Below are 115,343 nucleotides of genomic sequence, written 5' to 3'. Positions count from 1 at the left end.
GATGGTCTTTACCCGTTCCAAGGTTCGTGCAGATGTACAGCGCATGATGGAGCTGTATCGCCGTAAAGGGCGGTTTGCAGCTATCATTGAGCCGAAAGTGGTACAGCTTGAACAGAACCGCGTAGATCTGCTTTTTGAGATTCAGGAAGGGCCGAAGACAAAAGTAAGCCGCATTAACTTCCTTGGTAACAAAAAGTACAGTGACGGTGATCTCCGTGATGTGTTGGCGACGAAAGAGTCTCGCTGGTGGAAGATTTTTACCTCCAACGATACTTTTGACCCAGACCGTTTGGCGTATGACCAGCAGGTGCTGCGCCAGTTTTATCTGAATGAAGGCTATGCAGATTTCCGTATTGTTTCTGCTGTGTCTGAACTGACGCCAGACCGGGAAGACTTTTTCATCAACTTCACTGTGGAAGAAGGCGAAATCTACGAATTTGGTGAGATTGACGTCACCAGTGAAATTCGTGATGTGAATGCAAATCTTTTCAGAGCGTTCCTGCAAATGCGTGATGGCATGACCTATAACGCAGAAGCTATCGAACGTACGATTGAATCACTGGAAAATGCTGCGGGTATTCTCGGCTATGCATTTGTTGATGTGCGCCCTCAGATTAATCGGTCTCGTGATGAGCGCAAAATTAACATTACTTTTAACATTAGCGATGCACCGCGTGTGTATGTTGAACGTGTTAATATTAAAGGCAATGTTCGGACACTTGATAAAGTTATCCGCAGAGAAATGCGTCTGCAAGAAGGGGATGCCTTTAACTCATCTCTTGTAACGCGTTCTGAAAACCGACTGAACCGTCTGAACTTCTTCCGAAATGTGGAAGTCGAGAGAATTCAGGGCTCTGAGCCCGACCGGATGGTTCTGGATGTCAGTGTTGAGGAGCAGGCAACCGGCGAACTTAATCTTGGTGCGGGTTATAGCTCCTATGAGAAGTTTATTTTTGACTTTTCTATCCGTGAAAGAAATTTGATGGGTAAAGGGCAGGATCTTCGCCTTGGTTTGCGTTGGTCTGGTGTTCAGCGGCAGATAGATCTTGGATTTACAGAGCCATATTTTGGTGGCCGTAATGTTGCAGCGGGCTTTGACATTTTTGCTACACAGTCCAATGGTAGGCAATTTGACTTCGGTACAGGTTCAAGAATAAGTACCTTTAAAACAGACAGTTATGGTTTCTCACTCCGTGCTGGTATGGCTGTTAATGAATATTGGACACTTTCAACACGGTATACACTCCGTCACGATAATTCCCGATTTGATGCTGGATATGTCGAAGATCGGTTTGTCCAAAACCTGACATCGCGGCAGACACAGCTCCAAACCTTGATCGATGCAGGGGTTCAGGAAGATATTGATCAATTCTTGAACTTCTTTGATTTGGATGACAATGGAGTTATCACCGAGAATGACTTTGATGTTGATGGTGACGGTATTGTTGATGAATTGGAAAAGTTGAACTTTACCAGCCGCTATTATGAAGAGTCTCTTGGTAAGCGCTGGCAATCTATCCTTGGTTATACCCTTGGCTTTAACACATTGAATTCTGTTATTCGTCCGACACGTGGCCACAGCTTCTATTTCTCTCAGGATTTTGCAGGTGTTGGCGGAGACGTACGCTATCTGAAAAATCGGGTGAACTTTGACAATTACTGGACACCGTTTGATGGCTGGACCTTCCGTGTTGGAGGTGAAGGTGGCTTCATTAAGGGGATTGGCCAGAATGTTCGCTTTACTGATAAGTTTTTCGTAGGCGGCCCAAGGCTTCGCGGTTTTGACACATCTGGTGTAGGCCCTCGCGAGATTAACAGCCTTGAAGCTGCTGTAGGTCAGCGTGGCGGTAACTCATACAACACGAACCTTGGTGGTACTGCGTATTATATCGGTCGGGGTGAGTTATTCTTCCCGATTGGAGATGCTGCGCTGGAGATGGGAATTAATGCATCTGCCTTTGTGGACGTTGGTAGTTTGTGGCGTGCCAAGGTAGATGATCTGAATAAATGTACGTTTAATCGTGCAGATGTAACTGAGTATATTTTGGCGCGGGATGCTGCTGCTGAGGCTGGAGACGATCTTCCAGAATTTGGACATGAGCTGGGTTGTATCGGTGGTGACAGCATTAGCCCGCGTGTGGCTGTAGGTATCGGTTTCTCATGGCAGTCTCCTTTCGGACCGTTCCGGATTGACCTGTCAAAAGCCTTGAAAAAACAGGTTGGCGACCGTACACAGACTCTACAGTTTAATGTGGGGACCACATTCTAGGCATGATCTACAAAGTGGATCGTCTGACAAGAATAGTAACAAGGGAAATACATAATGTTTAATTTTGGTAAGCTTCTTAAGAAAACTGCACTAATAGCAGTTGCGGTAGCAGGTTTTAGTACTGTTGCTGCTGCACAAATCCTGATCGTTGATGACGAGCGGGTAGAGCGGGAAGCAGCTGCCTATAAGGACTTTAATCTGCAGACAGGCGAGTACCGTGAGCAGATTGTTCAGCTTCGTCAGTTCATTTCACGTGGTGGCCAGCTGGAGCAGCAGCTAGGTGAACTAGAAAAGCAAAAGTCCATTATCGGTAACGATAAATATGAAGAAGAGAAGCGTAAGCTTCAGACACAGGCTGTTGCAGCACAGCGTAACCTCGCAGCACTTGAGTATTTCTTTGACGAACGTCGTCAGGAAGCAATGCGTCAGGTAGAGCGCGCACGCCAGCCGGTTATCCGTGCAATCCTGTCAGAGAAAAAAGCTCAGGTAATCATGTTGAAGCGTCTGGTTCTTGGCTCAGCTGCTGGTCTTGATGTAACAACTGAATTTATCGAGAAACTGGATGCTGAACTTCCTGCTGTGTCTTTGACGATGCCTGAGAAAGCTACTCCTGCTACTGCTGAAGAAAATCAGTAGAATTTCTGAGCGGTTGACGGAAAGACTAATGGAAGTCGATATTCAAAAAATCATGGAACTGTTACCTCATCGGTATCCGTTCCTGCTTGTTGATAAAGTGATTGATATTGTGCCTGGTGAAAGTGCAACCGGGATAAAAAATGTCACGATCAATGAAGAGTTTTTTCAGGGGCACTTCCCTGGCAAGCCAGTTATGCCTGGGGTTCTGATTCTTGAAGCTATGGCACAAACAGCGGGTGTGATGGCTATGCTATCGCAGACAGAGGCCGCTGGTAAAACTGTCTATTTCATGGGTATCGACGGTGCGAAGTTCCGTAAAGTTGTGGGGCCTGGCGATACACTGCAAATGAAAGTTAAAACCACACGCGGTGGTGGATCTGTCTGGAAGTTTGATGCAGAGGCATATGTGGGGGATACCCTTGTTACCCAAGCCAAACTGACCGCGATGATGGGTGCTGAGTAAACAGTATCAGCTTTCAAATGCACCTTATCTAAGACCCTGCCTTATTGAGGCAGGGTTTTTTAGTATGCTTTATATGTCAGACGCGACTTGAGGGTTGTGTTGCCAAAAGCGGACGAACAGACATAAAAAAAGCGGTGCTTAATAAGCACCGCTTTTGATGTTTTTATTTTTAAGCGCGATTAGCGTTTATCAACAGGAACATAATCCCGGGAAGTAGCACCAGTATAAAGCTGACGTGGACGACCAATTTTCTGTGTTGGGTCCTCGATCATTTCTTTCCACTGTGCGATCCAGCCACTGGTCCGAGCCAGAGCAAATAGAACGGTGAACATCTCAGTCGGGAAGCCCATTGCACGTAGAATAATGCCAGAGTAGAAGTCAACGTTAGGATAAAGCTTCTTCTCGATGAAGTATGGATCTTCAAGGGCGATTTTTTCCAGTTCCATTGCAACATCAAACAATGGATCATTAACGCCAAGTTCTTTCAGAACCTTGTGGGCGGTGTCGCGCATAACAGTCGCGCGTGGGTCAAAGTTCTTATAAACACGGTGACCAAAGCCCATCAGACGGAATGGGTCATTCTTGTCTTTTGCGCGGGCAACAAACTCAGGAATACGAACTACAGAACCAATTTCTTCAAGCATGTTCAGGCATGCTTCGTTTGCACCACCGTGGGCAGGCCCCCAAAGACAAGCGATACCAGCAGCAATACAGGCAAATGGGTTTGCACCAGAAGAACCAGCCAGGCGAACTGTAGATGTCGATGCATTCTGCTCGTGATCTGCATGCAGAATGAAAATAAGGTCCATTGCTTTTTCAAGCGTTGGGCTCATTTTGTAAGGCTCTGCAGGTACAGAGAACATCATGTTCAGGAAGTTACCCGCGTAAGACAGTTCATTGCTTGGATATACAAAAGGCTGACCCACTGAATATTTATATGCCATTGCCGCAATTGTCGGGATTTTGGCTATTAGGCGGTAGCTTGCGACCATGCGCTGGTGCGGGTCATTAATGTCTGTGCTGTCATGGTAGAAAGCAGCAAGGGCGCCGACAACACCAACCATGATGGCCATTGGGTGTGCATCACGGCGGAAGCCACTGAAGAAGCGGTGAAGCTGCTCGTGCACCATTGTGTGGTGTGTGATGTCGTGTGAGAACTTTTCTTTTTCTTCCTTCGTAGGTAACTCACCAAACAAAAGGAGATAGCAAACTTCCATATAGTCGCTGTGCTCAGCTAACTGTTCAATTGGATAGCCGCGATATAGAAGTTCGCCTTTGCCGCCGTCAATATATGTGATTTTTGATTCACAGCTCGCCGTAGAGGTAAAGCCAGGGTCAAATGTGAACATATCTGATTGTGCGTAAAGCTTCCGAATATCAAGGACTTTTGGTCCAACTGATCCTTCCATAACGGGAAGATCTACATTGATATCATCGCCGTTAAGCTTAAATGGGTCATTTGACATGTCTTTACTCCTTTTGTCTAACATGCACGGCCGCACAGAATGCAGCCGCAGGCTTCAGTCAGCAGTTTGATCAGCCAGGCGACTTAGAGTCTCCTCTTTGCCGAGGATCACAAGGGTGTCTATCAGATCACCTGTTTGCTTTCCTCCGGTTACAGCTGCTCTGACGGGCTGCATAACCTTACCTAATTTTAGCTCGTTTGCTTCAGCAAACTCCATTATGGCAGGCTTGATCGTGTCCAACGTCCAGTCGGACAGACCAGCAAGTTGGGCAATAACACCGGACAGCATGGTCTTGATGTCATCACCAGAAAGTGTTTTTGCGGCCTTGTCGTCGAGTGCTAGCGGGCGAATGTTACAAAAGCATGAAACATTATCGACAATATCAGGCAGGCGTTTTGCACGCTCGCTGACCGCAGGGATGGATAGTATTACTTTTTCTTTTTCTTCAGCAGTTGGAGCATGTCCAATTGCGTCCGACAGTGTCCCTTCAATAAGTTCTAATATTCTTTTTGAATCAGTATTACGAAGATAATGCCCGTTCAGATTGTCTAGTTTATCAAAGTCAAACCGTGCTGGTGAACGGCCAACATTTCCAAGTGTAAACCACTCAATCGCCTGAGAGGTGGAGATGATTTCTTCGTCACCATGACTCCAGCCAAGCCGTAACAGGTAATTTCTGAGTGCCTCAGGCAAAAAGCCCATTTCTTCGTATGCTTCAACCCCGAGTGCACCATGACGTTTGGATAGCTTCTTGCCGTCAGGGCCATGAATTAGCGGGATATGTGCAAATTCAGGCACATCCCAGCCCATGGCTTCATAAATCTGATATTGGCGGAAAGCATTGTTCAAATGATCATCACCGCGAATGATGTGGGTAACGCCCATATCATGGTCATCTACACAAACGGATAACATGTATGTTGGCGTACCGTCTGAACGGAGCAGGATCATATCGTCCAGTTCACTATTTTGAACGGTAACGTCCCCCTGAACATGATCGGTAATCGTTACTTCACCTTCGCGTGGCATCTTGATGCGCACTGAAAAGGGTGTCCCTTCAGCCACGTCAGTAGTGTCTTTGTCGCGCCATATATCACCTCGGAAAGAGGTGCCATTTGCGCGTGCAGCATCTCTGCGTTCGGCAATTTCTTCAGGAGTGGCGTAGCACTTGTATGCATGACCACTTTCCAGCATGGCATACGCCACCTCGCGGTGCCGCTCTGCTTGTGCAAACTGGCTAACGGCTTCACCATCCCAATCAAGACCGAGCCATTTCATTCCGTGCAAAATTGCATCGATTGCTTCGTCTGAGGAACGTTTTCTGTCAGTATCTTCAATGCGAAGGAGGAATTTCCCCCCATGATGCTGTGCAAATAACCAGTTGTAGAGCGCAGTTCGTGCGCCGCCAATATGGAGAAAGCCCGTAGGAGACGGGGCAAATCGAGTGACCACTTTGGGCATGTCTGACTTCATGCTCAGATACTAAACCTTTGTAATTGTTACTACAAAATGGAAACCACAGAAATGAATTGACGTGTTTTCCAGGACCTTTGGGTGGGTTGTAGCATATGTTTCTCAGGAAAACAATTTGCAGTGCAACAGAAAATGAATTTTATGTATTTTTTCTACATTTTATGGGAGAAACATAAGGGGTTCAGCGTGTAGCAAAAAGGGGGGCTTGTTGCACCGCATCGCAGAAAGACATGAGAAGCTTTTAAGTCTGGTTAAACTACACCGTGATTGGTTTTTTACCGTTGGGGTGTTCAGCTTCATGGCGGGTATAGTCTTTGGATACGTTGTTCATGGCCTAATATCTGTGGCTGTTCTTTTTTGGTTCAGTCTTTCAGTCGCAGCGATGGCCTTATATTCTTCCAAGACAGTATTTTATCAGTTACGCCCTGTTTTTCTCTGTCTTACTGGGATTTGTCTTTATGTCGTTCATGCGGACTTCAGAGATGAAAGCATCAGTCACCTAGACATAAGAGAAGGTTTTCAAAAGAATCTTACGGGGGTTGTTGATGAAGTCGATCATAGAGGGGGTGCCGGCATTCGTCTGAAGGTGACTATTGGGGAACCAACTCCCATGACGGTTCTTGTGCTTGTACGGACAGGGTACCCGAAAGACTTGATCGCTGGGGATGTTGTTGTATTTGACGGCGTATTGCAGATGCCGCAAGGGCCAGTTTATCCAGATGGCTTTGATTATAGGCAGTTTTTGCAGTTTGAAGGCGTTCATTACACGGGTTTTGCAACGTCCGACATTATACGTATCGGGGTGAAAGAGAGCTTTAAGCATTCTGTTGAAGCGCTAAGGCAGTCAATTGCTAACAGCTTTCTAGGTCAAATGAGCGAGCAGGGCGGCCCACTTGCCGCGGCATTGTTTGTGGGGAAGCGTGATTATATCTTGCCGGAGGACCGTGACCATATCAGGAAAGCAGGCTTGGCTCATATTCTAGCTATCTCAGGCTTGCATATGGGGCTTGTTACAGGTGTGTTATTTTTGGTCGCCGAGATTGTTTTGGCGCGAATAACCATACTGACTCACCATATTTTACCACGAAAAGCGGCAGCTATACTGGCTTGGTCAGGTGGGCTCTTTTATTTGATCATTTCGGGCATGTCGATTTCAACGATCCGTGCCTTTATCATGGTATCCATCGTTTTGTTTGCAGTCCTGGTGGACCGGCAAGCACTGACGATTCGAAACATAGGTATTGCAGCCTTTGTGATTTTGGTGATCTGGCCAGAGGCATTGTTCAGCGCCGGATTTCAGATGTCTTTTGCCGCCACGATTGGTCTGGTTTTATTTTTTGAGCAATTCACGAGGCAGACTAAGAGGGATACAGAGCCGCAAAGAAAGGGGCGACTGCATAAATTAGGGAAAGTATTTGTTCTGTCCCTCATCACGACAGCCGTTTCACAGGTGGCAATTGGACCAATAGCACTTTATCATTTTCAAGAAGTAGCTACCTTCGGTGCGGCGGCCAATTTATTCGTTGTCCCCATGATGACCATGATCGTCATGCCGCTTGGTGTGCTTTGTCTGGTTCTGATGCCATTTGGTCTGATGGCGCCCGCTGCATATGTCCTTGATGTGGTGTTATTGTCGATATTGACGATTGCGCAGGACTTCGCACAGCTAGACACCTTTGCAGTTACGGTACAGTCGCTTCCTGCCTGGTACGGTATAGTGACATATCTCGGATTTTTGTTGATTTGCACAGTCCCGCGACTGGTAACGGCCTTCTTTGTCCTTGCATTATGGTATGCTGGGATATTGGTTGCTTTCGAAACACCAAAGCCGATTGTGATGATTGGAAAAACGGGGCATCAGGTAGCAGTCTACAGAGAAGGTGAATATAAAACATATGGCCTTAGATCAAGTGGGTTTGTAGACGATAATTGGCGCCAGTATTGGGGAATAGCACCGGATCAAGAAGCAGGAAGGCTTGTTCGGCAATGTGGTGAACGAGGGTGCATCGTTGATACAGGCGATTTCAGTGTTGCCTTTCCTGAGGATATCGACTTTTTGCGACAAGCGTGCCAAGCAGAATTGGTAGTCGTTGCACCAGCACAGTGGCAGCGATATTGCCAAGGTTCCACCCTGTATGTAGCCATCGAAAATTTAATGACCCATGGTCCTTTGGGGGTGGGAATAGACGAGAAGAGCAAGGACCTTTTTCAGGTGTGGTCAAGCCCACCGGCAGAGAAATAGGGAGAAAATTGGCATGCCCCCTATAGAAGCGCACGGAGGTAGAGTCAGAATTTCAAATGCAAAAAAAGGCCATAAATACAATGGCCTTATCTTAAATTTTTAATGTAATAATGCGTGTCAGTGGTAGGTGCGCATTAACCCCACCAAGCGACCCTGTACCTGAACGCGGTTCTGTTCCAGAATTTGAGTATCATAGTCACGATTGGCAGGGATAAGAGCGACATGACTGCCCTGGCGCTTTAGGGTTTTAAGTGTGGCTTCTTCGCGGTCAACCAGGGCGACAACAACCTCTCCGTCGCGGGCAGAATCGCAGCTTTCGATTACAACTGTATCACCATCCAGAATGCCAAGCTCTATCATGGAGTCACCTGATATTTCGAGTGCATAGCAGTTTTTACGGCCTACCATGGTTTGGGGGACACTCAGAAAACTGTCCTGATGCTCCAGTGCCTCAATTGGTGTACCTGCAGCAATTTTGCCGTGCAGTGGTATGTCAATTGTATCGGATGTGGCTGGAGAACTCTCCGGGGCAGAGGTTCCGAAATCTGCTTGCAGGACATTTGATGGTTTTGCTTCTGAGTTCGTGTCAGGAAGACGAACAACCTCAAGTGCGCGGGCACGATTGGCCATTCGCCTAATAAAACCACGTTCTTCCAGTGCGCCAATTAAACGGTGGACACCGGATTTGGATTTCAATCCTAGCGCATCTTTCATCTCGTCAAAGGAAGGTGAGATTCCTGTTTGTTGTAAACGGTTATGAATAAACAACAATAACTGGTGCTGCTTGGCTGTTAGCATAATGAAATCCCTATATGTTTCCAGTATGTTCTACTTTAGTTCGCATATATGGCGGCTGTCAACCATTTAAACATTTACTCTGGAAAATAGAGAATTACCGCATGCGTTACGGGGAGTTTGCAGTGTATGTGCCACTTTTGCCACCAGACTTGAACAAAAGTCTGGTGGATGTAATGATCATATCTTTGTCTGCCGATTTAGCCATGTCATATAGCGTCAGTGCAGCTACCGTCGCGGCGGTCAGTGCTTCCATTTCCACGCCGGTCTTGCCGGTAACTTTCACAGTCGCTTCCACCCTAAGGCTGGTATCAGAAGTTTTCTCAATCTTGACCTTCGCACTTGTGATAGGCAGGGGATGACACATGGGGATAAGATCGCTTGTTTTCTTTGCAGCCATTATGCCGGCAATGCGTGCGGTAGCGATTACGTCGCCTTTGGGTAGGGCGTTAGACAGAATAAGATCCAGCGTCTCTGACTTCATCTCAATTGTGCTTTCAGCGACAGCCTGCCTGCTGGTGATGTCTTTTTCGCCTACATCAACCATATGTGCCTGGCCTTTTTGATCAAGATGACTAAGACGTGTCATAGTATTATCCCTTTTGTAGGTCGCGCACTGCTTGCTCGACATCGGCTTGCCGCATGAAGGTTTCCCCGATCAAAAATGTTTCAGCTCCTGCTGCTGCGCATGTTTGCAAGTCATTTTTGGTCTTTAAACCTGATTCCGCAATAAGAAGTTTGCCCGTAGGGATATGATCTGCAAGGGAAATAGTGTTTTGCAGGGATACGTCCATGGTCTTCAGATTGCGGTTATTGACACCAATCATTGGGCTCGTAAGGATGGTCAAGGCACGGTCAAGTTCGTCCCTATTGTGGACCTCTATCAGCGCATCCATACCGTATGAGTTGGCGGCATCTTCAAGTTCCTTGGCTAGTGTGTCATCAAGCGCAGCCATTATGATTAATATACAGTCAGCGCCCAGTGCGCGTGCTTCTGTAACCTGATAGGTATCTATCATAAAGTCTTTACGCAGTGCGGGCAGCGCAACAGCGTCACGCGCTGCCGTCAGGTAACTGTCATGGCCTTGAAAATAAGGGATGTCTGTCAACACTGACAGACATGCAGCGCCACCACGTTCATATGCTTTGGCAAGGGTAGGGGGATCAAAGTCGTCAGGCCTGATCAGACCCTTTGATGGGCTGGCTTTTTTGATTTCACAAATAAAGCCATATTGCCCTGCCGCTTTCTTTTCTGCCAAAGCCCTATAAAAGCCGCGCGTAGGAGATTGCTCCTTGGCCCTCGCTTCCAATTCAGACAGGCTGGTCGCGGCCTTGCAGGCTGCGACATACTCTCTTTTCTTGTCGCAAATCTCTTTTAGAATATCGCGTGCCATTTATGATTTTCCTTCAGAAGAGTGCTGCTGGGTAAAGGCAATCCATTTCGTTAGAGTGTCTTTTACTGCGCCTGTCTCAATAAGGTTTACTGCGAGCTTGTAGCCTTCAGCAACATCGGCTGCCTTGCCGCCAACATAGAGGGCAGCACCCGCATTCAGGGATACAATATCGCGGTAGGCTGAGGGCTTGTTATCGACAAGAGCGCGGATGGCCTGTGCATTTTCTTCTGCATCGCCTCCTTTTAGGTTGGCCATATCAGAACGAGAGATATTGAAATCCTCTGGCTTGATAACAAATTCTTGTATGGCCCCGTCTTTCAACTCAACAACATAGGTTTCACTGGTTGTGCTGATTTCGTCCAGGCCGTCAGCGCCGTGGACTACCCAAACGTGTTCACTGCCCAATTTGTGCAATACTTCAGCCATGGGATGCAGCCACTTCCTGTCAAATACGCCTAATATCTGCCGTTTTGCCAGTGCTGGGTTGGCAAGGGGGCCAAGAAGATTGAAAATCGTCCGCAATTTCAGGGAAGCACGTGCAGGCGCCACATGGCGCATGGCCTTATGGTGTGCTGGTGCGAACAGAAAGGCAAAGTTATTTTCTTTCAGGCTTTGTTCGTTGGCTGCCTTGTCCAGTTCAAGGTTGGCGCCAAGTGCCATCAACACATCAGCAGAGCCTGATTTGGATGATACGGACCTGTTCCCGTGTTTTGCCACCGGAACACCGCCAGTCGCCGCAACAAAGGCAGCCGCCGTAGAAATATTGTACGTGCCGTGTGCATCACCGCCGGTGCCGCAAGTATCTATCATGCCTGCAGGGCCGTGAATTTGTTCTGCCTTTGACCGTAGGACATCGGCACCGCCCACAATCTCATCAACTACCTCACCGCGAACACGTAGGGCCATGATGAATGCTGCCATTTGCGCAAGGTCAGCGGTTCCAGACATAATCTGTTCAAAGGCGTCCCGTGCGTCGTCGCGGGATAGCGTTTCTCCCTCAGCAAGCTTTGCCAGTAAGTCCCTTATGCCAATCATGCCTGAGCCTCGCAAATATTCATGAAATTTTTCAGCATCGAATGGCCGTGTTCTGACGCAATACTTTCAGGGTGAAACTGTACGCCGTGAATAGGATATTCTTTGTGTTGAAAGCCCATGATGAGACCATCATCAGTTTCTGCGGTTATTTCCATGCAGGGGGGCAAGGTATCGCGATCCACTATCAAAGAGTGATACCGTGTAGCATCAAAGCGTGGGGGTAGGCCACCAAACACACCAGAACCAGTATTGGAAATCTTGCTGACTTTGCCGTGCATCACATAGGGTGCCCGTACCACATTGCCACCAAAAACCTGTCCCATGCTCTGAAAGCCCAGACAGACGCCAAATATTGGTATTTTTCCTTTTGCAGCTTCGATTAAGTCGAGACAAATGCCGGCTTCATTGGGTGAACAGGGGCCTGGACTTATAATGATTCCCTCAGGGTTCAGTGCGAGAACTTCATCAACAGTGATTTTGTCGTTTCTGTGCACGACTACATCTGCACCAAGTTCAACGAAGTAATGATACAAGTTGTAGGTAAAGCTGTCGTAGTTATCGATTAAAATATACATTATTCTGTCCAAGGCCAATTACAGGTTGGATATTGCTGCCACACACCGTATTGTCAAGGGCGAAGGACAGAGTACTGGGTAGCAGGACAAGAATAAAACATGAGCCTCGAAAAAGATAAACTTTTTCATCTACGCCAAAAGGCTGGCGTAAAGCGTTTTAAGGGGTTGCCGAAAGGCAAGACAACTTCTCGACGTGACAAGGGGCTTCATCGCTCAAAACCCAGATCGAAAGCCTTCAAAGCTTTTGCCTGGCTATACGGAGGCGTTGTCCTCATCGTAGGCGCAGCATTAGTCTATATCACCATGGACGATAATGTGACTGACGTTGGGTCGCCCTCAGAAGAATTTGCAGCCTTTGATACCGCGGAGATGCCTACTGATGCACAAAGCCCGGGTCTTTCAGAGGGTTCTGATATTCAAGTCGATGAAACAGACACCGCGGGGGAGCGTGAAGATGCCTCTCAGAGCCATGAACTGGAACAGAATGTAACTTACGAAACCGATACGTCAGGTGAGAGTAAAACTGCTTCTGCTTTTCCCGCCGAACAGGGGGCTGCAGATAATGAAGAGACAGGACACGCCAGTGTCAGAATTGAAGGTATCAGCACGCAGGAGCCTTTTGCTGAAGATCAGCCCAAATGGCAGAAATATGCGGCGGCAGAAGTTATCACCGACAGACCCAAGCTGGTTGTAGTAATTGATGATCTGGGGCTTTCAGGCATCGCGACGAACCGAATTGCAAAGATGGACGGTCCTTTAACATTGGCGTTTCTCCCATATGCAGAGAACCTTCCAGGACAAACATCTCGTGTGAAAAAAGCAGGGCACGAATTAATGGTGCATTTGCCGATGGAGCCTAAACCTGGCGGTTTTATGGACCCTGGACCCAATGCACTTCGCAGTTCGATTACTGGCAGGGAATTGGTTGAACGCATAAACTGGAATTTGACCAGATTTGAGGGGTTTGTGGGGGTGAACAATCATATGGGCAGTAGTTTCACTGAAAACTCTGCAGGTATGATGGCCGTCATGAATGCTCTTCGCGACAGGGATATGCTGTTTCTGGATAGTGTGACCACATCACGTTCAGTTGGGGTGAAGACTGCAAGAACCATGGGGGTGCCATTTGCCAGCCGCGATGTGTTTCTGGATAATGAGCGGGATTATAACAAAATCCTAATTCAGTTGAAAAAGGCTGAGAGAATTGCTGTTAAGCGTGGCTATGCCATTGCAATTGGGCATCCGTATCCACAGACACTCGATGTATTGTCCGACTGGATTGCCAAGGATGCAACTAATCCCGTCTCGTTGGCGCCTTTGTCGCAAATTGTCAGAATGTTGGATAACCGTCGGCAGGCGCTGGCGGAGGTAAAAGAATCCAGTGACCAGGCGCGCTAATCTTGTGATAGCTTAATGGCCTGTTCTGATTAGTCTTTGACAGGCATAAATACTTTGAATTTTAGCGGGCTTTTGCCTTTGTCACCCTGGGGTCGTACTTCAATTCGGTTTTCACCAGGATTAAGTTCGGCTACAGCCGGTTCCTGATATTTTTTGATGTGCAGACCGTTTACATAGACCCCAACATTTGTGCCGAGGTCCCTGACGGCAAAACCATTGCCGCGCCTGACTATTTCGAAATGCGCTGCACTGAAAGACGGATAGTTCGGTAGGGGCAACAAGGCATGAACTGGCTGAACTATTGTTCCAGTGCCTCTGATGGAATTGCCAACCAGAAAGGGGAATTGGCTAATCGTGATATCTGATTTCAAAAGAGTATGGGTAATCTCGCAGTCGCCGCGTAATCGCAGTGACTTGGGAGACTGGATAGTATTGACGACTTTATGGGCGGCATTTTCCACAGTAGCCCGCACGCGGGAAGCCAGTGTTTTTACAACAAAATGTACCAGAGGATCAGTAAACTGCTTGCGAAAGGCTTCTGCTTCAACAAACAATACCCTGGTCGGCATGGTTGCGATGGCTGTTACAGAGTGCTCCGACCCTTCAAGCGCGCTTGTCTCCCCGAGAAGGGTGCCGTTGGATAGGGTGGCCAATGTTTGCATGACGTCTCCATCCTTTCGGATAATCTCAACTTCGCCCTCAAGGATGATATGAACCCCCTGACTGGCGGTCCCTTGATGAAACAATACGGCATGCCGCGGAAACGTCATTTCTACTTGTTGATTAGCATTGTTGGCCATGGTGCACGTCTATTTGGTTAATCATAGTAAAATGAAGATAGGCAAAAATGCGTATTGTGCAATGTCTAGCCGCGATTTGAACGTGAAAACCGGATTGCTTCACGTGCAGCAGCAACCAGCGCCCGGGCTTTGTTTTCACATTCCGCCTGTTCTGACGCTTCGTCACTGTCAGCGACGATGCCGGCCCCTGCTTGTACATGCATCATGCCGTCTTTGACAATCGCAGTCCGCAATACGATACAGCTGTCCATAGACCCATTCGCGCTGAAATACCCAACGCTGCCCGCATAAGGACCGCGTGCGTCAACTTCTAGTTCATCTATGACTTCCATCGCCCGGACTTTTGGTGCGCCTGATACGGTGCCGGCAGGGAAACCTGCAGACAGGGCATCAATAGCGTCTTTGTCCTTGCGAATTTTCCCGACTACATTGGAGACAATGTGCATGACATGGGAATATAGCTCAATCGTGTTACGTGCAGTCACTTTTACCGAACCCGGTTCAGCAACCCTACCAACATCATTACGTCCCAAATCAAGCAGCATAAGATGTTCCGCAAGTTCTTTTGGGTCAGATAGAAGATCATCGGCCAGGTGCTTGTCTTCTTCCGGGCTTGTACCGCGTTTTCTTGTGCCAGCGATTGGTCTGATAGTTACTTCATCATCCCTCAGGCGTACCAAAATTTCAGGACTTGATCCAACGATTGAAAAGCCATCAAAATTCAAATGGTACATAAAGGGCGATGGGTTTGTGCGCCTTAAGGCACGGTACAAAGCGAAGGGGTGAAGATTGAAAGGCATGCTAAACCGCTGGGACAGAACAACCTGAAAAATATCGCCGGACAGGATATAGTCTTTGGCTTTGCGGACCATATCAAAATACCGGCTTTGCGGCGTATTTGAAACGGGCTCGGAGAATTCCTGCATTGGCCCATCCTGTAGTAGGGGGACTGGGGCTTCCATTCTGTCCAAAGCTTCTTCCAGTCTTTTCTGGGCCGCTTCTATCAGAGTTTCCGCTGCGCCAGCACCAGGCCTGACAGGGGTGACCAGTGTAATCAGGTTGGTAACACTGTCGAAAATCGCCATAACCTGCGGCCGGAAAAAAATGGATGTTGGTAACCCAATCGCGTCAGGGTTTGAGGGTGTTACGTCTTCCATTTCCTGAATGATCTCATACCCCATATACCCTAAAACGCCTGCGGCCATAGGCGGTAGGGGGTGAGGTAGATCAATCAGGCTCTCATTAATCAAAGCTCGTAAGCGGTCCAGTGGTTTGCCTGGATCTGCAGTGTAAGTGTCGGGGGTCGTCGCTGCATTGCGGTTTATCTCGCACTGACCGTTTTGAAGACGCCAGATTATATCAGGATTAAAGCCAATGATAGAGTATCTGCCGCGCGTATCACCACCTTCAACCGATTCCAGAAGGCAGCTGTATCGTTCACCTTTGCTCAGCTTCAGGTAAGCCGACACGGGTGTATCCAGATCAGCGACAAGTGTATGAAAGAGGACAGATGGCTTGCCAGCTTTAAGGTTGGTCAGGACATCCTGTATTTGATTTTCCATTCGCAATTCCCCGACTGGGCCTGTCTTGTTCAAACAGAAACAGGCCCGAAATTTTTGTCCAGTTCAGGGCGTTACTTTGTGTCCATCACCGGAGGTGGTGGCGACCAGTTATTCCTGGTCGCGCGGGAAAAGTTGTTCGATCAGCGCATTGTTAATTTCTGGGCGGTTTTGCGCCAGAAGATATGCTTGATACTGCGACAAGACAGTGTTTGTCTGTTCATTAATCAACTGCTGGCGAAGTGATGCGACTGCTGCAGCTTGTGTCGCAGGATCGCCTGGGACGATTTCGTTGACTTTAACAACAACATACCCATCACCGTCTGCACTGCGTTCCGAGCTGACTTTACCTTCGCCGATTGTGAAGATCAAAGAGCGAATGTTTGCGGCCAGACCAGAGTTGCCGTCTGGTTGACGTGTAACGTTCTTCGCGTCAAAGGATGTACCGCCCAGATCTGCCGCAACGTCTTCTGGGTTTTCGTTGGCGCGTAAACGTTCAACCGCGAGATCAGCGAACTCACCGGCTTTCAACTGGCGCTGTTCACGCTCCCACGCCTGGCGAACTGCAACAGATACATCTTCATAGATCTGCTGCTCGGGCTGCATTTCATTCATTACTTCTACCAAATAGATGCCTTGCGTATTATCTACCGGATTTAGGTCAGTAATCTCTGGCTCCAGCCCCACTTCTGCTGCAAAAGCAGCTGCATGAATTGTTGCTTCAACCTGCTGAGTGATAACTTGTGTACCGTTTGCGTCGCGACCATTACGGTCTACCGCAGAAACTGTCGCAAGATTAAGTGACAGTTTCTCTGCAACTGGAGCAAGCGTTCCGTCTTCAGCCAGGGCATCTTCCAGTTCCGGGATGAAGTCAAACATCAGATCAACAGATCTTTCTGCCTTAAGTAGGGTTACCACATCATCGCGAACGTCTTCTAGCGACCGCTCAGTGCCAGGTGTTATACTGGTGACTTTATAGACAACATACCCTGCTAGTGTTTCGAGGGGCTCTGTAATAGTGCCTTCTGCAACTGCAAAAACGGCATCAGCTGTTGCTGCGTCGAAATCTACAGCCAGGTCATCGTAGGTGTTATCGCCAAGATCCAGTTCGTCAATGGTAAATTCTGTGCGCTGTGCTGCTTCCGTCGCATAATCAGCGCCTGCGTTCACCGCGTCAGCGAAAGCCTGAGCTTCTTCAGCAGTTGGGAAAATTGCCTGCTGGATGTTACGCAGCTCCGGCTTTTGCCAGTCACCTATGTTACTGTCATATGCTGTTTGGATATCTTCATCAGAGATTTCCACTTTGTCAGCGAACTGATCCGGCGTTACAAGCAGATAACGGTAACTGCGACGCACAGGTGTCATGTAGTTAGACTTGTTGGCTTCGTAATAGCTACGGAGAGTTTCTTCGTCAGCTTCCGGGATGTCGACGATTTCACTGGCCTTGATTGTAATCATATTGGCGCGGCGACGTTCGCCTTGGACAACCTGTAACGTGTTGACCATGTCTTTTGACACGGCGGAATAAGCTGTCAGACTGTCGACCAACTGTTGACGTGCAATGCCGGCACGGATTTCTTCCAGAAGCTCGTTTCTGGTCATGCCGGTGGAGCGCATGGTCTGTTCCAGCATTTGTTCGCTAAACGACCCATCAGGAAGTAGAAACGCGGGTATGCTAATAAGCTCTTCCGCTACGTGTGAGTCTGATGCACGCATGCCAAGACTAGAAGTTTCATTATCAAAAGCAGCCATTGTGGTCTGCTGCTGCAGTATCTGCTGGATCAGCCCAAAGCCATGAATGATTTGGTTCAAGGTCATTTGACCGCCCATCTGGGCCTGATACTGCTGAGCCTGGTTGTTCACCATAGTGGCAAAACGCTGGGCCGATACTTCTTTATCCCCAACCTTGGCAACGTTACTGCCGCCTACAGCTCCGCCGCCGGTGCCGACGCCCCAGATCGCAAATGCAGCAATCAGAATACCAAGAAGAATGGTTACAAAAATTGAATCGAGTTTACCGCGAATTTTGAGCAGCATAGGTGCCGGTCCCGTCCTTGAAATAAATTTATCAGTGGAAATTTTCCTACAATAAGGAATCCCCGTTTGGCGGCGAATATAAGCATCGTTGGGCAAAGCTGCAACCATCTAATGATATCACCGAGAGAATGGAACATATCTTTTCTTTCTCAAACGCTTTTGCTACATACGGTGAAAATCATAAAACTTCTTAGGAGACGCCCTGATGTCGAACCCAACTGCATTGGTTGCTGGTAATTGGAAAATGAATGGTCTGACCGAAAGTCTGGCAGAGCTGGAAGCGCTGGAAACTTTGGTAAAGGAAGGTAAGTCCGCAGATTGTGATGTTTTGATTTGTCCACCTTTTACATTGATTGGTGCCGCTTCAGTTAAGGCTGATGCTGTTGCGATCGGTGCTCAGGACTGTCATGGTGCAGTAAGCGGTGCCCACACAGGGGATATATCAGCGCAAATGTTGAAAGATGCAGGCGCCACATATGTAATTGTTGGTCATTCAGAACGCCGTGCAGATCATTTTGAGAATAGTAAGATTGTTAAGGTAAAGGCAGAAGCAGCGCTTGCGGTTGGCCTGACTGCAATTGTCTGTGTTGGTGAAACCGAGGCAGAGCGTGATGCAGGAAAAGCTGTGTCCAGAGTTGTCGGGCAGGTGGAAGCATCGTTGCCAGAAGGTGCAACCTCCGCCAAAGTTGTTGTTGCCTACGAGCCTGTTTGGGCGATTGGAACAGGGCGCACGCCAACAGTACAGGACGTCGCTGAAATGCATACTGCCATCCGAGAGGCGCTTATTAAGCGTTTGGGCGAAGACGGCAAGGCAGTTAAAATCTTATATGGTGGCTCAGTTAAGCCGTCCAATGCGACCGAGTTAATGGGCGCAGCTAATGTCAATGGTGCGCTTGTTGGCGGTGCCAGCTTGAAGGCTTCAGACTTTAACGGAATCATAGATGCGTACAGAAAATAACAGAAACTGTTAAATTCTCCTTGGCAAAGGTGGGTAATTTAGTCTATTAACCGCGCTTTGTATGAGCTGATCAATTTAGGTTGGCCGGACCCAAGAATTTTGCGAGACGAAATCACATGGAAGCTGTACTTCTAAGTATTCACCTGATTGTTGCAATCGCACTGGTTGCGACCATATTGTTGCAACGGTCAGAAGGTGGCGCGCTTGGCATTGGTGGTGGCCCCACTGGTATGATGACCGCACGTGGTGCAGGTGATCTGTTGACACGCACAACCAAATGGCTGGCAATTGTCTTTTTGGCAAACTCGCTGGCGCTAGGCTGGATTTCCGCTCAGCGTAACTCTGATAACGATATCTTACAGCAGGCAGCTGAAAAGGCTGAGGAAGCATCAGATGGACCTAAGTTGCCAGAGATGCCTACCATACCTGACAATTAAGATAACGGTCGACAGTAACGGGAGCCAGCGGCTCCCGTTTCTCTATGGTGTGGCAAGATGCTATGCTTGTCACTGAATGTAAATTTAAAGAAATTAGGATATAGTGAGGTTCCATGACGCGCTATATATTCATTACTGGTGGTGTGGTTAGTTCGCTTGGTAAGGGCTTACTGTCTGCTTCTCTTGGTGCGCTGTTACAGGCGCGGGGTTATTCTGTACGTCTGCGGAAACTTGACCCCTATTTGAATGTTGATCCAGGGACAATGAGCCCCTATCAGCATGGTGAATGTTATGTCACTGACGATGGTGCTGAGACAGACTTGGATCTTGGTCACTATGAGCGTTTTACCGGTGTGTCTTCGCGCCAGAGCGACAACATTACATCGGGTCGTATTTATCAACAGATTATCGCCAAGGAACGCCGTGGTGATTATCTTGGCGGCACAGTCCAGGTTATCCCGCATGTAACAGATGCGATTAAAGAGTTCGCGCTGGCGGAGCAGGACGGCATTGACTTTATGCTGTGTGAAATTGGCGGTACCGCAGGTGATATTGAGGCAATGCCTTTCATGGAAGCCATCCGTCAACTGAGTATTGAGCTGGGGCGTGGTAACTCCATCTTCTGCCACCTAACACTGGTACCATTTTTGGCAGCAGCCGGCGAGTTAAAGACGAAGCCCACACAGCACAGTGTGAAAGAGCTTCGATCTATTGGTATCCAGCCAGACATCCTTGTCTGCCGCGCAGAGCATCCCATTCCGGATAGCGAGCGCCGCAAGATGTCTTTGTTCTGTAATGTACCGGAATCTGCGGTTATTCCAGCGCTGGATGTGAAGACTATTTATGAAGTTCCGATCTCCTATCATAATGAAGGTCTGGATGTAGAAGTTCTGAAAGCATTCGGTTTGGCGCATAAAGCAGAGCCAGACCTGAGTATTTGGGAAGATATTGTTGACCGGATTAAAAACCCGGAAGGCGAGGTTACGATTGCAGTTGTCGGTAAATACACGATCCTGCCAGATGCCTATAAGTCACTGACTGAGGCGCTTGTGCACGGCGGGGTTGCTAACAAGGTAAAAGTGAATATCAAATGGATTGATGCTGAACTCTTTGAGAAAGAGGATGCTATTGATCATTTGCACGGTATTCACGCTATTCTGGTGCCGGGTGGCTTTGGCCGTCGGGGTACCGAAGGTAAAATCGCTGCAGCACGCTTTGCGCGTGAGAAGAAGATCCCTTATTTTGGTATTTGTCTGGGTATGCAGATGGCAACAGTTGAAGCAGCACGTCATCTGGCCGGGATTGAAGACGCTGGTTCATCCGAGTTTGAAGAGCGCGGTATCGAGCCGGTTGTTGGGTTGATCACCGAGTGGACGCGTGATGATGGAACGGTTGAACAGCGTACAGAAGAAACAGACCTTGGCGGTACAATGCGCCTTGGTGCGTATCCTGCACACCTTAAGAAGGGCTCCAAGATTGCTGAAATCTATGGGGAGCTGGAGATATCAGAACGGCATCGTCACCGGTATGAAGTGAATGTGGGTTACGTTGAGCGCCTGGAGAAAGCGGGTGTTGTTTTCTCTGGTATGTCACCAGATGGTCAGTTGCCAGAGACTATGGAACTGCCTGATCATCCATGGTTCATCGGGGTTCAGTATCATCCGGAATTGAAATCAAAACCATTTGCGCCGCACCCGCTTTTCGCAAGCTTTGTTGCGGCGGCACTGAAACAAAGCCGATTGGTTTAGTGCGCTCATAAATAAAAGTGGTTTAGAAAATCAAAAGGCCAGCCCCCACAGGGCTGGCCTTTGTTCTTGATGAGGTTACTGGAAGGTGATTAGTCAGTCCCATATTGTTCCAGAATAGCGGCATATACGCTGATCGCATCCCACAGGTTTTGAATGCGCAGGTTTTCATTTCTGCCGTGCTGATTGTTGTCATGGTTTGCAACCGGCAGGATGATGATAGGCATATTTTCCAAAGCCTGTTCAAACAAATAAATGGGCAAGCTTCCGCCCAGGCTAGGCGCCAGAATTGTCTTGTTGCCCTCCATATTGTCCAGAATAGAGATAAGCTTCACTGCCTCGGGGCTATCCAGTCTTGAGCGGAAAGCAGGGTACGCACCTGCGCGCCAGTCAAGTTTGACCAGTTTCGCGTGATTGCGCCGGATGTCGGCATTAGGTTCTTCATGGACGATTGTGTAGCCTTGGGCCCGGACATGGTCTTCGACTTTTTCGACCAGAAATTCAGGTGTTTGGTCTGCTACAAGACGCATGTTAATGGATGCGGACGCCGAAGGTTGAATGATATTTCTGCCTTGCTTGCCAACACCGCCTGCCTGAAAGCCGCGGATAATAAAGCCCGGTGACAGAACGCTTTCTTCGAGGCGAATATCTTTGCCAACACTTTCAGCCAGTGCCAGCGCGTGTTTCATCTGAGTGTCAACATTGGGAACGTTTGAAAGAGCTTCCCGTTCAGCATTTGATATGGGGCGGACCTGATCTGAATAGCCGTCTATTGTTATTTTGCCGTCTTCAGATTTCATGGACAGCAGCAGTTTCATCAGGCTTTCTGTCGGGTTTGGGGCCCAGTTGCCGTAATGCCCGCTGTGCAGCGGTGCGAGTGGGCCATATGTCGTAATATCAAGGGCCATTGACCCGCGTACGCCAAACACCAACTGGCGGTCCCGGCTTTGGTGCATCGGGCCATCACAGAAAAGCATTAGATCGGCTTCCAGCTTGTCACGGTGGTCGGCCAGAATTTGTTTCAGTGTCGGGCTGCCAGCTTCTTCTTCTCCATCGAGAATTAGTTTAATATTTACGCTTGGCGAAATACCGGCCTGTTCCATCGCATCAAGTGCATGCATCAGGGCAATAACGGGCGCTTTATCATCGCCCGCTGAGCGCGCAGCAATACGCCATTCTGGATTAAAGTCACCTTCGACCTGATCCCACGGGACGACTTGCCCACCGTTCTCTATGGTTGCAGTTAATAAGGTAGGGGTGAAAGGTGCAGTCGCCCAGTTGGCAGGTTCAACGGGTTGCCCATCAAAGTGCGCGTATATCAGCACGGTTTTGTCAGCACCGCTGACTTTCTTTTCTGCAATGATATAAGGTGCGCGTCCGGCTGTTACTATCTCTGAAGTGAAGCCGCGCTTATGAATATAGTCTGTAATCCAGGCTGCATTCACCATCATATCGTCTACGCTGGAACTGACATTCGGCATGGACAGTAAATCACGAAAGTCCTTCATGATGTGATGCTGGTGTTTGTTAGTATATTCGCGAATGGATTGTTCGTTTGCATCTGCTGTCAATGTGGGCACCGACAGGGCCATAACAGATGCTGCAATAGTCTTTACAAAATACTTCATGGATAGTCCCCCTTTATGAACAAATAGACCATAGCAGCGCCTGATGAGATAGGCCAGTCGATATACACCGATATAGGCAATACCGGGGTAGGGTATAACTCTAACGCTTTCTGGCGGGCTTTAATCTTGCAGAGGCGGTTTATTGCGGGTAAAACGGGGCCAATATTTCAAGCTATACTCACAAAAAGAGGAATTCCTTTCATGAGCGCTATTATTGATATCATTGGTCGTGAAATTCTGGATAGTCGCGGCAATCCAACAGTTGAAGTTGACGTGGTTCTGGAATGCGGCGGTTTTGGACGTGCTGCTGTTCCAAGTGGTGCATCAACAGGTGCACACGAAGCTGTTGAACTCCGCGATGGTGGTGGACGCTATCGTGGAAAAGGCGTCTTGAATGCTGTTGAGGCAGTGAACGGTGAATTGTTTGATGCGCTTGTAGGTCTTGATAGTGAAGAGCAGCTTTCTATCGACCAGATCATGCGTGACCTGGACGGAACTGATAACAAGAGCCGTTTGGGCGCGAATGCTATTCTTGGTATCTCGCTTGCGATTGCACGTGCGAGTGCGGATAGTCTTGTTGTTCCTCTGTACCGTTATGTTGGCGGCACAAGCGCGCATATCCTTCCTGTACCCATGATGAACATCATCAATGGTGGTGAGCATGCTGATAATCCAATTGATATTCAGGAATTCATGATTATGCCAGTGAATGCTGAATCATGTTCTGACGCAATTCGGATTGGTGCAGAGATTTTCCATGAGTTGAAATCCAATCTGCACGCAGCAGGTCATAATACAGCCGTCGGAGATGAGGGTGGCTTTGCGCCAAATCTGAACGGTACGGTCGATGCCCTTGACTTCATTATGAAATCAATTGATAGCGCAGGCTATAAGCCGGGTGAGGATATTTATCTCGCTCTCGATGCGGCATCCACTGAATTCTATAAAGATGGTAAATACGTCCTGTCTGGCGAAGGCAAGACACTCGATAGCGCCGGTCTTGTGGATTATTATGCTGACCTGGTTAGCAAGTATCCAATTTACTCCATCGAAGACGGTATGGCCGAAGATGATTGGGATGGCTGGAAGCTGTTGACGGACAAGATCGGCGATAAAGTCCAGCTTGTTGGTGATGATTTGTTCGTAACAAATCCTGCCCGCCTTGCTGAGGGTATCACAGCTGGTGTTGCAAATTCTATCCTTGTTAAGGTCAATCAGATTGGCACGCTTTCGGAAACAATTCAGGCCGTTGAAATGGCGCACCGCGCTGGCTTTACGTCCGTTATGTCACACCGTTCCGGTGAAACAGAAGACAGCACCATTGCAGATCTTGCAGTCGCCCTGAATTGTGGTCAGATCAAAACTGGCTCTCTGGCGCGCTCAGACCGGTTGGCAAAGTATAACCAATTGATTCGTATTGAAGAAATGCTTGGCGCATCTGCACTTTATGCAGGAACATCGATCCTTAAGGGATAAAATTGCATTGGGGGGTATCTCTCTGTCTTAGGAGAGAAAATAGATAATATTCTCCCCGCCTAAAGGGCGGGGAGAATAATGCTCGAAAAATATCAGCACGATAACTATTTAACTTGCATCCCCGAGTCGATTATGAAATGATTCGAATCATGATGAGTCGCGATAACATATCCACTTTTTTCCTAAACACGGGTTTGGCTGTGTTGTGGGTGCTTGTTATTGTCTATATTGCTTTCCATGCTTTTCAGGGTAGTAGTGGTCTGGGCGAGTTGAAGCGCCTGGAACGTCGTATCGTTGAGGTGCAAGGTGTCGCAATGGACGTGGAGCATGAGCGCCATGTGATTGAGCGCCGTCTTGATGCTCTCTCTGAAGACTCAATTGATCCTGATATGCTTGAAGAAAAGGTGCGTGAGAAATTGGGCTTTGTGCACCCTGATGAATTGGTTCTATTTGTAGACGCTTCTGGCATTAACTAAAAACAAGTTAATTCAAAAAAACGTAATATTTACAGTAAGATAACATCTATTGTCTTTTGCTAAAATTCCGTGTATTTATGGGGCTGAGTTCAAGTTAATGGAACCCATCGGTTCCGGTAATCTGGAAGGCAGTTCATGACATCCAAGAAATCAGGCGGCAAGGCACAGCCTTCGCGTCGCCGTAATTCCAAACCAGCTTTATATGATGCCACTGACGCCGAATTGAAAGAATTCTACGAGCAGATGCTTTTGATTCGTCGTTTTGAAGAAAAGTCCGGTCAGATGTACGGGATGGGTTTGATTGGTGGATTTTGTCACTTGTATATTGGACAGGAAGCTGTGGCTGTTGGTGTGCAGTCTGCGCTTAAGGACGGTGATAAGGTTATCACAAGCTACCGAGCGCATGGACACATGTTGGTCGCGGGGTCAACTGCGAAATCTGTACTTGCTGAACTAACTGGTCGTATTGGTGGTTGCTCAAAAGGCAAAGGCGGGTCCATGCATATGTTTGATCCGAAAAATGGTTTCTACGGAGGTCACGGGATTGTCGGAGCGCAGGTGTCCCTGGGTACAGGTCTTGGTTTTGCTAACAAGTACCGCAAGACGGATAATGTGTCTGTAACATACTTCGGTGATGGTGCGGCTAACCAGGGTCAGGTTTACGAGAGCTTTAACATGGCTGAACTGTGGAAGTTGCCGGTTATCTTCATTATCGAGAATAACCAGTATGCCATGGGTACCTCTGTTCTGCGTTCAAGCTCTGAAGTCGAGCTTTATAAACGTGGTGAAAGCTTCAAAATTCCAGGTGAACAGGTAGACGGAATGAATGTATTGGCAGTTCGTGCAGCCATGGACAAGGCCGTGGAACATTGCCGGTCTGGCAAGGGGCCATACATTTTAGAGATGAAAACATACAGATATCGCGGCCACTCTATGTCTGATCCAGCCAAATACCGCACGAAAGAAGAAGTACAGAAAATGAAATCTGAGCGGGACTGTATCGACCAGATTAAAGAACTGATTCTGGATCGTGGTTTCATGTCTGAAGATGATTTGAAAGCAATCGACAAGGCGGTCAAGGCAGAAGTGGCAGAAGCTGCTACCTTTGCTCAGGAGAGCCCAGAACCACCGATGAGCGAACTTTATACAGACGTGCTGGCGTAGGAGTATCAATTCATGACTATCGAAATTACAATGCCAGCTCTGTCGCCTACGATGGAAAAAGGCACTCTCGCAAAATGGCTGGTTAAAGAAGGCGATACCATCGAATCCGGCGATGTCATTGCAGAGATTGAAACAGACAAAGCGACTATGGAAGTCGAGGCCGTTGATGAAGGAACTTTGGCGAAAATTCTGGTTGAAGAAGGCACAGACGATGTGCCGGTCGGCGAGGTTATTGCGATCGTAGCAGAAGAAGGCGAAGACGTATCAGCTGCTGCAAATGCATCATCATCTGTTTCAGAAGCACCTAAGCCAGAGCCAGAAGCTGAGACAGCTGAAACTGAAGTGTCTGGCTCACAAGTGCCTGCGGCAACACCAGTGGCATCTGACCCGGAAGTGCCAGAAGGTACCGAAATGGTAAAGCTGACTGTACGCGAAGCTCTCCGCGATGCGATGGCAGAAGAAATGCGCAAAGACGCTGATGTTTTTGTCATGGGTGAAGAAGTTGCTGAATATCAGGGTGCTTACAAAGTTACTCAGGGCTTGCTTGATGAATTCGGTAGTGAGCGTGTAATTGATACCCCAATCACGGAACATGGATTTGCTGGCCTCGGTGCGGGTGCTGCAATGGCAGGGTTGAAGCCTGTTGTTGAGTTTATGACCTTCAATTTTGCCATGCAGGCCATTGATCACATCATCAACTCTGCTGCGAAAACGCGGTATATGTCGGGCGGTCTTGTGGAATGTCCTATCGTGTTCCGCGGCCCGAACGGTGCTGCGTCACGCGTGGGTGCACAGCACAGCCAGAATTACAGTGCATGGTATGCAAGTGTTCCTGGCTTGATTGTGATTGCACCTTATGATGCTGCGGACAGTAAAGGCCTTCTGAAGGCAGCTATTCAGGACCCGAACCCTGTGGTGTTCCTAGAGAATGAGCTGATGTACGGCGAGAGCTTTGAAGTGCCGGACCTGCCAGATCATACTTTGCCTATCGGCAAGGCCCGCATTTACCGCGAAGGCAGCGATGTTACATTGGTATCATATTCCATCACGGTTGGTGAGTGTGTGAAAGCCGCAGCCGAACTTGAAAAAGAGGGTATTAGTGTCGAGATCATCGATCTTAGAACAATTCGCCCGCTTGATATGGAAACTGTGGTTGAAAGTGTGAAGAAAACCAATCGCTGCGTTGTGGCAGAAGAGGGCTGGCCGCAGTGCTCAGTCGCATCTGATGTGTCAGCGCGTTTGATGGAAGAAGCATTTGACTGGCTAGACGCCCCTGTAACGCGTGTGAACAGCGTGGATGTGCCACAGCCATATGCAAACAACCTTGAAAAGGCAGTTGTTGTGTCGTCAGCGCGAATTGTCGAAGCGATCAAAGCCGTTTGTTACGTGAAGTAAAAGTGGGTTCCTGCCATGCGTCGTAGAAAATCTAAACGATTACTGCGAAGAAAGGCTGTAGGAACTGCTTATTGAGCTGCATCGATAATAGCGGACTGGAGAGGAAAGCCCCCACCCACAATGCGTAGATTTGCGCGTCATGAAGGGCTGATTTACGGTGCGATTGTATTGATAATGATAGGGATGATTGTTGTAGCGTTGACAATGCCAAACAAACATACCTGAGACTTAAATTTTGGACTGAGAACTTCTTACCAAATGTAGGGATAGAATATGGCTATTGAAATTTTTATGCCGGCGTTATCGCCAACAATGGAAAAAGGCACGCTTGCCAAATGGTTGGTTAAAGAGGGTGATGAAGTTTCCTCAGGTGATGTAATTGCGGAAATCGAAACCGACAAGGCAACGATGGAAGTGGAAAGCATCGACGATGGGACAGTGGCGAAAATTCTTGTCGGCGAAGGTACTGATGACGTGCCGGTTGGTAAGATCATTGCCATTCTTGCTGAGGACGGTGAAGATGTAGCAGATATTGCTGTGCCTGCGGAAGATGGTGCTAATACTCCTGAACCGGCACCTAAGGAAAGCAAGTCAGAGCCAAAAGCCGAAACAGCAGAGGCACCAGCACCGGCTGCGGCAAAGCCTGCCCCTTCGGCATCGTCTGCTGATGGACGTATCAAGGCTTCTCCTCTTGCCAAACGCATTGCTGAGCAGGCAGGACTGGATATCGGATCGATTAGTGGCAGTGGACCGCACGGTCGTATCATTAAACGCGACGTTGAAGCAGCCATGAGCAGCTCGGCATCCGGTAAAAAAGACACAGCCGCAGAAGAGACAGCACCACCAGCGCCGTCACAGGTAGCAGTCCCAACATATGGGCCGCATGACGATATTCCGTTCACTGAGCAGAAGCTGTCAAATATGCGCAAAACCATTGCCAAGCGTTTGACAGAATCTAAAACAACTGTTCCGCATTTCTATCTAACCATTGAATGCGAACTGGATAAGTTACTTGCCCTACGCAAGGAGCTTAATGCGCGCGCAGAAGGTGACGGCATCAAGGTCTCTGTAAATGACTTTATCATACGTGCATCTGCACTTGCCCTGAAAAAGGTACCAGCGGCGAACGTTCAGTATGCTGGCGATAAAATGTACTGGTACGAGCGCGCAGATATTTCAGTGGCCGTTGCGATTGAAGGTGGACTGGTAACGCCTGTTGTACGGGGTGCCTGCGGTAAAGGCCTAGGTCAGATCGCCTCCGATATGAAGGACTTGGCGGGACGTGCCCGTGACGGAAAACTAATGCCGGAAGATTATGCCGGCGGTACTTTCTCTATCTCTAACCTTGGGATGTTCGGTATCAAAGAGTTTGGCGCTGTAATTAACCCACCGCAAGGGGCGATCCTGGCAGTGGGTGCAGGTGAGCAGCGCGCCGTGATAAAGGATGGAGCTGTTGCGGCTGCGACCGTGATGAGCTGTACCCTGTCGTGTGATCACCGCGCGATTGACGGTGCAGTTGGGGCAGAGTTCCTTGCTGCCTTTAAAGCCTATATCGAAGACCCTATCACAATGTTGCTGTAAAGGGCAGATTAATGAAACCCGTAAAGTTGCAACAAAAGCTGGCAAGCTTTTCAGAGCAGTGGACGCCTAAGCTGATAGCGGACATGGATGATTATCATATCAAACTTGCCAAAATCGAAGGTGATTTTGTTTTCCATGCCCATGATAAGGAGGACGAGCTTTTTTATGTGCTTAAGGGTCGTTTTCGGATGGACTACAGAGATAGTAGCGAATGGGTTGAGGAGGGCGATTTAATCGTCGTGCCAAAGGGTGTTGAACACAAACCCTTCGCAGAAGAGGAATGCAGTGTGCTGCTGATAGAGAAAGCCAGCACCGACCATACAGGTGGTGTCGATGACCCCAGACATGTCGATACACCCGAAAGGATTTAGAAGATGGCTGAAACGTATGATCTTGTAGTAATCGGTGGCGGACCAGGCGGATATGTTGCTGCTATACGCGGTGCACAGCTTGGCATGAAGGTGGCATGTGTCGAGCGGGAGCATCTGGGCGGTATCTGCCTGAACTGGGGATGTATCCCAACTAAGGCTTTACTCAGGTCTGCTGAGGTGCTGCATCTTGCTAAAAATGCTAAAGATTTCGGCCTTAAGATTCCAACGGTTGACTTTGATCTTGATGCCATTGTTAAGCGTAGCCGTGGTGTTGCTGGCCAATTGTCTGGCGGTATTGGGCATTTGCTTAAAAAAAATAAGGTCACGCACATTGCGGGCGAAGCTACCATTACCGGAAAAGGAAAAATTTCAGTCAAACAAACTGATGGTAAAACGGTAGAGGTCGCTGCCAAGGACGTCATTATTGCAACTGGCGCTCGTGCCCGTGAATTGCCGCACCTGAAGGCAGACGGCAAACATATTTGGACATACAAGCACGCTTTGCAGCCGGACTGTGTACCAGGCAAGCTTCTGGTGATCGGGTCCGGGGCCATCGGGATTGAGTTTGCCAGTTTCTTTAATGACCTTGGTTCAAATGTAACAGTTGTTGAAATGATGGACCGCGTGTTGCCCGTCGAAGATGCAGAAATTTCTGATTTTGCAGCAAAAGCCTTTAAAAAGCAGGGGCTGACGCTGAAGACAAAATCCTCGGTGACGGAACTGAAAGTCACAGGCGGGAAAGTCGTTGCCACGATTGACGAAAATGGCAAGAAAACTTCAGATAGCTTTGACCGCGTTATCCTTGCGATTGGCATAACGGGTAATATTGAGAATATTGGCTTGGAGAGCGTTGGCATAAAAACGGACCGCGGCCATATCGTGACGGATGAGTGGGGCTTTACAGGCGTTGCTGGCTTTCACGCCATTGGGGACGTTGCCGGTGCACCTTGGCTTGCACATAAGGCATCTCATGAAGGTGTGATAGCAGTAGAGAAAATCAAGGGGCTTAAAGGTCTGCATCCTATGGATAAAGGCAACATTCCAGGGTGTACCTATTGCCGTCCGCAGGTGGCTTCCGTCGGCATGACAGAAGAAAAAGCCAAAGCTGCAGGGCACAAGGTCAAGGTGGGACGATTCCCGTTTGTTGGTAATGGTAAAGCAATTGCCCTAGGTGAACCGGAAGGTCTTGTTAAGACCATTTTTGATGAAAAGACCGGGGAACTGCTCGGTGCTCATATGGTCGGTGCCGAGGTTACAGAGATGATCCAGGGGTATGTCGTTGGACGCACGCTGGAAACTACAGAAGCGGAATTGATGCACACGGTATTCCCGCATCCGACATTGTCTGAAATGATGCACGAAAGCGTTTTGGACGCATACGGACGGGCTATTCATTTCTAAAGTTGTAGTATCAGTATGGTGCAGGGGGTATGTCTAGACATGCGCCCTGTCTTCGTGGTAAAGCCGCGACAAGTTTTCTGATCAGTGTTTGCGGCGGATTGCCCAAGAGTTGGACTGAATAATGACAGATACAAAAGAATATTTGCGTAAGCCCAAGTGGATTCGGGTGAAAGCGCCGACCTCCAAGGAATACAACGAAACGCGCAAATTGATGCGTGGTAAGAATTTGTTCACCGTATGTGAAGAAGCAGCATGTCCAAACATTGGTGAATGTTGGAAGAACAAACATGCGACCTTTATGATCCTTGGTGATACATGCACCCGTGCTTGTGCTTTCTGTAATGTAAAAACTGGTCGCCCTTTGAATGTTGATCCACACGAGCCGCAAAACACCGCTGATGCTGTGGCGAGCATGGGGTTAAGCCATGTGGTTATTACCAGCGTAGACCGGGATGATCTGGATGATGGCGGTGCGGATCAGTTTATCAAGGTGATCAAGGCCATTCGGGAAACCAGTCCCTCGACCACCATTGAAATTCTAACACCTGACTTCCGAAACAAGCCTGGCGCGATTGAGGCTGTTGCCGAAGCGAAGCCAGACGTCTTCAACCATAATCTGGAGACCGTGCCGCGACTGTATCCGAAGATACGTCCCGGTGCACGCTACTATCACTCTCTCAGACTGCTCGAGACTGTAAAAAAAGTTGATCCGAGTATTTTTACCAAGTCAGGTATTATGGTGGGGCTGGGAGAAGAGCGCATGGAAATTAGCCAAATCATGGATGACATGCGTATGGCTGATATTGATTTCATGACAATCGGACAATATCTGCAGCCAACCCCGCGCCATGCAAAATTGGTTCGCTATGTGACGCCGGACGAATTTAAGTCGTATGAGCGTATGGCAAAAGGCAAGGGCTTCCTTTTGGTGTCCAGTACGCCTCTTACGCGGTCTAGTTATCATGCCGGTGCAGACTTTGAAAAACTTCGGGCAGCACGTGAGCAAAAGTTGGCTGCACTGAAGGCGGCCGAATAGGAGTATACTGTGCCGCAGTACAGTGAACAGCGAACGCTTCCTTTTTCAGCGGAACAGCTTTTTGATCTTGTCTCTGATGTGCGGGAGTATCCCAAGTTCCTGCCGTGGTGTGAGGGTGCCCGTATCTATAACCAAAAAGAAGGTCAGTTTGATGCTGACCTGATAATTGGCTTTAAGATGTTTAAGGAGCGATTTACATCCCGCGTGACAACCGATAAGCCGACCAAGGTATATGTCGATTATATCCGCGGGCCGATGAAAGAGTTATATAATCATTGGCATTTCATCCCACAGCCAGACGGAAGCTGTGTCATAGATTTTGACGTGCGGTTTCAATTCAAAAGCGCACTGCTGGACAAGCTGATCGGTACAGTGTTTGCCGAAGCCACGCAGAAGATGATAGGTGCGTTTGAGAAACGTGCCTACGAACTGTACGGGGACCCTGTGGTCTAAGAAGCCTTAGTCAATTAAGGTTATAAATGTTTCCAAAGCCGTTATGACGGTTTGTTTGCGAATTAGGGATCTTGAATGTTCTCCGAATTGCTTTTTAAAAGCAATCGGTGGTTCGCCCTGTTTGCAGGCGCCAAACCAAACTGTGCCGACGGGTTTATCTATACTGCCGCCACCCGGACCTGCAACGCCGGTGACTGCCACGCTGACATCTGCTAAGGAATTCGAGATAGCACCATATGCCATTTCCTTGGCAACTGCTTCCGACACTGCACCAAAACGGTCGATACTGACGGCGGATACACCCAGCATCTGCTGCTTTGCTGCATTGGAATAGGTTATGAAACCTCGGTCAACCACATCAGATGATCCTGCAATTTCCGTTAGGCTTCCAATGATCAGCCCACCGGTGCAGGACTCCGCTGTGGTAACCATCAGGCCATGCTGGCGGGCTTTGTCCAGCACAGTGCTGGAAAGGTCGATAATCTCTTGCTCAAACATGAAACTAGTGAGCCAGAATTCACAGCAACTTGCAAGTGTGATCCGCTTAGTCAAATAACAAAAGTTACGATAGTAAAATGAAAAATTTTTGAGTAGGCTCTATCGTCTTATTTCAATAATTGAGTAATGGGGGCTATTTGTATGAAAGCATCAATGATTGCAATAACTGTTGCATTGGCAATGACTTCTACAGTGTCATTTGCTGATGCTTCTGCTGATGAAGCAAAGGTCGAGAAAAGCGACCACATAACTGCTGACTTGCTAGTGGCTATGAAACGCCCGAGCGATGTTCAGGTTAGTCCGGATGGAAATTGGGTTGCCTATGTAGTTCGTCGTAATGATATGGACAAAGACGAAGGCAAGTCACAAATCTGGATGAGCTCTACCGACGGTAAACACCATATTCCGCTGACAGCAGCATATGCTAATGCTTCCAGCCCACGATGGAACCCAGACGGCAGTTCAATTGCCTTCATTGGAACACGTGGTGAGGGTGAAGATCTGAAATCACAAGTCTGGCTTTTGGATAGAAGAGGCGGCGAAGCCCAGCAGCATACAGATGTTAAACAGGGCGTCTCTGGTTTTACTTGGTCACCTGATGGATCTCGTATGTTACTTGCGATTAAAGATCCTAAGCCAGAAGACAAGGAAGAAGAAGGCAAAGATAAAGATACAAAGGCCAAAAAGGCAAAAGGTAAAGATTCGCCAGAGCCATATGTGATTGACCGCCTGCAGTTTAAGCAGGACTATGTTGGCTATCTGGACAGACTTCGTACGCATCTCTATTTGTTCGATGGAGAAGGTAAGCCTGAGCAAATAACGTCTGGAGATTATGACGACTCTGATCCAGTCTGGAGCCCTGATGGGACACAGATTGCTTTTTATTCCAAACGTGATGGTGATCCGGATGCCAATAATAATGGTGATATTTGGGTTGTCTCTGCAGACAAGGGCCTTAAAGATCGTCCACTTACTCAGGTAACCAAAAACAAGGGCAACGATCATTCCCCTGTGTGGTCTCCAGACGGCAAAATGATCGCTTATGTTACCTCTACAGAACCTGAAAAGCTTTGGTATGATGCTGATATGCTAGCTGTTTCCAGTGCTGACGGCAGTGGTGATGCCCGTATTTTAACGGCCGAGCTTGACCGCATTGTCTACCAGCCAGAGTTTTCAGAGAACGGCAAAGACATTTACTTCCTGATGGAGGATGGCGGTGCTGCACCGCTGATGAGCGTAAATGTCAAATCAGGAAAAATAAAATCCCACAGCAGTGCCGAACACACTCTTTGGGGGTATGATATTGGCGCAAAGGGTACGATTGCTACAATTCAGTCTTCACATCATGTTCCAGGCAATATTCATATCATTGAAAAAGGTAAGACAAAGCAGATTACAGCGCTGAATAAAGAGCTGTTAGACGGTGTGAAACTTGCCAAAGTGGAACGCTTGAAAGTGCCTGGCTGGAACGGAGAAATGGTGGAAAGTTTCGTATACTATCCAGCTGACTATGATGCATCCAAGCCGTACCCGACCATCTTTCATTTACATGGTGGACCAACTGCGCAGCATGATACCTCCTTTGATAGCTGGGGGCAGTTTTATGCGGCACAGGGATATATCACCGTTATGCCTAATCCGCACGGCTCTACGGGGTACGGCGAAGCCTTCACATATTCCCTGAACGCTAATTGGGGTGTGCCGGACACTGCGGATGTTGAAGCTATTGCAGACCATTTGGTCGAAGCCGGCATTAGTGACGGCGACAAGCTTGGTGTAGGTGGCTGGTCTTATGGCGGCATATTAACCAACTATGTGATTACTAACACAGAACGTTTCGCTGGTGCGGTGTCAGGTGCGAGTGAGGTAAATCTCCGTGCAAACTATGGCCATGACCATTATCAGCACTTCTGGGAAGTAGAACTGGGACTTCCGTGGGAGAATGTTGAGGCATGGGAACGCATCAATATGTTCAATGACCTGGGGAAGGTCACGACACCAACCCTGGTTATTGGCGGCCAACTTGATTGGAACGTGCCCATTCAGAACTCTGAACAGATGTATCAGGTTCTAAAGCGTCGCGGCATAGATACGCAACTGGTTGTCTATCCTGGAGAGCATCACGGTATTAGTCGCCCAAGTTTTCAGAAAGATGTGTTTCTTCGTTATCAGGATTGGTTTGATAAATATGTCAGAAAAATCAAAGACAAAAACGAAAAACTTAAAGTCGAATAAGGCTTATATCAGTTGAAAGAAAAACATGGCATACAGGATGAATGCAGCCTGTATGCCAGCTACTATATCATCCACCATAACACCGAACCCGCCTTGCACTTGGCTGTCGAGCCAGGAAATTGGCCAGGGTTTTACTATATCAAACAGCCGAAACAGGATGAATGCGAGTGCGAAAGCAATCCAACTGGGGGCAAACATCAAGATGGGTAGAACGGCTATCCACTGGCCTGCGATTTCATCAATAACAATCTCGGGTGCATCGTGAATACCGGACAACTTCTCTACTTTATCAATTGCAACGCTACCTAGGATGCTGACGATCAGTATCGCAATACCTAGACCGAACAGCGTTATGCCGTTTTTAATGAACAGGACGGCAAGCAGCAGTCCTGCGAAGGAACCCCATGTCCCTGGAGCCGGACGAAATAGCCCAGATCCAAGACCCACAGATATCCAGTATGAGATGCTACTGCGACGGTTTTTCCAAGTGTGCAGGCTTTGCTTTGACATGAGGTTTCCTTTGTTACTTGACCTTATGGCAGGCGAACGGTGACAGTAGCAGAAGCGGCGATACCTTCTTTTCGACCTGTGAAGCCGAGCTTTTCTGTGGTTGTTGCTTGTATGCTGACTCGGTTTACAGGGATTTCAAGGGCTTCGGCGATAAAGGTCTGCATTTGTTCTCTATAAGGTCCAATTTTCGGACTTTCACAAATAATAGTAATTGCAACATGTGCGATACAGCCTGACTGTTGCGCGATCAGCTCTTTTGCGTGCAGTAGGAAGGTAATAGACGGTTCCCCTTTCCAGCGTGGCTCAATAGGGGGGAAGTGGCTCCCGATATCACCATCAGCGATAGATGACAGAAGTGCGTCAGTTAGGGCATGCAGGGCAACATCCGCATCGGAATGACCTTTCAAAGCGTGGGTATGGGGCACCTTAACTCCGCACAGGGTTACCATGGTGCCAGCCTCAAAACGGTGGACGTCATAGCCACTACCAATTCGAATGTCATTGAGTGATGTCATCATGTCACGCTCTGCTTTTTTAAAGTCGTCTTGTGTGGTGATTTTATAATTGTTCTGACTGCCCTCGCATATATGCATAACATGTCCTGCAGCCTCCATAACTGCGGCATCATCGGTAAAGTCCATATGCGGTGCACTCTGGTGCGCCTCTTTTAATAGTGTTGCCGGGAACGCCTGGGGTGTTTGTACGGCATATAAATGAGTTCTATCAATGGTTTGTTGGATTGTGCCTTCTTCAACAGACTTCAGGGTGTCAGTAATTTTGACTGCGGGAATAACGCCGCTCACTCCTTTAAGGAGTGTCTGTAAAATATTGCTGGTCAGAGTTGATGGTATGAAGGGACGCGCAGCATCGTGTATAAATATATATTCACTATTTATATCAGTTAGTTCTAGTCCATTCTTAACGCTTTCCTGACGCGTATTGCCACCAAATACGCAGCTGTAAGGTGGCATGCCTTTTGTTGATTGATCAAATAAGGTCTGATCGTCTGGGTGTATTACGCAAATAATTTGCTGGAAGTGTCCCGTCTTTTCAATTGCCTCAAGAGTATGTCTGATAAGAGCTTTGCCAGCAATGTGTCGATATTGCTTTGGGATGCCAGCACCTGCGCGGCTTCCGCGTCCAGCAGCAACAACAATTATTGTGTTTTGGGGTATCTTTGACTGGCTTTCCATCTTTTTCTCTGGCATAAGGTGCCTAAATTTTAAGCAGGCTAATATTTAGTCGTTTTAGTTATTATAAGGTATTTCTTATGGCTCTTACCATTGGTCCGATAGAAATCAAAGACCCAGTTATACTTGCGCCAATGTCTGGCGTGACTGATATGCCGTTCCGCAAGCTCGTGAAAAGGTTTGGTGCAGGATTGGTTGTTTCAGAAATGATTGCATCAGAAGCAATGATCCGTGCAACACGCCGGTCAGAGAAAATGTCATCAAATTGTGCTGAAGAGTTCCCAATGTCAGTGCAGCTTGCTGGTTGTGAGGCTTCTAAAATGGCGGAAGCTGCCAGACTTAATGAAGACCGCGGTGCCGCTATCATTGATATTAACATGGGGTGCCCGGTCAAAAAGGTTGTGAACGGGCACGCAGGTTCAGCCTTGATGAAAGATCTCGATCATGCTGGCAGCCTTATTCATGCAACGGTCAATGCAGTATCATTGCCTGTCACTCTGAAAATGCGCCTTGGCTGGGACGACCAGCACCTTAATGCACCTGAACTTGCAAAAATTGCACAAGAAGCGGGTGTCAAAATGATTGTGGTCCATGGTCGTACTCGAAATCAGATGTACAAAGGGCATGCTGATTGGGCAGCAGTAGGCCGTGTCAAAAAGGCAGTGGACTTGCCAGTAATCGTCAATGGTGACATCAATGCACTTGAGGATGTGGACAAGGCGCTGGCGGATTCAGGCGCAGACGGCGTCATGATTGGCCGCGGCACATATGGTCGTCCATGGTTCCCGGCGCAGGTCATCGAATACCTGCGTTCAGGCGAGCGGATTGCTGACCCATCGCTTGAGGTGCAGTTAGAGACTATTCTGGATCATTATGAAGATATGTTGCATCACTACGGTGTGGATACAGCGGTTCGGATGGCGCGTAAGCACCTTGGTTGGTATACGAAAGGCCTGAAAGGGTCTGCGGAATTCCGTAATCATGTCAATCATCTGGATGATCCGGCAGACGTGAAAGTGGCACTTAAAGAGTTTTACTTACCTCTTTGCGAAGAATTGGCGGCCTAAGCCATGGGGGGCGATCTCGTCGACCTTGAATCAGAAATACTCCATGGTCTTACCCAGGCAGTTGTTCTGATTAGTCCGAATAATCGGATTGAAGACGTTTTCGCCCAGACAGAGCATATTTTCCAGCGCAGTAAAGAGAGCCTGAAGGGCAAGGCTATTGATCTGCTGCCTGGTGTGGGCGGCAAGGCATTGGAGCTTGTAAGCAGGTCTCGCGCTGAAGACATTCCTTTGAATAGTTATGATGTTCGTTGTCGTCCAGTAATTGGTGATATTGAGCTGGTTGACTTGCACGCGAACCCGTATATGTCGACGGGCAAGGTGATACTGTCCATCCAGCCGCGGCGCATTACGGCGTTTCTGGAAAAGCGCGATGATGTCGAGGCTGCAGCCCGTTCCGTGCGGGGATTGGCTGCAATGCTGGCACATGAGATTAAAAATCCTTTGTCTGGTATTCGAGGTGCTGCGCAGCTACTCGGTCGCGGTGGGGATACAGCTAGTCTGAAAATGACTGAACTTATCTGTAAAGAAGTTGACCGCATCAAATCCCTTGTTGAACAATTAGAGGACTTTGGAAGTGGTGTGCAGGGTGACTATGGCCAGGTGAATATTCACGAAGTCTTGGATCATGTTTTAAACCTTGCGACGGCGGGGTTTGCAAAAGACGATATTATCATTCCACGCTTTGATCCTTCTTTGCCGCCTGTCTATGGGGACTTTGATCAGTTGGTTCAGGTTTTCTTGAATTTAATTAAGAATGCATCAGAAGTATCTGAAAATAAATCAGAAATAACAATTACAACAGGTTATAAGCACGGTATCTGGTTGACCAATTCACAAGGGCAGCGCGTGCGCCTTCCTGTTGAGATAACGGTCATGGATCGAGGCCCTGGCATACCTGAAGACCTGCGCGCCCATTTATTTGACCCCTTTGTCAGCGGCAAGGAGGGGGGGTCCGGGCTAGGACTTGCATTAGTCGCAGGGTTTGTTTCAGAGATGGGAGGCACTGTGACTGCTGATAACAGGGCAGGGGGCGGCGCAATTTTTAAAGTGCAACTGGCATTGGCCGATGAGGGTGCGGAAATGGCTAAGGGGCTAAAAGAATGAGCAAGTTAAAACCGACAATTGTGGTGGCAGATGATGACGATGCAATTCGCTTTGTTGTTAGTGAAGCCCTGAAGCAGGAAGGCTGGACGGTTATAGAGGCCGAAGATGTTTACGAGTTAAAGCGACTGGTGCTAGAAGGTCGCGGGGATATGGTGATTACAGATGTGATAATGCCTGACGGTAATGGTCTTGATGTGTTGCCAGAAATTCTGACGGCACGACCTGATATGCCGGTCATCGTTATGAGTGCACAGAATACAATGAAAACTGCAATGACATCAAGCAGTCGCGGCGCCTATGATTATCTACCCAAGCCATTTGATATTGATGCGTTGGTAACATCAGTCAAAAAAGGCTTAAAAACGGCCTTTAGCTCAGACCAGGGGGGCGGAAGCTCGCTTGAGGATACTGGGCGTCTGATTGGCCGGTCTGCTGCCATGCAGGAGATTTACCGTGCGATGGCAAGGGTCGTTCAAACCGAATTAACCGTTATGATAACCGGGGAAAGTGGTACAGGCAAAGAGCTGGTTGCCCGTGCAATCCATGAACATAGCCAACGACGTGATCACCCATTTGTTGCCGTCAATATGGCTGCAATCCCAAAAGAATTGATTGAAAGCGAATTGTTCGGCCATGAGCGTGGTGCCTTCACCGGTGCAGAGACCAGGAAATTGGGACGCTTTGGTCAGGCGAAGGGCGGAACCATTTTTCTTGATGAAATCGGTGATATGCCGCTGGAGGCGCAAACCAGACTGTTACGAGTGCTGCAGGAGGGGGAATATCAAACCGTCGGTGGCCATGCCCTGATTAAGACGGACGTCAGGATTGTTGCCGCGACGAATAAGGATTTGCGAACCTTGGTTAGGCGTGGTGATTTTCGTGAAGATTTATTTTTTCGCCTGAATGTTGTGCCGCTGAACATTCCTCCGCTTCGCGATCGTAAAGATGATATCCCGCTACTAGCCGATCATTTTCTTTTAAAAGCGACTGATTCTGGCTTGCCCAAGAAGACACTAACAGAGGGTGCTAAAAAGACACTGATGGCCTTTGACTGGCCTGGTAACGTTCGCGAGCTTGAGAATATGTTACTGCGTGTCTGTGCCCTTTATGCTGAGGAAGAGATCACCGGTGACGTCATCAAGCAGGAGCTTGATCGTTCTACATCCAACCTTTCAGGTGGGCCAACATCCATTATGACGCCGGTTTCAGGGGCAAACTTGTCCCAGACAATCCGTGCACACCTTGATCAGTACTTTGACCATCATGAGGACGGCTTACCGCCTTCTGGATTGTATCAGCGTATACTGCGGGAAATGGAAAGGCCTCTGATTCAAAAAGTGCTCGAAGTGACATCGGGCAATCAAGTAAAAGCGTCTGATCTTTTGGGGCTGAATAGAAATACACTGCGCAAAAAAATCAGGGAATTGGGCATTACTGATCGGAATAAGTGAAAAATATCAGGCTTAGGTGTGATAATTGTAGAACTGATGTGACAAATATGCATCATGGCAATCATGCAAAGAGATCAGGAACAAAAAATTAGTGCCTACTCAAAAAACAAGTCGCCGGATTTGATGTATCCGGGTAAGGCGGCACGGAGTAGACGGCTGGCGAAGCTGATGCTTTGGGCCAGGCATGTTAAGCTTGTGAACAAGCTGGAAGTGCTGGTTGTTGTCTTGGCTGTTGTAGCAGCCATTGCCACCTATATTACCATGTCGCGCAAGGACGCCCCTTTTGAGGTGACGTCAGGCAGAACCATGGGTGTCTTGCTGTATGTAAACTTTACCCTTCTGCTTCTCTTGGTAGCACTGATTGGAAGGTGGTTCGCCCGTGTATGGTTTGACAAGCGGACACGAGCTGCGGGATCCCGTCTGCACAGGCGTGTCACAGGTGTTTTCATTACCATCGCAATCATTCCGCCGATCATTATGGCGGTGTTTTCTGCCTTGTTTCTTGAATATGGTATTCAATCATGGTTCAGCGAAAAGGTGCGTTCTGTCCTAAATAACTCTCTGGAAGTCGCCGAGGGCTATATGGTAGAACATCGTGCCTCGATTGAGCAGGACATGCTGGCGATTGCCTTTGCCTTTAATAACCTTAGCCCGCTGGAACAACGGGATTCGATTACACTGCAAAAAGTCGCCGATTCAGCGCTGACCACGCGATTACTCTCAGAAGTCATTGTTGCTGAAGTTGAAACTGGTGCCATGGTGGTGCTTGCACGTGCAAGTCAGGGGCTGGAGCTTTCAACAAACCGCATTCCAATTGATGTTCTAAACAGGGTGGAGTCAGAAGAATCGGTTGTCGCAACCAATACAGCCGATAATACAATGATAGCCATGGTCAGGCTCCGGTCCTTCTTTGAACCAACATATCTTTATGTATCGCGTGACCTGAACCCGCAGGTAGTTGAATATCTGGCGAATACGCGTACGGCTGTTACTGATTACGCTACTATGGAAGGGCAGCGCACAGATATTCAGTTGCAGTTCAATGTTGTCTTTATTGTTGTCGCATTGCTTATCCTGCTGGCTGCGATCTGGGCAGGGCTTTGGTTCTCATCCCGGCTGGTGACGCCGCTTTCCTATCTTGTTGATGCAGCGGAGCGCGTAGGGCAAGGGGATTACGGGGCGCGTGTGCCAAGTCTGCCGTCAACCGACGAAGTGGGAATGCTGTCCCGTGCGTTTAACCGTATGACTGACCAGCTAACGAGGCACCAAAAGGATCTTTTGGCTGCGAACCTTGAACTGGACGAGCGCCGCCGCTTCCTTGAGGAAGTGTTGGAAGGCGTTTCTGCAGGTGTCATTGGTTTACAGAAAGACAAGCGTGTTTTCCTGCCAAACAAGTCGGCTTGTCAGCTTCTTGGCAAATCAGAGGAAGATTTGATTGGGCAAACCCTGGATGTTATCGCGCCCGAATTCAGCGATTTGTTAAAAGACGCGGAAGATTCAGATGAGCTTCTTGCCATGCGACAAATCCAGCTTGAAGTTGGCGATGCCATGCGGACATTGCTGGTTCGTATTTCCGTTGAACAATCAGAAGGTAATCTGATTGGTGGGTATGTTATGACTTTCGATGATCTAACGGATCAACTAGCAGACCAAAGAACGGCTGCATGGGCAGATGTTGCCAGACGTATCGCGCATGAAATTAAGAATCCGCTTACGCCTATCCAGTTATCAGCCGAAAGGTTGAAACGAAAATACGGTAAGGAAATTGTCACAGATCCAGCAATTTTTGGCCAGTGTACTGATACGATCATCAGGCAGGTTGGGGACTTGCGTCGGATGGTGGACGAGTTTTCTTCCTTTGCACGGATGCCAACGCCAATTTACCGGGAAACGGATGTTGTCGATATCATCCGCCAGTCTGTCTTTTTGCAGGGCGTTGCATGGAGTGATGTGATCTACCGTACTAATTTTCCTGATAATGTGGACATGCTGATGTGTGATGGCCGCTTGCTTGGACAGGCTGTCACTAATTTGTTGAAAAATGCTGCAGAGTCTGTGGAAGCACGACTGATGAGAGACCGTAAGGCAGGCAGTGATACCATTGAGCCTGGCATGATTACTGTCACCGTTCAGCAAAGTGATGATACAGTTGATGTCCTTATCGAAGATAATGGCCTTGGCCTGCCGCAAGAACAGCGCGACAGGCTGATGGAGCCATATGTCACGACCCGTGCCAAGGGTACCGGGCTCGGTTTGGCGATAGTCAGAAAAATCATTGAAGAACATAGCGGATCAATCAAAATTACTGATCGGTCCCCGATAGGTGCTCGAGCAATGTTTAGCCTTTCGGCGAAAGCACTTGTGAAAAAAGCACAAAAAGACAGCGAGAAGGCTGACATGAATGCAGCAGAATAATGAAGTGGGAGTATAAGAAAGAATGGCCCTAGACATTCTGATTATCGATGATGAAGAGGATATCCGGGAACTGATTTCCGGAATTCTGGAAGACGAAGGATATCATACCAGAACAGCCGCGGATAGCGATGGTGGTCTGGCAGAGATTGAGGCGCGTTTGCCGTCTCTTATGGTGCTTGATATATGGTTGCACGGTAGCAAGCTTGATGGTCTTGAACTGTTGGAGCTGGTTAAATCACGTCACCGCGACTTGCCGGTGATCGTTATCAGTGGTCACGGCAATATCGAAACTGCTGTTGCTGCGATTAAAAAGGGTGCGTATGACTTCATTGAAAAACCCTTTGAGGCTGATCATTTGCTGTTGACTATTCAGCGTGCCACCGAAAATGAAAAGCTGCGTCGAGAAAACGAAGAGCTTAAGAAGCGGTCCGCTTTCTCAATCGATCTTACGGGCCGATCTGCTGTGATAAATTCTGTCCGTCAGTCTATCGACAGGGTTGCTGCCACTAATAGTAGGGTGATGGTGCAGGGGCCGTCTGGATCGGGCAAGGAAGTAGCAGGCCGTTTGATACATGCGCGGTCCCTGCGCTCTAATGGTCCTTTCATGGTTGTGGGGGCTGCCTCAATGGAACCCCACCGCATGGAGCAGGAGCTTTTCGGCGTAGAACAGAATGGCGGTGTCGTAAAAACCGGTCTTTTTGAACGGGCGCACGGGGGTACATTGTTCATTGATGAAGTGGCTGACATGCCACTTCCGACACAAGCAAAAATATTACGTGTTTTGACAGACCAGGCATTTGAGCGTGTTGGTGGCAGTACAGGGGTCCGGGTTGATGTCCGGGTTGTCTCTGCAACATCCCGCGATCTGCAGGAGATGGTCGAAGAGGGCAAGTTCAGAGAGGACTTGTACCACCGATTAAATGTTGTGCCACTGTCCATGCCCGCCCTGTCCGAGCGGCGTGAAGATATCCCACAGCTGGTTGATCATTTTATGACCAAACTTTCAGAGGCTACGGGCCGTCCTCTCCGGAAACTATCAGAAGACGCTATTGCAGCCCTGCAATCCTATTCCTGGCCAGGGAACGTTCGACAGTTGAAAAATATTGTCGAACGGATTGTTATTATGAGCGGGGAATCCAGCGACGAAGAGATTAAGGCTGATCAGTTGCCACGGGAAATAAGTAGTGATTCTAATGATATGCTACATAACAGTGGTGATAATGTTATTATGAGTACTCCGCTGAGAGAGGCCCGTGAAGCCTTCGAGCGAGAGTATCTGAAATTACAAATCAATCGTTTCAGCGGTAATATATCGCGGACAGCTTCGTTCATAGGAATGGAGCGTTCTGCCCTCCACCGCAAACTGAAGTCCCTTGGTATTAACGGGAACACCAAGTCCGAGGAAGAAGGATCCTAAGACATGAAGGTAATTGTTTGTGGTGCTGGTCAGGTCGGCTTTAATATCGCGAGACATCTTGCCGCGCAGAAAAATGATGTCACCGTGATTGATCAGTCACCTGAGCTGGTTCGTAAGATTAGCGAGTCACTGGATGTTCAGGGGCTTGTCGGTAACGCGGCTGATCCGGAGATGCTTGACCGGGCAGGGGCTGTTGATAGTGAACTATTAGTAGCGGTTACTCTTTCTGATGAAGTGAATATGATTTCCTGTCAGATTGCTCATTCTCTTTTCAGGGTGCCAACAAAAGTCGCCCGGATTAGAAATCAGGCATACCTCAGGGATAAGTGGCGGGATTTATACTCTCGGGAAAATTTGCCAATTGATGTAATCATCTCACCAGAGATGGAAGTAGCTGAGGCAATGTGTAGACGCCTGGAAGTTCCGGGTGCCTTTAATATGTTGCCATTTGCAGAAGGCCGGGTTCGCGCCATTGGACTAGAGCTGGATGATGACTGTCCTGTAATTGACACACCACTTAGACAGCTGACTGAATTATTTCCAAACCTGAAAACCACGGTTTTAGCGGTTGTTCGTAAAGAAAAGATTTTTGTCCCCAGAAGTGATGATCAGTTGCAGGCGGGTGATTCCATTTATATTGCCGTGGAAGAATCTACCACCGCACGTGCGATGGCGGTATTCGGTCATGAGGAGCAGGCTGCGCACCGAATTGTGATTATCGGTGGAGGGAATGTTGGCCTGTTCTTGGCTGAAAAACTGGAAGGCAGGCCCTCTGTTTCCAATTTAAAAATTATCGAGGAATGCCGCGAACGCGCTGAAAGCCTTGCAGAGCATCTGAGTAAAACGGTGGTTATCAATGGCGACGCATTGGATAGAGATATCCTGAACGAAGCCAATATGGCCCAAACAGAAACGATTGTTGCGGTGGCTAATGATGACGAGGTTAACATTCTTGCTTCACTCTTGGGTAAGCGAGCAGGGGCACAGCGCGCCATAACCTTGATGAATAATCCTGTTTACTCATCGCTTGTTGGCTCGCTAGGTATTGATGTTGCCCTTGACCCGCGGGAGACGACTGTTTCCTCTATCATCCGCCATGTTAGGCGGGGCCGGATTCGTGATTTGCACTCTATCTGTGAAGGACAGGCTGAAATTATTGAAGCAGAAGTTATGGAAGCATCTGAGGTTGCCGGTAAACAGATTTCGGAATTGCGATTGTCCAGTTCTGCGAAGTTTGGACTGATAGTTCGAGGCGATGAGATACTAGTGCCGTTACCTGAAACCGTTCTGGAGCCAGATGACAGAGTTATCATTCTGGCTATGTCCGAAGCTGTGCGTAAAATTGAACAGCTCTTTTCCGCACGCGCAGATATCTTCTAAAGGACCTTTGGCCCATGTGGCAGAACCGAATTTATTATCTGCTCGGTTGTTGGTTGCTGGGAGTGGCCGCACTTGAAGTTCTGCCATTTCTTGTAGCGCTTGTCGAAGGTGAGCCAGAGGCAGCTTCTGCCTTTGGTAGTTCAATTGTTCTGACACTATTTATCGGGGGAGGATTTTTCCTGGGATTTCGTTCGGCAGTCCGGGTGCCAGTGAAAGTCGCGTCAATATTCTTGCCGTTGTTGGCGGGATTAGCCATTGGCACAGCTGTTGCCTTCCCCTTTTATTTTATGCACTTTGACCGTGGCCCGTTTGCTGCCCTTTATGAGGGGATTTCCATGCTGACAACAAATGGGGCTAGTGCCTATACGGATGATGAACCGGCAACCCATGCGGAATCATTGTGGCGCGCAATCATCGCCTGGTGTGGCGGGTTGATATCCGTTGCATTGACATTGTCCATTTTGACCAGTCTAAATTCTGGGGGGCTCCAGGCTTACAAATCCAAGTTGCAGTTAGGAGACAGCGGAGCAGGGGCTGCCCGTCTGCGTTCAACTGTTCGAGCCCTGGTCCCGGCCTATTTTCTTGTGACGCTGATTTGCCTGACTTTACTTATTGTATCCGGGATGGACCCTTTTAACAGTTTGGTTGTGGCAATGGGGACTATCAGTACAACGGGCATTTCTCATGATATGGGGAATAAGGTACTAGGACTGGGCCCACAGATTATTGTTTTGATCTTTATGGTCATGGCATCGCTGCACTGGGATTACTTTTATGCAAAGTTAAAGCAGGCCAGAAATGTACGCTTCATGACGACAGAAACCAAACAGGTTATGATTATGGCGCTGCTTGGTGGTATGTGTCTGACGGTCCTTCCAAAAGGGGAAAGCGATTACGGGGCATGGGACGCTTTGTTCTTATCCGTATCTGCCCTGTCCACCACCGGATATGTCACGGACACACTGGAACTGGACGGAGTTCTCTTGCCTCTTTCAATTTCCTTATTCATTCTTGCGGCTATCGGCGGAACGGTTACTGGGACCGGCGGCGGTATCAAACAGTTACGATTTAGGGTTTTGACTTTGCTTGCACGTAGTGAGCTACGCAGGCTTGCACATCCTCACGGTGTTGTGCCGATTAAATTGTCAGGCGTGCGATTGGCAAAACAGGATATTGAATCTGTATGGCTTCTTTTTGGGAGCTTCATGATCGCGATGGTCTTTATCTGTATAGTCTTCGCAGTATTCGGTATGCATTTTCAGGATGCTATTGTGCTCGCATTTACAGGGCTAACATTATCCGGCCCGCTGGCGACGTCCATTGACCCAACATTTGCTGGATTTTCAGGTCTGGCTGACCTGGATTATTTGATCCTGTCTTTCGTCATGTTATTCGGCAGGGTGGAGATGTCAGTATTCATGGCGTTGCTCGCCAGAACGTTTTGGCAGAGATAACTATAAAAAAATATTAGCCAAACTTGTAATTCTCTGACATATAATTACGTTTGAATGGTGCAGGGGTCTTCCAAAGGCTGCTTCTGTTCATTTGTAAAATAATAATTGTGTTAAACAAATTGATAAAAAAGGGCACGGACCGTCCATGTCAGAAAAAAATCAAAACCTTCAGGACGTCTTCTTAAACGCTGTTAGAAAATCAAAGCTGCCAATTACGGTGTTTTTGGTGAACGGCGTCAAACTTCAGGGTGTAATTACCTGGTTTGATAACTTTTGTGTGTTATTGCGTCGCGATGGACATTCGCAGCTGGTCTACAAGCATGCGATTTCTACTATTATGCCAGGTGGGCCACTCTCTCTCTTTGAGCCTGAGAAAGACAACGAGGCCTGATTGTCTGAATATTACTTTGCCTTCAAGGGGGAAGGTTCATGAGCGATCAATCAGGTAGTGGTTGGTCGACAGACGGCCTTGGCTATTTACAGAATAAAGTCGAACGGCAACGTGTCCTGGTTATACATCCGTTCGAACAGGATCATTCAGCAGCAAGTGCGGCTGCAAGGTCACCGTCCGCGCGCCTTGAAGAGGCTGTTGGCTTGGCTGAAGCAATCAATGTTGAGATTGTAGAAGCGAGTTTAGCGCCTTTGAGGCGCATTAAGCCCGCAACTTTTATCGGGCCTGGACGTGTCGATGAACTGCGTCTTCAGGTGGAAGCAGAAGAGATTGATCTGGTTATCTTCGACTGCGAATTATCACCAATTCAGCAACGTAACCTTGAACGGGGTATCAAAGCAAAGGTCATCGACAGGACTGCTCTTATTTTGGAAATTTTCGGTGATCGTGCCAATACCAAAGAAGGGGAGTTGCAGGTTGAGCTTGCGCACCTAGTTTACCAGAAATCACGTCTCGTACGTTCCTGGACACACCTTGAACGACAAAGAGGTGGTTCTGGCTTTATGGGGGGACCTGGTGAAACCCAGATTGAGAGTGACCGGCGGATAATCACGGACCGGATTACGAAAATTCGTCGTCAATTGGAGCAAGTCACAAGGACGCGGACGCTGCACAGGGCAAGACGTCAGAAAGCACCGTATCCTGTCGTAGCACTTGTTGGTTACACGAATGCCGGTAAGTCTACACTCTTTAACCGCGTAACTGATGCTGAGGTATTGGCAGAAGACATGCTTTTTGCCACTCTGGATCCAACCATGCGGCGGATTGACCTACCGTCTGGCAGGACGATTATTCTGTCTGATACTGTTGGATTTATCTCCGAGTTGCCGACCACGCTTGTGGCAGCGTTCCGCGCCACACTTGAAGAAGTGCTGGAAGCAGATGTCATTGTTCATGTCCGCGATGCAAGCCACGAAGACACAGAAATCCAGAAACAGGATGTGGAAGGTGTTTTGCGCGAACTTGGCGTAGAAATTGGAGCAGAAGATTCTGCACCGGTATTGGAGGCAATGAATAAGGCGGATTTGTTAGGCGCTGAAGAGTTTGAGGCATTGACCACATACTGTGAACGTTATCAGGATAAAATTCTTCTGAGCGGTTTAACTGGTGAGGGCTGTGATGATTTAATAGCCGAACTGGACAGGCTACTTAGTGAAAAGAATTTGATTGAGACTGTTTTGGTTCCTTACGAGGACGGCGCCACACAAGCCTGGATTCGTGCCAATACAAAAATTCTGGATGAAAGCGCAAGTGAGGACGGGATGACCTTTACGATTTCGGTTGATCCTATTGCCTGGGGTCGTTTCCGGAAATAAATCAAAGTGAAAGCGCATGGAATAGTCACCTTGTGCTTTCACTATGTCATTTTATGTGTTGGCTTTTTCTTCTTTTTTAACTTCGTTCCACAGGGCATCCATTTCCTCAAGTGAAGAATCTATCGGTGTTTTCCCCTGTGCTTGAAGTTTTTGTTCTATACCGTGGAAACGGCGCTCAAACTTGGCATTGGCGGCGCGCAGGGCTTCTTCCGGGTCAACATCCAGATGCCGGGCAAAGTTTGCCATAACAAACAATAAATCTCCCATTTCTTCTTTGATTGCGTCTTTTGAGGCACCCTGTTGCACCTCGTCCAAAAGTTCCTTTGATTCTTCCAATAGCTTATCCAGAACCTGATCGGTTTGTGGCCAATCAAAGCCCACCCGTGCAGCGCGGTTTTGAAGTTTTATCGCCCTTAGCAAGGAGGGGAGGGAGATACTTACCCCGTCAAGAACCGACTTACTTTGTTTAGCAGCGCGTTCTTTTGCTTTTTGTTCTTCCCACGCTGAAATCTGTGCTTCAGCACTTGCTATCTCGGTATCACCAAATACGTGTGGATGTCGGCGGATCATTTTTTCGCTAACACTGTTAACAACATCCTTAAAGGTGAAATGACCTTCTTCTGTAGCCATTTGGCTATGAAATACAGCCTGAAACAATAAGTCCCCCAGTTCATCTCTTAATTCGTCCATGTTGCCTGCACGGATTGCTTCATCTACCTCGTAGGCTTCTTCAATTGTATAGGGCGCTATGGTCTCAAAATTTTGTTCCAGATCCCAGGGGCAGCCGCCATTTGGGTCCCGAAGTTTTTTCATTATTTCAAGGAGATCGGAAATATCGTATTGCTGTTTTTTCATGGGGCTGTAACTTCAAAACCTGTAATTACCGTCGGAGGGAAACATGCGACTATCAATTAAATTCTCGGCTATGATACTGGCCTTGGCCGTCAGCGCAATCAGCTTTGTTGGTATTTCCGCTGAAAATGGTTTTCAGGGCAAGCTGCTTACGGACTATTTGTCGTATGATAATGGCTTTCAGCCAATTGTCAGTCCCCACCGGGGCGGTTCCATGCCGGGCTTTCCAGAAAATGCAGTTGAGACGCTTGAAAACTCCATGACCTATGGTCCAGCTATCATGGAAGTGGACGTCAGAACGCTTCGTGATGGCACATTGATTTTAATGCATGACAGAACACTGGACCGAACTACAACCGGGGAAGGGGATGTATCTGCCGCAAGCTGGGAAGACGTGTCAGCTTTATATCTAAAGGATAATGAGGGAGCAGTCACAGATTATCGTGTCCCGACACTTCTTGATGCTCTTAAGGTTATTAAAGGTAAGGGCATTTTAAATCTGGATATCAAACCTGAGACAGATTTTGCTGCTGTGATGGAAGTCGTCAGAAAAGCTGACGCAGGTAACTCCGTCATGGCAATTACCTACAATCTGGAACAAGCCAAAGCATATAATGAGCTTGCGCCAAACATTATGTTGTCTGTGCGTATTCGAAATGCAGATGAATTAAAGGCAGTCAAAGGAAGCGGAGTACCGCTGAACCGCGTTGTAGCGTGGGCTGGCCTGAAACCAATGGCAAAAGTAATGTATGACCGTCTTCACAGTGAAGGAATGCTGGTTATGCAAGGCACCCTGGGTTTTGGTCCATTGGCGCTTGATCGCAAGTTTGAACTGTCCGGCAATACGGATGGCTATCTTAACCTGTTCCAGCAGGGAGCAGATATTATTGCCACGGATCGCCACTGGGTCGTGCAGGAACTGTTAAATTCATGTTGCCGAAAGTAGGATGCTAATATCGTCGGATAGCCATTTTTCATCGGAGTTGTAGAATTCTAGCCGCTGGATTGACAATCTTTCCTTTGCCCCGCACACTAAACCGGGATTTAGGGGAGGAATATGATGGTTGCATCAAGAGGTGAGCCTTTTTTCAAATATATGGCCGGTCTACTAATTGTCATTGTAGCCGGTAGTTTTGGGACTTTTATCGCCTTGGGTAAGAACTTTGCCCAGCCGATGCCATTCATGTTGATGGTGCATGGGGGGCTATTTCTTACGTGGTATATCGTATTTTACCTGCAAGCCTCTCATATTGCCGCGGGCAAGGTTGCCGCGCATATCCTTTTGGGCCAACTCAGCATTTTTTTAGTGATGGGCATGATGCTTGCGGGCTTACTCGCATGGCACGGCAGTTGGGAGAGGGGCTTTTACCCGGACGAGTTTGACACAATTGAACAATTTGCCATGGTCAATTGGTCTGATCTTGTTGCATTTCTCCTCGCATACGGTCTGGGGCTGCTGCACAGGCCCAAACCGTTTTTCCATAAACGCTTTATGTTGATCGCGGGCTTAATTATGCTGATGCCAGCAACATCCCGTGCTGCGATGATACTGGATGTACCGCCTGGTGTTGGATTTCTGGTAATCGTTCTCTGTTTTCTTGCTCTAGTCGTTTATGACTTCAAAAGAATAGGCAAGCTACACAAGGCGACATTGTTTGGTGTGTTGCTACTAATTGTAAAAACAGGATTAGTGATGGGTTACGCACCGTCCGAACATTGGGCGTCTATTGTTCATACACTGATAGGGTATCCACCAACCGTGTAAGGTCACAGGGAAGCTTATATGAATTCAATGAACGTTATTGATATTGAATTCAATGGCATTTGAAACGCTATATAAGTCAGCAAAACATTATGTCTCTTTCCCGGCTTCAAAATCAGGACCATAGTCATTTTGTTGATTGTCCCCCGGTTTACATGCCCAATAAAGGAGGGGGATTATTCCAATGATAGTGCACCACAAAAGTAGCCACCAGCCTGAACGATTTATATCATGTAAACGTCGAGCCCCGAGAGAAATGCTAGGTAGCAATACTAATATTGTGAATACATTTCCCATAGGTTGTTGGGCAATAGTTTGCCCTCCAAAAATGATAATATCAAATATTGCAAATATCCAACTCAAAATATTGATGCTTAGTACTGCGAACCAGTACCCACTTCGAGAAGTGCGGCCCTTAAAATCAAAATAGTTTTTAAAGAATAAGATAAATGATTCCGTGAAAGAAACAGCTCGATGCGGCCCTACAGGATTTTGTCTCCGGGTCTCTTGCCAATTCTGATTACTCTCATTTTATAAATGTTATTTATCGCATAATTTATATTATGGGAAATTCTATGGTGTGTTAAATGATATGGTGCCTTATTATGCTCACTCTAGGTAATGGCCTTCCTGTCGTGTGGCTTTTTTTTTGATGCCAGTGTTAATACGTCCCTAGTTTTGTTAAGTCCCCAGCGTCATGGGCAATTCTTTATGTCGCTTGCCTGTCAGATTATAGACCGCATTCAGGATTGCTGGTGCTGTATCAGGTACCGCTGCTTCTCCAACTCTATTTGGTGCACGATTGCTGTTTAATAAATGGATTTCAATCTCTGGGATTTCATCCATCCTGATAATGGGATAATCATGAAAGTTAGACTGTGTTACCATACCGTTTTCAACCTTGATCGCAGGATTTATCAAAGCTGATAACGCCCAGACAATACTGCCTTCAATCTGTGCGGTAACTAATTGTGGATTAACTACTTTACCGCAATCAAAGAAACAGATGATTTTATCAACGTTAATGGTTTCGTTATGTTTGCTAACATAAGCAATCTGGCAAACATAGGTGCCGTAAAAGTAGCTTAGTGAGATTCCTTTGCCTTGATTTTTGTTTAAGTTTTTTCTCCATCCTGCTGTTTTTTCAGCATATTTAAGGATTGATAGAAGCCTTTCCTGGCGGTCAAGTCTTCGCTGTAAAGCAGGCTCATCCAGCCCTCTTTCTTCATGCTGAATTGCTTTTTGTGACAGCCACTGTTGCCTTAAGTGTAAAGGGTCTTTCCCAATGGCAGCAGCGACTTCATCAATAAAGCATTCTCTGGCTAGGCCAACTGGATGTGCATCGACACTTCGCCATGAACCGGGATAAAGAACTAGGCTTTCACTTTCCGCATGGCGTGTTGCCCTGTGTGCCGTACATCCAGCATAATAGTCCAGCATGATATTGCGGCCAAGCCATCCATAATTCGAGCCACTACGGGTTAAGGAATCCCATGCGACTGGATTATTAGCATCATCCAGAACGAGTGTATGTTCATCATACCGAGCCAAATGATAGCGACTGTGTTTGATACAGTCCTCTCTTGTCCAGGTTACTTTCACGGGCCTTTTCAGTGTGACGGCAAGAAATCCGGCTTCTGCAATGAAGTCATAAAAATAGCGACGGCCAAAACCACCGCCAGACCGCATGGGGTGAATAACAATGTTTTCTGTTGTAACTCCGGTTATCTCAGCGACATAGGCAAGTGCAAGCGTTGGCGACTGGCTGCCGGCCCAGATGGTTAAGGTTTTGCCGTCATAATCTGCGACCGCATTTAGTGGCTCTAATTGGGCATTCTCCTGATACGGATTATAATAGCGACTTTGGAAAAGTCTGTTTGGTGCTGCTTTCTGTATCTCACGCGCTGTATCGCCGAAACTTGCCACATTTCTAATTTTCTCATCCGGGATAGCAAGCATCTCACTTTTGATCCGATTGTCATCATGGTCCTGGTACTGACTGCTACTCCACTGAACTTTAAGGGCTTCCCTGCCCTTGATCGCATGCCATGTAGTCCGCCCGATGACGGCCACACCGCTTTTCGTTCCTCTGTATTTTTCCTGCCATGCATTGTTTGGATCAGTTTTATACGGAAATGCAGGAAGCTTTACTGTCGTCAATACGCCTTCAATATTAAGGCATGCGGCATCATCAATATGTGTTGGGACACTGTCTGTGGTTGGGCTACGTTCAATGCTAGCATGGACCATGTTTTCCATATCAATATCAAGTGCATACTGTTGTGCACCGGTGATAATTGCCATGTTCTCGACTATAGGCAGTGATTTGCCGATCAAATCAAAATCACTGTCATTTTTCAGGGCTGCAGACTCTGGCATTTTCCTTTGTGCGACAGACTTGAAAAGGTCTTTAAACTCAAGAGTGTCGTCGGATGATCGTCTATAAACTTTGCTTGTTTTTACATAACAGTCCGAAGGAGCGCAGCCCCATAATTCGCTGGCACATTCTATGAAAAGCTGACGGAGGGTGGCCGCCGCCTGTCGCAAGGGCATGTAGGCTGCCAGCATGCCATTACTGCCAGCAGAGGATTCAAGAGAGTGCCTGATCTCCATATGATAGGTAAGAGGCGGGCGATCTATAATAAATTCATCCCAGTCTGCGCCAAGTTCATCGCAGATAACCATGGCGAGGCCTGTGGATACTCCCTGCCCCATTTCTGGCTTGGTATCGCGGTACACAATGGTACCGTCCGGGTTAAAGCGCAGGTAGATATTGGCTTGAAAGGAATCTAAAGTAGCGTCGTCCGCTGTACCAGACAGTTCTGGCACGGACAGGCTTAAAAGCAACCCACCACTTGCCAGTAGGCTTGTTTGAATAAAGCTTCTTCTGTCAAGCTGCATGCTATCTCTCCACTGATTACAGACAAAGAACCATAAGTAAGTATCAGGGTTGCATGTAAATGTCGGTTGAGTTTACCGCACAAATTTTGTCAGCTTAGTCATTCAGTTTCAGAATAAGTCGGTCCGCTTTTAATTCAACACTGGCGAAGCGCTGCAATAATGACATACCCATAAGGGAGCCAGGCATTTCAGATTTTGTTATGGTGACCGGCGTGTCGTAAAACTCAAGGCCGCCAAAGGAAATACTTTCGGCATTTTCTCTGGCGAATAAGACAATGCCGTTGGCTGTTTGCGCCTGTCCTGAATAATCGAGCATGTCAACTTCAAAACCAGCTTCGTAAGCGTCATCAGGGCCAAGCACAACATAAGATGCGCCCGTGTCAACCATCATACGAATTGGGCGACCGTTGATCTCTGCATTAATCCAGAAATGGCCATCCAGTGACCTGTGTATGATCAAATCATTACCGTCAGCACTGACGGCGGCATTGCCCGGGCTGGCTGCGGCCATAAACCGGGCTTTTGCATCCTCTTTGTAGAGATACACGACAGATATGCCCGCCACCAAAAGTAACGAGATACCAGCCATCATAATCAGTTTGGATGCTTTTGTTTGGCTGTAATAGCTCATCCCTGATCCCAGGATAAATAGGAGGATCAGAGAATATAGCGCGCCTGGTGTTGTGATTGATACTGTTGGAAAATAGGATTTTAAAACAATTATCAACAAGGCAAAACCAGCCCAAAACAACCATAGACGATTTTTGTTGCCGCGGGGCTTTTCTTTGAAAAGAGTTTCAGATTCAGGCGGTTGCCAGGAATTTCGTGCCATTGGATACGCTGCCTTTTATATTCTATGCTGCCGTAAGTGTAGCCTGCATCAGCCCGGCGGACAAGGTTCCTCTGTTTTTAAAGGATATTGGAGCGGCACCTACCTCCTGCACTAGAGCTCAAGCACCATGCCGTCATAGGCTGGGACCACACCGCTTGGTAGTTTGCGTTTCAATGTCTGGTAGTCCATATCCCATGTCATATGGGTCAGGACGGCCAGGTCAGGTTTGACCTGCTCTATCCATTCAAGTGTTTGTGCCAAATGGGAATGTGTCGGATGTGGATCGTACCTAAGTGCATCAACAACCCATATTTTCACACCTTGAAGGGCTTCAAAGGCTGTCTCCGGCATTCTGTTAAGGTCTGTCGAGTATGCCATGTCACCAAATCTGTAGCCTAGGCTAATTCCACTGCCGTGCCCCTGTTCAAAGGGTATCATTTTGATTTGGCCAACCTGCTTTGGGCCATTGATCGCGGTACCCGTCCCAACAGATGGATATCCGCGCACACCTTTGAAAATATAGTCGAATTTTGATTTGAGAAGCGCCATGGTTTCGGCGTCAGCAAACATGGGTATTTTGGCGCCAGTTGCCTGGTGAAATCCACGCAGTTCATCTATCCCGTGCGTGTGGTCCGCATGTTCATGCGTATAGAAAACGGCATCAATCTTGTTGATTTTATTTGTCAGTATTTGACTACGTAAATCAGGGCTGGTGTCGATCAGGATGTGTGTATCGCCCTCTTCGACGAAAACACTTGCTCGTTGACGTCTATTTTTAGGCTCTGCAGGATCGCATGCCCCCCAATACTCCGGTATTTTGGGAACGCCGCCTGATGTGCCACATCCTAATATGGTTAGCTTCATGCCAATTCAACTGGTTTAAAACTGTCATCAATCTTATTGAAAAGATTAAAGAAATTAGATGTAGTTATATTGGTAAAATCAGTAAATTCAACACCCTTTAAGTCTGCCACAAATCGCGCTGTATCCATGACAAACGCAGGTTCGCAGGTTTTTCCGCGATGGGGCACAGGTGCCAAAAACGGGGCATCGGTTTCAACGAGCAGCTTGTCCATTGGGATTGTTTTCACCGTTTCCTGCAGTTCTTTTGCACTTTTAAAAGTGGCAATGCCGGAGATGGAAATACTCATACCCATTTCAATGCAGGCATCTGCAAGGCGCTGAGAGGCTGTGAAGCAGTGAATTAATCCAGAGAATTCACCCTGAGCCATTTCCGCTTGCAGCATGTTGATACAGTCATCGTCGGCATCACGTGTATGGACAATTACAGGCAAGCCAGAAGTCCGCGCCGCCGCAATGTGATTACGGAAATTAACCTTCTGCATGTCACGCGGCGCATTATCATAGTAATAATCCAGGCCGGTTTCGCCAATGCCAACAGTCTTAGAGTGGCTAGCCCGTTCCAATAATGCTTCAATCGCAACGTCAGGTTCGTTTTCTGCTTCGTGCGGATGAATACCAACTGTTGCATACACATCAGAATTGTTTTCGGCGATAGCCCTGACATCGTCATACTCAGAAAGCTTGGTATTAATAGCCAGCATGCAACCAACACCGGCACGGCGTGCGCGGTCTATTACTGCGCCTTGCTCTTCGACCAAGCCTTTATAGTTTAGGTGGCAATGGCTATCGACGATGAAGTCAAACCTGCGTTCCTGCATAATATGGTCCTATGCCTCGTCAGTTGCGTGTTCAAATCTTGGGAAAACGCCTTCTGGTTTCGGCAAATCTGCACCCGGTTTGATGCGGTGTGCATCTGTTAGCTGATCAAAGCCGCGGTTATCAATATTCATCTGACCAAGCAATTTATCTATGCTCTCGGGCATGATGGGCTGCATTAGAATTGCAAGCATGCGTACGGCTTCTGCACATACATAGAGCACTGTTTCCATACGTGCAGGGTCGGTCTTGCGCAGCTTCCATGGCTCCTGCGCAGAAATATAGACATCTGCGGCTGCTACTTGGCTCCAGATAGCATCAAACGCCTTATTGAAGGCCTGCTTATCCATCAGCTCGCGTACTTGCGGTAAAACATCTTCAATACCGGTTAGAAGCGCTTTGTCTTCTGCTGACAAGGCGCCTGGTGTTGGTATTTTGCCGTCACAGTTCTTAAAAATCATAGACAAAGAGCGCTGTGCAAAGTTTCCGAAGCCGTTAGACAGATCGGAATTGCAGCGATTAACAAAAGACGTTCTGGAGAAGTCGCCATCATTGCCAAAAGGCACTTCACGAAGAAGGAAAAAGCGCACACTGTCCAGCGTATAGGTGTCAATCAACTCAAAGGGGTCGATCACATTGCCGAGTGACTTGGAGATTTTTTGTCCCTCATTTGTCCACCAGCCATGAGCGAAAATTCTGTCAGGTAATGGCAGATCTGCTGCAAGGAGGAAGGCTGGCCAATAGACTGCGTGGAAACGGAGAATATCCTTACCGACCATATGTACATTCGCGGGCCAGAACTTTTGGAATTTTTCTGAATTTTCATTCGGGTAATCAACAGCTGTCAGGTAATTAGTCAGCGCGTCGATCCATACATACATAATATGGCCGTCTGCATCCGGAACAGGCACACCCCAGTTAAATGTTGTCCGTGAAATTGACAGGTCCTGCAGACCACCGGCCACAAAGCTTTTGACTTCATTCAGGCGGGATTTAGGCAAGACGAAGTCTGGATGGTTTTCGTAAACCTCCAGAAGTTTATCCTGAAAAGCAGACAGCTTGAAGAAATAGCTTGGTTCCTCCACCCATTCAACGGGGGCACCAGTAGGGGCAAGTTTAGAGCCACCTTCGCCTTCTGTTAACTCATCTTCACCATAAAATGCTTCATCGCGAACACTGTACCAACCAGCGTAGTTATCTTCATAAATGAACCCGTTTTCCTTGATACGGTTCCATAGATGCTGCGCCGAAATTTTATGACGCTCTTCAGTCGTTCGGATAAACTGATCGTTAGAAAAGTTCATTGCCTGCGCAAGGTCTTGAAAGCGAGCTGAGACGCGGTCACAGAACTCAAGCGGAGCGACGCCTGCTTTCTCTGCTGATTTTTCAACCTTTTGACCGTGCTCGTCGGTTCCGGTCAGGAACATTACATCATACCCATCAAGCCTTTTAAAACGGGCTAAAACATCGCATGCAAGCGTCGTATAAGCGTGACCAATATGCGGTACGTCATTTACATAATAAATGGGCGTCGTAATGTAATAAGACTTCTTGTCAGACATATAACTCTCTTCCGGGGACAGGACAGTATGCCCTGTTAAATACCTTTGGCGGTCTGGGCTGTTGATGCTGCAAAATTCAGGATTACCTGTTTGCGGTCCAGATTGACGCTGTCGGCACGATTTTTACGTTCGATCATCTTTTCCCACAGGTCCATCCACTGATCAACCCTACTATTGGCAAATAGCTGCAGAAAAAGTGATTCCTCACCTTGAGTGAAGCAAAATTGTTTGTCCTGAGTAGTGTTGAAGCGAATAATACGTTCTATAAAACCAATCGCAAATTCAAAAAACAGGTGATATTTTGCATCTGCTTTTGCTTGTCCCAATTTACCCGCCAACGCATGCAGGGCAGCTATATTATAGGCCGGCATTGATTGGAAAAGTTTAAGCACCTCATGATACAGCTCCAGCCCCTCCCCCTCATAGATGGTAATGGCTTTTCCCGGCGAACCGATAGCCAATTGAGAGAGTAGCTGCAGGTCTTCATTGCTGATAGTTGGGTATCTCCCTGCCAGCACTGCCTGTACACTATTTAATGACAGCGGAGATAGGTGCAGGCGTCTGCACCGGCTTATGATAGTTGGCAGCAATTTGCCTGGCGAATGCGCCAACATTAAAATAATAGATTTCGCTGGGGGCTCTTCGAGTAGTTTCAATATGGCATTGGACGCACTGACATTCATTTCGTCCGCAGCATCTATGATCGCAATCCGCCAACCACTCTCGGCACTTGTTTGGCCGAAAAAGCTAATGAGTGAACGGATGTCATCAATAACGATGTCTTTACGTAACTTGCCTGTAGATGTGTTTTCTGTGCGGCAAATATGCCGAATGTTACCGTGTCCGCCCGACAAAATCCGCTGAACGATAGGGTTGGCTGGGTCTGTGTCAAGGCTGCGGGCATCAGTTTCCAGTGTTTCACCGAACAGTCCTGTATCAGCAGTAGCATTTGTGTCCTGTGTTAGCAGGAACTTGGCAATGCGCCAGGCAAGCGTTGCTTTACCAACTCCACGGGGCCCTGTTATCAGCCACGCATGATGGACACGGTCACTGTTGAAACTATCCAGGAATTGGCGTTCCGCTTTTTCGTGACCGATCAGTGTCTGTGTCTGAACAGGATTAATGACAGAGCTATCAGATAGGGTTTCAGCCATTAGTCACCTACCCCAGCAATAAGAGGTTCTATCACTTGTTGTATAGCGTCAGCAATTTGATCAATGGTCCCGGAGGCATCAACCAATTTGCAGCGGTCACTTTCTGACATGGCAATTGCTTTATACGCTTCTCGTAATGCCTGATGATATTTTAGCCCTTTGCGTTCAAAGCGGTCTTCATTGCCATTGTTCGCACCTTCCCGTTGAATAGCGCGCGCTAGACCTTTTTGGACATCAATATCAAGGATCAGGGTCAGATCGGGGGTGAAGTCACCAAGAGCTAGTTTTTGAAGGTTCACCATATTCTCCAAGCCCAACCCGCCAGCAACTCCTTGATAGACCTTAGTGCTGTCATAGAAACGATCAGAGATAACCCACTGCCCCTGTTCAAGCGCTGGTTTTATCAGCTTTTCAACATGGTCGACGCGTCCGGCGGTCACCATCAATGCTTCTGACATCGCGGTCCAGCGGTCCGTGTCACCCGTGAGCATTAGCGTCCGTAATTCTTCCGCACCGTCAGACCCGCCTGGTTCTCGTGTGATTATGTGATCAATTCCCCTGCCCTTAAGAAATAAGGACAGGGTTTTGATTTGTGTAGACTTGCCGGATCCTTCGCCACCTTCAAAGGTGATGAACTTTCCTCTGGTACCTGTCATTGGTGTTTTATTCCCGATCAGTAGACAAGTCGGTTGCTGCACCGAAAATCAAATATTCAAGAGCGGCGGTAATCTTACCAAACCCGCCAACATCGCCGACATTTTTGCCTGCAAGAAGTGGCAATCTTGTCTCGCTTCTGTCTGGTGCAGAGATCACAAGCTCTGCGACTTGGTCGCCCTTCTTTAGAGGCGCAGGCACGGGGCTTAAATATTCTACTTTGACATCAAGCTGAGCACGCTGACGGCGCGAGAGTGTTAAGCCAAGATCTTCGCCAAGTACAAGGGGAACAGTCGGCATATCGCCAAGCCAGACATCAGCGTGATCTACCGTTTCACCAGCCCGCAGAAGTGGATAATATTTAAAGTTCAGGAAGCCGTACTGCATCAGGCGCTGGCTTTCACGCATCCGTTCCTGTGAAGAGTTAAGACCACTTAGAACCAGGACCAGACGGCGGCCATCCCGTTCGGCAGACGCTGTAAGGCCGTAGCCAGATTCTTCCGTATGGCCAGTCTTTAGGCCATCAGCTCCAGGGAAAAGGCCAAGAAGCGGGTTTCTGTTATATTTATTACGGTGAAAGTCTTTGTAGAGATATTCGCGCTCTGCAAACATTGGATAAAGGTCAGGGAATTCAGTAGCCAGAAGAAGAGAGAGTTTTGCAAGGTCCCGTGCTGACATAACGTGTCCTTCTGCAGGCCAGCCGTTCGCATTCATAAAATAACTACCCGTGAAGCCCAGATCGGTTGCTTTCGCATTTAGCCATTCCACAAAGACATCATGTGATCCTGCCATATGCTCCGCCAGCACAACACAGGCATCATTTCCAGAAAGGACAATAATACCGCGCAGAAGGTCGGCAATAGTGACTGTGTCCCGTGCGCGCAGGAACATGGTGCTGCCGCGGTTGTTCCAGTTTCTCCATGCTTCGTCGGATACGATTACTTGTTCATCAAGCTTGTGACGGCCTTCTTTAATGGCCTCAAAAGCAAGATAAACCGTCATTAGCTTACTCATCGACGCCGGAGGAAAGGATACATCTGCTTCTTTTTCAAGCAAGGTGTCACCAGTGGTCGCGTCCAGCAACAAAGCATGTTTGGCTGATGTTGCCATACTTTGCGCGTGCACACTGGTCCATGCGATGGCGGTCGCAATCAAAAAAGATGAGATAGCTAGCGCATAACGATTGAAAATTGTGGATACCACAGGTCTTTCCCCTATTCGGTCTTTTACTATATTAATTAACGGGTTCTGAAAAAATGCGTGCATCATAAAAACCGCCGGATACAACGCGGTCTAGGGCGCTCTCGGCCAATTGGCGAACTGAATATGGCCCAACACGGACACGCCAGAAGGTTCTTTCATACCCATCGTGACGACTTATTTCTACATCATCACTAATGCGGCGCACTTTATCAGCTTGTAATTTGGCATTATTAAGGTCGCTGAAAGAGCCAACCTGCACATAATGCGAATATCCACCATCAGACGCCCGGTCTGGTGTTGGCCTGCTGTCTGGAATTGGTGTGTTTTCTGCCAGTATGGGGCGATTGCCACCACGAACATTGCCATTTTGGTCGGAAGCCTGAACACGAACTTTTATTACCCCTGCCCGGTCAAAGCCCAGTATCTGGGCGCCGCGTCTGGACACGTCAATGATACGGTCGCCAACAAAGGGGCCACGATCATTAACTCTTAAGACGATAGAACGACCATTCGTCAGGTTTGTAACCTTGACATAGGACGGCATTGGCAGGGTTTTATGCGCTGCCGTCAATGCATTCATGTTATAGGTTTCACCGTTGGCGGTTTTCTTACCGTGAAAATCTTTGCCGTACCAGGACGCCAATCCTACGACATCATAATCGGGCTCTACCTTTGGGTAATACCATTTTCCGGCGACTTTATAGGGGTTTCCAACTTTTTCATGCCCCCCCTGATCGCCTACAGGCAAATGATCATCCTTCGGCATAGAGCCAGAAAATGTTGAACAGGCTGAGATCACCAAGCATAGAATACTAATTACAATACGTTGATACATATTTATGGCTTCCCAATTTCGTCAGATAACAAGCCCACTGACAGCGCATACTTAAATGAAGGGTTATAACGCATGATAGAGCAAAAATTACGGTAGACAAGATACCCTCTGTCATCCCCTTCATCTGCCACTATCAGTGCAGCGGGGATTGACCGATCTGGCAAATCAGTACCGTCCAGGCGCCGTACGCCAAGTTTTTGCCAGTCCTGCAGGTCTCGCCATGCACCCAGAGATTTATAGGACTTGCAGTAACGGTCAGGGTCTACCCCTTCACTTTGCGGTGCATAAAGTGATTTTTCCGACCCTTTAGGCAACAAAACAGGCCTGCCCCAGGTTTGGTCATTTCGCCAGCCATACGCTTTCAGATAATTGCCGATAGAGGCAAATACATCGGTACCTGTTGACCAGATATCTCTGTCACCATCCTTGTCAAAATCAACGGCATACTGGAGGTAGCTGAGTGGCATAAATTGCGGTTGCCCCATGGCGCCAGCCCATGACCCTTTCATGTTTTCAAATGATGCTAGTCCCTGATCCGTAATTTCCAGTGCGGCAAATAGTTCTTTTCTGAAGCGGCTGGCTCTTCGTGGATCATACGCCAATGTGGCCAATGCATCAAAAACGGAAATAGAGAGTGGAATGGTGCCGTAATTTGTCTCAACGCCCCACACGGCAGAAATAAAGCGTTCCTGTACACCAAGTGAGGCAGAAACAGCGGATAAGTCTTCTTTGTGCGTTGCCATCATCTCTTTACCCTTGGTTTTTCGCCATGGGCTGACCCTGCTTTTCAGATACATCGCATAGGTCTGTTTGACTTCCGGTTGGTTACGGTCTCGTTTGATTACGGTTGGGCGCAGGGCAATCGTTGGCAGCACTTTATTGAGTGTTTCCTCTGAAATGCCTTTGGCAATACCCTCTGCATAGACACCATCAATCCATGATTTAAATGCTATTTCTTCCTCTGTTAGCTCGGGAGATGCGGAAGTATTGGTGGAGGCAGTGTTCTCCGAAGTCGATTCCGCAGGTGGTCCGTCTATCGGTGAAACGGGTTTCTGGCTAGAAGAAGTCTGAGGGTTATCAGCAGTTGATGCCCCAAAACTAATTACAGATAAGAGCCCCGCTGAGATAGAAAAAATACCAAAAGAATTAACTGCCATGATCATCCTGAATTTTGAAATTAAGTTACATAAACTATTAGCCTTTTCCTTAGACTATATTCAAGGGCTGAATGATGGTGAATATATGGCAATTGAAATGACTAATAGCTATATGAGTCGCACTGTCGGCGTACGCGATTAATCCCCTTTTAAGGGTGATTCCCTCGCCCTAAGGTCTGAAACTGTTTCATTTTGGAGCGAATTCCGTGAAAATCAGGTGATAATTTAAGTAATGGTTGAGAAAAGTTTAATTAAAGGTTAATCTTTCGTTAACGGTTAGGTAAAGGCATAACAACTTACCTGCTTAACTATTATTTTGCTCGATAGGGAGTGCGCTATTGGGAAGCGTCATAACCCGAATGTAAGAGGACGGAAACCATGATGAACATTTTTACAAAAGCTATTGCCGGTATGGCGCTTGCGATCGGCATTGGGGGTGTTTCAAACGCTGCGATTACCATCAACTTTGAAGGTGTGGATATCGAGGCGGAAGAGTATGCGACTGCTAGTGGCATTTATTTTTGGGAATTTCTCGGCAACGACAAAGAAGGTGGTAGCCAGAACCCTGAGTTTGGTGAGCTGCTGGATGTACAGGGTTATAACATTGTCGGTTCATCCGATGATGATTTGAACTTCACACTGAATGATGGTGGTGATTCTGGTACTTGGAGCTCTAATTACGCAGTGAATGCCTTTGTTGTGAAGGCAGGTTCATCTTTCCTTTTCGTTGACTTTGATGCGACTGGTCCGGTTTTCAGCAGCAATTGGTGTACTACTGGTGACTGTACAATTGGCGGTGTTGACCTAAGCCAGTATAATGATGGCCAAGGAAACTATGACTTTGCTCTGATCAATAAAGGTGGGAATGAAGCTGATATGTCTCACCTGTCGCTGTATGCTCTGACATCTGCTGTTCCTGAGCCTGCGACCTGGTTAATGATGATCATGGGCTTTGGTATGATCGGTGCGGCCACACGCCGTAGAAGAAAGATTGCTCTGTCTTAATCTTAGGCACAGAGAAGAAAAAACCCGGCCCGTTAAACGGTCGGGTTTTTTTGTGCCTGCACTTTGCTGTAGACGCCTTGTTAACAGCCTGCATGGGGCTGCCATCCCGCTAAGGGTGGTATCATGGGCGGATGCTGCTCAAGTCTGCCCTGTGCCGTATGTATGTTTTCCTGACTACCCTCTCAGACAAGCTCAGAAATGACCTGCTGGCTTGATATTGCGTTGAGATACCCATGTCCGATTTGAGTAGCGATTATAATAGTGTGATACCAAATAAAAAAGGACCTAGCTAATTTAGCTAAGTCCTTATAAACCTTTTGGTTTTAATTGGTGAGCCCGACAGGGTTCGAACCTGTGACCTACTGATTAAAAGTCAGTTGCTCTACCAGCTGAGCTACGGGCCCTCAAAGGGAACGCGCTGTACATACGGGCATCCCGCTGATGGGTCAAGCAAAAGAATCAAGAAATTTCATTTTTTTGACATTTGCATAAAAATTGCGCGTCAAACGATCATTCTTTATAGTTGGATAGTATGAAATACAGGGTCAGATATATAATTGCCGCTGCTGCAGTATTTTTAGCATCATTGTTAATGACGCCTGCACAGGCGCAATCCGATTCAGTGAAATATTGTTTAACCGGGTCTTATGTATCAACTGATTCTGGCTCATGTTTTCATGAAAGCACACAAACGGATGTTTTCTGGTTCAATTCCCATTTGATTGGGCGGCCTGTTTTATATCTTCTTGGTGGACCTGGTTTGTACCCAGAACCTCATAAAGACCGCCTGCAGTCGCTTTCCAATCACCTTAGAAGGCCAGTCATCGTTATATCTGGTGTATCTAATGCAGTATCATCCCGATCACGGTATGACTGCCCTGAAGGCCAGACAGGGTGGATTGCACCAACCAAGAGACAAGTGCAGAAGTTCAGCCCGGATGTGGAGGCTAGTAATATCGTAACGTGTGCGAGCGCGCTGACTTTGTCCAAAGACTGGCTAGAGGATGTTTCCCCTTTAAAACACGCCCAGGCGATAAAGACTGTTAGGCAGGACATTGGTATCGCGCAATGGGACATTATCTCGGAATCGTTCGGGCTCCATGTGTTTTGGGCCTTGAAAAAGATAGATGCTGCTGCAATCTCGGCTGTTATCTTTGATTCCCCAGATACACCCTGGGTGCCATCCTATTTTCATTTCGGGCAACATCTGGATAAGGCGTTTGGCGAATTCGCTGAAGGGTGCCGAAAAGATTGGTTGTGCCCTGCCCGGCGTCAAAATTTGAAGGAAGAGATTTATACTTGGTTGGCACCAGATAGGTATGAACCAGACGCAATAATCGACGTCGTTGATGTGAAATCGGGCGCTGTGGATGGCTATGTCTTACCCTCTTCTGAGCAAGTGGCGGGCCGTTTGGTTCAAAGTCTGATGACAGTGCGTAACCCGAACCGCCTTCCGTATATATTCTCTGCGCATTCACGCGAGCAGTTTCAGGACCGTTTGGGGCTGTTATTTCTTAGATATGGGAGGGAAAGCCAAAACCTAGTGTCTTTTGCAGGCTATCATGGTGGGCGGTGTAGTGTCCTGCCGCTCAGTAATTGGTATTCTGCACTGTTGAAGGATGCCGCACAGTTTCCAGCACTGCGACCATTCCTGAAATATATCTCTGAGACCCAAAAAGTGGCATGCCAAAGCCTGGGCATAGAAGCGCCGACACAATTCGCTAAACCAGAGGGTCTGGATACGATAAAGGCATTTATCATTGGCGGGGCTCTGGATCCCGTAACTCCAATGTCAGTGATACGGGAGGCATTTTCAAGCGCCGCACAAGTTGACTACAATGTCTATGACAATGTGGGCCACGTTGTTAGTTCTGCCCAACCGTGCATTGTCGAAGACATGAAGGCTTATCTTGATGATGGGCAAGCGCCCTTACCGTCCCATTGTCGGGGGCGGGACCTGAAGCTTTACTATTTCACCCCCGTGGTCGTTCGTTAAAGGGGGTCAATATCCCCACTTGCATATTCTGCACGGAAGGAAGCCGCGTATTCTGACAATTTGCCCGCAGCAATCGCGTCCCGTAAATTCGCCATCAGATCCTGATAGAATTGTAGATTATGCCACGTCAGTAACATAGCGCCTAAGATTTCACCTGCTTTGATCAGGTGGTGAACATAGGCACGGCTATACTGAGTGCATGCCGGACATGCGCAGGACGCGTCTATAGGCCTTGTGTCGTCTTTGTGGCGTGCATTCTTCATATTAATGGCGCCCCGGCGCGTGAAGCCCTGTCCTGTTCGGCCTGACCGTGTTGGCATAACACAGTCGAACATATCGATCCCGCGCTCTACTGCGCCGACAATATCGTCGGGTTTGCCAACCCCCATCAAATATCTCGGGGTGTCTTTCGGCATTCTAGGCATGGTAAAGTCCAGGACACGGAACATTGTTTCCTGCCCTTCTCCAACTGCCAGACCGCCAACAGCGTAGCCATCAAAGCCAATCTCAGTCAGGGCATCAATTGATTTGAACCGTAGGTCTTCGTAGACGCTGCCTTGAACAATGCCAAATAACGCGGTACGGGACGCATGTTCCTCGCCGCTATTGAAACCATTTCTGGAACGCTGTGCCCAGCGCATGGAAAGTTCCATAGATTCACGCGCCTGATCTTCAGTCGCTGGGAAAGGTGTACATTCGTCAAAGGCCATGACAATATCAGAATCCAGCATGCGTTGAATTTCCATAGACCGCTCAGGCGTAAGGAGAATTCTACTGCCGTCCAGATGGGACTGAAAGGTGACCCCCTCTTCCGTGATCTTGCGTAGCTCGGTCAGTGACATCACCTGGAATCCGCCGGAATCAGTCAGTATAGGGCGATCCCAATTCATGAATTTATGCAAACCGCCCAGCTTTTGTATGCGTTCTGCCGTTGGACGAAGCATCAGGTGATATGTATTGCCAAGTAGAATGTCAGCGCCTGTGCTGCGAACACTTTCGGGCATCATGGCTTTCACAGTACCTGCGGTCCCGACAGGCATAAAAGCAGGCGTCCGTATCTCACCTCGTTTCATTTTAATCACACCGGTGCGCGCCATGCCGTCTGTCGCGTGGACAGTATACTCAAATCTAGGTTTCATTAGTCTGCTCCTTTGGGAACAACAGGCTGCTATCACCGTATGAATAAAATCTATAGTTCTCGGAAATCGCAGTTTTGTATGCTGTGTGCATCGTGTCTAACCCTGAAAAGGCAGAAACGAGCATGAATAGTGTTGATTTTGGCAGATGGAAGTTCGTCATCAAAAGGTCAACTGCCTTAAACCTGTATCCCGGCGATATGAAAATATCGGTATCACCAGAGAATGGCATAGCGGTACCATCGTCGAGCGTGGCACTTTCAAGTATGCGAAGGGACGTGGTGCCGACAGCAATAATTCTTCCGCCTTTTTGCCGGGCAGAATTTAAAAGTTCCGCCGTCTCGGTACTTATTTCACCCCATTCGCTATGCATTTTATGATCTTCGGTGTTGTCGACTTTGACAGGCAGGAAAGTACCAGCGCCTACATGCAGTGTAACCGCTGCGGTTTGAACACCTTTACGCTTCAGACTATCTAAAAGGTCGGGCGTGAAGTGCAAGCCTGCTGTTGGCGCAGCAACTGCCCCATCTTTTTCTGCATAGACAGTTTGATAATCAGATTTATCTTGCTCATCAATGTCCCGCTGTGCCGCGATATATGGCGGCAGCGGCATGACACCGTGGGCTTCAAGCGCGTTAGTCATCTCATCGGCGGCAACGTGAAATTTTATAGTGCGTTCGCCTGCATCACCAACTGCAATCACTTTTGCCTGTAAACCGGAGAAATTCAAAAGGTCATCCAGTCGTGCTTTCTTCGCCGGTTTCGCAAAAACGTTCCATGTAGTTTCGTCTAGTCGTTTATGGAGGGTGATTTCCATTTTAGCTTCGCCGCGATGGCCAAAAAGTCGACCTGGAATAACACGGGTATCATTGAAAACCAGAACGTCTCCATCATGAAGGTATTCACCAAGGCATTGGACCGTTTTATGGTCAATAGACGATGGTTTTACGATCATCATGCGCGCACTATCACGCGGCACCGCGGGGCGCAGTGCAATCCGGTCATTAGGCAGGTCAAAGTCAAATAATGCAATATCCATGGCGGGGCTTTTACTGGATGATCAGGCTTTAGACAAGAAAAAGGGGGCTTTAGTGCCCCCTTAATCCATTTCAAAATATATTGGTCTTACTCAACGTCTTTAGCGACAACCATTTTCACGATTTTGGATGGCTCTGCCGGTGGTTCGCCTACTGCAATGGCATCGACATGCTCCATCCCGCCAATAACTCTGCCCCAAACTGTATATTCACCATCCAGATGCGGGACACGGTTCAGACAGATAAAAAACTGACTGTCTGCACTGTTCGGGTCTGTTGCTCGAGCCATGGATAAAGTGCCACGCAGATGCGGTAAGTCGCTAAATTCTGCTTCGATATTCTGGCCGGAACCGCCAGTGCCGTTACCGTCAGGATCACCGCCTTGTGCCATAAAACCTGGAATTACACGGTGGAAAATCAACCCGTCGTAAAAGCCGCTACGAACCAATTCTTTGATACGTGCAACATGCTTTGGAGCTTTGTCAGGGCGCATGGCAATGGTCACACGGCCAGTTTCAAGTTCCAGATAAAGGGTGTTTTCGAGGTCCAAGTCAACTGCCTGTGTTTCAGTGCTCATTATTCCTGCCATCATTGTTAGTAGTACGAGAAGTAAGTTTTTCATGCGTATACCATATTCGTCATTGTTTTTTAGGTCTAGTTTTGTTTGTTGTAAAATGCCTTATTTAGCATATTTTTCGACGATTGCTTTCGCAACCATTGGCGGGACAAAGGCTTCAATAGCGCCGCCGTACCGCGCAACCTCTTTTACCAGTCTTGATGCAATGGTTTGATACTTAGGGTCGGCCATCAGAAAAACAGTCTCAATATTCGGATTGATCTGGTAATTCATACCGGTCATTTGAAATTCATATTCAAAGTCAGCCACAGCACGTAAGCCGCGAATGATCACCTGAGCGTTCATACGTTCAGCGAATTTCATCAAAAGTTCGTCAAACTGCACAACCTCATATTCTACGCCAGCTTCACTTGCCAAAGGGTCAATATACTGACCAACCATTTCAACACGTTCTTCAAGCGTAAAAAGAGGGTCTTTACTGGGGTTGGTTGCAACTCCGATTACTAATTTATCCACAAGGCGCAATCCCCGTTTGATAATATCCAGATGTCCGTTGGTGATCGGGTCAAACGTGCCAGGGTATATGCCTGTTCTTTTCGCCATGGAGATACTCCATTTCTCAGAGTTGTAATTCAATATGTTGTAGTGCAACATTCACGAAACTTTAGATAAAAACAAGATTAAAAAATATCGTGATAAGGAAGGTAACGCTATGATTGTGGAGTTAACCACACTGATAATGTTCATTTTGGCGTCCTTTGCTTTGATATTGACGCCGGGGCCGATTGTTTCCCTTCTTTTGTCGGAAACCCTGACATATGGTGCCCGTCAGGGTCTGGCAGTTCTATTAGGTGCCTTCGTTACAGGCTCTCTGTTTCTGGCTGTATATGTATTTGGCCTTGCGCCTTTAATGATGAAATTACCGCACTGGGCGTTTGATTTGGTTCGCTATATTGGCGCTGTCTTTCTTTTGTTTTTATCTGCGTCAATGATCAGGACGTCTTTCAAATATGGTAGTTCTGCGTCTGAAGAAGAACTAACTGCGGTACCAAGTTTTAAAGCCGCATTCATAAAAGCTTTTATTGCTGTGCTCGCTAATCCAAAAGCGGTGGTGTTTTTCGCAGCATTTTTTTCGCAGTTTATCGATGCCACTCGTCCCGTGCAGCCGCAGCTCATCACCTTATCAACCGTATTTATATGTGTGGGTTTAATAGGTGATAGCTGTTGGATATTTTTTGCGCATAAGGCACGCCCGTGGCTATACAAAAAAGGCGGGACACGATTGATTAATCGTATCTCTGGAACAGCTCTGGGTTTAGGGGCAATTTTGCTTCTATTTCTGAACCCGTAAGGGGGCGACCAGATATGCTTGGGAATTTGGCACAGAAAAGGGCGCCAAAGGCGCCCTAATGTAACACGTAATGCGTTTGACTTTATTCGTTTGAGCCTTCGGTCGCTTCGGTAGCCGCAGTGCCCTCTTCAGAACCGGTAACGTCTTCACCACTATCGTCGTCATCACTACTGTCTTCCTGCAGTTTAGCAACAGACACAATTGTTTCTTTGTCTGAAACCTTAAACAGGGTGACACCTTTTGTATTCCTGGATGCGATGCGAACATCATGAACCGGTGTCCGGATCAGTTTACCCTGATCTGTGACCATCATAACTTGCTCACCCTCTGTAATTGGGAAGGCTGCAACAACACCGCCAATTTGATCCCGCAGGCGCGCATCGGAAGGAACATTCCAAATGCCCTGCCCGCCACGGCCTGTGATGCGGTATTCATGGCTGCTTGTACGCTTACCAAAGCCATTGGATGTAATAGTCAGAATGAACTGCTCAATCTCTGACATGTAGGCCATGCGGTCATCCGCCAGTGGTTCCCCAGATGGGTCTGATTTCCACGGAGCAGCCTTGAGGTAAGCATCCCGTTCCTCGGTCGTCGCGTTGGAGCCATTGATGACACACATGGACACGACTTCATCCCCTTCGGCAAATTTCATGCCGCGTACACCGGTAGAAGTACGGCCAACAAACAAGCGAACATCTGTTGCACGGAACCGGATGGCGCGGCCACCCTTGGCTGCGAGTATGATGTCGTCGTCCTCGGTACATACGTCGACGCCGATAAGTTTGTCGTCATCGTCAGCAAAGCGGATTGCAATTTTACCGTTGGCCATAACGTTGGAGAAGTCAGACAGACGATTACGGCGCACATTACCTTTTGCTGTTGCAAACATAACATGCAGATCATTCCAGCTTTCTTCGTCCTCTGGCAGTGGCAGGATCGTTGCGATGGTTTCACCTTGTTGGAGCGGAAGCAAATTGATGACAGCTTTGCCCTTTGATTGTGGTGAACCAAGTGGCAGCTTCCAGACCTTCATCTTGTAAACCTGTCCCAGATTAGAGAAGAACAAGACAGGTGTATGGGTATTGGCAACAAAGACAGTGGACAGGAAGTCCTCATCTTTTGTTTGCATGCCTGCGCGACCTTTGCCGCCACGACGCTGTGCGCGGTATGTGGTCAGTGGTACACGTTTGATATAGCCCGTGTGCGTTACAGTTACGACCATATCTTCCCGTGTGATCAGGTCTTCGTCATCAAATGTGCCTGCAGCATCCATATCAATAACTGTACGCCGTTCGTTGCCAAACTCTTCTCGTACAGCCATGATTTCCATGCGTAACACTTCGTACAGACGCACACGCGATTGTAAAATTTCCAAGTATTCACGGATCTTTATTGCAAGTTCTTCAAGTTCATTGCCGATCTCGTCCTGGCCAAGTGCAGTCAGTCTGTGCAGGCGCAGATCCAGGATTGCTTTAATCTGTGCATCACTAAGTTGATATGTGCCGTCATCGTTTACAGCACTGTTTTCATTGATCAACTCAAGATACGGCAGGATTTGAGCTGCATCCCAGCGCCGTGCTTTAAGCGCTTCTCTTGCATCAGCAGGAGATTTTGCGTTTCGGATTGTTGCAACGACTTCGTCGATGTTAGCAACGGCTGTTACCAAACCTACCATGATGTGCGCGCGTTCGCGTGCCTTGTTCAACTCGAACTTTGTCCGGCGGGTAATGACTTCTTCGCGGAATTTAATGAAGGCTTGCAAGACTTGCTTTAGTGAAAGCTGCTGCGGCTTGCCTTCATTCAGTGCAAGCATGTTGATACCAAAACTCGTTTGAACCTGCGTGAATCTGTAGAGTTGGTTCAGGACTACTTCGGGCACAGTATCGCGTTTCAGTTCAATCACCACACGGACGCCGTCACGGTCAGATTCGTCACGGATATCCGAGATGCCTTCAATGCGCTTAGTCTGAACGCATTCAGCGATTTTTTCAATCATGGACGCCTTGTTAACCTGATACGGTACCTCGGTGATAACAATGGCGTTCCGGTCTTTGCGAACTTCTTCGATATGGCTTTTACTGCGAATACGTATTGATCCGCGACCGGTTTCAAAAGCCTCTCTGATGCCAGCCGCACCTAGGATTGTACCGCCTGTTGGGAAGTCAGGGCCTTTGATATGCTCCATCAGACCCAGTGTATCAATATCTGGATTGTCAATCAGGGCGCAGACGCCGTCGATCACCTCGGTCAGATTGTGGGGCGGTATATTTGTCGCCATACCAACCGCAATACCAGCACCACCGTTTACCAAAAGGTTTGGATACCTGGCTGGCAGAACAATAGGTTCATGCTCGCTTTCATCATAGTTAGGCTGGAAATTTACTGTATCTTTGTCAATGTCAGCCAAAAGGACGCTGGAGATTTTGTCCATGCGTGCTTCAGTATAACGCATCGCAGCGGCATTATCGCCGTCCATGGAGCCAAAGTTACCCTGCCCGTCGATAAGTGGAGCGCGCATGGAGAAATCCTGCGCCATACGGACCAAGGCATCATAAATCGCGCTGTCGCCGTGCGGGTGATATTTACCCATGACGTCACCGACAATACGCGCAGATTTGCGATACTGTTTGTTCCATTCATATCCGTTTTCGTGCATTGCGTAGAGGATGCGACGGTGTACAGGCTTTAAGCCGTCCCGAACGTCAGGAAGAGCTCGCGAAACGATTACGCTCATTGCGTAATCAAGATACGAGTTCTTCATTTCCTCTTCAATGGTGATCGGCTGGATGTCACGCCCTTCCGGCGCTACTGGTGTATTTTCGCTCACCCGAGATACTTCCCTTATGTACCCCTTTGACGCGGGGTAGAATTACACGATTGTCAGGGTTTAAATCCTGCAGTTTCTGTATGAAACCAGTCAGAAAATTTGTAGCAAGTCGGTACCTGTCATGCAAGTGTTCAAGGCATAAATTTGCAATGATTTTACGTTTGATGATTTTTTGCCTTTACGAATGCGATTATGTTCGTTAATAAGTCGCTCGCACACCACATTTGGCGTCTGAAATTTTTATGGGCGGATGGCAGAGTGGTTGAATGCACCGGTCTTGAAAACCGGCAAGGGTGCAAGCCCTTCCAGGGTTCGAATCCCTGTCCGCCCGCCACTAAAAAAGCTGCTCCTTCAGGGCAGCTTTTTTGCTTTTGGTAATGTGGTGTTTAATCGCCGTGCTATTCGACGCATAAATCTCTGGCGACGCGATTGAGCCACTGTCGGATGTGCGGATAGCCCAGAAGGTTAAAGCCTGCATCTTCTGCGAACTGGGTGTAGGCATAAAGTGCAATGTCAGCAAGTGACAGGCTATCGCCTACAAACCAGCAATGGGCACCAAGGTGTTGCTCCATATAATCCAGCGCTGCATAGCCTTTTTGTATTTTGTCCTGATCACACTTATCCGGTGGGATTTTCTTGTATAGCCGCTGAAAACGAATGACGGCTATGTTTGGTTCGTGGCTATATTGCTCCCAGAAAAGCCATTCATTCATTTTGGCTTCGCTGTATGGGTCATCAGGAATAAGGTTAGACCCTTTGGCCAAGTAGACCATAATGGCATTGGACTGGGCAAGGTGCCTGCCGTCATCAAGTTTGATGAACGGCACTTGTCCAGCGGGGTTTTTAGCCAGCATTTCTGCGGTGCGCGTTTCTGCATTTAAGACTGATGTCTCCTGCCAGCTATAGGGAATGGCCAGCAGATCGCAAACATATTTTACCTTCAGGCAGTTTCCTGAAATGCTGTCACCATAAATTATCATTTTGTGCACCCATTAAGAAGTTGACCTGGATGCACTATAATTGCGGCTTGCGCGACAGGGGAGCGAGAAGTTCTAATCTGAGCGCGCAAGATATTCTAATTCTTGTTGGGTTGGTCCAGTAGATCTCGCAGCGCTTTGATGAAATCGTCAATCTCTGCCACTGTGTTATAATGTGCCAGCCCTACTCTGACGCCGCCTTCATCTTCTCTGCTGAGAGCTCGATACGGTTCAATGCCGTAATTGTGGCCGCTCCAGACAAAAATATTCTTGTCAGCAAGCTGTTTTGCGATGTCCTGTGGAGTCATTGAGTTAGCAACAAAGGATACCGTCGGAACCCTTTCTGCAATGCGGTTTGGGTTAGTGATGCCAAGTACCGTCACGCCTTCTGTTTCTTGAAGTTCGTTAATTAAATGCAGTGTCATCGCGTTTTCGTATTCTTCCATGACAGCAAAGCCGGCAATCAGGCGATCCCGTAGCGAGGAGGATACGCTATCCAGGCCGGATAGGTTTGCTATATGGTCAATTGCAGCGTGGGTGCCAGCAATTGATTCGTGGCTAAGGGTACCTGTTTCAAATTTTGATGGTAGCGCCTCGCCTGCTGGCCGCACCCGGTAAGCGATCAGGTCACGGAGGAGTTCTTCCTTACCCCATAGTATACCCTGGTGCGGACCATAAAATTTATAAGGTGAGCAAATGAGAAAATCGCAGCCCAAATCCTGGACATCAATCAGCCGGTGCGGCGCAAGCTGAACTGCATCAATGAATACCAAAGCTCCAACGGAATGCGCGTGTTGTGTGATAGCTTTGACGTCATTGATGGTGCCTAGTACATTGCTTGAGTAGCCCACGGCAACAAGCTTAGTTTTCTCACTAATTACCGTCTCCAGACTGTCTGTTTGTAAGGTGAAGTCGTCGGTATCCAGTTCCAGCCACCGAACGGTAGCACCTGTGTCCTTTGCAATCATCAGCCAGGGTGCGACGTTACAGTCATGATCCATACGGGACAGGACGATCTCATCCCCTGCGGATAGGGTGCGGGCAATGGACCGCGAAATATGAAGGGTAAGGCTGGTGCTGTTTTGTCCAAAAATAATCTCACGCGCTGACTTGGCGCCCAGAAATGTTGCCGCTGCAGCGTGCGCTTCGTCCATCAGCCTGTCGGCAGCTACAGACGTTTTAAAATATCCCCCTAAATTTGCATTAGCCGAGATCAGGCAATTAGTCATGCTGTCTATCACTGATTGAGGGACTTGGGTTCCAGCGGGATTATCAAAGTAAATACGGGGAACGCCGTTATCGGTTATCGATAGTGCGGGAAACTGCCTGCGAATATTTTCTATGTTCAGTGTCACCACTTTCTCCCTTTTCATTTTCTTTGAATAATCTTTGCGGATTAAGTCTTGGATGGCTGGTGTCGTCAACATCGAATTTTGCAAACGGCATAATCACCTTCAGATGTGATTAAAAAATGAACACTGCACAAATATTTTGCAAATAATCCGTAGCCCCTGTTGCGTCAAACATAGGTAACCACCTGATTTAATGCAATAAATTAATTTGGCATGATCTCTGCTGTTTCTGTTTCGAAATCTCACATTTTCGCACTTAGGAGGGATGATGAAATATCTCATAGCAATCATAAAGCCGCACCGGCTGGATGCTGTCAGAGATGCGCTGGGTGACCTGGGCATCAACGGTATGACAGTTTCTGAAGTTCAAGGATATGGGCGTCAAAAGGGCCAGAAAGAAATTTACCGCGGCGCAGAATATGAAGTTCATTTCTTGCCCAAGGTAAAAATTGAAGTTGCTGTCACCGCTGATATGGCAGAGCGCGCAGTCGATGCCATTAAAACTGCAAGTGAAACCGGTCAAATCGGTGACGGGAAAATCTTTGTGCTGGATTTGGGGCAAGTTGTCCGCATTCGCACAGGCGAAACAGACGAAGCTGCACTGTAAGGAGAGCAAGAATGAGTGAACAAATAAGTTTTTTAAAGCGGTGGTGTAGGGTTGTTCGTCCCTCTATCGCGGGTACTGTGGCTTTGCTGCTTCTATCATCGCCTGCAGCCGCGTCTGTGGACAGCGAGTCAGTTTACATATTTAACACTCTCCTGTTTCTGATTGGTGGTTTTCTAGTGATGTGGATGGCAGCAGGGTTTGCAATGCTTGAAGCAGGGCTGGTCCGGTCCAAGAATGTTGGTGACATCTGCGTTAAGAATGTCGCCTTATATGCCGTTGCCTGTATTATGTTTCTACTTATGGGATATGACCTTCTTTACGGTGTAGAAGCAGGTGGATATATCGGTAGTTTCAGTCTATGGGCCGCAGATGACGGGGCTGCTTTGGCTGCAGAGGGTGCCAGCTTCGATGCAGGCTATGCCGCAAGTTCTGACTTCTTCTTCCAAATGGTTTTTGTTGCGACTACTGCGTCAATCGTCTCAGGCACGGTTGCTGAGCGCATAAAATTATTTCCCTTTCTCGGCTTTACAGCCATTCTCGCGGGGCTGATCTACCCTATTCAGTGTTCCTGGCAGTGGGGTGGCGGCTGGCTTGCTGAGCAAGGTTTCGTTGACTTTGCCGGGTCAACACTTGTGCATTCTGTAGGCGGCTGGGCTGCGCTTGTTGGAGCCTTTATTCTGGGGCCACGCTTGGGAAGATACGGCAAAGATGGTTCTGTGCGCCCGATGCCGGGTTCCAGTTTGCCGCTCGCTACACTTGGTACATTCATCCTTTGGTTTGGATGGTTTGGTTTCAATGGTGCTTCTCAGCTGGCGATGGGGTCAGCTCCTGATGCGGTCGCCATTTCGAATATTTTCGTAAATACAAATATGGCAGCAGCAGGCGGTGTTGTAGCGGCTGCATTCTTTACGAAACTTGTCTACAAGAAGGTTGACCTGTCGATGGTGCTTAACGGTGCGCTCGCGGGACTAGTTTCCATCACGGCCGGACCAGATACCCCTACTCCGCTGGTCGCGGTTCTTATTGGCGGCGTTGGCGGTATCCTCGTCGTCTTTGCTGTGCCCCTACTGGACAAGCTAAAAATTGATGATGTAGTAGGTGCTATTTCTGTACACCTTATTTGCGGCATCTGGGGAACGCTTGCCGTGCCACTGACAAATGCTGATGCAAGTTTCACAGTTCAGTTAACTGGTATTCTTGCGATTGGTGCGTTTGTCACAGTCACTTCAGCGATCGCATGGTATGCGCTCAAGTTTACGACAGGCATCCGTTTGTCGGCAGAGCATGAGGAAATTGGCTCCGACCTTGCTGAGCTTGGGCTTGAAGCCTATCCAGAATTTGGACGTGGCTCTCAAAAGCTTAGCTTCTAAGCACCCATAAATAATCGAGTGTTCTTGAAAGCGCCCTGCGGGGCGCTTTCCTGTTTCCTGAAAGATTCCGATTCTGCGTGTAATTTTCGCGGAATTAGCATATACTGGACGCATTAGTCCATTATGTGAGGGAGGTACAGATGGCACTTGATCCGTTTTATGCGAAAGCTCTGGAAGACAGTCAGTGGAAAGTTGACCAAAGCTATGAAGCTATCTTCGACTGGAATTACAGCGATGACCGTGCTGATTTGCTGAATCTTTACAGCAAAGGCAAATCGATGCAGTGGGACGGCGAACACAGGCTTGATTGGGATGTAGAGCTAGAATACGGCAACCCAATGGGGTTGCCAGAGTATTTATTCCCCTTAGCCGGCGCAGAGTTCTATGAGAAAATGAGCGTTGAAGACAAAAAGCTATGCCGTCAACATCAGCAGGCATGGGTCAATTCACAGTTTCTTCATGGGGAACAAGGTGCCCTGTTATGCTCTGCGAAGATCGTTACAAATGTTCCTGACTGTGAGGCCAAGTTTTATGCGTCCACACAGGTAATTGACGAAGCCCGTCATGTGGAAGTTTATAAGCGTTTTATTGAGAAACTAGGGCTGGCATATCCGATTACCGGACCGCTGAAAACATTGTTGGATCAGGTACTTTGTGACAGCCGCTGGGATATGACGTACCTCGGTATGCAGGTTGTTATCGAAGGTTTGGCGCTTGCAGCCTTCAGTAATATTCGTGATCAGGCGGAAAACCCGCTCGCGGCTGCGCTCAATGCGTATGTTATGCAGGATGAAGCACGACATGTTGCATTTGGCCGTCTTGCTTTGCGGGAATATTATCCTGAACTGATGGAACACGAACGAAATGAACGAGAAGAGTTTCTGGTGGAGGCCTGTTACTTGATGCGTGATCGCTTTCAGGCGCTGGAGGTCTGGGAAAATCTTGGTCTGCCAATGAAAGAATGTGTTCATCATCTGGATAACAGTCAGGGTATGGCCATGTTCCGGACGCATCTATTCTCCCGCATTGTTCCAATTGTTAAGGATATTGGCCTGTGGGGTGATAAAATCGTCGATGGTTATACCAAGATGGGCATTCTCGGGTATGCAAATGTTGACGTTGAAGCCATGCAGGAAGACGACATGCGTATTGCGGCAGAACATGACGCACGGCGCCAGCATGTTGATAGCACAATTGCCCTTGGTGAAACTGCGGCTGAATAAAATCAGCATTCTAGTGTCTAAAACGACAAAGGCTGCCAGTATAATACTGGCAGCCTTATATTTTTATCAGGTCTAAAAGACTGGGTTAGGAAGAAGGTGACTGCGACAGTAAGCCAAGGTCAGATGCTGCGAATGCATCCTTAACCGCCTTAATGTCTTCCTCGTACATTTTCTTCACTTTCGCAGAGACTTCTTCGAAAGCCTTTTCCGCTTCCTGTCTGTACCTTTTGGCAGCATCACTTGGTGTGCCGTTATGACTGGCCGCATAATACAGCGCACCGTTAATACGCGACATAATCTTGTCAGCATTATAATGAATGCCGTCACTACGGTCTTTGGGGATAAAGCTTTCTTCAAGATTATCCAGTGACTTCAGTGCATCAGACGCAAGTTTGGACAAGTCTTTCATTGACGTAACATCATCTTCTGTGTCTTTGGCGTCTTTGACTGCGGCGTCCGCTAGACCTTTGATCACTTTCAGATCTTTTTGACTTGCCCGTATATCAAGGACCATTTGTGTTGCTTTATCTCTCAGTGCCGAAACTTCTTTCAGGTAAGCATGACGCTCCACAAAATCTTCCTGCGAGTATGACACTCTTGGATCTGGTTTAATGGTAACAGGACCAGACACTGTTTCTTCCCCAAGGGTCAGCTTTACTGTGTATGTGCCCGGTACCGCACCAAAACCACCCGGCAGATCAGCATCCGCGCTCCGAGGCGTCAGCGAAACGCTGCTGCCGTTTTCTTCGCCGCGCCATGTGATGCGGTTGATACCTTTGGTTACTGGACGCGTGTAGGTGCGGATGACTTTGCCGTCAGCGTCAGAGATTTCTACTTTTACCTTTGCAGGTTTGGTTTTACTTTTCTCTTTGGTGTCTTTGTCGGCAACGACGCCTTCTTCACCTTTTACATCCATTTTCCGGCCTTTGGATTTTTCATCCTTACGGGCTTCTTCGCGGATGGCAACTTGACGCGCTTTTTCCTTTTCCGCATCGGCAAAAGGAACTGTGTCACCGTTTGCGACAAATGTGATCATGGCACCATAAGGCTCATTATCACCAATGAAGGCAGTATTGGCGACGAAGCGGGTGCCAGGCGTTTGTTTGGGGTCATACATAATGCCGTCAGTCACAGAAAGTAACTTCAGAGGTGCACTCAGATCATCATCTGACAGATTACGTAAGCCGCTGTAATCATCAATTACGATGATGGCTCGACCGTGGGTCGCCAGCACCAGATCATTTTCCCGCTCCTGAATGGCTAGGTCCATCACGGAAACAGTTGGAACACCAGCTGTCCATTTCATCCAGTTTTTGCCCGCATCCCGACTGACGAACAGTCCAAACTCTGTGCCCAGGAACAAGAGATCAGGGTCAACATGATCTTGCTGGATTGATAAGGCATATCCAGACACGTCTTTGGTCGCAAGGTTGGTCCATTTACGGCCATAGTTATCTATGCGGTAAACATGTGGGTCCATATTGCCGCGACGGTGATCATCAAAGACGATGAAGGCCTGTGATGCATCATGTGGGCTTGGCTCAATATGAGGAACCCAGCTTCCTTTGGCTTCACCACGTACTTTGTCACCAATGCTGTTCCATGTTTCGCCGCCGTCACGGGTTACATGAACACGGCCATCATCTGTACCGACCCAGATTGTGCCCTTCTCTATCGGACTTGGCGCAACGGCCGTAATCGTTTGCCAGTTTTCGGCAGCTGTTACGTCAGCGGTGATGCCGCCTGACTTTTTGAAACGCTGCAGTTCTTTGTTATTCGTGGTCAGATCCCCGGAGATTTGTTGCCATGTACGGCCACGGTCGGTGGATTTATGAAGGAACTGACTACCATAGTAGATGGTTGCTGGATCAAATGGGTCCTGCGCAAAGCCAGAGTTCCAGTTAAAGCGTAGTTCAGTACCCGTTTCATCCGGGTTGGGTCTGATAGAAAAACTTTCACCGGTATTCAGGTTCCAGCGGTTAAGGGCGCCGCCCTGGCTCATGCTGTATCCTTCCATAGCATTTTCAGGGTCTGGAGAAGCGTCAAAGCCGTCACCAAAGCCAATTTCCTGCCAGTGGAAATTACGGATGCCACCATTTTCCCAAACGTTAGCAGGACCGCGGAAGGAACCATTATCCTGCAGGCCACCATAGATATTATACGGCAATTCGTTATCGACGTTCACTTGATAGAATTGGCCAACTGGCAGGTTTGCAACAAACCGCCATGTTTCGCCGCGGTCATGGCTGATGCCAAGGCCACCATCGTTACCAAGTATCAGGTGGTTGCTATTTTCAGGGTTAATCCAAAGGCTGTGCAGGTCAATGTGCAGTCCTCTTGGGTTACTGCAACAATTCACACTTTCGATTGTTTCGAAATTTCTGCCGCCATTGTCAGAACGTTTTAGCGTTGTGGCAATGTTGTAGACTGTTTCTTTATCGTTAGGGTCTACAAGAAGTTCCATATAGTAAAATGGACGATTAGCAACACCCTTGTCTTCATTGACTTTTCGCCATGTACGGCCACCGTCGTCAGTTCTGATGATCGCACTTTTCTTGGCTTCTATCAGGGCGTAAACCGTATTTGTATCCGAGGGTGCAATCGTGAACACAGACCGTCCAAGGTCCCCTTCCGGTAGTCCGTCTTCCTGTGTCAATTCGCGCCAGGTTTCGCCGCCATCATGGCTGACGTGAAGGCCAGAACCCGGTCCGCCAGATTCAAAATAGTCTGGATAACGGCGGAATTGCCACATTGAAGCATAAAGATTATTAGGGTTTTTAGGGTCGATTTTAATATCGGTCGCACCGGACTGATCATTCTCACCGGCAAGCATCAAGTTCCAGGTTTTACCCCCGTCAGTGGTTTTGTAGATACCGCGTTCACCACCGTCTGACCAAAGGTGCCCCATCGCAGCGACATAAACAATATCAGGATTTGTAGGGTCTATCGCGATGCGGTTGATATGCTCGCTATCCTTCAATCCCATATTTTGCCATGTCTTACCGCCATCAAGTGACTTATAGATTCCGTTTCCGATGGAAACCGAGTTTCGGACATTGCCCTCACCCGTGCCAACCCAGATGATGTCTGGATTGGACTGGTTGATAGCAACAGCACCGATGGATGCCACATCTTCATTGTCAAAGATTGGCGCCCATGTTGTGCCGGCATCGCGGGATTCCCAAACCCCACCAGATGCACTGCCAACATAAATATGATTTGGATTGCCTTTGACCGTGTCAATTGCGGCAACCCTGCCCGACATGGTGGCCGGTCCAATGGACCGACCTTTCATGCCCTCGAACAGGCCACTGTCTGCAGCAGACAGTGCTGTAGTACCTAGAAGTAAACTCGCTACAATCGTGTTTTTCAGGAATGTATTTTTCATTATTGGTCCCATTTTCTAGTTTGTTGATTTAACAACCAGTGTATCGGCTGATTTATCACGGAACATCTGGTTAAAGGCATCCACTTCCGAAACCAGTAACTGGTCACGTTCCGCTTTTGCTTCATTCCACTGTACTTTCAGATCGGCCAGTCGGTCTTTTGCTCCCTGTGTAACAGGAGGCGTCAGGCCGTTGACGACACTGGTCAACATGGAAATTTTAGCGACAAGTTTGTCAGGATAGTTCAGAACATCCTGGAAGAAAGTCCGTTCAGAGCTAAACAGCTTATCCTGCCATGCTTTCACAGCTTTTTCCAAATCATCAGCTTTCTGACTTAACTCATCATCGCCCTTCAGCTGTTCTTTCCGGGCTTTGATCTGATTCAACAGATCAGAAGACTTATCAATGGATGTAACAATCTCAGTGTAGAGAGACTTGATGTCTGCCATTACGGCTTTCTTTTCTGCCCACGCAGAAGCAGGCACATCTTGGCGTGGGTCGAACTCTACTGTCAGTGGCTGTGTCGTCACAGTCTCTCCGACTGTCAAACGCACTGTATAGTCACCTGGTATAACCCGTGTGCCGGACGCTTTGCCGTCACGACCCCAACCAAAGCCCCACTGACCTTTGATGCCAACGCCAGGGTTCGTATTCAGATCCCATACGGCTTTGTTAAGGCCAGACATTGCAGGTAGTTTGTAGCTGGTGCCACTACCACCACCTTTTGCCTTTTTCTCTTTTTTCGATTCCAGCTTTCTGACGACAGTGTCGCCTTCCAGTATCTCGATGGTGATGGTTTCATTCTCGCTGTCAAAGTCTTCTGGCAGCGTATAGTAAAGTACTGCGCCACTTGGTGGATTGTCAGCCTGTGGCCCTGATGCACGGCCGTAATACTGAACATCATAGGCAGTAGACGGTGCATGCAACTCTACTGAAGTGCCGCTATCCGCAGAAATTGCGCGAAGTGGTGAAATATCATCCATAATCCAGAAAGCTCGGCCTTGCGTGCTGAGGACTAGATCATTGCCGTGTACTTTGATGTCTGTAATTGGCACAATTGGAAGATTCAGTTGGAATTTTTGCCAGTCCGCGCCGTCATTAAAGCTGATAAACATGCCAAGTTCTGTACCGGCATACAGAAGGCCTTTACGATTAGGGTCCTCACGCACTACGCGGACAAAGGCGTCATCAGGTAGTCCTTTAGCAATGTTTTTATAGGACTTGCCGCCGTTTGTGGTCTTATAGATCAGAGGCGTATGGTCATTGTATTTATATTTTGCAAAGACGACATACGCAGTGTCCTCATCAAATGTAGATAGCTCAATACTATTGACCATACCTTCCCCGGCGCCTTTCGGCGTGATGTCGGTCCAGTTTTGTCCTCCATCACGGGTGACATGAACCAAACCATCGTCGCTTCCTGCCCATAGGATGTCCGCATTGTTATGGCTTTCCGCAAGCGCAAGAATAGTACCGTAGTTTTCAGATACTTCATTTGTGATTGGACGACCGCCAGGACCTAAAGTTTCCGGATCATTTTTCGATAGGTCTTTGCCCAGAATATCCCAGCTGTTGCCGCGATTATTGGAACGGAAGACATGGTTGCCTGCATGGTAGATCACACTAGGGTCATGCTTTGATACAAGTATCGGAGCATTCCAGTTGAAGCGATACTTTCTGTCTTTATCCCTTGGTGAGACGCCGAAGCCCAGTTCCGGGTATACGCGCACATCACGGGTAGAATTAGTGTCGATATCGAATTCGTCAATTTGCCCCAAATAACATCCAGCATAGATCAGTTTTGGATTGTTCGGGTCGAAAGCTACATGGCCACTCTCACAGCCGCCAACTGGAATAAAGTCTTCTGCACCAATGCCGCCATCAGGACCGCGGCTTAGAATGCCAACGGTAGAGTTGTCCTGTTGACCAGCATAGACACGGTAGAAGAAGTTATTATCTGCGTTTACCCGGTAGAACTGTGCAGTTGGCTGGTTCATTTGTGTAGACCAGGTCAGGCCGCCATTAAAGGTAACAGCACCACCACCGTCGTTAGCAACGCCCATAACACTTGGGTTCTCAGGGTTAATCCAGAGATCATGGAAGTCACCGTGGGTGCCTGTGATCCGCGTATCAAAGGTTTTGCCACCATCGATGGATTTAAAGAAAGCAGAGTTTTGGACATATACTGTGTCCGCATCCTGTGTGTCGGCAAAGATATGCATGTAGTACCAGCTACGGGCATATAGTTTGCGTTCATCATTCATCAGTCTCCAGTTTTTACCGCCATCATCACTGCGGTATAGGCCTGGCTTTTCTTTAGCTTCGACAATTGCCCAAACACGGTCCTTTTGAACCGGGCTTGCAACAATACCAATTTTACCAAGGAATTCGGGCAGACCGCCATCCAGTTTTGTCCAGGTCTCGCCAGAATCTACAGATTTCCAAAGGCCGCTACCTTTCCCACCAGAGCGCACTTCCCATGGTTTGCGCTGAGTGTCCCACATGGATGCGTACAAAATGCGTGGATTAAGTGGGTCCACACTTAGATCAATCGCCCCGGAATTTTCATCGACAAACAGTGTCTTTTCCCAGGTATCGCCACCATCGGTGGATTTATAGATGCCGCGTTCTTTGGTTGGGGCCCACGGGCTACCCTGCGCAGCGACATAGATAATATCGGGGTTGTTCGGGTCTATGTGAACTGTTGAGATCTGGCGGACATCCTCCAGCCCCTTATGTTCGAACGTTTTGCCAGCGTCGGTCGAGATATATACCCCGTCACCGTGCGCAGACGCGACGCCGCGGAATGGGCTTTCCCCCATACCGACGACAACGACATTAGGGTCGCTTTTAGCAACGGCAATCGCGCCAACGCTTGCAGTTTTCATGAAACCGTCGGAAATGATATCCCAGGACTGGCCAGCATTAGTGGTTTTCATAAGACCACCTACAGTGCCAACATAGTATGTTTCAACATTACCCGGTACGCCGGCAACGGCTGTTGCGCGTCCACCTCTGAAAGGTCCAATGTTTCGGTATTCCAGCGCCTGCAGTTGCGTTTCTGGCACATCCTTGGCCACAACATTTGCACTGACAGCCGTTAACAACAGACTGCTTGCCGACGCCAATAGCGCCGTACGGAATAGAGTTTTCATGGTTTAAGCCCCCCTTATTAGGTTTAAGTTACACGTTGCGTTTCTTCTTCCTTTTTTGCCACTTCTTGTAGTGTGGTAGGAAAAATAGATAAATACCAGTCAACCATAGTATAAAAAGCAGGATTCCAGAGGGTAAAAATATCCAATATTTTGCCCAATCAGCGAACCAACTACCATCGTGAAGTTTTTCAATTATGTCCGAACGTCTGTATTCTACAGCCAGAATTTCGGCTGTGTGAGTATCAATCTGGACCTCATAGTTTGAGGAAGATACGAATTTTACAGATCCCTTGCCGGGTTTCAGATCAGCTCTTTCAAGAGACGCCCAATCAGTAAAGCCAGCCTCTTTCACTGTCTTGGCTTTTTCAAATAAGACATGTATTGGCTGCATGGGGATTGCGTCACGGTTAATGCCCGTGGCTGTAGCGGGCTGGATCCATTCAATATCTTTTTTTAGAAGCAGCAAAATTCCTGTGACAAGCACTATCACGACTGGAATAGCAAAAATAATGGATCCCCAATGATGGATCTGGCGAAACAATACTTGCGGCTTCAAGTGACATCCCCAAACTTAGAACTAAACTCCCTATAGCGTGTACTATAGGTCGGACGACTTAATTGTAAAGTCGGTCAAGCACAGGATAATGAAATAATATATCATATTTTGTTTTTTCTTGACGAATTTTGCTGATTCCTTATAGGTCAACGGCGGAAATGGTTATGAGGGGGCTTTGTGGGACGTCTGTTATATCGAGTAGGTTCCGGGGTTTGTCTTGCAGGAATTTTATGTGGTTCGGCTTTGGCGCAGGACAAATCAGTTTTTGATAACCTGACCCTTGGGCTTCTTGCTTTTGCTGACACCACATACGGCAAAACGGACACAGCCTCTGTTAGTGAAACAGAACTTCGTACATTTCGTCTAAGAACAAATTACAAACTTACTGATGATACTCTGTTGCAAGGACAGTGGGACATTGCGGGCAGCAAGTTTGATATTAAAAAGCTCACAGCGCGGTTTGATAAAGCAATACGAGTTGAAATCGGGCAGATGCGAGCCGGTTTTGGAATGGCAGGCACAACAGGCAGTCCTTATACCATATTCAATAGCCGTCCGGCTTTTTATGAACTTACTGGTATTGGTCGGTCCATTGGTATTCAGGCATCTGATCAAACTAATAATGATTATTGGAGCGTAGGCGTTTTCTCTGGCCAACTGTTCGATGACGGTGAACAGGACTTTAGAAGCTATATTGCGCGTGCAGGCCACATGTTTAGGCTAGATACCACTGATAGTCCTTTGCTGGTTCTGGTTAGTGGCTCTCTTCGGCAACGTGCATGGTACGGCAATGGCGATAGCGGTTTGAAATATGATGCAAGCGCAAAAACCCGTGCATTCGGTGATTTTATTGAGCTTGAGACAAGAAGCCATTCAGACAGGTTGGCCGAACTTGATGTCGCCGTATCTACAGGGCATCTGTTAATGGTGGCGGAAGGTATTGTGCTGGATCATGATGCCGGTTCTATCATGGGCGGGTATGTTATGGGGAGCTACTTTTGGGGTGGTAAGCGCGGCATGGAGGCACCACAAGGCAAAGTCAATAAGCCCTATTTAGAGAAGGACAGCACAACGTCCCTTCCCTTCCCATTAGAAGTGGCAGCACGTTTGGATTATGCTAATGCCAAAGAAGAGATGTCTTCGGAGCAGTCAATCACATCTCTGGAGGGGGCGGTAAATATGTATCCCTCTAACTATTTAAAGTTCAGTTTTTCAGGTGGGCGATCTTGGGTGGATGGTATAGCTGGGCCAGATCATGTTAACGCGCTAACCGCCAGAGTTGTTCTGCTGTTTTGAGCAATAGTTTTGTTCGTACACTGCCGGTCACAGAAGACAGCGTGCGACTGCCTTATGCCACCCACTTAACAAATTTTGGCGTTCATCATTAGTCATCACAGGTTTGAAGGACTTTTCCATCGTGGCAGTTTTTGCAGCATCAGCTAGTGTTGGCCAGCGCCCTTCGCCTACTCCTGCGCATAGTGCAGCACCGATGGCAGTTGCTTCAAGCGATCGGGGAACCTCCACCCTGACGTCGCAGATATTGGCCAGAAACTGAGCAAACCAATCATTAGCGGCCATACCACCGTCTATGCGTATAATACCAGGCTTGCTGGCCCCATCCTTGATCAGGGCTGATATAAGATCATTGGTTTGGTAAACGACAGATTCCAGGCCTGCCCTGATAATATGGCTGGCCTTACTGTCCCGGGTGAGGCCAGTTATCATACCTCTGGCGTCTGCATCCCAGTGCGGTGCCCCCATACCTGTGAAGGCTGGAACAAAATACACACCATCAGTAGAACCCAGCTCAGAGACAATAGTTTCGCTTTCGCTGGCGGACTTCAATATTCCAAGGTCGTCACGCAGCCACTGGATGACTGTACCAGCATTAAAAATGCTGCCTTCCAGTGCATACGACCGTATTCCAACGGTCTGATAGGCAATGGTAGTTAATAAGCGGTTTTGGCTGTAAACAAGTTGTTGTCCTGTGTTTTCCAGTAAAAAGCAGCCAGTCCCATAGGTGCTCTTAATGCTGCCTTTTTGTGTGCAGGCTTGTCCAATTGCGGCAGCTTGTTGATCACCGACCATTCCGTAAATAGGCAACCCTGCTCCTGGCAGTCCGCTGGATATAGACCCAAAATTATGCGTATTGTCACAGATCTCTGGCATCATTGTTTTTGGTATATCGAACACATTCAACAGGTCTTCTGACCACGTACCCTGACGAATGTCGCATAGCATGGTGCGTGACGCATTGGTGGCATCTGTTTTGTGCGAGCCACCGTGGGTTAAGCGGTATAAGATATACGACTCTATGTTTCCAAAGAGAATGTCCCCATTCTGAGCCTGTTGCCTTAAGTCCGGATGAGTGTCCAGTATCCAGGCTATCTTTGTTGCAGAAAAATACGGGTCTAGCAGCAAACCAGTTTGTTCTTTGACGGCTTTCAAAAGTCTGGTGTCTTTTGATAATTCTTCACAGTGACTTGCAGTACGCCTGTCCTGCCAAACAATTGCTTTGTGAACCGGATGTCCGGTTTTTCTATCCCACAGAACAGTAGTTTCCCGCTGGTTGGTTATGCCTATGCTCGTGGGGGTGTCGCTGTCAGTTGTCTCAGACAATTGCTCAAGAACAGTTTTTAGACAGGTAACTGTTGCCTGCCATATTTCTTCGGCATCATGTTCCACCCAGCCGTTGGACGGGTAATACTGTTTCAGAGGAATCTGGTGAACAGCCTTCACCGTCAATTGTTCCGCATCAAAGGCAAGCACCCGTGTACTTGTTGTCCCTTGATCAATGGCTAGCAGGATTTCCCCCATACAACAGCTCCCCATGCTTTAAGATGCGTCCGCATTAGATTTAATTTCAGCAGAGTTGACGAAACTCTACTTCTGCTTCAGCCTAACAGTATGAAAGATTTTATCATTGATAAAGAGTATTGGTCCAATAAACTGGATTTGTTTGAGCAAGAGGTTCTGTCACTGGATGAAGCATCCCAGGATAGTAGAAAGCCTGTAGAACTTGATCAGACCTCCGTTGGCCGTTTGTCCAGAATGGATGCTATGCAAGGGCAAGCCATGAATTTGGCCATTGCTGCGAGAAGAAAGCAAAGCCTCGTTAAAATTCAGGCAGCCAGACTAAGACTGGAAGAAGAAGAATTTGGTTACTGTATCACGTGTGGTGATGATATTGCGGTGAAGAGGCTGGAGCTTGATCCCACAGTATCAGTTTGCACAAACTGCTCGAAGCAATCCTGATGTAGACTGTTTTTAGTCTGAATGCTCTTTGTCCCAAATGGAGTATTCATGATTGATGCTCCATTCGATCAGGTTACGATAAATATCTTCGATATATTGTTCGTTACCTTGCTCTTTACGTGCTGTTGCTATTGCTTTGGAAACAACGTCTTCAACACGCCAACTGTCTCTTACTGTATTGCGGTCAGCTTTAATGCGACCAGCTTCATTGATATAGTGAAGACGCTTGAGCAATAAGGGCACGATCTCCCGATCAAGGGCATCAATTTCCTCGCGAACTTCATTCATATTCTGGCAGGTTTTCACAGGTTTTTTCCGTTGTTTCTAGACAGTATTCGCGCCTGATTACCGGGCGTAGCCGTTAGGATCAAGAGACATTTTCAAAATATTGATCCAGCTTGTCCTTTTCTAAGCCGCCGAACAGCACTGCCTCAGCCTGCATGGCTTTGGGTAGCGAAGGCAGCAATATGTAGAAGCTGCGAGATTCCGCGGCTTTCTCCATGCCGTCAAGAGCGCGAGTGATCTCATACGCAGCTTCGGGCTGGTCAGAAAGACCATAAATCAATGCGAGTGTGCGCTGGGCGTCTTCTTTGGTCGGAGGGAATCTAAGCGGTGGCTGCAGCATGGCAACTGCGGTGTCAAAATTTCCGTCGAGCGCGAATGAAAGTGCTAAATGCTGCACGGGTTGAAGGGCGCTTGGTGTTATGGCCAAAGATTTATCATAGAAATCCCTCGCATTTGCGGACTGGCCGGTTACCTCTGATAGTCTTCCAGCAAGATCAAGCAGGAGAAAATCACCGGTTTCAGTGGGCATGCCGTCTTCAGTATGGATGATGGGTGTGTATTCAGCGTCGACTATTAGTTTGGTTGCAACGGCGAGCGCAGCATCAAACCTCCGCATGCTGGCATAAGTAAAAGCCAGTTGTCGTTTGATGGCTTTGTTTTCTGGGTGCAACCCTTCCAGTCGGCGTAGGATGGAGGCGGCTTCATCAGCGCGACCAGCGCTGTCAAGGACACGGGCAATTCCAAGCTGGGCCTTGATCATTTCGGGGGATTTTTGCAGGGCTTGTTGATACATGGATAATGCGCCAACATAATCCCCTGCACGTTCAAAACCCTTGCCAACCTCTACCAGTCCTTCCGGGTCTTGTTTTGCACCCATGCCGCTTACAACAGAATTCCGATCGCCGCGCGGGCCTGTCGTACAGGCGGTGACTGCAATGCAGAGTATCCCCAAGCTGATTATTCTTAGAATGTGCATTTTCATAATACCCTTCCACGCCCCTACCCTGTTCTTCATAGCTGTATAGCAAGCCGATAGGTACAGATAAATAAAATTTGATCCTGATTTTTATAGGTTGTTAACGTAGTTTGGTGTATTATGCACCTTGCTGAATGAATCTACTGATGTTTCTGTAGATGGAAGGAGTGCACTATGGATATTCAAGGTACAGCGTCTGCTGCCGGTCAGGTTGCTCAGTCCGCTGGTCGTTCCGGTTCGGAATCGGCTGTTAATGAGCGGAGAGAGTCTCAGGATTCTGAAATCGAACGGAAAGAAATTGAGCCGTCCGATACAGGAAGTGGTGTTGGCGAACGGGTGGATATTCAGGCATAAAAGACGACCCGGTCACGACTTACAATTTAATATTGTTGACCTTAGCCTGCTCATTAGAGCGGGCTTTTGTTATTGCTATGGGTTCATCTGATTTAAAAATCAGTATTTTGAGACTAGCGAAAAACCAATATGCTTTAGGATGACACCCGGCGTGATTGGCGAAAGCGGTGCTTTGGAAACATCTGCATAGCCGCGTTTTTCCAGGTCAGTGATATACCTTTGTGTAATGGTCGCTATCCTAAAGATATGCCCCTTGCCTTTTGGTGCGCGTGTACGAACACTAGTCAGCCAGTTTTTAGACCTGAAGAGCATCTGATCGAGGATGGGAGAAATATTCGTCAGTGTATCGCCTGACGACTGTGAAGCTGCCTTCTTCTGGTCCTGTGGCAGAAAATGTGTGTTTGCTGCTGCTTGCCAGATGCTGGCCCTGATGAGCCCGGTCATGGCAAAAGCCGCACCAATATCCTGCGCGTTCTGCAGATCGCTATCCGTGGCTTTTTCATTCTCAAGTAGACAAGCAGCTTGTAATATATCGCCGCCAGTTCTTTGGACATAGGTGATAAGTGCCTGCATGTCGACAGGACCATCAGCATAAATATCCAGGCGTCGTGCATCTATAATCTGGCTCAGAAGCGGTATAATCTTAGGTAATCGTTGTATGTTCGATACAGCAATTGCTACTGGATGTTCACGCACATGTCCGGCTGTAATCCCGTCCAGAGTTTCCTGCCACCAGGTCAGACGTATTTCCCCCAGGGTTGGCTCCGACGTTGTTTCCTTGGTTTTTGCCAGTTCCTGATTAAATGCATACAGAGCAAAAATATCATCGCGGGCAAAAGACGGTGCGAATAAGCACGCAAGATATCTGTCTGGATCTTCGTCTCTAACCAGATTTTGGCAATAGTCAGTTTTGATTTCGGTATGTACCATGAACGCACGTTTAGACCACTTTATAATGAAATCAAGGGAAACCTGTCCCTGCCCGTTATTTTTACCGAAATTGTTAGAAATTTGAGTTTCGATATTTTTCATAGTACACTTTGTTGCGACCCGGGGGCGGGTACTAAAACAAAGGGGGATTACCAAATGGGTTTCATTCTGGAAAATTTACGTAATACGGTTATTGCAGGCATAGTTGTAACTGTGGCCGTTGCTTTTGGTATAGCGACTAAAGACTATACATTCTTTTATGCCAGATACTTGCATGTGCTATCGGGCGTGATGTGGATTGGTTTGCTTTGGTATTTTAACTTCGTTCAGATACCGACGATGCCGTCAATCCCTGATGAGCTGAAACCAGCCGTTGGAAAGCATATTGCTCCTGCGGCCCTATTTTGGTTTCGCTGGGCTGCAATGGCGACATTGATTACAGGTCTGTGGACTGCACATGATGCTGGATATCTTGTCGCAGCGCTAACACTTGACGGCTCAGCACGTTTGATTGGTGTTGGAATGTGGCTTGCGATCATTATGTGGTTTAACGTTTGGTTTGTGATCTGGCCATCGCAAAAAATTGCACTGGGTATTGTAGAGGCCGAGGCAGATGCCAAACCAGCAGCCGCACGCCGTGCAATGCTGTTTAGCCGGACAAACACTTTGCTTTCCATCCCTATGCTTTACTGCATGGTCGGGATGTCGCATTAAATCATCAATAGATGCGAGCGTAACAAAAAAGGGGCTGGATATTTCCAGCCCCTACTTCATTTTCAGTCTTTGCTTAAACTAGCCAGCAGCTGCGAGATTAGCAGCCGCAAAGTCCCAATTCACCAGACTTTCAAGGAATGTCGCAATGTAATCAGGGCGACGGTTCTGGAAATCAAGATAGTAAGCATGCTCCCAAACGTCCATTGTCAGGAGAGGTGTAGCACCGTCAGTCAGCGGGCACTCAGCATTAGCAGTTTTAGTAACTTCAAGTTTGCCGTCCTTCAGTACTAACCAAGCCCAGCCAGAACCAAACTGCGTTGCACCTGCTGTCTTAAAGGCGTCTACAAAAGCGTCAAAGCTGCCGAAATCAGCGTCAATCTTTTCAGCAAGAGCACCGGATGGCTTGCCGCCACCGTTAGGAGCCATGCTGTTCCAGTAGAATGTGTGGTTCCATACTTGTGCTGCATTATTGAACACGCCTGCTTTGGACGCATCACCAGCGGTAGCTACCATAATTTCTTCAAGTGACTTGTCTGCGAGATCAGTACCTTCAATCAGGCCGTTCAGGTTTGTTACATAGGCATTGTGGTGTTTGCCGTGGTGAAAGCCGAGCGTTTCAGCTGAAATGTGTGGCTGGAGTGCATCAGCAGCATATGGGAGGTCAGGCAAAGAAAAAGACATAATAAAAACCCTTCTTAGTCAACGTGAATAAAGCGGTAGAAAGCACCGCAGAGAAAAGAGAAATATACGGTGTATATTTCCGAAATTTGATAAATTCTATGTAGGATTATGGATAGGGTTTTTCAACCTCTATTCCCAGGGAATCCTTTTTATGTTGCTGGGCCAGTTTGTAATAGTGCATGCCCATCTGACGATTGCGCGAAAGTTCCTTCTCGGACACCATGCGGAGAAACTTCGCTGGACGCCCTGCCCAAAGCTCTCCTCTGCCGATGGTCTTGCCGGGTGTTAGCATGGCGCCCGCAGCCAACATGCCGTCTTCTTCAATCGTGCAGTTATCCATCACGATCGCACCAATCCCCACAAAGCTGTAGTTTTTTAAATGACAACCATGCAACATAGCCATATGGCCGACTAGGACATGATCATCAATGCGTGTTGGATAGGTGCGGGTACTGACGTGAATAACAGTACCGTCCTGAATATTGGTATATTCACCAATGGTAATGTCGTTAACATCCCCGCGCAGTACGCAGTTATGCCAAACGCTGGACCCTTTACCAATTGTGACATTGCCTACAATCTGGCTTCCGTGAAAAGCGAAAGTATCCTCATGCAGAACAGGCCAATTCCCTGCGAAAGGGGTCAGTAGACCTCCCAGATCAGTTTCGCGCCTTAAGGGCCCAGAAGAATCAGCTTTGTTACCTGGCATAATGTGCTGGTTCCTTATGGGAACATTGGAGCCTGCAGCAGGCCAGTTGTTTCCGGTAGTCCAAACATAAGGTTCATATTTTGAATTGCCTGGCCGGATGAGCCTTTAACAAGGTTATCAATGGCGGCAACAATAATGGCTCGGTCACTTTGGCGGTCCTGGAATACGTTTAAGACACAGTGGTTGGAGCCGCGTACCATGCGTGTGGCAGGGGCTATCCCCTCTTCCAGTACACGTACAAAAGGTGAATTGGCATAAGTTTGTTCAAGCGTGCTACGCAGACTTTGCACGGTTTGACCATTGTTTAGCTTAACATAGATTGTCTCAAGCTCGCCCCGGTTCATGGGGACAAGGTGAGGCGTGAAACTGATAACAGTGTCAGCACCTGAGGCAACAGACAATTCCTGTTCTATTTCCGGCATATGTCTATGGTGACCAAGGCCGTATGGATGCATGGCTTCGGCAACTTCAACATAAAGGTTGCTTTCTTTAAGCGAGCGCCCTGCGCCTGATACGCCTGACTTGGCATCAATTATGATGTCTTTGTGGGATATTACACCGGCTCTTAGCGGCGGGATAAGGGCCAGCAGCGCCGCGGTCGGGTAACAGCCAGGGCATGCAACCAGTTTTGCAGTTTCGATCTGTTCTCGATAAATCTCAGGCAAGCCGTAGACGGCTTGTGGCTGTAATGCCGGGGCCTGATGTTCATGACCATACCATTTTGCGTAGGTTTCAGTGTCTCGCAGGCGGAAATCGGCAGACAGATCAATGATTTTAACCTCTGTATTGATCTGGTTGGCCAGATCATCCTGTCCTTCTGCGACCAGTTCTTCCAGCAAGGAATGTTGTACCGAATGCATTAGGCCATTGATGACCTGCTGACTTGTTGCGTGCGGAAGGGCACAAAAAACAACGTCCAGATCGACAGCAGGCCATTCAATATCATTAATGCTGATCATGTCTGGTAAGCCATATCCACCTAAGTGCGGATAAACGCTCTCAATAGGCAGCCCTGCCTTGCGTTCACCTGTCATCAAAACAATTTCTGCATTAGGGTGGGCCACAAGCAATCTGATTAAGTCTGCGCCTGTATACCCACTGGCGCCAAGAATTCCGATGCGAAGCTTTTTATCTGACATGATGATCTGTCCGTATTCTAAATGAGCGGGGCGTACAATGATCATTGTACGCTTGGTCGTCTGTTATGTGAACAAGAGAAATTCTGACTGTCCTATTGCCTATAACCAGCTTTGGTTATTTGGCAAAAGCTGATTAAACGTCAGGTGGCAACTCTGCCAGAGCTTCTTCAAGTTCGATAAACCCTGGCATACACGGTGACGGGCACATACGTCGGCCCAGTTCCACAGAAATCTGCGGTGCGTTCCCCTGCAGGTGCGATACGAGAACTACTTTCACCAGATTCATAAAGTGGCCATCCTGTGCAAGAATGAAATTCAGTCGGTTGGCGATTGGTCCTACGATCAGGTAGCCCAGGAAAATACCCAAGAACGTACCAACAAGGGCACCGCCTACCATAGCACCAAGGATTTCAACTGGCTCGGAAATCGCGGCCATCGTCTTAATGATACCAAGAACCGCTGCCACAATACCAATCGCGGGCAAGCCGTCAGCCATAGTTTGCAGGGCATGCTGTGATTCATGCTCTTCTTTGTGATGTTTTTCAAGGTCAGCATTCATGGCATCTTCAAACTGCATGGGGTCTTCAAAGCTCATTGTCATCATCCGGACATAATCACAAATGAATTCAACAACGTGATGGTCCCCCTCAATTTTAGGGAACTGATTGAAAATGCGGGATTCGTGAGGGTTTTCAATATGGGCTTCAATTGCCACAACGCCCTTCGATTTCATGGTTTTCGTTAAGAGGAATAAAAGACATAATAAGTCTTTATAGTCTTCGGGTTTCCATTGCGGTCCCTTGAAAACCTTACCCAGACCACCCATGACACCTTTGATAATGCCGCCGTCGTTGCCTGAGACAAAGGCACCAATCGCACCGCCAAAGATCATCATCAATTCATATGGTGCAGCCTTGATGATAATGTCGAATTTACCACCAGCGAGCGTAAAGCCGCCGAAGACCATGATCATCACTACTACAAGACCGATAATGAAAAACATACGTTATGTGCCTGCCTGTTGGAGCCCGTTTTTACTATTCCTACTTTTACATTAGGGGGATTTTTAATCAATAGTGTTAATAAAGAGTTGGTAATAAAGAAAAAAAGGGACCTGGATGGATCCCTTTTGTTTGATGTTTCTCGACTGATATGTATAGGGCCGATGCTGATCTAAATACCGCTTATTTAAAGCCTTCAGTCTCCGGATATTTAATCGAACATCCATATGGCTTGGTTGATGTTTCAGAGATAGCCTCACCAGCCTTCATGCTGGTCCATGCTTCCATGACATAATTTTTAGCACCTTCAAGCGTACTAACACGCGTTGATGGCTGATCGTCTATTGCACCCATATATTGAACAAGGCCATTTATATCGATCAGAAACATTTGCGGCGTTGTTTTTGCTTCATATGCCCTGCCGGTTACACCGGTCGGGTCAAAGAGAACCTTCGTGGAATACGCTCCGCGTGATGTGGTTAGTTCCTGTGCTTCTTCAGAAGTGACATGACCCTGTTTCCCGGGCGCAGATGAGATAATTGTCAACCACACTGCCCCGTCCTCTGTAAGGTCGCGTTGCAGTGTTTGCATGTTACCAGTTGCATAATGTTTGCGAACGTATGGGCACTGATGGTTTGTCCATTCAAGAATAACGGGCTTACCGCGATAGTCCGCAAGGGAGACAGTTTCCCCTGTCATGTCCTGAAGGGTAAAATCAGGTGCTGGCTGGCCCACAACCGGTCCACTGGCAGATGACGGCACACCTGATACAATAAAAAGTGCAGCGATTGATGCGGTTAGTATTTTTAGTATCTTCATTGGCCTGCTCCTTCAATAGTGTCGCGAATTATTCCAGTTGTTAACACTTCTGGCAAAATAACAGGTTCTTTTGATCCCGCGGGATAGTAAAGATAAAGCGGTACACCAGCCCGGCCATAACTTGCCAGTAAATCGGCAATCTCTTTATTCCGGTTTGTCCAGTCACCCTTCATTAGTTGAATATTGTTTTCCCTAAACAAGTCTATTGTCTGGTCACGAAAGAGAGCAACCTGTTCATTGACTTTACAGGTGATACACCAGTCAGCAGTGAAATAGACAAAAACAGCATCACCGCTCTGCAGCACGTCTTGCAGATTATTTACGCTGTATGAAAGAGTGTCGGTAGACTCAGTTTCTGTTTCAGTACTGCGGGGCTGCCATATAATTGCAGCGGTACAGAATATACCGATTGTGAGCGCAATAACCTTTAGGGCTTTTGAACGCCCTTGTTGCCATAGCCATACCGCAAATATGACCCCGACAATTGCTGCCAGTAATATGAATAGTGCGGCACTGTCAGATTGCTGGGTGAATATAAAAATCAGCCATGCAGCAGTCAGCAACATTGGAAATGCCATGCCTTGCTTAACTGTTTCCATCCATGGGCCTGGTCGCGGCAGCTTTTGTGCAATCGTATTGCTGTGACTTAAAAGCAGGAACGGGAGCGCAAGACCAAATGCCATCGCCATAAAGACAAGTATGACAACAAAGAAAGGTTGTGTCAGAGCATAGCCTATAGCAGGTGCCATCAGAGGGGCTGTGCACGGCGTAGCCACCAGTGTGGCCAGAACGCCTGTAAAGAATGCCCCTTTGTTTCCTGATTGACTGGTTAGCCCCTGCCCCGCGCCTTCTAGTCCTGTTTGAATATTAAACAAGCCCAGCAGAGATGCAGAAATTAACACCATGATCAGTGTCATTAAGGCTACAAAGCCTGGTTCCTGCAGTTGAAATCCCCATCCAATTGACGCCCCTGCAGCGCGAAGAACAAATAATAGGCCAACAATCAGAAGAAAGCTGATCATGATTCCTGCAGTATAGGACCAGCCCTCGGCACGGCGCTCTGCAATCGAATGATCACCTGTCTTGATGAAGGCAAATGCCTTCAAGGAAAGGATCGGGAACACGCATGGCATCAAGTTCAGGATCAATCCGCCCACCAGTGCAAACATCAGTGCTTGCCATAGGGGCAATTCGGGAACATTCAGTGCAGGCGTTGACGAAGTGACCGGACTATTATCTGTATTGAGTGTTGGTGCCGTGAACTTGGGCTCGATGGTGAAGCTCTGCTGCGTGTCGTCACTATAAAAAAGTTTTAGAACACCGGCGCCACTGTCTGGTAGCGGCGACCCATTGCTGCGACTGGACTGAAGAGTGACTGTTCCGTCTTCCTGAATGGTCAGTGTTTGAGGCGCAGCGTAAGATAGAACCCCTTCCTGTGCCGGGAAATAATAGGCATCTACTAACGTTGCTGTTTCTGATGGAGCCATCATTACCTTTAGCGTTACACCACTGTCGTCCAGTGATAGTTCCGTGTCATAGTATGATGGATCAGGCATTGCTGCCCGCGCCTGTGTAAATGTTTCAGTCACGCTCACATCTACTGCACCGTCACCGACGGGTATCTCCAGACTGACGTCTTTATACTGTGGGACACACTCTATTTCACAGACCAACCATTCGATACCACCTGACAGGACGATTGAACCGCCACTGAAGTCAGGAGAAATCGTTATTGGCAGTAAGTGAGTTGCTGAACCAGAATAGCCATAATTCATCAAGGGGCCAACCGGCAGTCGTTCTGGTGCAGGAAAGTCAGGGGACCCAATAGTTATTCCGTCTTGCGGTTGCCATTCATAGATTGGATGGGCCCCGCTATCGCCGGGGTTTTTCCAGTATGTGTGCCAATGCTCTTTAGGAGTGAATGTAACAGCAAGTGTAAAGGTCTGGCCTGGCTGTGCGCTACTGACCTCGGCAATTAGTTCAATATCACTATGCGTGTCGGCATATTCAACCGTACTCGCTTGCACGGTAACTAACGAGGCGCAAAGCAAAATCCAAAAAGTTCGCAGAACAGTATTTATCACCAGCCTTTACTCCAACAAGATACGCTTTACGGACGGTATATCACCGAATTGCTTGCCAGCATGTCACTTCTACTCACAGACTTGTGATAATGATTTCTAATCATTATCGGGCTTTAAACTTTCAAACGCCCCCATAGGGCCCGGAAATACGACAGGTGTTTCCAATCCATCATTTGCTACTGCTGTTACGCCAAAGAAGTAGTTGTCGATCACAATATTTTCCAATGTGACAGAGCGCTGGTTCAAGTCGACATATCGACTATAGCGCCAGTTCGCATCAGTCGTTAGTCGCCAATAAACACGAAAACCACGCAGGTTAGACATCTGACGTTCTTCCCAGGGCATATCCCAACTGATTGTAGTCGAAGGACGGACGGCACCCTTTAGTTGAACGTTCACTGGAAATGGTGGTGATCCTGCTATCTGGGCAAGGGTGGCGACATTCAGGGATGTCAGTTTCGCAGCATAGTTGAAGTCAACACCGTCTAGTGTATCACCGAACTTTATGCCATCTTCTGTCCGCAGGTCCTGATGTTGCCTGTTGTAATTTTCGTTGGTTTCCATAATGCGAACACCTGGCCAGCCTGCTTCGTTAAACGGACGGTGATGACCACCGCGACCAAACCGGTCCAAACGGTAAATCATCATGACATCCAGATTTGGGATATATCTGTCGGCAATCGTGTCAATCAGACGCGCAAGGTTTCTGCTGGGGCTGTCTACTTCCCCGCCAGAATATCGTCTTATTCTGGCTTCTTCTGTTGTCTCTAAAAATCGGGTGCCTTCAGAAAAGACACGGGCAGTAGTGTTATTAATCACCCCGTTAATTCCCTGAATATTTCCTATCATGTCATTATTCAGGACGCCCATTACGCGCCACTCCTGCGTCTTGGCATAATCTGCAAGAATTTTCCCGCCGAACAGGCCCTGCTCTTCGCCAGATAATCCTGCGTAAACAATCGTGCCAGGGAATTTAGTCTGACACAGAACGCGTAATGCTTCGATTGTGCCGGCCATGCCTGATGCATTATCATTTGCACCAGGACTATCATCTACACTGTTAAGGGGGGCTGACACTCTACTGTCAATATCTCCGGACATCATGATGACACGGTCAGGGTCCAAAATTCCTTTTTGTACTGCAATGACGTTTACAACTTCTGTCGGTTCTGGAATGCGACGTCCGGAAACAGTATCTGACACAGTGATGACATCTACATCAGCGACACAGGTTTCTGCTATTTTTTTAAATTCGGCTTCAATCCAGCGTCTTGCAGCGCCGATACCTCGGGTATTGGATTCCGTCTCGGACAGGGTGTGGCGGGTGCCGAAACCAACCAGTGTTTTGATGTCACTCTCAATTCGGTCAGCAGATACATCGCTGACCATCTTATGAATACGTTCGACTTCAAGGGGGGGCTGTGGCCCCTCAGATGACAGAACACTCGTGCAGGACAGCCCGAAAAGTGCTGGTAGTATGAAGAGTTTTTTCATGGTTTTGCCCCCATTCTTTGATCAAACGTTTGTATTTTGTTCGCTCGATTTAATTCGCTCTATGGCAGTGTTGTTTTGGAATATACTGCCCTGATCGTATCCTGTGCATTGGCAGACAAACAGCCAAGCTTCAGGTTTAAACGTGAATAGCCATCAATCATCGCCATAGTCAGCGCCTTCTTGACGTCGTCAGTCCTGCCGTCCAGTAATTGTACGGTGACATGCAGAAATGAATCAGGTTTGCCGCCAACCAGTGCCTGATCGAACCGCAACGTACGCACTTTGATATCTGCTTCGCCAAATTGACCAGATTCCATGGCAACATCATGCGCAGTTTGCATCAGTTTTTGTGCTGATTCCGACTTCTCGATATCAGCGCTATATTCAATGATAATATGTGGCATAACTAATCTTTGACAGTGATAGTGATGCGATCAGAATACACTGGCTGTGCATGGGGGGTATGGAATGCATTACCCAGCAGTAACTGGAGTGTGTGTTTCCCTTCTGGAAGGGTTATTGTGACCTCCGTTTGACCACCACCAAAATGTCGATGATTATCATCCATCGGAATTGGCTCAGACAGATCTGGCATCTCTGTATTTATCAGTAAGTGGTGATGGCCAGTATTGTCCTGCTCAACGCCGGCAGGTGCAACGCCCATGCCGTTTAAACCAAACCTGACTGTGAATGTTGAAGGAACGGTATCGCCGTCTTTGATGCCAATGAAATATACTGACGCTTTGTCATCCGCTGAAATGGTGGCAGATGTCATAAGCATAGCTGCTAAAATTAGTACTTTTTTAAACACTGTCTTCCCCTTTGTGCTTTGGAATTTTGTTGAAGGATATTCGCCTAGTATCGTTCAACAATTTGCAACAAAAGGTATAAGTAGTTTAATGCATCAGTACAAGTAGATAGCAGAATAGGCCCTAATCCGATCTATTATGGCCCTATACATAAAGAGAATGCTATCTAAGGTGAATGCATTTGAATGCTGCCAGGTGTGATCAGTAGTACGATATGCGTAACCGTCGTGAGCGAAGTGTCAAACAGCGGTACAGCCAGGCATCTTATTCCTGATAGTGGCAATGATGTTGAATGCTCCCTGGACGTCGCTAAAACAGGTTTCTGTGCCTCTACGGTTGCATCCAGCAAGCGCCTGCTTCGCCGGGTGAATGTATTGTCATTCATGTTGCTCAAACTGCTGCCAGTTAACTCGCCGTACATGATTGTGATTTTACTGCCAGAGACCTTGCTGATGAAATCTTTGGTTTTTCCTTCACTCGTATAAGCTACCTGAATTTTGGAAATAAACGGTAACAGTGCTTGCAGTGGCTGTGGTGAAAATGCGCTGTTTGCAATCCGGTCGCTTTTTGGCGCTTTCATACTGTCCATAATGTGAAGCAGGTTTCTTTCAGCAGGTAGGAGCGAGCTGCGACGTTCATTAACGTCATAGGATAGTTTAAATCCTGAAATCTTGTTTTTCAGGGTAGTAGCCACAGACTTTAATAGCGGAGGGACCATAACAAAGTACCAGCATTTACACTGCATTCCTTGAAAAATAATGGAAGCAGTATTCGTAAAAATAAATTGATATAAAAACAACAGAGGGAGGGTCGCCATAATAGCGACCCTCCCCCATAAATTTTGTAGTTCTGTTTGCGATTAACGCTTGGAGAACTGGAACGAGCGACGAGCTTTTGCTTTACCGTATTTCTTACGTTCAACAACACGGCTATCGCGTGTCAGGAAGCCAGCAGTCTTCAGAGCTGCGCGGAGCTCAGGCTCTGCACGCTGAAGTGCAACAGAAATACCGTGCTTGACTGCACCAGCCTGACCAGACAGGCCACCACCTTTAACAGTTGCAATAACATCGTACTGGCCAACGCGGTCTGAAACCTGGAAAGGCTGATCAACGATCAGGCGCAGTGTAGGACGTGCAAAATATACTTCCTGGTCACGGTCGTTTACAGTGATCTTGCCAGTACCTGGCTTGATCCATACGCGAGCTACAGCGTCTTTACGTTTACCAGTTGCGTATGTGCGGCCTTGCGCGTCTACGACTGGCTTACGCTCTTCAGTTGCACCAGCAGCCTCAACAGCAGCTTCACCAGTGATTTCTTTAAGGTCTTGAAGGTCTGCCATGATCCTTACCTCTTATTCTTCGGGTTCATTGCAGCAACATCCAGAACTTCTGGCTTCTGCGCTACGTGTGGGTGTTCGCTACCAGCATATACATGCAGGTTGCGCATCTGCTGACGACCAAGTGGGCCAGACGGGATCATGCGCTGAACGGCTTTTTCTACAACACGCTCTGGGAAACGACCATCAAGGATTTCGCCAGCAGTTTGTGACTTGATACCACCTGGGTGGCCAGTGTGACGGTAGTAAATCTTGTCGGAACGTTTTTTACCAGTCAGCTTTACTTTGTCAGCATTGATAACAACTACATTGTCACCACAGTCCATGTGTGGTGTGTAAGTTGGCTTGTGCTTTCCGCGGAGAACAACAGCAATCGCCTGCGCCATACGACCAAGTACCAGGTCTTCAGCATCGACTACGAGCCATTTTTTTTCGATCTCTGACGGTTTTGCAGAATAAGTTTTCATTGCAATACGCCTTGTTTTATAATGTCCGGAACAATCCGGCGTTACAGTCATGTGGTTTACCCACTGAATCAATGGCGCGAATATATGTATCTTTCAACAGAAGTCAATCACTAAAAAATGACCTTATTCCCGAAAAATACAATAAAATCAGAATGATAAAAAAGAGGTAATTAAATACCCCATCCGCAAACATGCATTTCTAGTGCTATGACAGTTGACATTTGTGTGTATGGTCGAAATAAATGAAGTAATGGAAACGATTAATTTATTTAAGGGAGTTTATGATTATGTCCAATATTGAAGTATGTCAGATCAAAAGGCCAAAAGGATGGCCAGAGATGAGCGACTTTGAAGTGAAGTATTCCACTGTTCCGACCCCTGGTGACGGCGAGATACTGTTAAAGATACTGTATTTGTCTGTAGACCCCTATATGCGGGGTCGTATGAATGATACGAAAAGTTATGTGCCTCCCTTTGAACTGGGCAAACCAATGCAGGGCGGTATTGTTGCCAAGGTCGAAAAAAGCAATTCTGACAAATTTACCGAAGGTGACTATGTTGTAGGCATGGGCAATTGGGCCGAATATATGGTCACAGATGGCGGGGGCTTTATCAAAGTCGATCCTTCTCTTGCTCCTCTCTCATATTATCTTGGAATTTTAGGTATGCCTGGACAGACTGCATGGGTTGGTTTGACGGCTGTTGCGGGCCTGAAGAAGGGTCAGAATGTTTATGTTTCTGCGGCATCTGGTGCTGTTGGTCAGGTGGTTGGCCAGATCGCAAAAAATATGGGGTGCCATGTTTCGGGGTCAGCGGGTGATGATGCCAAGGTAGCCTATTTGAAGGAATTGGGGTTTGACGCGGCCTTTAACTATAAAACTGCCGATAACCTGAATAAAGCCCTTGCAGAGGCTAATCCAAAAGGCATCGATGTATATTTTGAAAACGTTGGCGGTCCTATGCTTGAAGCCGTTTTGAACAACATGAATATGTTCGGACGGATTGCAGTCTGCGGCATGATTGCTGACTATAATGCCAAAAGTGCTAGTGAGGTCTCAACGGCTCCTAGAAATATGACACAGATGATCGGCAAGGCAATCAGAATGGAAGGTTTTATTGTTAGCTATTATCCGGATGCTTGCAAGGAGTGGCTTGGGGTTTGTGCTGAATGGCTGAAAGACGGTAAAATCTCTTATAAAGAAAGCATGGTTGAGGGTATCGAGAATGCTCCGCAAGGATTCCTTGATATGCTGTCGGGTAAAAATTTCGGTAAGCAAGTAATCAAAGTTGCCGACGATTAATGCGGTTTTTGCGCAAAAGTTTACTACTATTGGGAAAGGTCCTTTTGGGGGCCTTTCTCCTTTGCGTAGCGGTCTATAGCTATTTTTTATGGCCAGGTTTCGCCCCTGATTTGGATCAGCCGCCAAAGGACTATATTCAGCATATTGAATCATATGGTACCCCCTCGGCGCGAAACGTCGTTGGCATTGAACCCTTTATGGAGCCTCTCGATTACGCGACTGCAGAGCGTTTTCAGACAAAGCTGGATTTGTATTTCCGGCGCGCAAAGAAAGAAGGCTGGTTTCAGAAAAACACGATTGTAGTCCTGCCTGAGCATATTGGCACCTGGCTTGTCGCGTCAGATCAGAAAAGCCGTGTTTATAACGCTTCAACCCTAACGTCTGCTTCAAGTTATATCGCTGCGTGGCATCCCCTGCAGATATTAAAAAATCTGATAATTTTTGACCAGGAAGATAAAAAGGTTGAAGCAGCGTTATTCCGATCACGTTCTTCTGAAATGGCGAAAATGCAATATGATATCTTCGGGGAATTGGCGAAAAAGTATCAGATAACGTTGGTGGCAGGGTCTTCTATCCTGATGACGCCCGGCGTGTTTGACCGGACATTGTCCTATGGCCACGGCCCTTTATTTAATGCAGGCTTTGTCTTTGGTCCCGACGGAAAGCCGATGGTTGATGCTATTAGAAAAGTTCACCCTGTCACGGATGAAGTGGGCCTGATCCGGCGAGGTGTAGCCGACTATTTACCGACATTTTCTGCAAGCGAGATTAACTTTGCTGTTTTGATATGTGCCGATAGCTGGTTTGCCGACACATACGGTGCGGTAAAGTCTGCCAGCCCGGATATTATTATTGTTCCAGCCTTTCTCTCTGATCAAAGCTGGGAGATGCCGTGGCAAGGCTATCGGGATGATCAGCCTGCCTTTGATGGCTGGAAAGCGGATGTGGGCCGTATCAGCGAAGGGGAAGCCTGGCAGACGTATACCTTGACCCAACCGGACCACACAAAGATAGCCGAGTATGGTATGACTGTTTTCCTAAAAGGCACCCTTTGGGACATTAAAGGGAGTGGACGTGCACTTATCAAACAGGGCGATACCCAACATGTTGGTCAAAATGGTGATGACGGCGCAGCTTTATATAATCTTTGGCTTCAATGATGATATGATTGAAGCACTTATTTGCTAGTCCGCTACCTGATTTCTGACCCATTCAAAATACTCAGGATTGCCATCAATAACAGGCAATACGGTGATGCAAGGCACCTGATAGCTATGAAGGTTTTTGATCTCTTCTATAGCTGCTGGTGCTTTTTCCTTCGTTGTTTTCATGATTACTTTGACTTCATTCTCTAAAGAGATAAGGCCGTTTGCTTCATAAATAGACCGTGTTCCGGGCTGCACATTGGCACAGGCAATCAATTTACCACGTACAAGCGCAGTCGAAATATGGACCGCAGCATCTTCATTCTCTGCCATTACATACAGTGTCACAATATCGGTTGAAGTCACCCTTGCCCCCTTGTTTTATGAATTAGATTTAACAGTGCACCAATAACTACAACACCGCCACCCTGATGGAAAGTGCCCCAACTGACAGGGATATGCATTAGTAACATGATAACACCGATGATTATTTGTAAGATGATAACCGCGAAGAGCATATTAGCGGCGGATTGGACCGCCCTGCTTTCTGATCTCGCCATGTACCAGATTAGCCCTGCCAGCACGAACAGCAAATATGCGCCCATTCTATGATTAAACTGTAGTGTGACAGCGTTTGAAACCAGATTAGACCACCAAGGATCCATGGCAAATAGGACGTCAGGAACAAACTGACCCTCCATCAATGGCCATGTGTTCATTATGTAACCAGCCTTCAGTCCGGCAACAAACCCTCCAAGAATAATCTGCAGCGACAGAATAAAGAGGGTGAATATTGTGAGTTTTCTGAAGCGGTCAGAAACAGTTTCATAGCTTTCTCGAACCAGCGATAAGGCTGTCCATAGCAATGCAGAGAAAATTATTAAAGCTAGGGACAGATGTGCCGTCAGACGAAAATGACTGACGTTTGGTTCGTTCACTAAGCCTGATTTGACCATATACCATCCCAGGCCTCCCTGAAGGCCTCCAAGGATAAACAGGCCAAACAGTCGTGGTGTTAATCCTTCTGGTACTTTTTTGCGCCAAAGAAAGTATAGAAAGGGAACAAGAAAAAATACGCCTATCAGACGACCCAGCAACCTGTGTCCCCATTCCCAATAGAAAATGCCTTTAAATTCTTCGAGCGACATTCCCGCATTTTTGATCTTATACTCAGGGCTTGTCCGATAATCATTGAATTCTTCCATCCATTCTTCCTGCGTAATGGGAGGAATGGCGCCTGTGACAGGGTTCCAATTAACCATCGAAAGGCCAGATTCAGTAAGACGGGTAGCCCCTCCTACAACGACCATTGCGAAAACGGAAAATGCAACAAAAAGAAGCCATATACCTATGGCTCTTTTATTAGGATCAGTAGTTTCAATCAGACTTTTCATAGGACCTTGCTAGCCCGAAAGGTACCGCTGGACAAGTGTTATCTTCTGTATTTCAACAAGCGGTACTCAAGTAGTGAGAAGGCATAAAATATAATCATGCCGATGATAGCCAGTAACAGCAGGCCAGCGAACATTTTTTCAGTTTGAAGGCGGTTTCCAGCCTCGAGTATACGCCATGCAAGTCCTTGCGCGCCCCCAGAGCCAGCGACAAACTCTGCTACAACGGTTCCAATGAGAGCTAGGCCTCCGCTTACCTTCAGGCTTGCCAGTAAATACGGCATGGCTGTTGGCCACAGCAGTAAGTGAAACCGTTGCCAGTTACTGGCGCCGTAGAGTTTAAACAGATCATTCAGTGTCCGGTCCACTGACTTTAAACCCGCTGACATATTGCTTAGAATTGGGAAAAATGCAGCAAGCCATGCAATAATGATCAGGGCACGATTGACGTTATCAATACCCACCCAAATCAGCACTAGCGGGGCCACTGCGACGATAGGCGTTACCTGCAGGATAACTGCTAGGGGATAAAAGGCCGCTTCAAATGTCCTGCTAAGCGAAAAGCAGAGCGCCAGAAATATACCGCTGAATAATGCAGCCAGAAGCGCTGATATAGTAATCGTCAATGTGTTGATAGTGGACTGCAAAAAAAGTTCCTGGTTATCTATAAGTGCGCAAAGAATAAGGCTAGGTGCGGGTAATAAAAATTTAGGGACGTCAAAATAGTCAACAGATAGTTCCCAAAGTATAATTAGGGATAGTATCGACACTAAAGGTAGGGCGAGTGCTTTACGCATAATCATGCTTCCTCCAGTGCACGAAAGATGCGTGCCGCATTATCTGCAAACTGATGGGATGATCGCTGTTTAGAAGACGGCAAGGATCGATTATGGTCCAGTGGCAGTATGCTCTGCAACTTGCCCATGTTCAACACAACTGCGGCGTCTGCAAGGTATGCGGCTTCATAAACACTATGTGTGACAAAGATAACTGTCATTTTTAGCCTGTCCTGCAGCGATAGAAGCAGATCATTTAGTTCAAAGCGCAAAGGCTCATCAAGCGCTGCAAATGGTTCATCTAGCAATAATATCTCGGCTTTTTGCGTTAAGGCGCGTGCTATGGAGACGCGCATTTTCTGTCCTCCGGAAAGTTGAGCCGGGTATCGGTCCTCAAGTCCATCGAGACCTAATAAAGAGATATAGCTCTCAATCTCTGCTGTGGATGCAGATGCTGCACCAAGAGACACAGGAAGCTTGATGTTATGGTAGACAGACGCCCAAGGCAGTAACGCTGGTTCCTGGAAAACAAAAGCAGGCGGAGTGTTAGTCTGAATATCCACACTTCCCTTGTCTGGGGTTTCAAGTCCTGCAATCAGCCTTAGCAGCGTTGACTTCCCGCAACCACTTTTCCCGAGAAGACTATATATGTGTCCTTTTTGAATATCCCATGAAAGACCCGTTAAGATCGGATGTATGTCGTCGTAGGCAAAGGAAAGGTCTTTCAGGGTAATGCTTTGATTAGTCATGTATCAACCCAGGGACTAAATCCGGCACTAACAGGTTATTGACGTTGACGCCCTTCTCTACTGCACCGAGATTGGACATTTCTTTATAAAAAGTCTCCCACCGCGTGACAGACATGCTGCCCAGCGTCTCTTTATCACCTGCAATGCCTCGTGACCGAATTTCATTGATTGCAAAGGACAATAATTCAGGTGTCATCTCGGGGTTGTCATGCAGGATGAGTTTATTGGCAGGTGCCGGGTCCCCATATAAATAGTCAATCCATCCTTTTATTGACGCGCGAACAAAAGCCGTCACTGTCTGCCTGTTATCTTTCAAGTAGGAATTGTTTACCATTACCATGCCCGAGTATCCTGGGTAACCAGCATCGGCGAATAATAGGACTTTTGGGGTAATGCCGGCCTGTCTGGCACTGAATGGTTCAGAAGAGACATAGCCCTCCTGCACAGTCCCTTTATTTACAAGCCACGGCGCCAGTGAGTAGGTATATTTCCGGATTTGTTGATCCTTATACCCAAATTTGGATTTCATCCAGGGCCAAAAGGCAGCAATAGCAGCATCAGAGATGAAAATGGGACGTCCCTGTAATTGGTCAAAACTATCAGCAGGATCATCAGGATGTAACATCAATATTTGCGGGTCTTTTTGAAAAGAAGCCATGACCACTTTAACATCAACACCTGCACTCAGCATATTTATCGGTTGAAAACTATTGGACGCTATGGCGATATCCAGTGCCCCGGCCGCTAAAAGCCTTGGATTGTCGCTTCCCGGCCCTCCCGGACGGATGGTAACCTTAAGACCTTCGGCCTGATAATACCCATTTGCAAGAGCCTGATAAAACCCACCATGCTCTGCCTGAGCTTTCCAGTCGGTTGCGAATGTGATGCCGTCTGCTCTTACGCTAGTAAGAGACAGGACCGAAAAAAATATAGCCAGCCAAATTTTCATGTGACTGACTATAATTTAATCGTGTGCGGTGTCAAAAAATATGCTGATTATTTCGAACCTTTTCCGTACCTTTTGCCCCTTTTGCTGTCGCGGTTCTGGCGACGTCTGCCTTCATAGGGGTTAGAACCTTTCCGTGTATAGAACCGTAATGGAACACCCGGTAGGTTAAAGTCTCTACGCAGTTCATTTTCAAGATACCTGACATAACTATCAGGTAGATCATCTGGCATGTTACAAAACAGCGAGAAGGTCGGTGGCCGCGTCTTGATTTGGGCGCCGTACCGTATCTTAATCCTGCGACCAGCCACGCTAGGAGCTGGATGCTTTTCAAGCGTATCAGAAAGCCATTTGTTGAAGGGCGATGTAGGAATGCGGGCATTCCACATGGAATAAGCCTCTTCAACGGCAGGCATTATTCTGTCCAGACCTTTATCCATCAAGGCAGATACAGTGACAATCTGAACCCCTTTAAGCTGGGGCAAACTTTTGGTCAGGGCATCTTTAAGCTGTCGCTGTGTATCCAGGCGGTCCTTAACTGCATCCCATTTGTTCAGGATAATGACAAGTGCACGACCTTCTTTGACGACCTTTTCTGCGATTTTAAGGTCCTGCTTTTCGATGCCAAGTTCTCCGTCCAGCATCAGGCAAACAACTTCTGCGAACTGAACCGCACGCATAGTGTCTGCAACAGACATCTTCTCAAGCTTTTCGGTAATCCGTGCCTGTCTCCGCAGCCCTGCCGTATCAAAAAGACGAACGGGCATACCTTCCCATTCCCAGTCTACCGCGATACTGTCTCGGGTCAGGCCTGCTTCTGGGCCAGTGATCAGTCTGTCTTCACCAACCAAGGCGTTAATCAAAGTTGATTTGCCTGCATTTGGGCGGCCTACAATCGCTAGCCTTAAGGGTCTTTCATCGTCATTTTGACCTTCTTCATCGACGAATTCATAGTTCAGGTCACCTTCTTCGGGCCCTGTGTCTTCATTGCGGCTTTGGCCTTTGCCGTACTCTTCTTCTTCATGCGCGTAAGGGTCGATACCGATCTCTTTCAGCGCGGAGACAATGAACTGATATAAATCTGCAAGGCCTTCGCCGTGCTCGGCAGACAGCGGTACAGGATCACCCAGTCCAAGGGTGTATGCTTCAAAAACACCTTCTTGAACTGCCCGGCCTTCGCATTTGTTGGCGCAAAGTATAACGGGCTTCTTTGCCCTGCGCAGCATGGCTCCGAAATGCTCATCCATGGTGGTGACGCCTACTCGGGCATCATAAAGCATGAGTGTAACATCAGCGTCTTCAATCGCCGCCTCAGTTTGCTTGCGCATTCTGTCAGATAGCGTACCCGGTGCGCCTTCTTCTAGACCTGCAGTATCAATAAGGCGGAATTCAAGGTCAGAGATATTGCCCATCGCTTCTCGGCGGTCACGGGTAACCCCCGGTGTATCGTCGACAATTGCGAGACGCTTGCCAGCAAGACGGTTGAACAATGTCGATTTACCGACGTTAGGGCGGCCGACGATTGCGAGTGTGAATGTCATTTTTTTAATCCGTAAAGACCTAGCGATAAGCTACTAGGTCTCCATTATTTGTCAGAACAATCAGGGTATTGTCCACAACGATTGGAGAAGTTGTTGACCCTGACGGCATTTTTGTGCCGCTTAAAACTTCACCGGTGTAAGGTGACAATGTTACAACATAGCCGTGGGAGCTGGTAAGAACAAGACGGTCACCGGCTAGCACAGGGCCGTTCCATTTGATAAGGTCACGGCGTTTTTCCTGATTAAGAAAGCGTTGCAGCTGAGTTACCCATCTGATTCTGCCGTCACCCAGCGTCATAGATACGACCTGGCTATCAATTGTTGCAAGAAAAGCGAAGTTACCTGCAATCCAAGGAGTGTTAACACCTGCGATATCAGCTTCCCAGGAGCGTTCGCCGCTACGCATGTCAATGGCAACCATCCGGCCGCCATGACTAACCGCATAAACCTTGCCGCTATCAATCACAGGAAACGCATCAATATCAGCAAGAGTTGCCAGAGGTGTAAGTCGCTGTGAACTGGTCAACGCGTCTTGCCATAGAACTCTACCGTTTGCTGCACGCAGTGCAATCAGTTCTCCTGAAGACAGAGCATGAACCAGCGCGCCATTTTCATAGGCCGGGCTTGCTGCGCCGAGCATGCCAGCGGTCTCTGCGATGCCAACATGTTCCCACAATAGCTCACCGGACTGCTCATCAAGGGCAACAATCAGGTTGTCATGGGTGGTGACAAAAACTTTGCCTTCTGCAATTGTGGGGGCTCCACGCAGTGGAACGCCTGCGGCATACCGCCACATTTCACGACCAGTGTCTGCATCGAGCGCAACTGCAAAACCGTATCCGGATGTTGCGTATACATTGCCGTTTGCATAAGAGGCACCACCGCCGTAACCCAAATCAGATCGGTCACCATTTGTCGGCGCCAATTCTGTTGACCAAAGACTACGTCCAGTTTCAAGCGTAAAGGCAGAAACAGTGCCTTCAACGTCCACAGCAAATACCTTGCCGTCTGCCGCAACAGGGCTTGAGATGATGCGTTCATAATCGCGGTCACCACTACCAACACTTACGCGCCAAACCTGTGAAAGGTTATCATCAAGGCTTAGGTGCTGTGCAGCGTGACTGGCGTTTGCGCCTGCCTGTGCCCAGTTTTTGTTTAAAAACGGCGCAGGCACTGCCACAGGTATTCCGGCAATCGCGTTGTCGGCATCCAGATACTGGGTCGTGGTCAGAATTGATATACGTTCCCTGCCCTCATCGTCATAGGCGTTTTTAGGCTTGCTGGGTCCATCAAAAAAACTACAGGCAGACAGCATGCTAGCGGCCGCCACGAGAGTAAGCGCGGGGCGCACCTGGCGTATCAATGTCATGACGTCTCTCCGCTATTTTCTTCGGCAGGCGCAGGAACGTCTTCTGCTGCGGCGTCTGAAGTTTCCGCATTGAACAGTTTCAGATCCAGATAATCACGCATCTGTACAGCACGAGAGCGAATAGTCTGCGGGGTTTGTGGATCGTCAGCAAGAATACTGAATTTATCCATTGCGGCTTGGTCATCGCCAGCTTTGATGTCGAGGAATGCTAGCTGTTCCTGCGCTGAGAAATACCAAGGACGCCCTTTTACCGCCAAGATAGAAAAACGCGACCGAGCATCAGCATCATCACCGCGTACAGTAGACACCAAAATCGCAGCGTTGAAAGCAGCGAAGCCTTTTAGCGCTTCATCACGATCAGTGCTATTGGCAAGTGCGTCATAGGTTTCAATCGCTTTTTCCGGGCGACTGTCTTCCAGATATGCTGCTGCCAGGCGCAAAGATGCGAGCGCAGCATAACCTTCTTTCATGTTTGGAAGTGCTTTTTCCCAAACGTCGATAGAATCACCAAATTTTGCAGCCTCAATAGCTTCATTGAATGCGGCACTGTTTGCTTCTTCAACACCTGCGCGATAGCTGGAATAGATTTCCCGTGCAGCAACGGTAATAATGATACCAATTGCAATGGCAATGATATATTTGCCGTATGCTGTCCATAGAGAATTCAGCCTTTCGCGGCGTAGTTCTTCGTCAACTTCCTGTAAGGCAAGATCGGGATTCTGATCCGACACGCTATACTCCTAAAAATAGACTGCCATCGCAGTGATTTTTGTTCTTATTAATGTTGAATAGATTCGTTAAATTTCGGCTACCATAACCAAAGCGAACGCAATAAGCAAACAACTGATTGTGGTCATTTTGGGACAGTCTGAAATATGCTTGAATTCCGCTATTTTTTCATCTTGTACGTATGCTCTTCTGCAGGGAATTCTCTGGACCGGACATCTTTAGCATAGTTGGCGACAGCTTCATTGATGTCTACAGCAATTTCAGCATATCGTTTCACGAATTTCGGGTTAAACGAGAAAAGTCCCAACATGTCTTCGGTCACCAGAATTTGCCCGTCACATTTGTTCGATGCTCCGATACCAATGATTGGGTTTGAAACAGCCTCAGTGACGGCTTGGGCAAGTGGCTCGGCAACGCCTTCGAGAACCGTGGCGAATGCCCCTGCTTCTGCAATTGCTTTTGCGTCGTCTATGATGGGCTGCCATTCTTCTTCGGTTCTGCCGTGTGCACCGTAGCCGCCGTATGTATTAACACTTTGTGGCATTAAACCAACATGACCCAGAACCGGAATACCGCGATCAACCAGAAACTTCACAGTTTCAGCCATTTCTTTTCCGCCTTCTAGTTTGACAGCTCCGGCACCGGTTTCACTTAAAAGACGCGCTGCATTGTGAAAGGCAACTTCCTTGGACTCTTCATACGAGCCAAAAGGCATGTCAATTACGACAAGTGCACGCTTGGCACCTCGCATTACTGCCCTGCCGTGCGTGATCATCATGTCCAGCGTTACGCCTAGTGTGCTGTCCATGCCGTAAAGGACCATACCAACGCTGTCCCCGACCAAAATGAAATCGCAATATTCGTCCAGGCGAGCTGCCATAGGCGTAATATAGGCCGTTAAGGAAACAATAGGTTCCCCACCTTTTCGTGCACTTATGTCCTTGGCAGTTCGACGCCGTATCATGGGAGAAAGCTTTACGCTGTCAGACTTTGGTGATGTTGACATCGTGAATACCCTTTCGTTTGCAATATAGCAGAATCATATAAAATCTGAATTTCTTGCAATCGTATAGTAGGAATCAACGCATGCGTCAAAGTAGATTGCTGCGCTGCGATATTCTGAGTGCCAGGAAAAGTGACGAAGAAAATCAGAAAAGACACAAAAAAACCGACCGAAACTGTCCGGCCGGTTTCTAGAGCTTTTATTCCCACTCAATCGTTCCAGGAGGCTTGCTGGTCACATCATACACGACGCGATTAATGCCGCGAACCTCATTGATAATGCGGGTCGCTGTACGCCCAAGGAAGTCGTGCGGGAACGGATAATAGTCAGCAGTCATACCGTCTGTTGATGTAACCGCGCGCAAAGCACAAACATGATCATAGGTACGGCCGTCACCCATCACGCCAACCGTTTTAACGGGCAAAAGAACGGCAAAAGCTTGCCAAATAGTGTCGTATAAACCCGCATTGCGAATTTCTTCAAGATAAATGGCGTCAGCTTTGCGAAGAATATCGGCTTTTTCACGCGTAATATCGCCGGGAATGCGAATTGCCAGACCAGGACCAGGGAATGGGTGTCTTCCCACGAAGACTTCCGGAAGGCCAAGTTCACGGCCCAAGGCTCGTACTTCATCCTTGAATAATTCTCTGAGCGGCTCAACAAGCGCCATGTTCATACGGTCAGGCAGACCACCAACATTATGGTGTGACTTGATCGTAACGCTGGGGCCTCCAGTGAAGGATACAGATTCGATAACATCAGGATAGAGCGTCCCTTGGGCAAGGAAGTCTGCACCGCCAACTTTGCGGGCTTCTTCCTCAAACACGTCAATGAACAGTTTTCCGATGGTTTTACGCTTTACTTCTGGATCAGTGACGCCTGCAAGCTCGCCCAGGAATAGGTCAGAGGCATCTTTGTGCACCAGATTAATGTGATAATGCTCACGGAACAGGCTGACAACTTGCTCGCTTTCACCTTGGCGCATCAAACCGTGATCTACATATACACAGGTAAGTTGGTCACCAATTGCCTCATGCAGCAGGACTGCTACAACAGAACTGTCCACACCGCCGGACAAGCCGCAGATTACTTTCTTATCGCCGACCTGATCGCGGATTTCCTGAATTTTAGTTTCTTTGAAGCTGGCCATCGTCCAGTCGCCAGAACACTGACAGATTTGCAGAACAAAGTTTTCAAGAAGTTTTGCGCCGTGCGGTGTATGCACTACTTCTGGGTGGAACTGTACGCCGTAGAACTGCTTTTCATCGTTGGCTATAACTGCAAACGGTGCACCTTCGCTGGTTGCCACTGTTGTAAAGCCTGAAGGCAGTGCATCTACGTGATCGCCGTGGCTCATCCATACTTGTTCGCGGTCACCAACAGCCCACACATTGTTGAACAGGGCGCAGTCTGCTTTGATATCTACGAAGGCGCGACCAAAT

The 115,343-nt window shown here is 47.8% G+C and carries 103 protein-coding genes and 2 tRNA genes (2 of these 105 cut by a window edge); 42 read left to right on the top strand and 63 right to left on the bottom strand.

Annotation, left to right across the window (positions count from 1 at the left end):
- The 3 genes in view from bamA to fabZ are tightly spaced (at most 54 nt apart) and all read left to right on the top strand, a layout consistent with a single transcriptional unit that may run on beyond the window.
- Positions 1-2,269, top strand: partial view of an outer membrane protein assembly factor BamA gene (bamA, locus tag IE181_RS12315; RefSeq protein ID WP_191253390.1) — the 3' portion only. The gene continues 392 nt to the left of window position 1, outside the view; only the last 2,269 of its 2,661 coding nucleotides appear in the window; its start codon lies beyond the left edge, outside the window; it ends in the stop codon at positions 2,267-2,269.
- A gap of 54 nt (positions 2,270-2,323) precedes the next feature.
- Positions 2,324-2,905 (top strand): OmpH/Skp family outer membrane protein, encoded by a 582-nt coding sequence (locus tag IE181_RS12310; protein WP_191253388.1) that lies wholly within the window; start codon positions 2,324-2,326, stop codon positions 2,903-2,905.
- A gap of 28 nt (positions 2,906-2,933) precedes the next feature.
- On the top strand, positions 2,934-3,368 hold the full coding sequence (gene fabZ / locus IE181_RS12305; protein WP_191253386.1) for a 3-hydroxyacyl-ACP dehydratase FabZ: 435 nt from the start codon (positions 2,934-2,936) through the stop codon (positions 3,366-3,368).
- A 179-nt stretch (positions 3,369-3,547) separates the two neighbouring features.
- Here the strand turns inward: fabZ and IE181_RS12300 are convergent, their stop codons facing one another.
- Together IE181_RS12300 and gltX are read right to left on the bottom strand one after the other, a co-directional pair.
- Positions 3,548-4,834, bottom strand: a complete 1,287-nt coding sequence (locus tag IE181_RS12300; RefSeq protein ID WP_191253384.1) for a citrate synthase — start codon at positions 4,832-4,834, stop codon at positions 3,548-3,550.
- Positions 4,835-4,888: 54 nt separating this feature from the next.
- A complete protein-coding gene (gene gltX, locus IE181_RS12295; protein WP_229819413.1) occupies positions 4,889-6,307 on the bottom strand; it encodes a glutamate--tRNA ligase in 1,419 nt (472 codons plus the stop codon).
- A 298-nt stretch (positions 6,308-6,605) separates the two neighbouring features.
- On the opposite strand from gltX, the gene IE181_RS12290 reads away from it, so the two are divergent.
- Complete coding sequence (locus IE181_RS12290) at positions 6,606-8,549, top strand: ComEC/Rec2 family competence protein (RefSeq protein WP_268245750.1); 1,944 nt, start codon at positions 6,606-6,608, stop codon at positions 8,547-8,549.
- Between the two features lie 117 nt (positions 8,550-8,666).
- Here the strand turns inward: IE181_RS12290 and lexA are convergent, their stop codons facing one another.
- From lexA to IE181_RS12265, 5 genes are all read right to left on the bottom strand, one after another.
- A complete protein-coding gene (gene lexA / locus IE181_RS12285; RefSeq protein WP_191253372.1) occupies positions 8,667-9,347 on the bottom strand; it encodes a transcriptional repressor LexA in 681 nt (226 codons plus the stop codon).
- Positions 9,348-9,453: 106 nt separating this feature from the next.
- The gene (gene moaC / locus IE181_RS12280; RefSeq protein WP_191253370.1) at positions 9,454-9,933 is read right to left on the bottom strand and encodes a cyclic pyranopterin monophosphate synthase MoaC; all 480 of its coding nucleotides are present in this window, start codon (positions 9,931-9,933) and stop codon (positions 9,454-9,456) included.
- Positions 9,934-9,937: 4 nt separating this feature from the next.
- Positions 9,938-10,738 (bottom strand): indole-3-glycerol phosphate synthase TrpC, encoded by an 801-nt coding sequence (gene trpC, locus IE181_RS12275; protein WP_191253369.1) that lies wholly within the window; start codon positions 10,736-10,738, stop codon positions 9,938-9,940.
- Complete coding sequence (gene trpD, locus IE181_RS12270) at positions 10,739-11,773, bottom strand: anthranilate phosphoribosyltransferase (protein WP_191253366.1); 1,035 nt, start codon at positions 11,771-11,773, stop codon at positions 10,739-10,741. It lies immediately after the preceding gene.
- Complete coding sequence (locus IE181_RS12265; RefSeq protein ID WP_191253364.1) at positions 11,770-12,348, bottom strand: anthranilate synthase component II; 579 nt, start codon at positions 12,346-12,348, stop codon at positions 11,770-11,772. The genes trpD and IE181_RS12265 overlap by 4 nt, the downstream gene beginning before the upstream one ends.
- 99 nt (positions 12,349-12,447) lie before the next feature.
- Between IE181_RS12265 and IE181_RS12260 the strand changes: the two genes are divergently transcribed.
- Positions 12,448-13,746, top strand: coding sequence for a divergent polysaccharide deacetylase family protein (locus IE181_RS12260; protein ID WP_191253362.1), 1,299 nt, complete (start codon positions 12,448-12,450; stop codon positions 13,744-13,746).
- 29 nt (positions 13,747-13,775) lie between these two features.
- Here IE181_RS12260 and IE181_RS12255 read toward each other — a convergent pair whose 3' ends face one another.
- From IE181_RS12255 to IE181_RS12245, 3 genes are all read right to left on the bottom strand, one after another.
- Entirely contained in the window at positions 13,776-14,546 is a 771-nt protein-coding gene (locus IE181_RS12255; protein ID WP_191253360.1) for a cyclic nucleotide-binding domain-containing protein, read from the bottom strand.
- 65 nt (positions 14,547-14,611) lie between these two features.
- Positions 14,612-16,108, bottom strand: coding sequence for an anthranilate synthase component I (gene trpE, locus IE181_RS12250; RefSeq protein ID WP_191253358.1), 1,497 nt, complete (start codon positions 16,106-16,108; stop codon positions 14,612-14,614).
- Positions 16,109-16,216: 108 nt separating this feature from the next.
- A complete protein-coding gene (locus IE181_RS12245) occupies positions 16,217-18,142 on the bottom strand; it encodes a SurA N-terminal domain-containing protein (RefSeq protein WP_191253356.1) in 1,926 nt (641 codons plus the stop codon).
- Positions 18,143-18,347: 205 nt separating this feature from the next.
- Between IE181_RS12245 and tpiA the strand changes: the two genes are divergently transcribed.
- The 3 genes from tpiA to pyrG all read left to right on the top strand — a co-directional run bounded on the left by tpiA (position 18,348) and on the right by pyrG (position 21,285).
- The gene (tpiA, locus tag IE181_RS12240; protein WP_191253354.1) at positions 18,348-19,100 is read left to right on the top strand and encodes a triose-phosphate isomerase; all 753 of its coding nucleotides are present in this window, start codon (positions 18,348-18,350) and stop codon (positions 19,098-19,100) included.
- Positions 19,101-19,216: 116 nt separating this feature from the next.
- A complete protein-coding gene (gene secG, locus IE181_RS12235; RefSeq protein ID WP_191253352.1) occupies positions 19,217-19,537 on the top strand; it encodes a preprotein translocase subunit SecG in 321 nt (106 codons plus the stop codon).
- A 113-nt stretch (positions 19,538-19,650) separates the two neighbouring features.
- Positions 19,651-21,285 carry a CTP synthase gene (gene pyrG, locus IE181_RS12230; RefSeq protein WP_191253350.1) on the top strand — a complete coding sequence of 545 codons (1,635 nt, stop codon included), beginning with the start codon at positions 19,651-19,653 and terminating at the stop codon, positions 21,283-21,285.
- 89 nt (positions 21,286-21,374) lie between these two features.
- Here the strand turns inward: pyrG and IE181_RS12225 are convergent, their stop codons facing one another.
- Positions 21,375-22,910 carry a M20/M25/M40 family metallo-hydrolase gene (locus tag IE181_RS12225; RefSeq protein ID WP_229819411.1) on the bottom strand — a complete coding sequence of 512 codons (1,536 nt, stop codon included), beginning with the start codon at positions 22,908-22,910 and terminating at the stop codon, positions 21,375-21,377.
- Between the two features lie 201 nt (positions 22,911-23,111).
- Between IE181_RS12225 and eno the strand changes: the two genes are divergently transcribed.
- From eno to IE181_RS12180, 9 genes are all read left to right on the top strand, one after another.
- The gene (eno, locus tag IE181_RS12220; protein WP_191253349.1) at positions 23,112-24,386 is read left to right on the top strand and encodes a phosphopyruvate hydratase; all 1,275 of its coding nucleotides are present in this window, start codon (positions 23,112-23,114) and stop codon (positions 24,384-24,386) included.
- Positions 24,387-24,535: 149 nt separating this feature from the next.
- On the top strand, positions 24,536-24,862 hold the full coding sequence (locus IE181_RS12215) for an FtsB family cell division protein (protein ID WP_191253347.1): 327 nt from the start codon (positions 24,536-24,538) through the stop codon (positions 24,860-24,862).
- A gap of 135 nt (positions 24,863-24,997) precedes the next feature.
- The gene (gene pdhA, locus IE181_RS12210; RefSeq protein ID WP_191253345.1) at positions 24,998-26,026 is read left to right on the top strand and encodes a pyruvate dehydrogenase (acetyl-transferring) E1 component subunit alpha; all 1,029 of its coding nucleotides are present in this window, start codon (positions 24,998-25,000) and stop codon (positions 26,024-26,026) included.
- 12 nt (positions 26,027-26,038) lie between these two features.
- Positions 26,039-27,421, top strand: a complete 1,383-nt coding sequence (locus tag IE181_RS12205) for a pyruvate dehydrogenase complex E1 component subunit beta (protein WP_191253343.1) — start codon at positions 26,039-26,041, stop codon at positions 27,419-27,421.
- 273 nt (positions 27,422-27,694) lie between these two features.
- The gene (locus IE181_RS12200; protein WP_191253341.1) at positions 27,695-29,002 is read left to right on the top strand and encodes a pyruvate dehydrogenase complex dihydrolipoamide acetyltransferase; all 1,308 of its coding nucleotides are present in this window, start codon (positions 27,695-27,697) and stop codon (positions 29,000-29,002) included.
- An 11-nt stretch (positions 29,003-29,013) separates the two neighbouring features.
- Positions 29,014-29,373 carry a cupin domain-containing protein gene (locus tag IE181_RS12195; protein ID WP_191253339.1) on the top strand — a complete coding sequence of 120 codons (360 nt, stop codon included), beginning with the start codon at positions 29,014-29,016 and terminating at the stop codon, positions 29,371-29,373.
- A gap of 3 nt (positions 29,374-29,376) precedes the next feature.
- Positions 29,377-30,774, top strand: coding sequence for a dihydrolipoyl dehydrogenase (lpdA, locus tag IE181_RS12190; RefSeq protein ID WP_191253336.1), 1,398 nt, complete (start codon positions 29,377-29,379; stop codon positions 30,772-30,774).
- A 121-nt stretch (positions 30,775-30,895) separates the two neighbouring features.
- Entirely contained in the window at positions 30,896-31,810 is a 915-nt protein-coding gene (gene lipA / locus IE181_RS12185; RefSeq protein WP_191253334.1) for a lipoyl synthase, read from the top strand.
- A 9-nt stretch (positions 31,811-31,819) separates the two neighbouring features.
- A complete protein-coding gene (locus tag IE181_RS12180; protein WP_191253332.1) occupies positions 31,820-32,263 on the top strand; it encodes a type II toxin-antitoxin system RatA family toxin in 444 nt (147 codons plus the stop codon).
- A 6-nt stretch (positions 32,264-32,269) separates the two neighbouring features.
- On the opposite strand, the gene IE181_RS12175 is transcribed toward IE181_RS12180, so the two are convergent.
- Positions 32,270-32,761, bottom strand: a complete 492-nt coding sequence (locus IE181_RS12175) for a CinA family protein (protein WP_191253330.1) — start codon at positions 32,759-32,761, stop codon at positions 32,270-32,272.
- Positions 32,762-32,902: 141 nt separating this feature from the next.
- Between IE181_RS12175 and IE181_RS12170 the strand changes: the two genes are divergently transcribed.
- A complete protein-coding gene (locus IE181_RS12170) occupies positions 32,903-34,996 on the top strand; it encodes a S9 family peptidase (protein ID WP_229819410.1) in 2,094 nt (697 codons plus the stop codon).
- Positions 34,997-34,999: 3 nt separating this feature from the next.
- Here the strand turns inward: IE181_RS12170 and IE181_RS12165 are convergent, their stop codons facing one another.
- Both IE181_RS12165 and IE181_RS12160 read right to left on the bottom strand, forming a co-directional pair.
- Positions 35,000-35,506 (bottom strand): phosphatidylglycerophosphatase A family protein, encoded by a 507-nt coding sequence (locus IE181_RS12165; protein ID WP_191253327.1) that lies wholly within the window; start codon positions 35,504-35,506, stop codon positions 35,000-35,002.
- A gap of 23 nt (positions 35,507-35,529) precedes the next feature.
- A complete protein-coding gene (locus IE181_RS12160) occupies positions 35,530-36,714 on the bottom strand; it encodes a bifunctional 2-C-methyl-D-erythritol 4-phosphate cytidylyltransferase/2-C-methyl-D-erythritol 2,4-cyclodiphosphate synthase (RefSeq protein ID WP_191253325.1) in 1,185 nt (394 codons plus the stop codon).
- 62 nt (positions 36,715-36,776) lie between these two features.
- Here IE181_RS12160 and dusB point away from each other — a divergent pair, with 62 nt between their 5' ends.
- From dusB to hflX, 9 genes are all read left to right on the top strand, one after another.
- The gene (dusB, locus tag IE181_RS12155; RefSeq protein ID WP_191253322.1) at positions 36,777-37,763 is read left to right on the top strand and encodes a tRNA dihydrouridine synthase DusB; all 987 of its coding nucleotides are present in this window, start codon (positions 36,777-36,779) and stop codon (positions 37,761-37,763) included.
- Positions 37,764-37,766: 3 nt separating this feature from the next.
- Complete coding sequence (locus IE181_RS12150) at positions 37,767-38,867, top strand: two-component system sensor histidine kinase NtrB (RefSeq protein WP_191253321.1); 1,101 nt, start codon at positions 37,767-37,769, stop codon at positions 38,865-38,867.
- Complete coding sequence (ntrC, locus tag IE181_RS12145; RefSeq protein WP_191253318.1) at positions 38,864-40,318, top strand: nitrogen regulation protein NR(I); 1,455 nt, start codon at positions 38,864-38,866, stop codon at positions 40,316-40,318. The genes IE181_RS12150 and ntrC overlap by 4 nt, the downstream gene beginning before the upstream one ends.
- A 54-nt stretch (positions 40,319-40,372) precedes the next feature.
- On the top strand, positions 40,373-42,733 hold the full coding sequence (locus IE181_RS12140) for a sensor histidine kinase NtrY-like (RefSeq protein WP_191253316.1): 2,361 nt from the start codon (positions 40,373-40,375) through the stop codon (positions 42,731-42,733).
- A gap of 22 nt (positions 42,734-42,755) precedes the next feature.
- Entirely contained in the window at positions 42,756-44,150 is a 1,395-nt protein-coding gene (ntrX, locus tag IE181_RS12135) for a nitrogen assimilation response regulator NtrX (RefSeq protein ID WP_191253314.1), read from the top strand.
- A 3-nt stretch (positions 44,151-44,153) separates the two neighbouring features.
- A complete protein-coding gene (trkA, locus tag IE181_RS12130; RefSeq protein WP_191253311.1) occupies positions 44,154-45,530 on the top strand; it encodes a Trk system potassium transporter TrkA in 1,377 nt (458 codons plus the stop codon).
- 62 nt (positions 45,531-45,592) lie between these two features.
- Positions 45,593-46,984: a potassium transporter TrkG gene (locus tag IE181_RS12125; RefSeq protein WP_191253309.1), complete on the top strand. Its 1,392-nt coding sequence runs from the start codon at positions 45,593-45,595 to the stop codon at positions 46,982-46,984.
- A gap of 145 nt (positions 46,985-47,129) precedes the next feature.
- Entirely contained in the window at positions 47,130-47,375 is a 246-nt protein-coding gene (gene hfq / locus IE181_RS12120; RefSeq protein ID WP_191253307.1) for an RNA chaperone Hfq, read from the top strand.
- A gap of 38 nt (positions 47,376-47,413) precedes the next feature.
- A complete protein-coding gene (hflX, locus tag IE181_RS12115) occupies positions 47,414-48,751 on the top strand; it encodes a GTPase HflX (RefSeq protein ID WP_191253298.1) in 1,338 nt (445 codons plus the stop codon).
- A gap of 51 nt (positions 48,752-48,802) precedes the next feature.
- Here hflX and mazG read toward each other — a convergent pair whose 3' ends face one another.
- Positions 48,803-49,606 carry a nucleoside triphosphate pyrophosphohydrolase gene (mazG, locus tag IE181_RS12110; protein WP_191253296.1) on the bottom strand — a complete coding sequence of 268 codons (804 nt, stop codon included), beginning with the start codon at positions 49,604-49,606 and terminating at the stop codon, positions 48,803-48,805.
- A 43-nt stretch (positions 49,607-49,649) separates the two neighbouring features.
- Between mazG and IE181_RS12105 the strand changes: the two genes are divergently transcribed.
- Both IE181_RS12105 and IE181_RS12100 read left to right on the top strand, forming a co-directional pair.
- Positions 49,650-50,549, top strand: a complete 900-nt coding sequence (locus IE181_RS12105; protein WP_191253293.1) for a glycerophosphodiester phosphodiesterase family protein — start codon at positions 49,650-49,652, stop codon at positions 50,547-50,549.
- Between the two features lie 111 nt (positions 50,550-50,660).
- Positions 50,661-51,368 (top strand): hypothetical protein, encoded by a 708-nt coding sequence (locus tag IE181_RS12100; RefSeq protein WP_191253291.1) that lies wholly within the window; start codon positions 50,661-50,663, stop codon positions 51,366-51,368.
- An 87-nt stretch (positions 51,369-51,455) separates the two neighbouring features.
- Here the strand turns inward: IE181_RS12100 and IE181_RS14790 are convergent, their stop codons facing one another.
- The 11 genes from IE181_RS14790 to IE181_RS12045 form a co-directional block, all read right to left on the bottom strand.
- Positions 51,456-51,812: a DUF805 domain-containing protein gene (locus tag IE181_RS14790; protein WP_191254239.1), complete on the bottom strand. Its 357-nt coding sequence runs from the start codon at positions 51,810-51,812 to the stop codon at positions 51,456-51,458.
- Positions 51,813-52,046: 234 nt separating this feature from the next.
- Positions 52,047-54,266, bottom strand: a complete 2,220-nt coding sequence (locus tag IE181_RS12090; protein WP_191253289.1) for a xanthine dehydrogenase family protein molybdopterin-binding subunit — start codon at positions 54,264-54,266, stop codon at positions 52,047-52,049.
- A 94-nt stretch (positions 54,267-54,360) separates the two neighbouring features.
- Complete coding sequence (locus tag IE181_RS12085; protein ID WP_191253287.1) at positions 54,361-55,098, bottom strand: retropepsin-like aspartic protease family protein; 738 nt, start codon at positions 55,096-55,098, stop codon at positions 54,361-54,363.
- 111 nt (positions 55,099-55,209) lie between these two features.
- A complete protein-coding gene (locus IE181_RS12080) occupies positions 55,210-55,962 on the bottom strand; it encodes an MBL fold metallo-hydrolase (RefSeq protein ID WP_191253285.1) in 753 nt (250 codons plus the stop codon).
- Positions 55,959-56,780, bottom strand: coding sequence for a TatD family hydrolase (locus IE181_RS12075; protein WP_191253283.1), 822 nt, complete (start codon positions 56,778-56,780; stop codon positions 55,959-55,961). Before IE181_RS12075 ends, IE181_RS12080 begins: the two co-directional genes overlap by 4 nt.
- 9 nt (positions 56,781-56,789) lie before the next feature.
- On the bottom strand, positions 56,790-58,340 hold the full coding sequence (metG, locus tag IE181_RS12070) for a methionine--tRNA ligase (protein WP_191253281.1): 1,551 nt from the start codon (positions 58,338-58,340) through the stop codon (positions 56,790-56,792).
- A 35-nt stretch (positions 58,341-58,375) separates the two neighbouring features.
- Positions 58,376-59,494 carry a DNA polymerase III subunit delta' gene (locus IE181_RS12065; protein ID WP_191253279.1) on the bottom strand — a complete coding sequence of 373 codons (1,119 nt, stop codon included), beginning with the start codon at positions 59,492-59,494 and terminating at the stop codon, positions 58,376-58,378.
- Entirely contained in the window at positions 59,494-60,150 is a 657-nt protein-coding gene (tmk, locus tag IE181_RS12060; protein WP_191253277.1) for a dTMP kinase, read from the bottom strand. Before tmk ends, IE181_RS12065 begins: the two co-directional genes overlap by 1 nt.
- A 7-nt stretch (positions 60,151-60,157) precedes the next feature.
- Entirely contained in the window at positions 60,158-61,351 is a 1,194-nt protein-coding gene (locus IE181_RS12055) for a D-alanyl-D-alanine carboxypeptidase family protein (RefSeq protein WP_191253276.1), read from the bottom strand.
- Between the two features lie 31 nt (positions 61,352-61,382).
- On the bottom strand, positions 61,383-62,186 hold the full coding sequence (locus tag IE181_RS12050; RefSeq protein WP_191253274.1) for a septal ring lytic transglycosylase RlpA family protein: 804 nt from the start codon (positions 62,184-62,186) through the stop codon (positions 61,383-61,385).
- Positions 62,187-62,188: 2 nt separating this feature from the next.
- Complete coding sequence (locus IE181_RS12045; protein ID WP_191253272.1) at positions 62,189-63,343, bottom strand: lytic murein transglycosylase; 1,155 nt, start codon at positions 63,341-63,343, stop codon at positions 62,189-62,191.
- 378 nt (positions 63,344-63,721) lie between these two features.
- On the opposite strand from IE181_RS12045, the gene IE181_RS12040 reads away from it, so the two are divergent.
- Positions 63,722-64,348 (top strand): PEPxxWA-CTERM sorting domain-containing protein, encoded by a 627-nt coding sequence (locus IE181_RS12040; protein ID WP_229819408.1) that lies wholly within the window; start codon positions 63,722-63,724, stop codon positions 64,346-64,348.
- Between the two features lie 328 nt (positions 64,349-64,676).
- Here the strand turns inward: IE181_RS12040 and IE181_RS12035 are convergent.
- A tRNA-Lys gene (locus tag IE181_RS12035) sits at positions 64,677-64,752 on the bottom strand.
- 188 nt (positions 64,753-64,940) lie between these two features.
- On the opposite strand from IE181_RS12035, the gene IE181_RS12030 reads away from it, so the two are divergent.
- Positions 64,941-66,344, top strand: coding sequence for an alpha/beta hydrolase (locus tag IE181_RS12030; RefSeq protein ID WP_191253270.1), 1,404 nt, complete (start codon positions 64,941-64,943; stop codon positions 66,342-66,344).
- Here IE181_RS12030 and tgt read toward each other — a convergent pair.
- The 4 genes from tgt to coaD form a co-directional block, all read right to left on the bottom strand.
- Entirely contained in the window at positions 66,341-67,483 is a 1,143-nt protein-coding gene (gene tgt / locus IE181_RS12025; protein WP_191253268.1) for a tRNA guanosine(34) transglycosylase Tgt, read from the bottom strand. The genes IE181_RS12030 and tgt overlap by 4 nt on opposite strands.
- Positions 67,473-68,519, bottom strand: coding sequence for a tRNA preQ1(34) S-adenosylmethionine ribosyltransferase-isomerase QueA (gene queA / locus IE181_RS12020; protein ID WP_191253267.1), 1,047 nt, complete (start codon positions 68,517-68,519; stop codon positions 67,473-67,475). The genes tgt and queA overlap by 11 nt, the downstream gene beginning before the upstream one ends.
- Before the next feature lie 86 nt (positions 68,520-68,605).
- The gene (locus IE181_RS12015; protein WP_229819406.1) at positions 68,606-69,094 is read right to left on the bottom strand and encodes a peptidylprolyl isomerase; all 489 of its coding nucleotides are present in this window, start codon (positions 69,092-69,094) and stop codon (positions 68,606-68,608) included.
- A gap of 102 nt (positions 69,095-69,196) precedes the next feature.
- A complete protein-coding gene (coaD, locus tag IE181_RS12010; protein ID WP_191253265.1) occupies positions 69,197-69,697 on the bottom strand; it encodes a pantetheine-phosphate adenylyltransferase in 501 nt (166 codons plus the stop codon).
- A gap of 109 nt (positions 69,698-69,806) precedes the next feature.
- On the opposite strand from coaD, the gene IE181_RS12005 reads away from it, so the two are divergent.
- Positions 69,807-70,445: a LysE family translocator gene (locus tag IE181_RS12005; protein ID WP_308430912.1), complete on the top strand. Its 639-nt coding sequence runs from the start codon at positions 69,807-69,809 to the stop codon at positions 70,443-70,445.
- An 82-nt stretch (positions 70,446-70,527) separates the two neighbouring features.
- Here the strand turns inward: IE181_RS12005 and gyrA are convergent, their stop codons facing one another.
- A complete protein-coding gene (gyrA, locus tag IE181_RS12000; protein WP_191253263.1) occupies positions 70,528-73,272 on the bottom strand; it encodes a DNA gyrase subunit A in 2,745 nt (914 codons plus the stop codon).
- Between the two features lie 244 nt (positions 73,273-73,516).
- On the opposite strand from gyrA, the gene IE181_RS11995 reads away from it, so the two are divergent.
- A tRNA-Ser gene (locus tag IE181_RS11995) sits at positions 73,517-73,606 on the top strand.
- Positions 73,607-73,670: 64 nt separating this feature from the next.
- On the opposite strand, the gene IE181_RS11990 is transcribed toward IE181_RS11995, so the two are convergent.
- Complete coding sequence (locus tag IE181_RS11990; RefSeq protein WP_191253262.1) at positions 73,671-74,252, bottom strand: glutathione S-transferase family protein; 582 nt, start codon at positions 74,250-74,252, stop codon at positions 73,671-73,673.
- Positions 74,253-74,347: 95 nt separating this feature from the next.
- The gene (locus IE181_RS11985) at positions 74,348-75,604 is read right to left on the bottom strand and encodes a cysteine desulfurase-like protein (RefSeq protein WP_229819404.1); all 1,257 of its coding nucleotides are present in this window, start codon (positions 75,602-75,604) and stop codon (positions 74,348-74,350) included.
- Positions 75,605-75,869: 265 nt separating this feature from the next.
- Here IE181_RS11985 and IE181_RS11980 point away from each other — a divergent pair, with 265 nt between their 5' ends.
- The 3 genes from IE181_RS11980 to IE181_RS11970 all read left to right on the top strand — a co-directional run bounded on the left by IE181_RS11980 (position 75,870) and on the right by IE181_RS11970 (position 78,801).
- A complete protein-coding gene (locus IE181_RS11980) occupies positions 75,870-76,208 on the top strand; it encodes a P-II family nitrogen regulator (RefSeq protein WP_191253259.1) in 339 nt (112 codons plus the stop codon).
- Between the two features lie 11 nt (positions 76,209-76,219).
- Positions 76,220-77,578: an ammonium transporter AmtB gene (gene amtB, locus IE181_RS11975; protein ID WP_191253257.1), complete on the top strand. Its 1,359-nt coding sequence runs from the start codon at positions 76,220-76,222 to the stop codon at positions 77,576-77,578.
- Between the two features lie 140 nt (positions 77,579-77,718).
- A complete protein-coding gene (locus IE181_RS11970; protein ID WP_191253255.1) occupies positions 77,719-78,801 on the top strand; it encodes a ferritin-like domain-containing protein in 1,083 nt (360 codons plus the stop codon).
- A gap of 85 nt (positions 78,802-78,886) precedes the next feature.
- Here IE181_RS11970 and IE181_RS11965 read toward each other — a convergent pair whose 3' ends face one another.
- Genes IE181_RS11965 through IE181_RS11955 form a run of 3 tightly spaced genes read right to left on the bottom strand, consistent with a single transcriptional unit; the run spans position 78,887 to position 85,898 of the window.
- Positions 78,887-82,189, bottom strand: a complete 3,303-nt coding sequence (locus tag IE181_RS11965) for a WD40/YVTN/BNR-like repeat-containing protein (protein ID WP_191253253.1) — start codon at positions 82,187-82,189, stop codon at positions 78,887-78,889.
- Between the two features lie 15 nt (positions 82,190-82,204).
- Complete coding sequence (locus tag IE181_RS11960; RefSeq protein ID WP_191253251.1) at positions 82,205-85,342, bottom strand: WD40/YVTN/BNR-like repeat-containing protein; 3,138 nt, start codon at positions 85,340-85,342, stop codon at positions 82,205-82,207.
- Between the two features lie 28 nt (positions 85,343-85,370).
- On the bottom strand, positions 85,371-85,898 hold the full coding sequence (locus IE181_RS11955; protein WP_191253250.1) for a PepSY domain-containing protein: 528 nt from the start codon (positions 85,896-85,898) through the stop codon (positions 85,371-85,373).
- Positions 85,899-86,075: 177 nt separating this feature from the next.
- Here IE181_RS11955 and IE181_RS11950 point away from each other — a divergent pair, with 177 nt between their 5' ends.
- Positions 86,076-87,194 (top strand): porin, encoded by a 1,119-nt coding sequence (locus tag IE181_RS11950; RefSeq protein ID WP_191253249.1) that lies wholly within the window; start codon positions 86,076-86,078, stop codon positions 87,192-87,194.
- A 27-nt stretch (positions 87,195-87,221) separates the two neighbouring features.
- Here the strand turns inward: IE181_RS11950 and glpK are convergent, their stop codons facing one another.
- Positions 87,222-88,715, bottom strand: coding sequence for a glycerol kinase GlpK (glpK, locus tag IE181_RS11945; protein WP_191253248.1), 1,494 nt, complete (start codon positions 88,713-88,715; stop codon positions 87,222-87,224).
- Positions 88,716-88,805: 90 nt separating this feature from the next.
- Here glpK and IE181_RS11940 point away from each other — a divergent pair, with 90 nt between their 5' ends.
- Entirely contained in the window at positions 88,806-89,153 is a 348-nt protein-coding gene (locus tag IE181_RS11940; RefSeq protein ID WP_191253247.1) for a TraR/DksA family transcriptional regulator, read from the top strand.
- 12 nt (positions 89,154-89,165) lie between these two features.
- Here the strand turns inward: IE181_RS11940 and IE181_RS11935 are convergent, their stop codons facing one another.
- Together IE181_RS11935 and IE181_RS11930 are read right to left on the bottom strand one after the other, a co-directional pair.
- Positions 89,166-89,459 carry a chorismate mutase gene (locus IE181_RS11935; RefSeq protein WP_229819401.1) on the bottom strand — a complete coding sequence of 98 codons (294 nt, stop codon included), beginning with the start codon at positions 89,457-89,459 and terminating at the stop codon, positions 89,166-89,168.
- 61 nt (positions 89,460-89,520) lie between these two features.
- Complete coding sequence (locus IE181_RS11930; protein ID WP_191253246.1) at positions 89,521-90,420, bottom strand: tetratricopeptide repeat protein; 900 nt, start codon at positions 90,418-90,420, stop codon at positions 89,521-89,523.
- Positions 90,421-90,588: 168 nt separating this feature from the next.
- Here IE181_RS11930 and IE181_RS11925 point away from each other — a divergent pair, with 168 nt between their 5' ends.
- Positions 90,589-90,768 carry a hypothetical protein gene (locus IE181_RS11925; protein WP_191253245.1) on the top strand — a complete coding sequence of 60 codons (180 nt, stop codon included), beginning with the start codon at positions 90,589-90,591 and terminating at the stop codon, positions 90,766-90,768.
- Between the two features lie 99 nt (positions 90,769-90,867).
- Here IE181_RS11925 and IE181_RS11920 read toward each other — a convergent pair whose 3' ends face one another.
- Positions 90,868-91,698 (bottom strand): phytoene/squalene synthase family protein, encoded by an 831-nt coding sequence (locus tag IE181_RS11920; RefSeq protein ID WP_191253243.1) that lies wholly within the window; start codon positions 91,696-91,698, stop codon positions 90,868-90,870.
- A gap of 156 nt (positions 91,699-91,854) precedes the next feature.
- On the opposite strand from IE181_RS11920, the gene IE181_RS11915 reads away from it, so the two are divergent.
- The gene (locus IE181_RS11915) at positions 91,855-92,412 is read left to right on the top strand and encodes a urate hydroxylase PuuD (protein WP_191253241.1); all 558 of its coding nucleotides are present in this window, start codon (positions 91,855-91,857) and stop codon (positions 92,410-92,412) included.
- 78 nt (positions 92,413-92,490) lie between these two features.
- Here IE181_RS11915 and IE181_RS11910 read toward each other — a convergent pair whose 3' ends face one another.
- The 12 genes from IE181_RS11910 to rplM all read right to left on the bottom strand — a co-directional run bounded on the left by IE181_RS11910 (position 92,491) and on the right by rplM (position 102,951).
- Positions 92,491-93,093: a superoxide dismutase gene (locus tag IE181_RS11910; protein WP_191253239.1), complete on the bottom strand. Its 603-nt coding sequence runs from the start codon at positions 93,091-93,093 to the stop codon at positions 92,491-92,493.
- Between the two features lie 106 nt (positions 93,094-93,199).
- Positions 93,200-93,802, bottom strand: a complete 603-nt coding sequence (locus IE181_RS11905) for a gamma carbonic anhydrase family protein (RefSeq protein ID WP_191253237.1) — start codon at positions 93,800-93,802, stop codon at positions 93,200-93,202.
- A gap of 14 nt (positions 93,803-93,816) precedes the next feature.
- Positions 93,817-94,941: an N-acetyl-gamma-glutamyl-phosphate reductase gene (gene argC, locus IE181_RS11900; RefSeq protein WP_191253235.1), complete on the bottom strand. Its 1,125-nt coding sequence runs from the start codon at positions 94,939-94,941 to the stop codon at positions 93,817-93,819.
- 133 nt (positions 94,942-95,074) lie between these two features.
- Complete coding sequence (gene motA / locus IE181_RS11895; RefSeq protein ID WP_191253233.1) at positions 95,075-95,944, bottom strand: flagellar motor stator protein MotA; 870 nt, start codon at positions 95,942-95,944, stop codon at positions 95,075-95,077.
- Between the two features lie 181 nt (positions 95,945-96,125).
- Complete coding sequence (locus IE181_RS11890) at positions 96,126-96,761, bottom strand: redoxin domain-containing protein (protein WP_191253231.1); 636 nt, start codon at positions 96,759-96,761, stop codon at positions 96,126-96,128.
- Positions 96,758-98,788, bottom strand: coding sequence for a protein-disulfide reductase DsbD family protein (locus tag IE181_RS11885; RefSeq protein ID WP_191253229.1), 2,031 nt, complete (start codon positions 98,786-98,788; stop codon positions 96,758-96,760). The genes IE181_RS11890 and IE181_RS11885 overlap by 4 nt, the downstream gene beginning before the upstream one ends.
- 153 nt (positions 98,789-98,941) lie before the next feature.
- Positions 98,942-100,339, bottom strand: coding sequence for a M28 family metallopeptidase (locus IE181_RS11880; RefSeq protein WP_191253227.1), 1,398 nt, complete (start codon positions 100,337-100,339; stop codon positions 98,942-98,944).
- A gap of 59 nt (positions 100,340-100,398) precedes the next feature.
- Positions 100,399-100,743, bottom strand: a complete 345-nt coding sequence (locus IE181_RS11875; protein WP_191253224.1) for a 5-carboxymethyl-2-hydroxymuconate Delta-isomerase — start codon at positions 100,741-100,743, stop codon at positions 100,399-100,401.
- Positions 100,744-100,745: 2 nt separating this feature from the next.
- The gene (locus IE181_RS11870; RefSeq protein ID WP_229819400.1) at positions 100,746-101,150 is read right to left on the bottom strand and encodes a DUF4399 domain-containing protein; all 405 of its coding nucleotides are present in this window, start codon (positions 101,148-101,150) and stop codon (positions 100,746-100,748) included.
- Between the two features lie 164 nt (positions 101,151-101,314).
- Entirely contained in the window at positions 101,315-101,965 is a 651-nt protein-coding gene (locus tag IE181_RS11865) for a hypothetical protein (protein WP_191253222.1), read from the bottom strand.
- Positions 101,966-102,007: 42 nt separating this feature from the next.
- Positions 102,008-102,487: a 30S ribosomal protein S9 gene (gene rpsI / locus IE181_RS11860; RefSeq protein WP_191253220.1), complete on the bottom strand. Its 480-nt coding sequence runs from the start codon at positions 102,485-102,487 to the stop codon at positions 102,008-102,010.
- 5 nt (positions 102,488-102,492) lie between these two features.
- The gene (rplM, locus tag IE181_RS11855; protein ID WP_191253218.1) at positions 102,493-102,951 is read right to left on the bottom strand and encodes a 50S ribosomal protein L13; all 459 of its coding nucleotides are present in this window, start codon (positions 102,949-102,951) and stop codon (positions 102,493-102,495) included.
- Between the two features lie 287 nt (positions 102,952-103,238).
- Between rplM and IE181_RS11850 the strand changes: the two genes are divergently transcribed.
- Entirely contained in the window at positions 103,239-104,252 is a 1,014-nt protein-coding gene (locus IE181_RS11850) for an NADP-dependent oxidoreductase (protein WP_191254230.1), read from the top strand.
- Between the two features lie 197 nt (positions 104,253-104,449).
- Positions 104,450-105,412: a nitrilase-related carbon-nitrogen hydrolase gene (locus IE181_RS11845; RefSeq protein ID WP_191253216.1), complete on the top strand. Its 963-nt coding sequence runs from the start codon at positions 104,450-104,452 to the stop codon at positions 105,410-105,412.
- A 24-nt stretch (positions 105,413-105,436) separates the two neighbouring features.
- On the opposite strand, the gene cutA is transcribed toward IE181_RS11845, so the two are convergent.
- From cutA to guaA, 10 genes are all read right to left on the bottom strand, one after another.
- On the bottom strand, positions 105,437-105,763 hold the full coding sequence (gene cutA, locus IE181_RS11840) for a divalent-cation tolerance protein CutA (protein ID WP_191253214.1): 327 nt from the start codon (positions 105,761-105,763) through the stop codon (positions 105,437-105,439).
- The gene (locus tag IE181_RS11835; protein WP_191253212.1) at positions 105,760-106,791 is read right to left on the bottom strand and encodes a COX15/CtaA family protein; all 1,032 of its coding nucleotides are present in this window, start codon (positions 106,789-106,791) and stop codon (positions 105,760-105,762) included. The genes cutA and IE181_RS11835 overlap by 4 nt, the downstream gene beginning before the upstream one ends.
- 38 nt (positions 106,792-106,829) lie before the next feature.
- A complete protein-coding gene (locus tag IE181_RS11830; protein ID WP_229819395.1) occupies positions 106,830-107,435 on the bottom strand; it encodes an ABC transporter permease in 606 nt (201 codons plus the stop codon).
- A 152-nt stretch (positions 107,436-107,587) separates the two neighbouring features.
- The gene (locus IE181_RS11825) at positions 107,588-108,313 is read right to left on the bottom strand and encodes an ABC transporter ATP-binding protein (RefSeq protein WP_191253208.1); all 726 of its coding nucleotides are present in this window, start codon (positions 108,311-108,313) and stop codon (positions 107,588-107,590) included.
- A complete protein-coding gene (locus IE181_RS11820; protein WP_229819394.1) occupies positions 108,306-109,262 on the bottom strand; it encodes an ABC transporter substrate-binding protein in 957 nt (318 codons plus the stop codon). The genes IE181_RS11825 and IE181_RS11820 overlap by 8 nt, the downstream gene beginning before the upstream one ends.
- Before the next feature lie 47 nt (positions 109,263-109,309).
- The gene (der, locus tag IE181_RS11815) at positions 109,310-110,800 is read right to left on the bottom strand and encodes a ribosome biogenesis GTPase Der (RefSeq protein WP_191253206.1); all 1,491 of its coding nucleotides are present in this window, start codon (positions 110,798-110,800) and stop codon (positions 109,310-109,312) included.
- Positions 110,801-110,819: 19 nt separating this feature from the next.
- Entirely contained in the window at positions 110,820-112,169 is a 1,350-nt protein-coding gene (locus IE181_RS11810; RefSeq protein WP_191253204.1) for an outer membrane protein assembly factor BamB family protein, read from the bottom strand.
- On the bottom strand, positions 112,166-112,900 hold the full coding sequence (locus IE181_RS11805; RefSeq protein ID WP_191253202.1) for a tetratricopeptide repeat protein: 735 nt from the start codon (positions 112,898-112,900) through the stop codon (positions 112,166-112,168). Before IE181_RS11805 ends, IE181_RS11810 begins: the two co-directional genes overlap by 4 nt.
- Before the next feature lie 158 nt (positions 112,901-113,058).
- Positions 113,059-113,904, bottom strand: coding sequence for a 3-methyl-2-oxobutanoate hydroxymethyltransferase (panB, locus tag IE181_RS11800; RefSeq protein WP_229819392.1), 846 nt, complete (start codon positions 113,902-113,904; stop codon positions 113,059-113,061).
- A gap of 196 nt (positions 113,905-114,100) precedes the next feature.
- Positions 114,101-115,343, bottom strand: the 3' portion of a protein-coding gene (guaA, locus tag IE181_RS11795) for a glutamine-hydrolyzing GMP synthase (protein ID WP_191253200.1). The gene runs 305 nt beyond the window's last position; only the last 1,243 of its 1,548 coding nucleotides appear in the window; its start codon lies off the right edge, out of view — the gene reads right to left on this strand; the stop codon is at positions 114,101-114,103.

This window comes from Kordiimonas sediminis, from assembly GCF_014656395.1.
Taxonomy (GTDB): Bacteria; Pseudomonadota; Alphaproteobacteria; order Sphingomonadales; family Kordiimonadaceae; genus Kordiimonas_A; species Kordiimonas_A sediminis.
The sequence above is the reverse complement of the archived record's forward strand: the minus strand, read 5'-3'. Positions and strand labels throughout refer to the sequence as shown.

Coding starts and splice junctions, on each gene's coding strand:
- IE181_RS11850 (WP_191254230.1), top strand. CDS start 103,239: ATGTCCAATATTGAAGTATGTCAGATCAAAAGGCCAAAAGGATGGCCA.
- IE181_RS11930 (WP_191253246.1), bottom strand. CDS start 90,420: ATGAAAATGCACATTCTAAGAATAATCAGCTTGGGGATACTCTGCATT.
- IE181_RS11825 (WP_191253208.1), bottom strand. CDS start 108,313: ATGACTAATCAAAGCATTACCCTGAAAGACCTTTCCTTTGCCTACGAC.
- amtB (WP_191253257.1), top strand. CDS start 76,220: ATGAGTGAACAAATAAGTTTTTTAAAGCGGTGGTGTAGGGTTGTTCGT.
- IE181_RS12160 (WP_191253325.1), bottom strand. CDS start 36,714: ATGCCAGAGAAAAAGATGGAAAGCCAGTCAAAGATACCCCAAAACACA.
- coaD (WP_191253265.1), bottom strand. CDS start 69,697: ATGGCGAAAAGAACAGGCATATACCCTGGCACGTTTGACCCGATCACC.
- IE181_RS12140 (WP_191253316.1), top strand. CDS start 40,373: ATGGCAATCATGCAAAGAGATCAGGAACAAAAAATTAGTGCCTACTCA.
- IE181_RS11875 (WP_191253224.1), bottom strand. CDS start 100,743: ATGCCACATATTATCATTGAATATAGCGCTGATATCGAGAAGTCGGAA.
- IE181_RS12150 (WP_191253321.1), top strand. CDS start 37,767: ATGGGGGGCGATCTCGTCGACCTTGAATCAGAAATACTCCATGGTCTT.
- IE181_RS12265 (WP_191253364.1), bottom strand. CDS start 12,348: ATGTATATTTTAATCGATAACTACGACAGCTTTACCTACAACTTGTAT.
- IE181_RS12195 (WP_191253339.1), top strand. CDS start 29,014: ATGAAACCCGTAAAGTTGCAACAAAAGCTGGCAAGCTTTTCAGAGCAG.
- hflX (WP_191253298.1), top strand. CDS start 47,414: ATGAGCGATCAATCAGGTAGTGGTTGGTCGACAGACGGCCTTGGCTAT.
- IE181_RS12015 (WP_229819406.1), bottom strand. CDS start 69,094: ATGAGCACTGAAACACAGGCAGTTGACTTGGACCTCGAAAACACCCTT.
- IE181_RS11915 (WP_191253241.1), top strand. CDS start 91,855: ATGGGTTTCATTCTGGAAAATTTACGTAATACGGTTATTGCAGGCATA.
- tgt (WP_191253268.1), bottom strand. CDS start 67,483: ATGAAACCTAGATTTGAGTATACTGTCCACGCGACAGACGGCATGGCG.
- IE181_RS12170 (WP_229819410.1), top strand. CDS start 32,903: ATGAAAGCATCAATGATTGCAATAACTGTTGCATTGGCAATGACTTCT.
- IE181_RS12065 (WP_191253279.1), bottom strand. CDS start 59,494: ATGGCTGAAACCCTATCTGATAGCTCTGTCATTAATCCTGTTCAGACA.
- der (WP_191253206.1), bottom strand. CDS start 110,800: ATGACATTCACACTCGCAATCGTCGGCCGCCCTAACGTCGGTAAATCG.
- gltX (WP_229819413.1), bottom strand. CDS start 6,307: ATGAAGTCAGACATGCCCAAAGTGGTCACTCGATTTGCCCCGTCTCCT.
- IE181_RS12165 (WP_191253327.1), bottom strand. CDS start 35,506: ATGTCAAAGCAAAGCCTGCACACTTGGAAAAACCGTCGCAGTAGCATC.
- IE181_RS11980 (WP_191253259.1), top strand. CDS start 75,870: ATGAAATATCTCATAGCAATCATAAAGCCGCACCGGCTGGATGCTGTC.
- lpdA (WP_191253336.1), top strand. CDS start 29,377: ATGGCTGAAACGTATGATCTTGTAGTAATCGGTGGCGGACCAGGCGGA.
- IE181_RS12005 (WP_308430912.1), top strand. CDS start 69,807: ATGATTGTGGAGTTAACCACACTGATAATGTTCATTTTGGCGTCCTTT.
- IE181_RS12175 (WP_191253330.1), bottom strand. CDS start 32,761: ATGTTTGAGCAAGAGATTATCGACCTTTCCAGCACTGTGCTGGACAAA.
- rpsI (WP_191253220.1), bottom strand. CDS start 102,487: ATGGCAGACCTTCAAGACCTTAAAGAAATCACTGGTGAAGCTGCTGTT.
- IE181_RS12045 (WP_191253272.1), bottom strand. CDS start 63,343: ATGGCAGTTAATTCTTTTGGTATTTTTTCTATCTCAGCGGGGCTCTTA.
- IE181_RS11845 (WP_191253216.1), top strand. CDS start 104,450: ATGGAGCCTCTCGATTACGCGACTGCAGAGCGTTTTCAGACAAAGCTG.
- IE181_RS12200 (WP_191253341.1), top strand. CDS start 27,695: ATGGCTATTGAAATTTTTATGCCGGCGTTATCGCCAACAATGGAAAAA.
- tpiA (WP_191253354.1), top strand. CDS start 18,348: ATGTCGAACCCAACTGCATTGGTTGCTGGTAATTGGAAAATGAATGGT.
- IE181_RS11905 (WP_191253237.1), bottom strand. CDS start 93,802: ATGCCAGGTAACAAAGCTGATTCTTCTGGGCCCTTAAGGCGCGAAACT.
- IE181_RS11970 (WP_191253255.1), top strand. CDS start 77,719: ATGGCACTTGATCCGTTTTATGCGAAAGCTCTGGAAGACAGTCAGTGG.
- IE181_RS11810 (WP_191253204.1), bottom strand. CDS start 112,169: ATGACATTGATACGCCAGGTGCGCCCCGCGCTTACTCTCGTGGCGGCC.
- pyrG (WP_191253350.1), top strand. CDS start 19,651: ATGACGCGCTATATATTCATTACTGGTGGTGTGGTTAGTTCGCTTGGT.
- IE181_RS11960 (WP_191253251.1), bottom strand. CDS start 85,342: ATGAAAACTCTATTCCGTACGGCGCTATTGGCGTCGGCAAGCAGTCTG.
- IE181_RS12290 (WP_268245750.1), top strand. CDS start 6,606: ATGGCGGGTATAGTCTTTGGATACGTTGTTCATGGCCTAATATCTGTG.
- IE181_RS12050 (WP_191253274.1), bottom strand. CDS start 62,186: ATGTATCAACGTATTGTAATTAGTATTCTATGCTTGGTGATCTCAGCC.
- IE181_RS11880 (WP_191253227.1), bottom strand. CDS start 100,339: ATGAAAAAACTCTTCATACTACCAGCACTTTTCGGGCTGTCCTGCACG.
- IE181_RS12205 (WP_191253343.1), top strand. CDS start 26,039: ATGACTATCGAAATTACAATGCCAGCTCTGTCGCCTACGATGGAAAAA.
- IE181_RS12260 (WP_191253362.1), top strand. CDS start 12,448: ATGAGCCTCGAAAAAGATAAACTTTTTCATCTACGCCAAAAGGCTGGC.
- glpK (WP_191253248.1), bottom strand. CDS start 88,715: ATGGGGGAAATCCTGCTAGCCATTGATCAAGGGACAACAAGTACACGG.
- ntrC (WP_191253318.1), top strand. CDS start 38,864: ATGAGCAAGTTAAAACCGACAATTGTGGTGGCAGATGATGACGATGCA.
- IE181_RS11925 (WP_191253245.1), top strand. CDS start 90,589: ATGGATATTCAAGGTACAGCGTCTGCTGCCGGTCAGGTTGCTCAGTCC.
- IE181_RS12090 (WP_191253289.1), bottom strand. CDS start 54,266: ATGCAGCTTGACAGAAGAAGCTTTATTCAAACAAGCCTACTGGCAAGT.
- pdhA (WP_191253345.1), top strand. CDS start 24,998: ATGACATCCAAGAAATCAGGCGGCAAGGCACAGCCTTCGCGTCGCCGT.
- IE181_RS12245 (WP_191253356.1), bottom strand. CDS start 18,142: ATGCTGCTCAAAATTCGCGGTAAACTCGATTCAATTTTTGTAACCATT.
- IE181_RS12030 (WP_191253270.1), top strand. CDS start 64,941: ATGACGCCTGCACAGGCGCAATCCGATTCAGTGAAATATTGTTTAACC.
- rplM (WP_191253218.1), bottom strand. CDS start 102,951: ATGAAAACTTATTCTGCAAAACCGTCAGAGATCGAAAAAAAATGGCTC.
- IE181_RS11820 (WP_229819394.1), bottom strand. CDS start 109,262: ATGAAAATTTGGCTGGCTATATTTTTTTCGGTCCTGTCTCTTACTAGC.
- eno (WP_191253349.1), top strand. CDS start 23,112: ATGAGCGCTATTATTGATATCATTGGTCGTGAAATTCTGGATAGTCGC.
- ntrX (WP_191253314.1), top strand. CDS start 42,756: ATGGCCCTAGACATTCTGATTATCGATGATGAAGAGGATATCCGGGAA.
- moaC (WP_191253370.1), bottom strand. CDS start 9,933: ATGACACGTCTTAGTCATCTTGATCAAAAAGGCCAGGCACATATGGTT.
- mazG (WP_191253296.1), bottom strand. CDS start 49,606: ATGAAAAAACAGCAATACGATATTTCCGATCTCCTTGAAATAATGAAA.
- IE181_RS11865 (WP_191253222.1), bottom strand. CDS start 101,965: ATGGCGACCCTCCCTCTGTTGTTTTTATATCAATTTATTTTTACGAAT.
- trpE (WP_191253358.1), bottom strand. CDS start 16,108: ATGGAAAATCAAATACAGGATGTCCTGACCAACCTTAAAGCTGGCAAG.
- lipA (WP_191253334.1), top strand. CDS start 30,896: ATGACAGATACAAAAGAATATTTGCGTAAGCCCAAGTGGATTCGGGTG.
- IE181_RS12085 (WP_191253287.1), bottom strand. CDS start 55,098: ATGGCACGAAATTCCTGGCAACCGCCTGAATCTGAAACTCTTTTCAAA.
- trkA (WP_191253311.1), top strand. CDS start 44,154: ATGAAGGTAATTGTTTGTGGTGCTGGTCAGGTCGGCTTTAATATCGCG.
- IE181_RS11910 (WP_191253239.1), bottom strand. CDS start 93,093: ATGTCTTTTTCTTTGCCTGACCTCCCATATGCTGCTGATGCACTCCAG.
- panB (WP_229819392.1), bottom strand. CDS start 113,904: ATGTCAACATCACCAAAGTCTGACAGCGTAAAGCTTTCTCCCATGATA.
- metG (WP_191253281.1), bottom strand. CDS start 58,340: ATGTCTGACAAGAAGTCTTATTACATTACGACGCCCATTTATTATGTA.
- IE181_RS12225 (WP_229819411.1), bottom strand. CDS start 22,910: ATGAAGTATTTTGTAAAGACTATTGCAGCATCTGTTATGGCCCTGTCG.
- IE181_RS12100 (WP_191253291.1), top strand. CDS start 50,661: ATGATGGTTGCATCAAGAGGTGAGCCTTTTTTCAAATATATGGCCGGT.
- IE181_RS12255 (WP_191253360.1), bottom strand. CDS start 14,546: ATGGCCAACAATGCTAATCAACAAGTAGAAATGACGTTTCCGCGGCAT.
- secG (WP_191253352.1), top strand. CDS start 19,217: ATGGAAGCTGTACTTCTAAGTATTCACCTGATTGTTGCAATCGCACTG.
- trpD (WP_191253366.1), bottom strand. CDS start 11,773: ATGATTGGCATAAGGGACTTACTGGCAAAGCTTGCTGAGGGAGAAACG.
- IE181_RS12080 (WP_191253285.1), bottom strand. CDS start 55,962: ATGAAGCTAACCATATTAGGATGTGGCACATCAGGCGGCGTTCCCAAA.
- IE181_RS12105 (WP_191253293.1), top strand. CDS start 49,650: ATGCGACTATCAATTAAATTCTCGGCTATGATACTGGCCTTGGCCGTC.
- queA (WP_191253267.1), bottom strand. CDS start 68,519: ATGGATATTGCATTATTTGACTTTGACCTGCCTAATGACCGGATTGCA.
- IE181_RS12075 (WP_191253283.1), bottom strand. CDS start 56,780: ATGCAGGAACGCAGGTTTGACTTCATCGTCGATAGCCATTGCCACCTA.
- IE181_RS11920 (WP_191253243.1), bottom strand. CDS start 91,698: ATGGTACATACCGAAATCAAAACTGACTATTGCCAAAATCTGGTTAGA.
- IE181_RS11940 (WP_191253247.1), top strand. CDS start 88,806: ATGAAAGATTTTATCATTGATAAAGAGTATTGGTCCAATAAACTGGAT.
- hfq (WP_191253307.1), top strand. CDS start 47,130: ATGTCAGAAAAAAATCAAAACCTTCAGGACGTCTTCTTAAACGCTGTT.
- IE181_RS12040 (WP_229819408.1), top strand. CDS start 63,722: ATGATGAACATTTTTACAAAAGCTATTGCCGGTATGGCGCTTGCGATC.
- argC (WP_191253235.1), bottom strand. CDS start 94,941: ATGTCAGATAAAAAGCTTCGCATCGGAATTCTTGGCGCCAGTGGGTAT.
- IE181_RS12300 (WP_191253384.1), bottom strand. CDS start 4,834: ATGTCAAATGACCCATTTAAGCTTAACGGCGATGATATCAATGTAGAT.
- dusB (WP_191253322.1), top strand. CDS start 36,777: ATGGCTCTTACCATTGGTCCGATAGAAATCAAAGACCCAGTTATACTT.
- tmk (WP_191253277.1), bottom strand. CDS start 60,150: ATGACAGGTACCAGAGGAAAGTTCATCACCTTTGAAGGTGGCGAAGGA.
- IE181_RS12310 (WP_191253388.1), top strand. CDS start 2,324: ATGTTTAATTTTGGTAAGCTTCTTAAGAAAACTGCACTAATAGCAGTT.
- IE181_RS11990 (WP_191253262.1), bottom strand. CDS start 74,252: ATGATAATTTATGGTGACAGCATTTCAGGAAACTGCCTGAAGGTAAAA.
- lexA (WP_191253372.1), bottom strand. CDS start 9,347: ATGCTAACAGCCAAGCAGCACCAGTTATTGTTGTTTATTCATAACCGT.
- motA (WP_191253233.1), bottom strand. CDS start 95,944: ATGTTTTTCATTATCGGTCTTGTAGTAGTGATGATCATGGTCTTCGGC.
- IE181_RS11835 (WP_191253212.1), bottom strand. CDS start 106,791: ATGAAAAGTCTGATTGAAACTACTGATCCTAATAAAAGAGCCATAGGT.
- IE181_RS11890 (WP_191253231.1), bottom strand. CDS start 96,761: ATGAAGATACTAAAAATACTAACCGCATCAATCGCTGCACTTTTTATT.
- IE181_RS11965 (WP_191253253.1), bottom strand. CDS start 82,189: ATGAAAAATACATTCCTGAAAAACACGATTGTAGCGAGTTTACTTCTA.
- trpC (WP_191253369.1), bottom strand. CDS start 10,738: ATGGCACGCGATATTCTAAAAGAGATTTGCGACAAGAAAAGAGAGTAT.
- fabZ (WP_191253386.1), top strand. CDS start 2,934: ATGGAAGTCGATATTCAAAAAATCATGGAACTGTTACCTCATCGGTAT.
- IE181_RS12215 (WP_191253347.1), top strand. CDS start 24,536: ATGATGAGTCGCGATAACATATCCACTTTTTTCCTAAACACGGGTTTG.